Source organism: Roseateles sp. UC29_93 (assembly GCF_042695725.1).
In the GTDB taxonomy this organism is placed as follows: Bacteria; Pseudomonadota; Gammaproteobacteria; order Burkholderiales; family Burkholderiaceae_C; genus Roseateles; species Roseateles noduli_A.
Map to the genome: position 1 here is coordinate 6115678 of NZ_CP170545.1, position 115042 is coordinate 6230719.

General features: G+C 69.6%; 86 protein-coding genes, 4 tRNA genes and 7 pseudogenes (1 of these 97 cut by a window edge). 39 read left to right on the forward strand and 58 right to left on the reverse strand.

Going from position 1 to position 115042, the window contains the following annotated elements; translation table 11 throughout:
• Positions 1-683, reverse strand: partial view of a porin gene (locus ACFJIX_RS28335; RefSeq protein ID WP_377156103.1) — the 5' portion only. 421 nt of this gene lie to the left of the window's left edge; 683 of the gene's 1104 nt are visible here — the first part of the coding sequence; it begins with the start codon at positions 681-683; its stop codon lies off the left edge, out of view.
• A gap of 128 nt (positions 684-811) precedes the next feature.
• On the opposite strand from ACFJIX_RS28335, the pseudogene ACFJIX_RS28340 reads away from it, so the two are divergent.
• Together ACFJIX_RS28340 and ACFJIX_RS28345 are read left to right on the forward strand one after the other, a co-directional pair.
• Positions 812-1778: pseudogene (locus tag ACFJIX_RS28340) on the forward strand (LysR family transcriptional regulator).
• Positions 1779-1788: 10 nt separating this feature from the next.
• Complete coding sequence (locus ACFJIX_RS28345; RefSeq protein ID WP_377156105.1) at positions 1789-2730, forward strand: Bug family tripartite tricarboxylate transporter substrate binding protein; 942 nt, start codon at positions 1789-1791, stop codon at positions 2728-2730.
• A 181-nt stretch (positions 2731-2911) separates the two neighbouring features.
• On the opposite strand, the gene ACFJIX_RS28350 is transcribed toward ACFJIX_RS28345, so the two are convergent.
• Together ACFJIX_RS28350 and ACFJIX_RS28355 are read right to left on the reverse strand one after the other, a co-directional pair.
• A complete protein-coding gene (locus tag ACFJIX_RS28350) occupies positions 2912-4018 on the reverse strand; it encodes an NAD(P)/FAD-dependent oxidoreductase (protein WP_377156106.1) in 1107 nt (368 codons plus the stop codon).
• A 51-nt stretch (positions 4019-4069) separates the two neighbouring features.
• Positions 4070-4918, reverse strand: a complete 849-nt coding sequence (locus ACFJIX_RS28355; RefSeq protein WP_377156108.1) for a DUF4743 domain-containing protein — start codon at positions 4916-4918, stop codon at positions 4070-4072.
• 129 nt (positions 4919-5047) lie between these two features.
• On the opposite strand from ACFJIX_RS28355, the gene ACFJIX_RS28360 reads away from it, so the two are divergent.
• A complete protein-coding gene (locus ACFJIX_RS28360; protein ID WP_377156110.1) occupies positions 5048-5488 on the forward strand; it encodes a hypothetical protein in 441 nt (146 codons plus the stop codon).
• Between the two features lie 48 nt (positions 5489-5536).
• Here the strand turns inward: ACFJIX_RS28360 and ACFJIX_RS28365 are convergent.
• The 6 genes from ACFJIX_RS28365 to ACFJIX_RS28390 all read right to left on the reverse strand — a co-directional run bounded on the left by ACFJIX_RS28365 (position 5537) and on the right by ACFJIX_RS28390 (position 9772).
• A tRNA-Val gene (locus ACFJIX_RS28365) sits at positions 5537-5611 on the reverse strand.
• Between the two features lie 87 nt (positions 5612-5698).
• Positions 5699-5773, reverse strand: a tRNA-Val gene (locus tag ACFJIX_RS28370).
• A 134-nt stretch (positions 5774-5907) separates the two neighbouring features.
• Positions 5908-6627, reverse strand: coding sequence for a DNA polymerase III subunit epsilon (gene dnaQ / locus ACFJIX_RS28375; RefSeq protein WP_377156112.1), 720 nt, complete (start codon positions 6625-6627; stop codon positions 5908-5910).
• A 28-nt stretch (positions 6628-6655) separates the two neighbouring features.
• Positions 6656-7492 (reverse strand): prolipoprotein diacylglyceryl transferase, encoded by an 837-nt coding sequence (gene lgt, locus ACFJIX_RS28380; RefSeq protein ID WP_377156113.1) that lies wholly within the window; start codon positions 7490-7492, stop codon positions 6656-6658.
• A gap of 177 nt (positions 7493-7669) precedes the next feature.
• Entirely contained in the window at positions 7670-8725 is a 1056-nt protein-coding gene (locus ACFJIX_RS28385; RefSeq protein ID WP_377156115.1) for a tetratricopeptide repeat protein, read from the reverse strand.
• 147 nt (positions 8726-8872) lie between these two features.
• Positions 8873-9772 carry a LysR family transcriptional regulator gene (locus ACFJIX_RS28390; RefSeq protein WP_377156116.1) on the reverse strand — a complete coding sequence of 300 codons (900 nt, stop codon included), beginning with the start codon at positions 9770-9772 and terminating at the stop codon, positions 8873-8875.
• Between the two features lie 103 nt (positions 9773-9875).
• On the opposite strand from ACFJIX_RS28390, the gene ilvD reads away from it, so the two are divergent.
• Positions 9876-11594 carry a dihydroxy-acid dehydratase gene (ilvD, locus tag ACFJIX_RS28395; protein ID WP_377156118.1) on the forward strand — a complete coding sequence of 573 codons (1719 nt, stop codon included), beginning with the start codon at positions 9876-9878 and terminating at the stop codon, positions 11592-11594.
• A gap of 19 nt (positions 11595-11613) precedes the next feature.
• On the opposite strand, the gene ACFJIX_RS28400 is transcribed toward ilvD, so the two are convergent.
• The gene (locus ACFJIX_RS28400) at positions 11614-11862 is read right to left on the reverse strand and encodes a TIGR04438 family Trp-rich protein (protein WP_377156120.1); all 249 of its coding nucleotides are present in this window, start codon (positions 11860-11862) and stop codon (positions 11614-11616) included.
• Between the two features lie 162 nt (positions 11863-12024).
• On the opposite strand from ACFJIX_RS28400, the gene ACFJIX_RS28405 reads away from it, so the two are divergent.
• Positions 12025-12336, forward strand: coding sequence for a c-type cytochrome (locus tag ACFJIX_RS28405; RefSeq protein ID WP_377156122.1), 312 nt, complete (start codon positions 12025-12027; stop codon positions 12334-12336).
• 106 nt (positions 12337-12442) lie between these two features.
• Here the strand turns inward: ACFJIX_RS28405 and ACFJIX_RS28410 are convergent, their stop codons facing one another.
• Positions 12443-12970: a helix-turn-helix transcriptional regulator gene (locus ACFJIX_RS28410; RefSeq protein WP_377156124.1), complete on the reverse strand. Its 528-nt coding sequence runs from the start codon at positions 12968-12970 to the stop codon at positions 12443-12445.
• A gap of 336 nt (positions 12971-13306) precedes the next feature.
• A complete protein-coding gene (gene acs, locus ACFJIX_RS28415) occupies positions 13307-15292 on the reverse strand; it encodes an acetate--CoA ligase (protein WP_377156127.1) in 1986 nt (661 codons plus the stop codon).
• 174 nt (positions 15293-15466) lie between these two features.
• On the opposite strand from acs, the gene ACFJIX_RS28420 reads away from it, so the two are divergent.
• Positions 15467-16069, forward strand: coding sequence for a TIGR00645 family protein (locus tag ACFJIX_RS28420; RefSeq protein WP_377156129.1), 603 nt, complete (start codon positions 15467-15469; stop codon positions 16067-16069).
• A 93-nt stretch (positions 16070-16162) separates the two neighbouring features.
• Here ACFJIX_RS28420 and nhaA read toward each other — a convergent pair whose 3' ends face one another.
• Positions 16163-17329 carry a Na+/H+ antiporter NhaA gene (nhaA, locus tag ACFJIX_RS28425; protein WP_377156130.1) on the reverse strand — a complete coding sequence of 389 codons (1167 nt, stop codon included), beginning with the start codon at positions 17327-17329 and terminating at the stop codon, positions 16163-16165.
• 248 nt (positions 17330-17577) lie between these two features.
• Here nhaA and ACFJIX_RS28430 point away from each other — a divergent pair, with 248 nt between their 5' ends.
• Positions 17578-17826: a hypothetical protein gene (locus ACFJIX_RS28430; protein WP_377156132.1), complete on the forward strand. Its 249-nt coding sequence runs from the start codon at positions 17578-17580 to the stop codon at positions 17824-17826.
• Between the two features lie 50 nt (positions 17827-17876).
• Here ACFJIX_RS28430 and ACFJIX_RS28435 read toward each other — a convergent pair whose 3' ends face one another.
• Positions 17877-18437, reverse strand: a complete 561-nt coding sequence (locus tag ACFJIX_RS28435; RefSeq protein ID WP_377156133.1) for an outer membrane beta-barrel protein — start codon at positions 18435-18437, stop codon at positions 17877-17879.
• Between the two features lie 232 nt (positions 18438-18669).
• On the opposite strand from ACFJIX_RS28435, the gene ACFJIX_RS28440 reads away from it, so the two are divergent.
• Entirely contained in the window at positions 18670-20208 is a 1539-nt protein-coding gene (locus ACFJIX_RS28440; protein ID WP_377156135.1) for a fumarate hydratase, read from the forward strand.
• 1407 nt (positions 20209-21615) lie between these two features.
• Complete coding sequence (locus ACFJIX_RS28445; protein WP_377156136.1) at positions 21616-22374, forward strand: c-type cytochrome; 759 nt, start codon at positions 21616-21618, stop codon at positions 22372-22374.
• A 55-nt stretch (positions 22375-22429) separates the two neighbouring features.
• Here ACFJIX_RS28445 and ACFJIX_RS28450 read toward each other — a convergent pair whose 3' ends face one another.
• Positions 22430-23797 (reverse strand): mechanosensitive ion channel family protein, encoded by a 1368-nt coding sequence (locus tag ACFJIX_RS28450; RefSeq protein WP_377156138.1) that lies wholly within the window; start codon positions 23795-23797, stop codon positions 22430-22432.
• A gap of 169 nt (positions 23798-23966) precedes the next feature.
• Positions 23967-24920 carry a histone deacetylase family protein gene (locus ACFJIX_RS28455; RefSeq protein ID WP_377156139.1) on the reverse strand — a complete coding sequence of 318 codons (954 nt, stop codon included), beginning with the start codon at positions 24918-24920 and terminating at the stop codon, positions 23967-23969.
• A gap of 58 nt (positions 24921-24978) precedes the next feature.
• Between ACFJIX_RS28455 and ACFJIX_RS28460 the strand changes: the two genes are divergently transcribed.
• The 6 genes and pseudogenes from ACFJIX_RS28460 to mltB all read left to right on the forward strand — a co-directional run bounded on the left by ACFJIX_RS28460 (position 24979) and on the right by mltB (position 31539).
• Entirely contained in the window at positions 24979-25932 is a 954-nt protein-coding gene (locus ACFJIX_RS28460) for an AAA family ATPase (RefSeq protein WP_377156142.1), read from the forward strand.
• Positions 25933-26002: 70 nt separating this feature from the next.
• Positions 26003-27037, forward strand: a complete 1035-nt coding sequence (locus tag ACFJIX_RS28465; protein WP_377156143.1) for a DUF58 domain-containing protein — start codon at positions 26003-26005, stop codon at positions 27035-27037.
• Positions 27038-27182: 145 nt separating this feature from the next.
• Positions 27183-27980, forward strand: a complete 798-nt coding sequence (locus ACFJIX_RS28470) for a CPBP family intramembrane glutamic endopeptidase (protein ID WP_377156145.1) — start codon at positions 27183-27185, stop codon at positions 27978-27980.
• Between the two features lie 229 nt (positions 27981-28209).
• Positions 28210-29010: pseudogene (locus ACFJIX_RS28475) on the forward strand (DUF3488 domain-containing protein); the annotation flags it as partial.
• Between the two features lie 253 nt (positions 29011-29263).
• Complete coding sequence (locus ACFJIX_RS28480) at positions 29264-30139, forward strand: transglutaminase-like domain-containing protein (RefSeq protein ID WP_377156147.1); 876 nt, start codon at positions 29264-29266, stop codon at positions 30137-30139.
• A 236-nt stretch (positions 30140-30375) separates the two neighbouring features.
• Positions 30376-31539: a lytic murein transglycosylase B gene (gene mltB, locus ACFJIX_RS28485; protein WP_377162031.1), complete on the forward strand. Its 1164-nt coding sequence runs from the start codon at positions 30376-30378 to the stop codon at positions 31537-31539.
• 37 nt (positions 31540-31576) lie between these two features.
• Here mltB and ACFJIX_RS28490 read toward each other — a convergent pair whose 3' ends face one another.
• Positions 31577-31822, reverse strand: a complete 246-nt coding sequence (locus tag ACFJIX_RS28490) for a hypothetical protein (protein WP_377156149.1) — start codon at positions 31820-31822, stop codon at positions 31577-31579.
• 503 nt (positions 31823-32325) lie between these two features.
• On the opposite strand from ACFJIX_RS28490, the gene ACFJIX_RS28495 reads away from it, so the two are divergent.
• On the forward strand, positions 32326-34458 hold the full coding sequence (locus ACFJIX_RS28495) for a glycoside hydrolase family 13 protein (protein ID WP_377156151.1): 2133 nt from the start codon (positions 32326-32328) through the stop codon (positions 34456-34458).
• A gap of 6 nt (positions 34459-34464) precedes the next feature.
• On the opposite strand, the gene ACFJIX_RS28500 is transcribed toward ACFJIX_RS28495, so the two are convergent.
• The 3 genes from ACFJIX_RS28500 to glk all read right to left on the reverse strand — a co-directional run bounded on the left by ACFJIX_RS28500 (position 34465) and on the right by glk (position 39310).
• Positions 34465-34836 carry an XRE family transcriptional regulator gene (locus ACFJIX_RS28500; RefSeq protein WP_377156152.1) on the reverse strand — a complete coding sequence of 124 codons (372 nt, stop codon included), beginning with the start codon at positions 34834-34836 and terminating at the stop codon, positions 34465-34467.
• 399 nt (positions 34837-35235) lie between these two features.
• Entirely contained in the window at positions 35236-38040 is a 2805-nt protein-coding gene (locus tag ACFJIX_RS28505) for a TonB-dependent receptor (protein ID WP_377156154.1), read from the reverse strand.
• A 250-nt stretch (positions 38041-38290) separates the two neighbouring features.
• Positions 38291-39310, reverse strand: a complete 1020-nt coding sequence (glk, locus tag ACFJIX_RS28510) for a glucokinase (protein WP_377156156.1) — start codon at positions 39308-39310, stop codon at positions 38291-38293.
• 404 nt (positions 39311-39714) lie between these two features.
• Here glk and ACFJIX_RS28515 point away from each other — a divergent pair, with 404 nt between their 5' ends.
• From ACFJIX_RS28515 to ACFJIX_RS28540, 6 genes are all read left to right on the forward strand, one after another.
• Positions 39715-41613: a glucokinase gene (locus ACFJIX_RS28515; protein WP_377156157.1), complete on the forward strand. Its 1899-nt coding sequence runs from the start codon at positions 39715-39717 to the stop codon at positions 41611-41613.
• 112 nt (positions 41614-41725) lie between these two features.
• Entirely contained in the window at positions 41726-47524 is a 5799-nt protein-coding gene (locus ACFJIX_RS28520; RefSeq protein ID WP_377156158.1) for a hypothetical protein, read from the forward strand.
• 8 nt (positions 47525-47532) lie between these two features.
• On the forward strand, positions 47533-49560 hold the full coding sequence (locus ACFJIX_RS28525; protein WP_377156160.1) for a C80 family cysteine peptidase: 2028 nt from the start codon (positions 47533-47535) through the stop codon (positions 49558-49560).
• A gap of 11 nt (positions 49561-49571) precedes the next feature.
• The gene (locus ACFJIX_RS28530; RefSeq protein ID WP_377156161.1) at positions 49572-57026 is read left to right on the forward strand and encodes a C80 family cysteine peptidase; all 7455 of its coding nucleotides are present in this window, start codon (positions 49572-49574) and stop codon (positions 57024-57026) included.
• A 978-nt stretch (positions 57027-58004) separates the two neighbouring features.
• A complete protein-coding gene (locus tag ACFJIX_RS28535) occupies positions 58005-60218 on the forward strand; it encodes a type I secretion system permease/ATPase (RefSeq protein WP_377156162.1) in 2214 nt (737 codons plus the stop codon).
• Positions 60215-61723, forward strand: coding sequence for an HlyD family type I secretion periplasmic adaptor subunit (locus ACFJIX_RS28540; RefSeq protein WP_377156163.1), 1509 nt, complete (start codon positions 60215-60217; stop codon positions 61721-61723). Before ACFJIX_RS28535 ends, ACFJIX_RS28540 begins: the two co-directional genes overlap by 4 nt.
• A gap of 118 nt (positions 61724-61841) precedes the next feature.
• Here ACFJIX_RS28540 and ACFJIX_RS28545 read toward each other — a convergent pair whose 3' ends face one another.
• The 4 genes from ACFJIX_RS28545 to ACFJIX_RS28560 form a co-directional block, all read right to left on the reverse strand.
• Complete coding sequence (locus tag ACFJIX_RS28545) at positions 61842-62954, reverse strand: TIGR03364 family FAD-dependent oxidoreductase (RefSeq protein ID WP_377156164.1); 1113 nt, start codon at positions 62952-62954, stop codon at positions 61842-61844.
• Between the two features lie 257 nt (positions 62955-63211).
• Positions 63212-64936, reverse strand: a complete 1725-nt coding sequence (locus tag ACFJIX_RS28550; protein ID WP_377156166.1) for a putative 2-aminoethylphosphonate ABC transporter permease subunit — start codon at positions 64934-64936, stop codon at positions 63212-63214.
• Positions 64933-66015 (reverse strand): ABC transporter ATP-binding protein, encoded by a 1083-nt coding sequence (locus ACFJIX_RS28555; RefSeq protein ID WP_377156167.1) that lies wholly within the window; start codon positions 66013-66015, stop codon positions 64933-64935. Before ACFJIX_RS28555 ends, ACFJIX_RS28550 begins: the two co-directional genes overlap by 4 nt.
• A 12-nt stretch (positions 66016-66027) precedes the next feature.
• Positions 66028-67119, reverse strand: a complete 1092-nt coding sequence (locus ACFJIX_RS28560; protein WP_377156168.1) for a putative 2-aminoethylphosphonate ABC transporter substrate-binding protein — start codon at positions 67117-67119, stop codon at positions 66028-66030.
• 114 nt (positions 67120-67233) lie between these two features.
• Here ACFJIX_RS28560 and ACFJIX_RS28565 point away from each other — a divergent pair, with 114 nt between their 5' ends.
• A complete protein-coding gene (locus ACFJIX_RS28565) occupies positions 67234-68097 on the forward strand; it encodes a LysR substrate-binding domain-containing protein (RefSeq protein WP_377156170.1) in 864 nt (287 codons plus the stop codon).
• Positions 68098-68144: 47 nt separating this feature from the next.
• On the opposite strand, the gene ACFJIX_RS28570 is transcribed toward ACFJIX_RS28565, so the two are convergent.
• Positions 68145-69257 (reverse strand): alpha/beta hydrolase family protein, encoded by a 1113-nt coding sequence (locus tag ACFJIX_RS28570; protein ID WP_377156172.1) that lies wholly within the window; start codon positions 69255-69257, stop codon positions 68145-68147.
• 103 nt (positions 69258-69360) lie between these two features.
• Between ACFJIX_RS28570 and ACFJIX_RS28575 the strand changes: the two genes are divergently transcribed.
• The 4 genes from ACFJIX_RS28575 (at position 69361) to ACFJIX_RS28590 (ending at position 72325) form a co-directional block, all read left to right on the forward strand.
• The gene (locus ACFJIX_RS28575; RefSeq protein WP_377156174.1) at positions 69361-70281 is read left to right on the forward strand and encodes a hypothetical protein; all 921 of its coding nucleotides are present in this window, start codon (positions 69361-69363) and stop codon (positions 70279-70281) included.
• A 118-nt stretch (positions 70282-70399) separates the two neighbouring features.
• Complete coding sequence (locus ACFJIX_RS28580; RefSeq protein WP_377156175.1) at positions 70400-71026, forward strand: hypothetical protein; 627 nt, start codon at positions 70400-70402, stop codon at positions 71024-71026.
• A 59-nt stretch (positions 71027-71085) separates the two neighbouring features.
• Positions 71086-71559 carry a hypothetical protein gene (locus ACFJIX_RS28585; RefSeq protein ID WP_377156177.1) on the forward strand — a complete coding sequence of 158 codons (474 nt, stop codon included), beginning with the start codon at positions 71086-71088 and terminating at the stop codon, positions 71557-71559.
• A 160-nt stretch (positions 71560-71719) separates the two neighbouring features.
• Entirely contained in the window at positions 71720-72325 is a 606-nt protein-coding gene (locus ACFJIX_RS28590) for a DUF6278 family protein (RefSeq protein ID WP_377156178.1), read from the forward strand.
• 55 nt (positions 72326-72380) lie between these two features.
• Here ACFJIX_RS28590 and ACFJIX_RS28595 read toward each other — a convergent pair whose 3' ends face one another.
• The gene (locus tag ACFJIX_RS28595; protein ID WP_377156179.1) at positions 72381-73355 is read right to left on the reverse strand and encodes a tripartite tricarboxylate transporter substrate binding protein; all 975 of its coding nucleotides are present in this window, start codon (positions 73353-73355) and stop codon (positions 72381-72383) included.
• A 354-nt stretch (positions 73356-73709) separates the two neighbouring features.
• Between ACFJIX_RS28595 and ACFJIX_RS28600 the strand changes: the two genes are divergently transcribed.
• Positions 73710-74168 (forward strand): hypothetical protein, encoded by a 459-nt coding sequence (locus tag ACFJIX_RS28600; protein WP_377156180.1) that lies wholly within the window; start codon positions 73710-73712, stop codon positions 74166-74168.
• A gap of 22 nt (positions 74169-74190) precedes the next feature.
• On the opposite strand, the gene ACFJIX_RS28605 is transcribed toward ACFJIX_RS28600, so the two are convergent.
• The gene (locus ACFJIX_RS28605; RefSeq protein WP_377156182.1) at positions 74191-74964 is read right to left on the reverse strand and encodes a class II aldolase/adducin family protein; all 774 of its coding nucleotides are present in this window, start codon (positions 74962-74964) and stop codon (positions 74191-74193) included.
• Positions 74965-75049: 85 nt separating this feature from the next.
• On the reverse strand, positions 75050-75331 hold the full coding sequence (locus tag ACFJIX_RS28610) for a hypothetical protein (RefSeq protein ID WP_377156183.1): 282 nt from the start codon (positions 75329-75331) through the stop codon (positions 75050-75052).
• Positions 75332-75543: 212 nt separating this feature from the next.
• Here ACFJIX_RS28610 and ACFJIX_RS28615 point away from each other — a divergent pair, with 212 nt between their 5' ends.
• Together ACFJIX_RS28615 and ACFJIX_RS28620 are read left to right on the forward strand one after the other, a co-directional pair.
• Positions 75544-75741, forward strand: coding sequence for a hypothetical protein (locus ACFJIX_RS28615; RefSeq protein ID WP_377156185.1), 198 nt, complete (start codon positions 75544-75546; stop codon positions 75739-75741).
• A 64-nt stretch (positions 75742-75805) separates the two neighbouring features.
• Positions 75806-76345: a hypothetical protein gene (locus ACFJIX_RS28620; RefSeq protein WP_377156187.1), complete on the forward strand. Its 540-nt coding sequence runs from the start codon at positions 75806-75808 to the stop codon at positions 76343-76345.
• A gap of 134 nt (positions 76346-76479) precedes the next feature.
• Here the strand turns inward: ACFJIX_RS28620 and ACFJIX_RS28625 are convergent, their stop codons facing one another.
• The 16 genes and pseudogenes from ACFJIX_RS28625 to ACFJIX_RS28700 form a co-directional block, all read right to left on the reverse strand.
• Positions 76480-77352: a nucleotidyl transferase AbiEii/AbiGii toxin family protein gene (locus ACFJIX_RS28625; RefSeq protein WP_377156189.1), complete on the reverse strand. Its 873-nt coding sequence runs from the start codon at positions 77350-77352 to the stop codon at positions 76480-76482.
• The gene (locus tag ACFJIX_RS28630; protein WP_377156191.1) at positions 77349-78167 is read right to left on the reverse strand and encodes a type IV toxin-antitoxin system AbiEi family antitoxin; all 819 of its coding nucleotides are present in this window, start codon (positions 78165-78167) and stop codon (positions 77349-77351) included. The genes ACFJIX_RS28625 and ACFJIX_RS28630 overlap by 4 nt, the downstream gene beginning before the upstream one ends.
• Positions 78168-78270: 103 nt before the next feature.
• Positions 78271-79464, reverse strand: a complete 1194-nt coding sequence (locus ACFJIX_RS28635; protein WP_377156193.1) for an acyl-CoA dehydrogenase — start codon at positions 79462-79464, stop codon at positions 78271-78273.
• Between the two features lie 83 nt (positions 79465-79547).
• Complete coding sequence (locus ACFJIX_RS28640) at positions 79548-80018, reverse strand: RidA family protein (protein ID WP_377156194.1); 471 nt, start codon at positions 80016-80018, stop codon at positions 79548-79550.
• Positions 80019-80031: 13 nt separating this feature from the next.
• Complete coding sequence (locus tag ACFJIX_RS28645) at positions 80032-80475, reverse strand: acyl-CoA thioesterase (protein ID WP_377156195.1); 444 nt, start codon at positions 80473-80475, stop codon at positions 80032-80034.
• Between the two features lie 33 nt (positions 80476-80508).
• Positions 80509-81222, reverse strand: coding sequence for an ABC transporter ATP-binding protein (locus ACFJIX_RS28650; RefSeq protein WP_377156196.1), 714 nt, complete (start codon positions 81220-81222; stop codon positions 80509-80511).
• Positions 81219-82037, reverse strand: coding sequence for an ABC transporter ATP-binding protein (locus tag ACFJIX_RS28655; protein ID WP_377156198.1), 819 nt, complete (start codon positions 82035-82037; stop codon positions 81219-81221). Before ACFJIX_RS28655 ends, ACFJIX_RS28650 begins: the two co-directional genes overlap by 4 nt.
• Complete coding sequence (locus ACFJIX_RS28660) at positions 82030-83079, reverse strand: branched-chain amino acid ABC transporter permease (RefSeq protein WP_377156200.1); 1050 nt, start codon at positions 83077-83079, stop codon at positions 82030-82032. Before ACFJIX_RS28660 ends, ACFJIX_RS28655 begins: the two co-directional genes overlap by 8 nt.
• 4 nt (positions 83080-83083) lie before the next feature.
• Complete coding sequence (locus ACFJIX_RS28665; RefSeq protein WP_377156202.1) at positions 83084-84004, reverse strand: branched-chain amino acid ABC transporter permease; 921 nt, start codon at positions 84002-84004, stop codon at positions 83084-83086.
• A 37-nt stretch (positions 84005-84041) separates the two neighbouring features.
• On the reverse strand, positions 84042-85265 hold the full coding sequence (locus tag ACFJIX_RS28670; protein WP_377156204.1) for an ABC transporter substrate-binding protein: 1224 nt from the start codon (positions 85263-85265) through the stop codon (positions 84042-84044).
• 46 nt (positions 85266-85311) lie between these two features.
• A pseudogene (locus ACFJIX_RS28675) lies at positions 85312-86971 on the reverse strand (benzoate-CoA ligase family protein).
• A 10-nt stretch (positions 86972-86981) separates the two neighbouring features.
• Entirely contained in the window at positions 86982-88133 is a 1152-nt protein-coding gene (locus ACFJIX_RS28680; RefSeq protein WP_377156206.1) for an acyl-CoA dehydrogenase family protein, read from the reverse strand.
• A gap of 8 nt (positions 88134-88141) precedes the next feature.
• Entirely contained in the window at positions 88142-88981 is an 840-nt protein-coding gene (locus ACFJIX_RS28685) for an enoyl-CoA hydratase family protein (RefSeq protein WP_377156208.1), read from the reverse strand.
• Between the two features lie 73 nt (positions 88982-89054).
• Positions 89055-89630 (reverse strand): MarR family winged helix-turn-helix transcriptional regulator, encoded by a 576-nt coding sequence (locus ACFJIX_RS28690; RefSeq protein ID WP_377156210.1) that lies wholly within the window; start codon positions 89628-89630, stop codon positions 89055-89057.
• Positions 89630-90418, reverse strand: coding sequence for an SDR family NAD(P)-dependent oxidoreductase (locus tag ACFJIX_RS28695; RefSeq protein ID WP_377156212.1), 789 nt, complete (start codon positions 90416-90418; stop codon positions 89630-89632). The genes ACFJIX_RS28690 and ACFJIX_RS28695 overlap by 1 nt, the downstream gene beginning before the upstream one ends.
• A 16-nt stretch (positions 90419-90434) precedes the next feature.
• Positions 90435-92783 carry a bifunctional salicylyl-CoA 5-hydroxylase/oxidoreductase gene (locus tag ACFJIX_RS28700; protein ID WP_377156213.1) on the reverse strand — a complete coding sequence of 783 codons (2349 nt, stop codon included), beginning with the start codon at positions 92781-92783 and terminating at the stop codon, positions 90435-90437.
• Positions 92784-93015: 232 nt separating this feature from the next.
• On the opposite strand from ACFJIX_RS28700, the gene kynB reads away from it, so the two are divergent.
• The 6 genes and pseudogenes from kynB (at position 93016) to ACFJIX_RS28730 (ending at position 98388) form a co-directional block, all read left to right on the forward strand.
• Positions 93016-93663, forward strand: coding sequence for an arylformamidase (kynB, locus tag ACFJIX_RS28705; RefSeq protein ID WP_377156215.1), 648 nt, complete (start codon positions 93016-93018; stop codon positions 93661-93663).
• 29 nt (positions 93664-93692) lie between these two features.
• A pseudogene (kynU, locus tag ACFJIX_RS28710) lies at positions 93693-94999 on the forward strand (kynureninase).
• An 8-nt stretch (positions 95000-95007) separates the two neighbouring features.
• Entirely contained in the window at positions 95008-95916 is a 909-nt protein-coding gene (gene kynA / locus ACFJIX_RS28715; RefSeq protein ID WP_377156216.1) for a tryptophan 2,3-dioxygenase, read from the forward strand.
• A 242-nt stretch (positions 95917-96158) separates the two neighbouring features.
• Positions 96159-97684: pseudogene (locus ACFJIX_RS28720) on the forward strand (aminopeptidase P family N-terminal domain-containing protein); the annotation flags it as partial.
• A 102-nt stretch (positions 97685-97786) separates the two neighbouring features.
• On the forward strand, positions 97787-97975 hold the full coding sequence (locus ACFJIX_RS28725) for a M24 family metallopeptidase C-terminal domain-containing protein (RefSeq protein WP_377162033.1): 189 nt from the start codon (positions 97787-97789) through the stop codon (positions 97973-97975).
• 131 nt (positions 97976-98106) lie between these two features.
• Complete coding sequence (locus ACFJIX_RS28730; protein WP_377156218.1) at positions 98107-98388, forward strand: hypothetical protein; 282 nt, start codon at positions 98107-98109, stop codon at positions 98386-98388.
• Between the two features lie 43 nt (positions 98389-98431).
• Here the strand turns inward: ACFJIX_RS28730 and ACFJIX_RS28735 are convergent, their stop codons facing one another.
• From ACFJIX_RS28735 to ACFJIX_RS28755, 5 genes are all read right to left on the reverse strand, one after another.
• Positions 98432-98581: a LytTR family DNA-binding domain-containing protein gene (locus ACFJIX_RS28735; RefSeq protein WP_377156219.1), complete on the reverse strand. Its 150-nt coding sequence runs from the start codon at positions 98579-98581 to the stop codon at positions 98432-98434.
• On the reverse strand, positions 98514-99275 hold the full coding sequence (locus ACFJIX_RS28740) for a LytR/AlgR family response regulator transcription factor (RefSeq protein ID WP_377156221.1): 762 nt from the start codon (positions 99273-99275) through the stop codon (positions 98514-98516). The genes ACFJIX_RS28735 and ACFJIX_RS28740 overlap by 68 nt, the downstream gene beginning before the upstream one ends.
• A gap of 1 nt (position 99276) precedes the next feature.
• A complete protein-coding gene (locus ACFJIX_RS28745) occupies positions 99277-100368 on the reverse strand; it encodes a sensor histidine kinase (RefSeq protein WP_377156222.1) in 1092 nt (363 codons plus the stop codon).
• Positions 100369-100595: 227 nt separating this feature from the next.
• Positions 100596-100850, reverse strand: coding sequence for a hypothetical protein (locus tag ACFJIX_RS28750; protein WP_377156224.1), 255 nt, complete (start codon positions 100848-100850; stop codon positions 100596-100598).
• A gap of 155 nt (positions 100851-101005) precedes the next feature.
• A complete protein-coding gene (locus ACFJIX_RS28755; RefSeq protein WP_377156226.1) occupies positions 101006-101581 on the reverse strand; it encodes a hypothetical protein in 576 nt (191 codons plus the stop codon).
• Between the two features lie 247 nt (positions 101582-101828).
• Between ACFJIX_RS28755 and ACFJIX_RS28760 the strand changes: the two genes are divergently transcribed.
• Positions 101829-104093 (forward strand): RelA/SpoT family protein, encoded by a 2265-nt coding sequence (locus ACFJIX_RS28760; protein WP_377156228.1) that lies wholly within the window; start codon positions 101829-101831, stop codon positions 104091-104093.
• Here ACFJIX_RS28760 and greB read toward each other — a convergent pair whose 3' ends face one another.
• Positions 104094-104663: a transcription elongation factor GreB gene (greB, locus tag ACFJIX_RS28765; RefSeq protein ID WP_377156230.1), complete on the reverse strand. Its 570-nt coding sequence runs from the start codon at positions 104661-104663 to the stop codon at positions 104094-104096.
• Between the two features lie 117 nt (positions 104664-104780).
• Here greB and ACFJIX_RS28770 point away from each other — a divergent pair.
• A pseudogene (locus ACFJIX_RS28770) lies at positions 104781-105889 on the forward strand (CaiB/BaiF CoA transferase family protein).
• 115 nt (positions 105890-106004) lie between these two features.
• On the opposite strand, the gene ACFJIX_RS28775 reads toward ACFJIX_RS28770, so the two are convergent.
• The 6 genes from ACFJIX_RS28775 to hemC all read right to left on the reverse strand — a co-directional run bounded on the left by ACFJIX_RS28775 (position 106005) and on the right by hemC (position 110580).
• A tRNA-Arg gene (locus tag ACFJIX_RS28775) sits at positions 106005-106081 on the reverse strand.
• A gap of 111 nt (positions 106082-106192) precedes the next feature.
• Positions 106193-106269: transfer RNA gene (locus ACFJIX_RS28780), tRNA-Arg, on the reverse strand.
• 94 nt (positions 106270-106363) lie between these two features.
• Positions 106364-107611 carry a heme biosynthesis HemY N-terminal domain-containing protein gene (locus ACFJIX_RS28785; RefSeq protein ID WP_377156231.1) on the reverse strand — a complete coding sequence of 416 codons (1248 nt, stop codon included), beginning with the start codon at positions 107609-107611 and terminating at the stop codon, positions 106364-106366.
• Positions 107612-107621: 10 nt separating this feature from the next.
• Positions 107622-108800, reverse strand: coding sequence for a uroporphyrinogen-III C-methyltransferase (locus ACFJIX_RS28790; protein ID WP_377156232.1), 1179 nt, complete (start codon positions 108798-108800; stop codon positions 107622-107624).
• Positions 108797-109651 (reverse strand): uroporphyrinogen-III synthase, encoded by an 855-nt coding sequence (locus ACFJIX_RS28795; RefSeq protein WP_377156233.1) that lies wholly within the window; start codon positions 109649-109651, stop codon positions 108797-108799. Before ACFJIX_RS28795 ends, ACFJIX_RS28790 begins: the two co-directional genes overlap by 4 nt.
• Positions 109651-110580 carry a hydroxymethylbilane synthase gene (hemC, locus tag ACFJIX_RS28800; protein WP_377156235.1) on the reverse strand — a complete coding sequence of 310 codons (930 nt, stop codon included), beginning with the start codon at positions 110578-110580 and terminating at the stop codon, positions 109651-109653. The genes ACFJIX_RS28795 and hemC overlap by 1 nt, the downstream gene beginning before the upstream one ends.
• Before the next feature lie 454 nt (positions 110581-111034).
• Between hemC and ppc the strand changes: the two are divergent.
• Positions 111035-113780 (forward strand): annotated as a pseudogene (gene ppc / locus ACFJIX_RS28805) (phosphoenolpyruvate carboxylase).
• Positions 113781-113799: 19 nt separating this feature from the next.
• Here ppc and ACFJIX_RS28810 read toward each other — a convergent pair.
• Positions 113800-114627, reverse strand: a complete 828-nt coding sequence (locus ACFJIX_RS28810) for a LytR/AlgR family response regulator transcription factor (RefSeq protein WP_377156237.1) — start codon at positions 114625-114627, stop codon at positions 113800-113802.
• A gap of 58 nt (positions 114628-114685) precedes the next feature.
• A complete protein-coding gene (locus ACFJIX_RS28815; protein ID WP_377162130.1) occupies positions 114686-115006 on the reverse strand; it encodes a sensor histidine kinase in 321 nt (106 codons plus the stop codon).
• Between the last annotated feature and the right edge of the window lie 36 nt (positions 115007-115042).

Here is a 115042-nt window from a genome sequence, read left to right on the forward strand (position 1 = left end):
TTGCGCCAGCCGATGCGCACGCCGGTCAACTGGCCGTCCTTGTGCGTCGGACCCGCGCCCTGCTCGCCCAGCGCCAGCATCGCGTGGCCGTAGAAGCCGTTGAGTCCCGACGGCGTGAAGTAGCCGATCGAGTTGGACGCCCGCACGTTGGTGCGCGCCGTCGTGCCGTTGGCGGGCGCCGGGTAGTACATGATCCCGGAGCTGCCCACGCCGTTCGTCCCGAACGGATGCATGGACGTGGTCAGGTTGCCGAAGGACGGCACGTAGTCGCGGCCCAGGCGCAGCTCGCCCCAGTCGGCCGAGGAGATCTGGACGGTCGCGCGGCGACCCCAGGTCAGGCCGCCGCTGACCGAGTCCTTGTTGTTGGTGCTGGTCGCGCCGCTGGTGCCGTCGTCGACGGCCACCGCCGACTCCAGCCAGAAGCCGACCTTCAGCCCGCCGCCCAGGTCTTCCGTGCCGCGCACGCCGAAGCGGCTGGACGTGTTGCCGTCGCTGTTCACGAAGTAGCGGGTGTCGCTGCCACTGGCCTTCAGCGCCTGCACGCCGATGTCGAGCAGGCCGAACACCTGCACGCTGCTGCCGCTCTGCGCCTGCGCGCCGCTGGCCGCTCCCACCGCGGTGGCAGCCAGGACCAGGGTCCTGACTGCGTTCCACGCGTTCCTCGACTGTCGTTTCGTCTTCATCAACGTTGTCTCCGTTTGGTTGTAGTAGGTATCCGGGCCGGACCTTAGTGACCGGCCTCCATAGCGTCAAATACACTGATCCGCAGAGTCCGAGACGTTTTGAATATGGGACGTACGTAGCTTTGCGCATGGCAGGGCGACGGCGAGCCCGAGGACCAGGAGACAACGCAGACATGGACCTTCGACATCTGCGCTACTTCGTGACGGTCGCGGAGACCGGCCACATGACGCGCGCGGCGGCGCTGCTCGGGATGCAGCAGCCGCCGCTGAGCCAGCAGATCAAGACGCTGGAACAGGAGCTGGGCATCGCCCTGCTGCACCGCCATCCGAAGGGCGTGAGCCTGACCGACGGCGGTCGCCAGTTCCTGGACGAAGCGCGACGGTTGCTGCGCGATTACAACGACATGCGCGACCGCATGGACCGGCTGGCCGGCGGGCAGCACGGGCTGCTGGCGATCGGGTTCACCAGTTCGGCGGCGGCACATGCGTACACGCCGGCGGTGCTGCGCGCCTGCCGCGGCGAGCATCCGGGCATCGCGCTGACGATGACCGAGAACCACGCCGCCGGATTGATCGAATCGATCGTGAAGTCGCGGCTGCATTGCGCCTTCCTGCGCGTGCCGGTCGCGCAGCCCGAAGGCGTCAGCTTCGAGACGCTGTTGACCGAGCCCGCGCTGCTGGCGCTGCCGCTGGACCACCGGCTCGCGACGGAGCCGCGCGCGGGGTCCACGCCGGTGCCGCTGGCGGAGCTCGAGGACGAGGACCTGATCCTCGTCCGCCGCCCGGGGGGCGCCGGGCCTCTACGCCAACCTGCTGGCGCTGTGCGAGCGCGACGGCGTCAAGCCGCGCAGCTTCGTGGAGGTCGACCGGATGATGATGAACCTCAACCTGGTGGCGGCCGGCGCCGGCATCACGGTCGTGCCGGCGTCGATGCGCGGCGTGCACGCGCACTCGATCGTGTTCCGGCCGCTGGAGAAGCATGCGCGGCTGGAAGCGCCGTTGACGATCGCGTATCGCTCGCATGACCAGGAGGGTCCGACGGCGACCTTCCTCGCGCTGGCCCGCCGCATTGCGATGGAGCACCGCGATGCGTAGGCGCGCGTTGTTGAACGCCGCCGCGTGCGCCGCGGTCGCGGTGCCAGGTCTTGCGCAGGTCGCGGGCGAGCCCTGGCCGACGCGCCCGATCCACCTGATCGTCGCCTACCCGCCCGGCGGCGTCAGCGACGAAACCGCGCGCGCGCTCGCGCAGCACATGAGCGCGCGGCTGAAGGTGCCGGTGATCGTCGAGAACCGCGCCGGCGCGGGCGGGCTGACCGCGCTGGAGTCGCTCGCGCGCGCGGCGCCCGACGGCCACACGCTGGCCTACTGCGCGATCTCGCCGCTGGTGTTCGCGCCGGCCGGCGCCGGCCCCCTCCGCGACGGCGCCCGAGGTGGCCCCCGTCGTCAGCATCATGGACACGCCGGTGCTGGTGCTCGCGCATCCGTCGTTCAAGCCGAAAGACTTCGCCGCGATGCTCGCCGCCCGCGCGCGCGGCGCCGGGCCGCCTGCGCTGGGCGACGTCGGGCCACGCGACGGTCGGGCACATGGTGCTGGCGCAGGTGCGCGCCCGCGGCGCGCGTCGACATCATCCACGTGCCCTACAAGGGCGGCGGCCAGCAGTTGACCGATGCGATCGGCGGGCAGTTCGAGCTGCTGTCCTCCAACGTCGCGTCGCAGCAGCTGCAGTTCGTGCGGCAGGGCAAGCTGAAGGCGCTGGCGATCGGCTCGCCGGTCCGGCTACCAGTGCTGCCCGACGTGCCGACGCTGGCCGAGCTCGGCTTTCCGGACGCGAACCTCGTCTCGACGTTCGGGCTCTTCGCGCCGCGCGGTGTGCCGGAGGAGCGGCTGCGATTGATCAACAGCGTCGTCAACGAGGCGCTGCGGCTGCCGGAGATCCGCTCGAAGATCCTCGACGTCAGCAACCTGCCGACGGGCGGCTCGGCGGCGGACTTCGCCGCGCGCATCGCGAAGGAGCGGGAACGCGCGCTGCGCGTGCCGGCAGATTGAAGCGGGGGGCATTCCACCTGCCAAGTCTCTGCGCTTGGCCGCCAGTGCATGAGGCTGTCGGATCTCCGATCCTCCAGCGCTCGCGGGCGTCGCCCAGTCCACCGGACTGGGCTTTGTCCCGCTCTCCCCGGACGGCAAGCGTCCAAACCTCACGCACTGCCGTCCCTGAACGACCGCGCACTCATTCGAGTCCGCTGCGTGCAACGACCTCTTCGGCGATCGCCAATGCACTCGTGAGTCCGGGCGACTCGATCCCCATCAGGTTCACCAGTCCCGGCACGCCGTGCTGCGCGGGGCCGTCGATGCGGAAGTCGGGCGCAGGCTCGTGCGGCCCATGGATCTTCGGCCGCACGCCGCTGTAGGCGGGCTGCAGCGCGCCATCCGGCAGCGCGGGCCAGTAGCGGCGCACGTCGTCGTAGAACACGTCGGCGCGGGCGGGATCGACGGCGTAGTCGATGTCTTCGGGGCTCGCGACGTCCAGCCATTGCGAATCGGGGCCGAAGCGCGCCTGGCCGCCGAGGTCCAGGGTCAGGTGCACGCCCAGCCACGCGTCCTGCGGCATCGGGTACACGAGCCGCGAGAACGGCGCCCGCCCCTGCAGCGCGAAGTAGCAGCCCTTGCTGAAGCGCGCCACGGGTGGCGGCGGCAGGCCCTCGATCGCGGCGGCAAGCAAGGGGGCGCGCAGCCCCGTCGCGTTGACCACGATGCGGGTGCCGAGCGTCATGTCGTCGGTATGGACCACGTGCGCGCCACCGTCGCGACGCACCGCGGTCACCGCCGCGCCGAAGGCGACCGCGCCGCCATGCCGCTCCAGATCGCCTTGCAGCGAAAGCATCAGCCCGTGGCTGTCGACGATGCCGGTCGAGGGCGACAGCAAGGCGGCCTCGCACTGCAATTGGGGTTCGAGCGCGAGGGCCTCCTCGCGCGTGAGCCAGCGCAGGTCGTCGACCCCGTTCGCGGCGGCGTTCGCCTGCAACGCGCGCAGGCCGGGCAGTTGTTCGGCCGACGTGGCGACGACAAGCTTGCCGCAACGCTGGTGCGGCACGCCGTGCGATTCGCAATGCGCGTAGAGCAGCTGCTTGCCGCGCACGCACAGCCGCGCCCTCAGCGAGCCGGTGGGGTAGTAGAGCCCGGCGTGGATGACTTCGCTGTTGCGCGAACTCACGCCGGTGCCGATGCCGAGTTCGCGCTCGAGCACCAGCGTTTCCAGTCCGCGCATCGCCAGCGCCCGTCCGACCGTGAGGCCGACGACACCGGCCCCGATCACCACTGCATCGACTTGATCCATCCCGGCGATTGTGCCGAGCCGCTTCTGCCTTGGTCCGTCCTCGGACGGCGATCAGGCGCGCAGATCGACCAGCGCGTGCGAATGCTGGAAACCGAAGGCGCTGACCGCGGCGGCGTCGTGGCTGAACTCGCCCGCGGCGAGTCGTTGGGCGAGCGTCTCCAGGTCCAGCGTCAGGAACTCGCTGACCTCGCCATCGCCGTTGCGCGGCGAGAAGCCGGCGGGCAACTGCAGGCTGAAGACATGCAGCACCTCGTCGTGCAGACCTTCGGGTTCCATGCGCGTGCTGCGCAAGGCGCCGCGCGCTTGCACGGAAGCGCTGACGACCATCGGCACGCCGGCCTCTTCCAGCAGCTCACGACGCGCGCAATCGACGAGGTCTTCATCGGCGGTCAGGCCACCGGCGGCGAGGTTGTCGAGCTTGCCCGGATCGGTCGCCTTCGTCAGCGCGCGTCGGCCGCACACGAGCCGCGCGCCCGGCAGGAAGCCATTGATGTGGACGGCGCGGCTCATCAGGCCGAAGAAGCGGAAGGCGGCGCGCTCCAGACGGAACAGCACCTCGCCGCGTTCGGAGCAGGGATCCTCGACGGGCCGCTCGCAGGCGTAGCGTTCGCCGCGCCAGCCGGCAATGGCGCCGCGCGCCTTCAGCGCGAGCGCCACGGCGGCGATGCGCTCGGAGCGGGCGTCGACATCGAGCGCCTCGGCCTCCCAGCACAACGCGCCCTCGCGGCGCTTCAACTCAGGCCAGACCTCGCCTAGCAAGACCTGGCGCATCGGATGCACACGGCCGATCGTGGCATCACCGAGCCGCAGCGCAATGAGCCCCTCCGGCAGCGGCTGACGCGCCAGTTGCAGACAGCGCGGAAGAACGGCGACGAGCGATGGCGGCAGCAGCGCAGACATGCGTCGATTCTCTCCGCGCCTCCCCCGGAAATGACTGAAATGTGCGAGAGACGAGACCCCGTGATCGCAGGATGATCGCTGCCCACCCCACCCAAGAACACGCAGTACACAACGCGAAGGAGCCGCTCGATGAAGCTCGCATTGCACAAGGCATTCCGTCAGGTCGGCGCCTCGCAGCAGGACGCCGACACCGCCGCTGAATCGATCGACAGCGCCTTGGAGAAACGCATGAACGACAAACAAGCCCATCTGGCCAAGAACTCCGACATGTATACGGTCAGGACGGAAATGGCGGAGATGAAGTCCCAGATCGCCGGCGTTCGCAGCGAGGTCGGCATGGTGCGCGCTGAACTGCGGCAGGAGATTGCCCTCGTGCGTGGTGAGATCGCCACCGTCCGCGCAGAGTTGAAGCAGGACATCGCCAGCGTCCGCGGCGACATCGCCAACGTTCGAGGCGAGATGTCGCACATGCGAAGCGACTTGGTCCGCTGGATCATCGGAAGCCAGGTCGCAACGATCGGCGCGACGACGTCCATCGTGTTCGGGATGCTGAAGTACCTTCATCCCTGATGAACAGCCAAGAAAAAACCCCGCCAACTGGCGTTGACGGGGTTGATCTGGTGGGCGGTGCAGGGTTCGAACCTGCGACCCCTGCCGTGTGAAGGCAGTGCTCTACCGCTGAGCTAACCGCCCGGTATCTGGACCGGGACTTTTCCGACTCTTCGCCGACTTTTTGCCGACGTCCAACAAGAGGCCAAAGCGACTTCGATGAAGAGACTTTGGTGGGCGGTGCAGGGTTCGAACCTGCGACCCCTGCCGTGTGAAGGCAGTGCTCTACCGCTGAGCTAACCGCCCGGTCTTGTCGTCCTCAACCGCTGCCAAGCTGCTTGCTCAACTGCTGTTTTGGATGTCCGGGAAAGTCGAAGATTATGCCATGAGAATTTGACGCGATTCAAGAACTCTTTGGCGCTCGTCTCTCAAGCCGACGTTCAAACCGTCGCCGGCACCTGCCAGATGCGCTTGCCGCCGCTGGCCTTGTCGAGATCCGCCAGCGCCTTGTCGTGCAGCGCCAGTTCCTCGGCCGTCGCCGCGATGACCGGCAGGTCGAAGGCGCTGAAGTCGATGGCCACGACTTCCAGCTGACCGCCCTCGCCCGACGACGACGACGCGTTGTCGTCGATGACCAGCGAGTCCTGACCCCGCGTCAGCCGGATGAAGACCTCCGCCAGCAGCTCCGCGTCCTTCACCGCGCCGTGCAGGCCGCGGTTGCTGTTGTCGACCTCGAGCCGGCGGCACAGCGCGTCCAGCGAGTTCGCCTTGCCCGGGAACATGTCCCGCGCCATCAGCAGCGTGTCGCGCACGCTTTCCACGCATTCATGCAGCGGCGCGCGCCCGCAGCGCTTGAGCTCGGCATTGATGAAGCCGACGTCGAAGGCCGCGTTGTGCGCGATCAGTTCCGCGTCGCGGATGAACTCGAGGAACTCGTCGACGATCTGCGCGAACTTGGGCTTGTCCGACAGGAACTCGCTGCTCAGCCCGTGGACGCGGAACGCCTCCTCCGGCATGTCGCGCTCGGGGTTCAGGTAGAAGTGCAGATGGCGGCCCGTCAACTGACGGTTGACCATCTCCACGCAGCCGATGTCGACGACGCGGTCGCCCGATTCGGGATTCAGGCCGGTGGTTTCGGTATCGAAGAAGATCTGACGCATGTCTGGTCTCGAAGTGGGATCGCCCCGCTCAGCGGGCGGCGGGCGCGGCCTGCAGCCGGGCGGCGCGCCGGTAGGCCCACAGCATCATGAGGACGCCGATGACGATCATCGGCGCGCTCAGCCACTGGCCCTGGCTCAGGTGCAGCGGCTGCTTGTCGAGCGTGAGGAAGCTGTCGGGCTCGCGGAAATACTCGGCGACGAAACGCGCCACGCCGTAGCCGACCAGGAACAACCCCGATACCGCCGCCATCGGGCGCGGCTTGCGCGCGAACAGCCACAGCACGATGAACAGCAGCACGCCCTCGCCCAGGAACTGGTACAGCTGCGACGGATGGCGCGGCGTCAGCACCGCATCATGGGCCTGCGGAAACACCATCGCCCACGGCAGGCTGGGGTCCGCCTGACGGCCCCACAACTCGCCGTTGATGAAATTGCCGAGACGGCCCGCGGCCAGGCCGGTGGGCACGCAAGGCGCGACGATGTCGCCAACCTCGAGGAAGTTGAAACCCCGCCGCCACGCGAAGAAAGCCAGCGCCACGATCACGCCCAGCAACCCGCCGTGGAAGGACATGCCGCCCTGCCACACCGCGAGGATCTCGCCCGGATGGCTCAGGTAGTAGCCCGGCTTGTAGAAGAACACGTACCCCAGCCGCCCGCCCAGCACCACACCCAGCACACCGTAGAACAGCAGGTCGTCGATGTCGCGGCGGGTCCAGCCGCGCGCCGCGTTCCAGGGCTTGCGGACCATCCGGTTGCCCAGCCACAGGAACAGGCCGAAGGCCGTCAGGTACATCAGCCCGTACCAATGGATCGGCCACCCGAAAATCGAGATGGCCACAGGGTCGAACTGGGGATGGACCAACATGGAGAAAGCTTTACCGCGTCGCGAAGGGGCGAATCATAAATGGCACCCGTGGGGTACTTAGCGGAGGAGCGACCGCGAGGCAGGCCGGTGCCCCTTTCCGCTCAATCTCCTCCTCGCCGCTCGGAATTCGCTCCAAGGGGCACCGGCCCGCCTCGCTCCGAGCCACCGAGGTGATCGTCAGGGAGCGCCGAGCGCGGCGAGCTGCTTGCGGCAGTCCTCGATGTCGCCGTTGCTGCCGCGGCGGTTGTCGATGCAACGTTGCAGCGCCACGCGCGCGCCGGCCTTGTCGCCCTTGCCCGCCAACGCGCTGCCCAGGCGCCGGTCCAGGCCCAGTTGCTCGGCGCCCAACATGCCGCGGGCCCGTTCGAAGGCGGCCACCGCCTTGTCGTACTGGCCCAGCGCGTCGTATGCGCGGCCCAGGCCGTAGGCGCCCATCGCCTGGGTGGGCTGGCTCTTGAGCAGTTCCTCGAACCACGGCACCGCCCGCTCCTTCTGCTCGCTGAAGAACAGGTTGCGACCGTAGTCGCTCCACAGCACGCGTTGCTCCAGCAGCAGCTCGGGCCGCTGCGTGCGCACGGCGCGCAAGGCCTTCTCCATCGCCGGCCAGTCCTTCTTCGACGCCGCCACCCGCGCACGCATCAGGCTCAACTGGGCCGGGTCCTTCACGTCCTGCTCGAGGGCCCGCGCCTTCGACTCCCCGCCCCCGACGAAGCTCGGCAGGGCCAGGTAGTACTGCTGCAGCGCACTGCGCGGCTCGGGCGCGTCGGGCAGCAGCGTCATCGCGCGCTGCGCCAGCTCGCTGACCCGGCCCAACGACCCCAGCGCCTTGAGCTTGCTGCCACCGCGCGCCTGCATCACCAGCGCCAGCGCCAGTGCGTAATGGCAGGCGCCTTCGTTCGGCGTGCGCTGCACGCATTGCTCCAGCCGCTGCGTGTTCTGCTTCAACACCGCGCCGTCGACCAGATCGAGCTGCGCCAGCGCCAGCGCGGCCACCGCCTGCGGATCGTCCGGATCCGCTTTCAGGCGCTGTGCGGCGAGCTTCTCCAGATCGTCCGCGCGCCCGGCGTCGAGCAGCGCCTGCAGCTCCGTCTCCTTCAGCACCGCGGCCTGGGCCGTCGTCGCGAAGGCCACGCTCATGAGCATCGAGAAACCGGTCACGACGCAGATCGCGCCGATCAGGCGTCGCCAGGTGCCGCGGCGGGCGGTGTCGTCGTTCTTGCGGGGAGCTTTCACGGGAGAAGGTCCTTTCATCGGCAGATGGTCGCAGAAGTCCGCCGGGCCTGCATGCCCCCTGCATGCCGAACACGGAACTTCACCTTCGTCTTCACCATCGGCAACAAACAGGCCGGACCTGCCCCTTCGAGCCCGGTCCGCGCAGGGTCATGCCTTGACTTTCACCTGACCGCGGACGTGGTCGACGAAGCGATGCACCACCGGCGACGCATCGCGGCGCCAGATCAGGCTGGTGTCGCAGGCCGGTACGCGCGCGGACGGCCACGGCCGGTAGCGCACGCCGGGCCGCTGCAGCGCGCAGACCGACTGCGGCACCCAGGCCACGCCCATGCCCGCCGACACCAGGTTGACGATGGTCTGCATCTGGATGGCCTCCTGCGCGATGTGAGGCGTCGCGCCGTGCGCGCGGTAGAAACCGAGCAGCGCGTCGAACAGCGACGGCGCGATCTCGCGCGGGAACACGACCAGCGGCTCGCGCAGCACGTCCTCGAGCGACGGACCACGGCGTCGCGCCAGCGCCCAGTCCTCGGGATGCGCGAGCACCAGCGGCTCGGTCGACACGGTCAGGCAGTCGAAGCCGGCCGGTTCGGCGCCGGGCGCATGGATCGCGAAACCGGCGTCGAGCTCGCCCGTCTCGAAACCGCGCAGCTGGACATCGAGCGTGGCCTCGCGCAATGCGAGCTGCACGTCCGGCAGCGCTTCGCGGAACAGCCGCAGCCAACGCGGCATGTCGCCGTAGCCGACGGTCGACACGAAACCCAGGCTCAGCCTGCCGGCTTCGCCGGTGGCCGCAGCGCGGACGCGGGCGGGCACCTGGTCGGCCTGCTCCACCAGCCTCGCGGAGGCCTCGACCAGCGCCAACCCGGCCGCCGTCAGCGCGACGGTGCGGCGACCGCGCTCCAGCAGCTGGACGCCCAGTTGTGCCTCCAGCTTCTGCACGGCCAGGCTCAACGGCGGCTGCGTCATGTGCAGCCGCTCGGCGGCGCGGCCGAAGTGCAGTTCCTCGGCCAGCACCAGGAACTGACGCAAGGGGCGGAGTTCGATCATCGATACACGGCATGAATCAAAACACCGACAACTATATATTGGACCCGCAAGAAGGCGCGACGCATACTGGCGCGCTCCAAGCCTCGCTCGCCAGGATGACGCCATGACCGACCCCAAGAACAACGCCCCCGCGCCTCACGACGACGCGCCCAACCGCCGCTCGAAGCACATCACCGAGGGCGTCGCGCGCGCGCCGAACCGGTCGATGTACTACGGCATGGGCTACCAGGAAGGCGACTTCGGCAAGCCGATGATCGGCGTGGCCAACGGCCACTCGACGATCACCCCGTGCAACTCCGGCCTGCAGAAGCTGGCCGATGCCGCGGTCATCGGCCTGAAGGCCGCCGGCGCGAACGCGCAGCTCTTCGGCACGCCGACGATCTCCGACGGCATGGCCATGGGCACCGAGGGCATGAAGTACTCGCTGGTCTCGCGCGAGGTCATCTCCGACTGCGTCGAGACCTGCGTCGGCGGCCAGTGGCTGGACGGCGTGATGGTCATCGGCGGCTGCGACAAGAACATGCCCGGCGGCATGATGGGCATGCTGCGCGCCAACGTGCCGGCGATCTACATCTACGGCGGCACCATCAAGCCGGGCCACTACAAGGGCCAGGACCTCAACATCGTCAGCGTCTTCGAGGCGGTCGGCCAGTTCAGCGCCGGCAAGATGAGCGAGGAAGACTTCTGCCAGATCGAGAAACGCGCCATCCCCGGCAGCGGCTCCTGCGGCGGCATGTACACCGCCAACACGATGAGCTCGGCCTTCGAGGCACTGGGCATGTCGCTGCCCTACTCCTCCAGCATGTCCAACGTGGAGGACGAGGTCGTCGAGAACACCAGACGCGCCGCCGACTACCTGGTCGCCGCCGTCAAGGCCGACCTGAAGCCGCGCGACATCGTGACCAAGCAGGCGATCGAGAACGCCGTCGCCGTGATCATGGCCACCGGCGGCTCGACCAACGCGGTGCTGCACTTCCTGGCGATCGCGCATGCGGCCGAGGTGGACTGGACCATCGACGATTTCGAGCGCATGCGCACGAAGATCCCGGTGCTGTGCGACCTCAAGCCCAGCGGCCGTTTCCTGGCCGTGGACCTGCACAAGGCCGGCGGCATCCCGGCGGTGATGAAGCAGCTGCTGAAGGCCGGTCTGCTGCACGGCGACTGCATCACGATCACCGGCAAGACCGTGGCGGAGAACCTGGCCGACGTGCCGGACCTGTCGCCCGACCAGGAGGTCATCCGCGCCGTCGACGATCCGATCTACGCGCAAGGCCACCTGGCCATCCTGAAGGGCAACCTGTCGCCCGAGGGCTGCGTCGCCAAGATCACCGGCCTCAAGAACCCGGTCATCACCGGCCCGGCGCGCGTCTTCGACGACGAGCAGTCGGCGCTCGCGGCCATCATGGCCAACCAGATCAAGGCGGGCGATGTGATGGTGCTGCGTTACCTCGGACCCAAGGGCGGTCCGGGCATGCCGGAGATGCTGGCGCCGACCGGCGCGCTGATCGGCCAGGGCCTGGGCGAGAGCGTCGGCCTGATCACCGACGGCCGCTTCTCGGGCGGCACCTGGGGCATGGTCGTCGGGCACGTCGCGCCGGAAGCCTACGCAGGCGGCACGATCGCGCTGGTGAACGAAGGCGATTCCATCACCATCGATGCGCTGCAACTGCTGCTGCAGCTCAACGTCGACGACGCCGAACTCGCCCGCCGCAAGGCGGCATGGAAGCAGCCCGCGCCGCGCTACACGCGGGGCGTGCTGGCGAAATTCGCGAAGAACGCATCGAGCGCCAGCTCCGGCGCGGTGCTCGACAAGTTCGAGTGAGGGGTAGGCGCGGGAAGCTTCAACGCTTCTTGCGCGTCTTGTCGCCCTGGCCGATGGCGTCGAGCTGGCGTTGGCGGCGCGATTCCTTCTTCTCGTCCATCTTGTCCATTTCCTTCTTCTTGGTGTAGCCCGTCTTGTCGGCGATCTCCCACCACACGACGGCCACCGGGAAGGGCGACAGCACCCACCACCAGCTCAGCGTCTCAAACGGGCCGACGGCGGCCAGTTTGAGAAGGATCAACAAGACACCGATCACCATCAACCACATCGTCGTTCTCCTCGTGCGCACGCCCGGTCGGCGCGTCCCTCAACACTACAATCGCGCGAGCCCGGAATCTCCCAGCCACTCGTCGACTTGCGTCGCGACTCGTCATGTCGCGGCGGCGATTGTGGCGCCATTCGGAGGCCCGGCGACACCTGAAAGGATGCCATGAGAAACGCCCTGTTCATCTCCGCGGCCCTCGCCGCCACGTTGACCGCACCCAGCGCCTTCGCCAGTCCCGAACTGGCGCAGAAGAAGAACTGCATGGCCTGCCATGCGGTCGACAAGAAGCTGGTCGGCCCCGCCTACAAGGACGTCGCGGCCAAGTACGCCGCGGACAAGGACGCGGTGAAGAAGCTGGCCGAGAAGATCATCAAGGGCGGCTCCGGCGTCTGGGGTCCGGTGCCGATGCCGGCCAACACGCAGGTCAGCCCGGCGGAGGCGGAGCAGCTCGCCAAGTGGATCCTGTCGACGAAGTGACCGCTTGAAGTGATCGTCGACCGGGCGTCCCGCGACGCCCCCACCCTGCAGGCCCTTCGGGGCCTTTGCTTTTTCAGGATGGTCGGGCGGGCCCGTGGTGGCCTCGTCAGGCCACGAGCTTGAGCAGCTCGTCGCGCCGCCGCTCGTCGAGGTGGCGGCTCTCGCGGGCGAGATTGACGGCCTTGGCCACCGTCGCGAGCTCGAGGATGGCCTCGTCGATCTTGTAGCCGCCCCGCCCCTGCATCCAGCGCAGCACGTCCCACAGATGCCAGACCGAGGACGAGTTGCCCTCATGGATCGGCGACGGAAAACTCATCGGGTGCGTGAGCATCAGCTTGCGCATGTTCTGGCGGGACACCCCCACCAGCGCCGCCACGTCGGTCAGGCCGACCATGTCCGGCCCCGCCTCGATCAGCCGCGCGCCGGGGATGGCCTTGCGGACCTCGCGCAGCGCGCCCAGCAAGGCCTGGTCGGCGCGCTCGGCGCCTCTGGCGAAGCTCAGCATCATCCTGCCGCGCAGGCCCACGGCGACCCGCACGTCCTTGCAGCCGACGGATGCGAGCCGTTGTTTCAACGGCTCTTCCTCGCAGTCCGACGGCGGCATCTGGTACTTGAGCGTGAACGAATATTCCACAAACGACTCCTTCTGTGAGGGCGGCGTCTGGCGCGCCGTGTCGCCCGAGCGCCGCCATGATCGCGGGCACCGCTCCTGACGGAACGGAGCCGGCATTCTTGGCCCGGGCGCGTCCGGGCTCCACAACCCGTCGGAGTGTGGATCGCGCGTCCGCTGCCACGTGAAGGTCAGCCGCTCACCAAGGTCGAGGCATCGAGGCGGTTTTCCGCTTGCGCCAGCGCAAGAAAAAGCCCCGCGAAAGCGGGGCTGCGACGGTCTTCAGAGGAGAAACGCCTGAGGAACCGATGACAACGGGGATGCCACGCGCATCCCGCGCGCGGCATCGGACCGGTGTCCTCAATAGGCCTGTCCGAGCTGTTCCAGGATGGCCGGGTTCTCCAAGGTGGAGGTGTCCTGCGTGACGCTCTCCCCCTTCGCGACCGAGCGCAGCAGGCGCCGCATGATCTTGCCGCTGCGCGTCTTGGGCAGGTTGTCGCCGAAGCGGATGTCCTTGGGCTTGGCGATCGGACCGATCTCCTTGGCCACCCAGTCGCGCAGCTGCTTGGCGATGGCCTTGGCCTCGTCGCCGCTCGGACGCGCGCGCTTGAGGACGACGAAGGCGCAGATCGCCTCGCCGGTCGTGTCGTCCGGACGGCCGACGACCGCCGCCTCGGCCACCAGCTCGGTGCAGCTGACCAGCGCGGACTCGATCTCCATCGTGCCCATGCGGTGGCCCGACACGTTCAGCACGTCGTCGATGCGGCCGGTGATCGTGAAGTAGCCGTTGTCGGCGTCGCGGATGGCGCCGTCGCCCGCCAGGTAGTAGCCCTTGAGCTCCGGCGGGTAGTAGCTCTTCTTGAAGCGCTCCGGATCGCCGTAGATCGTGCGGATCATCGACGGCCACGGCTTCTTGACGACCAGGATGCCGCCCTGCCCGTTGGGCACGTCGTTGCCGGTCTCGTCGACGATGGCCGCGGTGATGCCGGGGAACGGCAGCGTGCAGGAGCCCGGCACCAGCGGCGTGGCGCCCGGCAGCGGCGTGATCATGTGGCCGCCGGTCTCCGTCTGCCAGAAGGTGTCGACGATGGGGCAGCGGCCGCCGCCCACATGCTCGTGATACCACTCCCACGCGGCCGGGTTGATCGGCTCGCCGACCGAGCCCAGGATGCGCAGGGAGCTGAGGTCATAGCGCTTCGGGTGCACGGCCTCGTTCGCCTCGGCCGCCTTGATCAGCGAGCGGATCGCCGTCGGCGCGGTGTAGAAGATCGTGACCTTGTGCTTCTCGATCATCTGCCAGAAGCGGCCGGCGTCCGGGAAGGTCGGGATGCCCTCGAAGACGACCTCGGTGCCGCCCAGCGCCAGCGGGCCGTAGGTGATGTAGGTGTGGCCGGTCACCCAGCCGATGTCGGCGGTACACCAGAAGACGTCCGAGTCCTTCAGGTCGAAGGTCCACTTCGTGGTCAGCGCGGCATGCAGCAGGTAGCCGCCGGTGCTGTGCTGAACGCCCTTGGGCTTGCCGGTCGAGCCCGAGGTGTAGAGCAGGAACAGCGGGTGTTCGGCCTCGACCCATTCCGGCTCGCAGCTCGAGGACTGGCCGGACACCGCGTCGTGCAGCCACTCGTCGCGGCCGCCGACCCAGGCGATGTTGCCGCCGGTGCGCTTGTAGACGATCACGTGCTTGATCGTCGGGCAGCTGTTGTCGGCGAGCGCCTCGTCGACGATGGCCTTGAGCGGCAGCGACTTGCCGCCGCGCGCCTGCTCGTCGGCGGTCAGCACCATCACGGCGCCGGCGTCCTGGACGCGATCGCGCAGCGATTGCGCCGAGAAGCCACCGAACACCACCGAGTGCGTCGCGCCGATGCGCGCGCAGGCCTGCATCGCGACCACGCCCTCGACCGACATCGGCATGTAGATGACGACGCGGTCGCCCTTCTTCACGCCGCGCGCCTTCAGCGCGTTGGCCAGTTGCGCCGTCCTGGCCAGCAGCTCGGCATAGGTGACGCGGGTCGTGGTGCCGTCGTCGGCCTCGAAGATGATCGCGACCCGGTCGCCGCGGCCCGCTTCCACGTGACGGTCCAGGCAGTTGTAGGAGACGTTGAGCTTGCCGTCCTCGAACCACTTGAAGAACGGCGCGTCCGATTCGTTCAGCACGGTCGTGAAGGGCTGCTTCCAGGTCAGCAGCTCGCGCGCCAGGCGCGCCCAGTAGCCTTCGTAGTCGTCCTCCGCTTCCTTGCACAGCGCCTCATAGGCGGCCAGGCCGGACACGTGGGCGCCCTGGACGGCGGATGCGGGGGGGTCGTAGACGATCTTGTCGCTGCTCTTGTCGCTGATCGTATTGGTCATGGGCCTATGTCTCCGTACAGGCAGGGATCTTCGAACTCAGGTTCACACTCGGGCGAACTCTCCGCTTTCACACTGACGATGTGCTTACTCTCGTAGAAGAGCACGCGGCATGCTCTCACTAAAATCAACTGGTTTGGCGGTTCCCGCCAGTTACGACTTGAAGGACTTACCCCGATGACCGACAGCCCGAAGCGCCGCCGCAATCCGATGGCCACCATCATGTTCGGCAGCCGCTGGCTTCAACTGCCGCTGTACCTCGGCTTGATCGTGGCACAGGCCGTGTACGTCTTCCAGTTCTGGACCGAGCTGGTACATCTGGTCGAGGCCGCTTTCGGCAACCAGGAGGCGCTGAAGCTGCTGGTCGACAGCGTGGGCTACAAGGCCGGTGTGGCCGGTGTGGGCGTGGCCAAGCTCAACGAGACCATCATCATGCTGGCCGTGCTGGCGCTGATCGACGTGGTCATGATCTCCAATCTGCTGATCATGGTGATCGTGGGCGGATACGAGACCTTCGTGTCGCGGCTGCACCTCGAAGGCCACCCCGACCAGCCGGAGTGGCTGGACCACGTCAACGCGTCGGTGCTGAAGGTCAAGCTGGCGACGGCCATCATCGGCATCTCGTCGATCCATCTGCTCAAGACCTTCATCAACGTGCAGAACCTCCAGGAGCAGACGCTGATCTGGCAGACCGTCATCCACCTGGCCTTCCTGCTGTCGGCGCTGGCGATCGCGATGACCGACAAGCTGCTGTCGCACGGCCCGACCGAGAAGCACTGAGCAGGGGGCTCCAGCATCCGAGCCGATGCACGCGGCGGCGCATGAACGACGAAGGGGCCCTCGGGCCTCTTCTTCATTGACGGATCGACATTCTCAGCCACGCTTGCGCATCAGGATCAGCGTCCCCGCGATACCCGACAGGATGGACCCGCCGAGCACGCCCAGCTTGACGCGGGTTTCCCAGTCCGGACCGTGCCCCTCGAACGCCAGGCCGCCGATGAACAGGCTCATCGTGAAGCCGATGCCGCACAGCACGCAGACGCCGAAGAGCTGGACCCAGTCGGCGCCGCCCGGCTTCTGCGCCAGGCCCAGCCGGATCATCAGCCACGAGCTGCCGAACACGCCGATCGCCTTGCCCAGCAGCAGGCCCAGCGCGATGCCCAGCGACACCGGATGGAGCAGGTCGCCGGCGTGCAGTCCGAGCAGCGACACGCCCGCATTGGCGAAGGCGAACATGGGCAGGATCAGGAACGCGACCCAGGGGTGGAGCGCGTGTTCGAGGTCCTCGGCCGGCGAATGGCCGTGGCCGTCGTCATCGGACGGGATGAAGAGCGCGGTGGCCACGCCCGCCAGCGTGGCGTGGACGCCCGACTTCAACACGCAGGTCCACAGGACGAGGCCCACGACGATGTAGACGTCGGCGCGCCTGACCTTGGCGCGGTTGAGCGCGAAGAGGACGGCGAGGCAGACCGCGGCACCGGCAAGCGCCGTCAGCGAGAGCTGGCTCGTGTAGAAGAGCGCGATGACGACGATGGCGCCGAGGTCGTCGATGATCGCGACCGCCGTCAGGAAGACCTTCAGCGAGGACGGCACGCGGCTGCCCAGCAGCATCACGATGCCGATGGCGAAGGCGATGTCGGTCGCCGCGGGGATGGCCCAGCCGTGCAGCGCCACCGGGTCGCCGAGGTTGAGGCCCGCGTAGATCAGCGCCGGCGCGGCCATGCCGCCGAACGCGGCGACGATGGGCAGCACGGCCTGCGACCGATCCGACAGCTCCCCGCCGACGAATTCGCGCTTGATCTCCAGGCCGACCAGGAAGAAGAAGACGGCCATCCACAGGTCGTTGACCCAGACCAGCAGCGGCTTGGCCAGCACCAGCCAGTCGCCGCCGATGCGGACCTCGCCCTCGATGCGGGTGAAGGCGGCGTAGAGCTCCCGCCAGGGGGAGTTGGACAGGATCAGCGCGACGACTGCGGCGATGGCGAGCACGATGCCGCCGGCCGATTCGCTGGCGAAGAAGCGTTTGAGTCCCGGTGTCAAGAAGCATTCCTCCAGAAGACGTCCCGCAGGATCGGCGGGGCTGGGCAGTAAAACAGAGCGGACGCGCCGCGTCGATGGCTCATCGGGGCAGAAGACGCCGTGAGGACCCGATCATCGCCGGTGCGCGCCCCGCCCGGGCGCTGACGGACTCCGCGTTCGTCCCGAGGCGGAAGGCACGCGGGCGCCGATAGCATCGGCGGCCGGGGCGAATCGCCTCGACAACCATGAAGGTCAGGGAGAAGGACGCGATGAGATTCTGGATCTGTGCGGCACTGCCGCTGGTGGCGACCTTGGCCGCGTGCGCCGCGCCGGACACGGACAAGGCCTCGGCGGTCAAGGCGGAGTCCTGCGAGCGCGAAGCCCGCACCGGGTCGATGCTCGGACGCAAGCAATGCGGCCCCGCGCTAAGCGAGGCCGAGCGTGCGCGCATGGCTTCGGAGCTGCAGACGCAGATCAAGCCGACGGCCAGCAATCCGGGCAGCGGCGGCGGTCACTGAGCCGACGGCGCTGCCGTCGAGTCCGGCCGAACGGGCCGGACGCCGCGGGATCAGAAGCTGAAGCGCGTCCCGAAGTACCAGGCGCTGAGGGTGCGCTTGTCGTCGACGTAGAGATCGAAGTGCCTGGCGCGGCTCAGGTCCGCGCCGAGCTCCACACCCCAGTACGGCTTGACGGCGACGGTCAGTCCAAGGCCGGCATAGGGCTGGGCGGAGGTGCGCGAGAACCTGCCGTACGCGGGGTTCATCAGTTCCGCCTTCTGCCACGACACGCCGCCGCGCGCCACCACGCCCAGCGTGCGCCACACCGGTTGGCGATACGACAGTCCGGCGGTGAGCGCACGACTCTTGAGCACACCCCACATCCAGTTGTCGGCTGCGACGCGGACGGTGCCGTAGTCCACGCGCCCGATCTCGAGGCCGAGACCGTTGTCGAAGTGGTAGCCCACCAGCAGCCGGTTGAACTCGCCGTGGCGGTCGCAGGGCTCGCTGCTCTGGCACAGCGACTTCGAGAACTGGCTGGCGCCGACGTCGAACTGGGCGCTGATCTCGGCCTGCGCCGCGGGCATGGCAACGGCGGAAGCGGCCAGCACGGCCGCGATGGATGTCTTCAAGGGAACTCCCTCTGATCCCGCTCGGGCGGGATCGGTTGTTGTGGTGATCATTGCCGTCTCTTGCGGCGGGCGACATCGTAGCCGGCGAGCGGCGCGGGCGGCCGATCGGCGCCGTGGCGTTCGCACAAGCGTGCGCACCGCGTCCCGCCGACGCCTCTGGCGACGGGGATTTCATCGGGTAACGGGATAAAAAGGATAATCGCCGTCTCCCGTGACCAGCCTGTCCACGACCATGACCACCATCCGCTACGCCGACCTCGTCGAAAGCGTCGCCGCCGCGCTGCAGTACATCAGCTACTACCACCCGGCCGACTACATCCAGCATCTGGCGCGCGCCTACGAGCGCGAGCAGAGCGTGGCCGCGAAGGACGCGATCGCGCAGATCCTGACCAACTCGAAGATGTGCGCCGAAGGCCGCCGTCCGATCTGCCAGGACACCGGCATCGTCAACGTGTTCCTGAAGATCGGCATGGACGTGCGCTGGGGCGACTTCCCCGGCTCCATCCAGGACGCCGTCAACGAAGGCGTGCGCCGCGCCTACAACCACCCGGACAACAAGCTGCGCGCCTCGGTGCTCAGCGATCCGATCTTCGAGCGCAAGAACACCAAGGACAACACGCCCGCGGTGATCTTCATGGACGTCGTGCCCGGCAACACCGTCGACGTGATCGTCGCGGCCAAGGGCGGCGGCTCGGAGAACAAGAGCAAGGTCTACATGCTCAACCCGAGCGAGAACATCGTCGACTGGGTGCTGAAGACCGTGCCGACGATGGGCGCGGGCTGGTGCCCGCCGGGCATGCTGGGCATCGGCGTCGGCGGCACGGCCGAGAAGGCCGCGCTGCTGGCCAAGGAAGCCCTGATGGACGACATCGACATGTACGAGCTGCTCGAGCGCGGTCCGAAGGACAAGCTCGAGGAGCTGCGCATCGAGCTGTACGAGAAGGTCAACGCGCTGGGCATCGGCGCGCAGGGCCTGGGCGGCCTGACCACGGTGCTGGACGTCAAGATCAAGACCTACCCGACGCACGCGGCCTCCAAGCCGATCGCGATGATCCCGAACTGCGCCGCCACGCGCCACGCGCACTTCGTGCTCGACGGCTCGGGCCCGAGCTACCTGACGCCGCCGAGCCTGGATCTGTGGCCCGACGTGAAGTGGGCGCCGGACTACAACAAGAGCAAGCGCGTCGACCTGAACACGCTGACCAAGGACGAGGTCGCCAGCTGGAAGCCGGGCGACACGCTGCTGCTCAACGGCAAGATGCTGACCGGCCGCGACGCCGCGCACAAGCGCATCCAGGACATGCTGGCCAAGGGCGAATCGCTGCCCGTGGACTTCACCAACCGCGTCATCTACTACGTCGGCCCGGTCGATCCGGTGCGCGATGAAGTCGTGGGACCGGCCGGTCCCACGACGGCGACCCGCATGGACAAGTTCACCGACATGATGCTGGAGAAGACCGGCCTGATCGCGATGATCGGCAAGGCCGAGCGCGGCCCGGTCGCGATCGAGTCGATCAAGAACCACAAGTCGGCCTACCTGATGGCGGTCGGCGGCTCCGCGTACCTCGTGTCCAAGGCGATCAAGCACGCCAAGGTCGTCGGCTTCGAGGACCTGGGCATGGAAGCGATCTACGAGTTCGACGTGGTCGACATGCCGGTGACGGTGGCGGTCGACGCCGGCGGCACCAGCGCCCACATCACCGGACCGGCCGAGTGGCAGCAGCGCATCGCCGCGGGCAAGCCGATCAAGATCCCGGTGGCGGCGGGCTGAGCGCCCCCTTCGCGATCATCAAAGACAAGGCCACCCGAGGGTGGCCTTTGTCATTTCCGTCGCGCGCGACGCCCGTTGCGCGTGCCTTCGCCCGAACAGCTCGCCGGTCAGTCCACCTCGATCCTGTCTGACGTTGTCGACTGCTTCGATTCTTCGCCCGTCGTGACGCCCCCTGTCGATCCGTGCTCGGCAACGGCCTTGCCTTCCTCGCAATCTCGGAGATACCACTGCCAGAAATCCGCGCCGATTCTTTGGGTCCTGCCGATCAGGGCCTCCCTTTCGGTCTGGGTTGGCGCGAACGTCGATCCTGACTTTCGATGATGAAACGCCGTGGCGCCCCAGGGTCCCCGCGTTTCCCGGCGTGGATGCGGACTTCGAGGCGTTCTGAAACACGCGGATGTTGTAAACCTTGGCCCATGCGTCCATGGGGATCGGCGAATCGACCGCTGGCGCATGCAGCGAGACATGCGTCGCGGAGGAGGTCGTGGTAGGCGCCTCGTAGTAGACGCCCGAGGGCTGTTGGCGGTACTGGAACTCGACGCCGTCCAAGGTGATCTTTCCTACAGGCCATTTGGGATAGCGCTGCACCACGGCACTGACCCCAGGCGTTGAAAGCGATTTGAGTTGCGCAGTCCCGGGACCCGCAAAGATCCGCTCAATCGCATGGCGTTGGGCTGCCACGCGGGGGCTCGAGTCCACCCACGACTGCACCGAGCCATCGACGCCTTCGGAGGCCGCCGGCCGGGTCGCAGAACTTCGCCCCGAAGCGACTGAGGCGGACTCGACGGAGCCGTCTCGATGGCGATCATGCAGAACCCGCGCCATATAGCTGCCTCCCCGATATTGCCGACCTTTCACACCAGGCCCATCCGTCGAATCGATTCTCCAGACAATGGGATCAACGGGAATCGGACACGTGCTGAATCTCTACTTCAGAAATGCGGAGTGCGTCTCCGCGAGAAGCCGGCCCCCCCATCGGGTGATCCGTTTCACCCCTGCATAGCCCTCCCCTAGTTCAAGGGTTAACCCACACTCACCTCCCCGTTCATCGCCGCCGATCGCGCTTGATCGCGCGCCACGCGCATTTCATCGCAGCCGCGATGGTGCGGCTCAGTGCCCCTCCCAGAATCCGCCGCCGTGCCCTTGAGCGCCCCGCCGAAGCCGCGGAACGCCGTGGGCATCGGGTCTGTGCGCCGACCGATGGCGGCGCGCAGGCGCGACCCCACGCGCATCGGATGAGAGTTTCGGGAGTGAGAGTGATGAATCGATGGATACAGCGGGGCCTGTTCGGTCTCGCCACCTTGGCCTTCCTGGCCGGCGCGTGCGCACTGGCCGCCGTGCACATGGCCGACACGAAGATGAACCGCCGCATCGAGGTCGCGTCGCGCGACGTGCCCATCCCGGCGGATGCGGCCAGCCTGGGCGCGCGGCCGCTACCTGTACGCGACGCGCGGCTGCGTCGACTGCCACGGCGCCAATGGCGCCGGGCGCCGCTTCATCGACGACGACGGCATGCGCGTCGCCGGTCCCAACCTGACGACCGGCCCCGGCGGCGTCACGATGGGCTACACGCCGGCCGACTGGGAGCGCACGCTGCGGCACGGCGTGAAGCCCGACGGCACGCCGCTGCTGATCATGCCGAGCCAGGACTACAACCGCCTCACCGATGAGGACGTCGGCGCGCTGGTGGCCTACATCCGCTCGATGCCGCAAGCGCGCGGCGGTCCGGCGGAGATGCAGCTGCCGCTGCCGGTGCGCGTGCTCTACGGCCTCGGGCAGATACCGGACGCGGCCTCGCGCATCGACCACACGCTGGCGCCGGAAGCGCCGGTCCCCGCGGGGCGCACGGTGGCCCACGGTCGTTACCTCGCGGCGATGTGCATCGGCTGCCACGGCGAGCAGTTGCAAGGCGGCCGCATTCCCGGCGCGCCGCCCTCGTGGCCGGAAGCGGCGAACCTGGCCGACGCCTCCGGGCCGATGGCGTCACGCTATGGCGACGCGGCGACCTTCGCGCGCATGATGCGCAGCGGCCAGCGCCCGGACGGCTCGACGATCGCGGTGATGCCCTTCGAATCGCTGCGCGAGCTCACCGACGACGACCTCGCCGCGCTGCACAGCTACCTGACGCGGCACGGGACGCAGGTGGCGTCAAGCGGCGGGCGCTGACCGCGGCGCGTACGGGACGGGACGGGACGGGTCGGGTCGGGACGGGCACAACGACTCAGGCGCCTCGCCCGGCCCCCTCCGGCACCGTCGGTGTTTCGGCAATCGTCCGCACCACCCGCTGCGGGAACGGAATATCGATCTCCAACCGATTCAGCAGCCGCAGGATCGCCAGGTTGACGTCCGAGCGCACGCCGCCCTGCCCGTTGTGCGGATCCGAGATCCAGAAGCCGATGGTCAGCTCCAGCCCGTCGGCGGCGAAGTTGCTCAGCGACACCGACGGCGACGGCTCGGACAGCACGCGCGGGACGCGCTTCACTTCCTCGATCAGTTGCGGGAACAGCGCGTCCACGTCGGTGCCGTAGGCCACCTGCACCACCGTCGACACGTTCACCTGCGGATCGGCGAGCGAGAGGTTCTCCACCCGCGTCGTGATCAGCGACTCGTTGGGCACGATCGCCTCGCGGCCGTTGAGCGCGCGGATCACCGTGTAGCGCGTCTTGATGTCGCTGATGCGGCCTTCGAAGTTGTCGACCTTCACCATGTCGCCGATCCGCAGCGAACGCTCGGCCAGGATCATGAAGCCGGAGACGTAGTTCGCCGCGATCTTCTGCAGCCCGAAGCCCAGGCCCACGCCGACCGCGCCGCCCAGCCAGGACAGCGCGCTCAGGTTCAGGCCCACCATGTTCAGCGCCACCATCGCGCCGACCACGAGCAGCGCCGTGCGCGTCAGGTTGACCGCGATCTTGCGCATCGAGAGGTCGAGCACCGACTTGCCGCGCAGCAGGCGCGACTCGATGGCCGACGACAACCACAGCACCACGAGCATGATCGCGCCCACCTGCAGCACGCCGATCAGGAGGTCGTACACCGTCGTCGATTCGCCCCTGGCGTTCTTCGGCAGGAAGCCCAGCTTGTAGTCGTCGAGTTCGTCGATGAGGATCGGCAGCAGGCCGACGATCCACAGGATCGATCCCAGCCACGCCACCCACGACACGCTGCGCTCCAGCAGCTTGATGCCGATGGAATCGGGCATCGTGGCCCGCAGCACGCGCGCGACAAGGCGGATGACCACCAGCGACAGCAGCACCGGGATCACCACGCGGAACAGCGCGACCGGCTCGCCGATGAACGGCATCAGCCGGCGCGCGCCCAGCGCCAGCAGCAGCGCGATGACCGGGAACAGGACGCCGTCGAAGACGCGGTGACCGAGCAGCACCGAATGGTGGCCGGGTGCCGACGTGACGTGTTTGCTGATGCGGTAGACGATCAGCCAGGACAGCGCCAGGCAGGCGAGCACCAGGCCGACCTCGATCAGCGCGCGCGGCCGCGCCAGCATGGTGAGCAGCGACTCCAGCTCGCGCAGGCTCAGCGTGTGGTTCAGGGAAGAGGTGGTACCCAAGGTGGCGTTCAAGGAGGAGATCAAGTCGGCATCCGGCGCGGGCCGGGTCGTTCAGTCGAGGGGAATGCTGGGTGGTCGCCCGTGCGTGACGAGTGCGGCGAGCGCGGCTCGTGCGGCTCGTGCGGCTCGTGCGGCGAGCGCGTGCGGCAAGCGCGCGCGGCGGGGGCTTGCGGAAGAAGACCGAGGCACCGGCTCAGATCCCGGCCAAGGTCCGCAGGTGCACGCCGACGCTGCGCGCCAGCGCGCCCAGGTCGTAGCCGCCCTCCAGGCAGGACACGATGCGGCCCTTCGCGTGGCGCCGGGCCACGTCCATGATGCGCAGCGTGATCCATTCGTAGTCGGCCTCGACCAGGCCGAGCTGCGCCAGATCGTCGTCGCGGTGCGCGTCGAAGCCGGCCGAGACGAAGATCATCTGCGGCTTGAAGCGCTCCAGCGCCGGCATCCAGAGCGACTCGATCATCTCGCGCACCTCGGCGCCGCGCGTGTAGGGCGGCACCGGCACGTTGAGCATGTTCGCGCCCTTGGGCTCGGTGCCGGAGTACGGATACAGCGGGTCCTGGAAGATGCTGACCATCAGCACGCGATCGTCGCCGGCGAGGATGTCCTCGGTGCCGTTGCCGTGGTGGACGTCGAAGTCGATGACCGCGACACGGTCCAGGCCGCGCACGTCCAGCGCATGCCGGGCCGCGACGGCCACGTTGTTGAAGAAGCAGAAGCCCATCGCCTGGTCGCGCGTCGCGTGGTGGCCGGGCGGACGCACCGCGCAGAAGGCGTTCTCGGCCCGGCCGTCCACGACCAGATCGGTCGCGTGCACCGCCGCGCCCGCCGCACGCAGCGCCGCGGCCCAGGTGTGCGCGTTGGCGGTGGTGTCGGGATCGAGCGCCTTCATCGGATGGGGCACGCCCTGCTTCGCCTGCCACTCGAGCGCCTCGAGTTCCGCCTTCAACTCCGCGACGTAGCGGGCCGAATGCGCGCGCTCCAGCGATTGCAGCTCGGCGCGCGGCGCCTCATGACGGTCGAGCGCGACGTCGACGCCGTGCGCGATCAGCCAGTCCTCGATCGCGCCCAGGCGCTGCGGGCATTCCGGGTGACCGGCGCCCATGTCGTGACGATGGCAATCGGGGTGGCTGATGAAGGCGGTGGACATGGTCGGGGCATGTTCGGAGCTTCGTCGGAGCGAAGGGATTCTGAGATATCGTGCGCCGATGAGTTCCGCCGCTCCGACCCTCGCCTCCCAGCCGCTGACCGACCTGCGCCGGCAGATTAGCACGATCATCAAGGGCAAACAGGCGCAGACGGAGGACTGTCTGGCCTGCCTGCTGGCCGGCGGCCACCTGCTCATCGAGGACCTGCCCGGCGTCGGCAAGACGACGCTGGCGCATGTGCTGTCGATCTCGCTGGGGCTGCGCTTCTCGCGGGTGCAGTTCACGACCGACCTGATGCCGTCGGACCTGCTCGGGGTCAACATCTACCAGCCGGGCGCGCAGGCGGCCGGCGGCAATCCCTTCCAGTTCCACCCCGGACCGGTGTTCAGCCAGGTCCTGCTGGCCGACGAGATCAACCGCGCCGGCCCGAAGACGCAGAGCGCCCTGCTCGAGGCGATGGAGGAGTACCAGGTCAGCGTCGACGGCACGACGCATCCGCTGCCGCTGCCCTTCTTCGTGATCGCGACGCAGAACCCCAGCGAGCAGCTCGGCACGCATCCGCTGCCGGAGTCGCAGCTGGACCGTTTCCTGATGTGCATCAGCCTGGGGTATCCGGACCGGCAGGCCGAGCGGGAGCTGCTGATGGGCGGCGACAGCCGCGAGCTGCTGCGCGCGCTCAAGCCGGTGATGACGCCGGACCAGCTGCGCGAGCTGCAGCGCGCGGTCCTGGCCATCCATGTCTCGCCGGCGCTGCTGGACTACCTGCAGGCGCTGCTGGAGGCGACGCGTTCCGGCGAATGGTTCCAGGAAGGCCTGAGCCCGCGCGCCGGTCTGGCGCTGCTGCGCGCGGCGCGGGCGAAGGCGCTGCTGAGCGGGCGCGACTATGTCTCGCCGGACGACGTGCAGGCGATCCTGCCGCAGACCATCGCGCACCGGCTGCGGCCGCGCGGCGGCAGCGCGCGGGGCGCGCGCGAACAGGTGCGCGCGATGATGGCCGCGGTGCCGCTGCCCTGATCGCGACGCCGCGATCCCGACCGCCGCCGCCGACCGTCTACCGCAGCCCACACCGTCGCCCAATACCGCCATGCGCGTTCCATCCTGGAAGCTCCCCTCGCTGAAGCTGCCGACGGTGCGCTGGCCGTGGCAGCGGCGCTGGGAGAAGTGGTGGCAGGGCCGCCACCCGGCCAGCGACACGACCGCGCTGACGCAGCGCAACCTGTACATCATTCCCAGCCGCCCGGGCGCCGCGTTCGTCGCGACGCTGCTGGTGCTGCTGCTGGCCTCGATCAACGACCAGTTGAGCCTGGGCTACCTGCTGACCTTCGTGCTGGCGGGCGCGGGCATGGCGTCGATGAACGCGACGCACGCCAACCTGCGCGGCCTGAAGCTGGACCTGAAGACACCGCCCGCGACCTCCGCCGGCCAGCCGCTCGCGCTGGACATTCGGCTGCACAACACCGGCGCGGCGCGTTTCGGCGTCGGCCTGAGACTGCCCGACGCCAAGGCGGCGGACACGGCCTACGCCGATGTTCCGGCGCAGGGCCATGCGCAGCTCCACCTCCAACTGAGCTTCGCGACGCGAGGCCGGCATGCGCTGCCGCGCTTGCGCATCGAATCGCAATTCCCCTTCGGGCTGTTCGTGACCTGGAGCTACTGGCGCCCGGCGGCGCAGGCCTGGGTCTATCCGGCGCCGGAGCTCGACGCGCCGCCGGCCGCGGCCGTCGAGGAAGGTCTGCCGCAAGGCCAGGGCCAGCCGGGCCTGGGCGACGATCCGGGGCTGCGGCCTTACCGGCACGGCGACTCGCCGCGACAGATCCTGTGGAAGAAATCGGCGCTCGCGCTGGCGCAACCGCAGCCGGCGTCGGGCAGCGGCGGCGGCGCGTCGCTGCTGGTGCGCGAGCGCCTGGGCAGCCGCGCCAGCGAGCAATGGCTGGACCTCGCCGCCACACGCGGCCTGCCGTTCGAACAACGCGTGTCGCGTTTGACGGCCTGGGTGCAGCGGGCAGAGGAAGAGGGCCTGCCCTACGGCCTCAGGCTGCGTGACATCGCGATCGAGCCGGACCTCGGACCGGATCACTTCCGCGTGTGCATGGAAGCGTTGGCGCTGATCCAGGAGTAGTTCGAGCTTGCGGCGTCGGGCCATGCTGGCAGCGTCGCGACCACAGGAATCAGTGGGTGGCTTGGCTCAATCCTGTGGGACTTGCCGCAGAGTTGACCCTCATCTGCCATAGCCAGCAAGACCCGACCCCGCAAGACTGTGCGTCATGACTCTCCGTCAACGCACAGCCTCCATGGCGCGGGTATTGCTCGGCCTCTACCTGATCGGCCATGTCACCTACAGGTTGAGCCTGTGGATCTGCCTGAACATCCTCCAGGTCCCGTCGATCCACGCGCCGCTGGGCGCGTCGGTGCTGACGTCCCTGCTGGACCTGTCCATCGTCTACCTCCTCTTCGGCCGCGTACTCCTCGGGAGACTGACCAGCGGCCGAACCTGCCGGTGTGCCGTTCCGCTCGGCGTGCTGATGGCCATCGGCCTCGTCGCATCGATGATCGTGGGAGCGACGTTCGGTGCGGTCAGATGGATCCCCCACGACACGCGCGACGTCCAGTGGTTCTACCTGATCGGCCTCTCATTCCATGCCGCGGTGTCCGAAGAACTGCTCTGTCGATTCCTCGTCCTGGACCGGCTCGGACCGGTCATCGGCAGAGCGCCTGCCTTCGTCTTGCAGATCCTGCTGTTCGTCTACCTCCACCTGTTCGGTCCGCCGCTCGATCTGCGCGCCGCGCTTCACCTGGCCCTGGGCGCCGTCATGATCGGATCCTTCTATCTATGGAGTCGATCACTGCTCGGCGCGATGGCCTTGCACCTGGCCTACGACGTGCTGGTCTCGCTGGCCTTCGGCGGGTCCCTGGACGGGCTGGCCATCTACCCCCTGGTCGCCGGAGACAACTTCTCCCTGCTTCACAGCTATCAGGCCAGCGCCGCCTTCATGTCCTGCCTGTCGGTCTGGATGCTGTGGAACGCGCGACGGCCACGGCGGCTTCCGACCTACATCCTCTGACCCCAATGTCACCCTGACCTGTGCTACGTTGCGTCCTTCCGAGCAACTCCCCTGAACCGCCGCCGCGAGACCCGCGATGCGGACGCCGACGCGATGAGCGCCTCCTTCCCCTCCGACCGCCGCCGCAGGCGGCTCGATCAAGCACCGCAGCCCCCTGCCGCGCGAAGCGCGCGACACGCTGTTCCTGCTCGCGATCATCGCGGCCACGCTCGTCCCGCACGCCGGCCATCTGCCGTGGTGGTGCAGCCTGCTCACCGCCCTGATGCTCGGCTGGCGCGCGCGACTGGCCTGGCGCAGCGAGGCGCTCCCCGGACGCTGGAGCCTGCTGGCCGTGCTCGCGCTCGTCGTCGGCCTGACCTTCGCCACGCACAAGACCATCCTTGGCCGCGAAGCGGGCATCACGATGCTCGCGATGCTGATGGCGCTGAAGACGCTCGAGCTCCGCGCCAGACGCGACGCCTTCGTCGTCTTCTTCCTCGGCTTCTTCCTGGTGCTGACGCAGTTCCTGTACTCGCAGTCGCCGCTGATCGCGATCTGGATGATCGCCTGCGTCTGGGCGCTGCTGTCGGCGCTGGTGCTGGCGCAGATGCCGCAGGGCGTCCCCAGCCTGAAACTCGCCGCGCGCATCGCCGCCCGCAACACGCTGATCGGGCTGCCGGTGATGGTGGCGCTGTTCCTGCTCTTCCCGCGTTTCCCGCCGCTGTGGGGACTGCCCAAGGACTCGGGGGCGCGCACGGGGCTGTCGGACTCGATGAGCTTCGGCGCCTTCGCGGACGTTGCCGTCGACGACACCATCGCCATGCGCCTGCGCTTCGACGGCGCGCCGCCGCCCCAGCCGCAGCTGTACTTCCGCGCGCAGGTGTTGACGCGCTTCGACGGCAAGACCTGGACGACGCCGCGCGTGACCTGGTCGCCCGGCGACGATGCGCCCGCGCTCCAAGGGCCCGTGTTCCGCTACGAGGTCACGATGGATCCGTTGCGCGTGACCGCGATCCCGCTGCTCGAATTCAGTCCCGGTGCCAGTGGGGCACGGCTGCCGCTCGGACGCCTGACCGCGACCCGCGCGCCGCAGGGCCAGTGGCAGGTGCCGCTGCCGGTCGCCGAGGTACTGCGCTTCCGGCACGAGGCGTGGCCGCGCGCCGCGCCGAGCACCCGCCTCGGCCGGGCCGACCGCAATGAATCGCTGAGCCTGCCCCCCGGGCGTCAATCCGCGCGCCCGGGCCTACGGCGCGTCGCTGAACCAGCGCTTCGCCACGCTGGACGAGGACGCGCTCGCCCAGGCGGTGAACCGGGAGCTGCTGACGCAGATCCGCCGCGACGGCTTCGGCTACACGCTGGCGCCGGGCGTCTACGGCGAGACGACGCCCGACGCGATCGACGAATTCTGGTTCGATCGCAAGCTCGGCTTCTGCGAACACTTCGCGTCCGCCTACGTCGTGCTGATGCGCGCGGCGGGCGTGCCGGCCCGCGTGGTCACCGGATTCCAGGGCGCCGACCCCAACCTGCAGGACGGCGACCTGATCGTGCGCATGAGCCAGGCGCATGCCTGGGCCGAGTTCTGGTCGCCCTCGGGCGGCTGGCAGCGCGCCGACCCGACCGCGGCGGTCGCGCCGGAGCGCGTCCAGGGCCGGCCGCTGCGGCCGGAACCGGGCCTGTTCACGGGCGCGCTCGACCAGTTGCGCCCCGGCCTGCTGACGGACCTGCGCGCCGTCTGGGAGCGGCTCAACAACCGCTGGCAGCAGTCGGTGCTGAACTTCTCGACCGGCGACCAGATGAGCCTGCTCAAGCGGCTCGGCTTCGACAACCCCGACTGGACCACGCTGGGACAGGTCGCCGGCGCGCTGTTGACGGCGACGGCCGTGATCGGCGCCGGCGTGGCCGCGTGGCAGCGGCGGCCGCACGACCCGTGGTCGCGCCAGCGCCTGCGGGTGCGGCGCGAGCTCGATCGGCTCGGCCTGCCGACCCGCGACGACGAGACGCCGCGCCGCTGGGCGGCCTCGCTCGTCGAACGCCATGGTGCGCAAGCCGAGGCCGTGGCGGCGTCGCTGTTGCAATTGGAAGCGCAGCGCTATCGCCAGGACCTGGCCGCGGCCACGTCACAATGGCAACGCCTGTTCGCGGCGCAATGCGCCGAGCTCCGGCAAGGCCTGACCCGCTGATCCGCTGATCCGATTTCCTTCCGCTTTTCCTTCCGCTGCCGTTTCTCCTCCCGATCCGCCGCTCCGCGTCCCTGCATCACCGCCGCGCCCCGCGCGCTCCCGTTCGCAAGACCGCCCGCATGACCGCCCTCCGCCGTACCCGCAGTTCCTCTCCCCGTCGCGTGTTCCTGAGCACGCTCCTGCAGACCGCGATGACCGCCTCGCCGCTGATGGCCGCGCTGGCGACGACGCCGGCGATGGCGCAGTCGCCGGCACCGGCCGGATCGCAGGCGGCCCCGCATGCCGCGTCGAAGGCCGCATCGAAGGCCGCCCCGAAGAAGGCGGCGAAGAAACCCGCGCGCAAGCCGGCCGTGCTGCCGGAGTACGGCGATCGCGCCGATGTGATGGCCTTCGCCGATGCGCAGGCCGAGTCGCTCGGCTACCGGCGCGAGGAACTGCGCGCGGTGCTGGCGCTGGCGCGTCCGCAGCCGACGGTGCAGCGGCTGATCCTCCCGGGACCGCCCGGACAGGCGAAGGACTGGGGCGCCTACCGGCAACGCTTCGTCGAGCCGCAACGGCTGCAGGCGGGTCTCGCGTTCTGGGCGACGCACGAGGCGGCGCTGGCGCGCGCCGAGGCCGCCTACGGCGTGCCGGCGGAAGTCATCGCGTCGATCATCGGCGTGGAAACCTTCTACGGCCGCATCATGGGCGGCTTCCGCGTGCTGGACGCGCTGGCGACGCTGAGCTTCGACTACCCCTCGCCGCTGCCGCCGGGTGCGCGCGACCGCAGTCCGTTCTTCCGGGAGGAACTGCGCCAGTTCCTGATCCTGACGCGCGAGAACGGCCTGGACCCGATGTCGATGAAGGGCTCGTACGCGGGCGCGATCGGCTGGGGCCAGTTCATGCCGGGCAGTTGGCGCCGCTACGCGATCGACTTCGACGGCGACGGCCACGTGGACCTGGTCAACAGCCCCGTCGACGCGATCGGCTCCGTGGCCAACTTCCTGAAGGAGCACGGCTGGCAGCGCGGCATGCCGACGCACTACGAGGTGCAGGTGCCCAACGACACGGCGGCGCGGGCCCAGCTGCTGATCAGCGACGTGCTGCCGCAGCTGGACGCGCGGCAGTTCGAATCGGTCGGCGCGCAGCTGTCGCCGCAGGGCCGCGCGCACACCGGACCGCTGGCGCTGATCGAACTCCAGATGGGCGGCGCCGCGCCGGTGTACGTGGCGGGCACGCAGAACTTCTACACGGTGACCCGCTACAACCAGAGCAGTTACTACGCGATGGCGGTCATCGAGTTCGCCAACACGCTGGCGAGTTGGAGGAAGGCGACGGGGGCGACGGGGCCTACAGGCACAACCGGCACGACCGGCACAACGGGCGCGACGCCGGCGTCGGGCGCGGCGAGCGGGAACTGAGGCCGGCGCCGCCGCGCCGGCCAGAGCGCGCGCTCGATCAGGTCTGAGCGGCGAGCATCGGCGCGAGCCGTGATGTCGATGCCCAGGCGTCGGGCGCGCCGCCACCGAAACCCTCCTGCGGCGCGGCGCTGGCCATCCCCTGCGTCATCTCCGCGACCGAGCGCTTGAAGCGATGCCGCGAGGACACCGAAGCGCCGGTGTTCGGATCGAAGTAGTGGGAGTCGATGTACCCGCGGCGCTCCGCGCCCCGGTCGATGGCAGGCGAGCGCCAGTCGTTGTACATGGCCGGCCAATGCCATGACCGCACCTCCGACCAGCGCCCACTGGACTTGCTCCCGACGTCGCGTGCGGTGGCGGGAGCAACGCTTTCGCTGCTGTTGTTGAGCTTCAGCGCGGCCGACTGGAACCAGTTGATGATCTTCCGGATCCGGGCTGGCGCGATGCTTGCGCGGACCCGTTGACACCCGGTAGTCCGAAGGTCACCTCCCACGGATTGCGGATCGGCGCGGCGCTGCTCCGCCCGACCAGATGCGGCTTGATCCCGCTCTTTGGTCCGTAGGCAGCGATAGGCTCAGTCATCGCGCGCTGCGCGTCATTGATCGGTTTCATGGCGATTGCACTCCTTCAAAGAGAACTTCGAGACGACCCAGCGATGAGGGCACGTCAGTCGGCTGGCCGGAGGCGCAAGTTCATGCGATCCGATCGACAACAAGTCGGGCGCATGACCACCCGGGATGCGGAGGAACACCAGCATCCATCTGCATCGCTTCGCGGTAGCGTTGACCCATGAAAGCCCTGCCTCGTCTTTCCCGCCGCGTGTCGTGCATCGCGCTGCTGATGCCGCTGCTTGCGTCCGGCCAGGCGCCCGCGCCGCAGGCCGCGGAGGCGCCGGCCTCTCCCGCCTCTTCGGCCTCGATGCCCGCCCTGCCGCCCATCGCGGCCAGCCTGCGTTACGACTCACGCCTCGTCGAATTCAAGAAGCCTTTCGGCGCCTTACCCGCCAAGACCTGGATCGACTTCCAGCTGACCGCCCTGCCCGGCGTCGACAAGCTCGAGCTTGTGATCGAGCGCCGACGCGTCGAGGGCAATGAGGACCTGATCGCCTACGCCGAAGAAGCCCGCGTGCCGCTGCACAAGGCCGGCGTCGCCGCCGGTCGCGATCGATGGCAGGCGCGCCATCGCTTCGGATCGCCAGGGGTCTACGGCTACTACTTCATCGCCACCATCGGCGGCGCGCGCTACGTCGTGCAGAACAATGCTGACGCCATCTACTGGACCAAGGAGAAGGGCTCGATGGGCCCCGCGGCCATCGCCCCGCTGCCCGAGGGCCCCGATGCCAAGGGGCCGTTCTCGATCCGCCGCTACCGGCAGACGATCCATGCCTCCGACTTCGCCGTGCCGGACTTCGCCCGCGATCTCGTCTACTACTACGTCTTCCCCGAGCGCTTCCGCAACGGCGACAAGCGCAACGACCCGCAGCTCGGCCAGGCGAAGTACCAGGACCACGGCATCGAGCGTCACCCGCGCTGGCTGGACCGGCCGTACAAGCCCGGCAGCGGCGACGGCTCCGATGCGGTCTACAACAACGACTTCTTCGGCGGCGACCTCGCCGGGATCATCGAGAAGCTCGACGATCTGCGCGACCTCGGCGCCAACGCGCTCTACCTGACACCCGTGTTCCAGGCCGCCAGCAATCACAAGTACGACACCGGCGACTACAAGCGCATCGATCCGGCCTTCGGCAGCAACGCCGACTTCGAACGCCTGACCAGCGAGGCGGGCAAGCGCGGCCTGCGCGTGATCCCCGACACCTCGCTGAACCACGTCGGCGCGGACTCGCCCTACTTCAACCGCTTCGGCAACTTCCCCGCCGGCGGCGCCTTCGACAACGGCAAGCCCAATCCCGCCTCGCCGTATGCGAGCTGGTTCAAGTTCGATCTTTCCAGGAGCCAGCCCGACGAGCAGTACGCCGCCTGGATCGGCATCAAGGATCTGCCCGAACTCGACAAGTCCAGCCGCGCATTCCGCGACTACGCCTTCGGCCGGGACGGCGTGATGCAGTTCTGGCTCGATCGCGGTGCGGCGGGCTGGCGCATGGACGTGGCACCGTGGGTGCCGGACGACTTCTGGCGCGCCTGGCGTGTCGCAGTGAAGCGCCACCAGCCCGGCGCGCTGACGATCGCGGAGACGTGGTTCGACGCGAGCAAGTTCTTCCTCGGCGACACCTTCGACGCGACGATGAACTACATCTTCCGCAACGCGGTGCTGGACTACGCGGCCGGCGCGCCGGCGGACCGCGTCTACCAGAACCTCGAGCTGCTGCGCGAGTCCTACCCGGCGCCTTCGCTGTTCGCGTCGATGACGCTGCTGTCATCGCACGACCAGCCGCGCGCGCTGCATCACTTCGGCGTGCGCGACGACAGCCCGCCGGAGAAGATCGCCGACGGCAAACGCCGCCTGCTGCTGGCGGTCTTCTTCCAGATGACGTATCCGGGTGCGCCGACGATCTACTACGGCGACGAGGTCGGCCTGGGCGGCGGCGAGGACCCGTACAACCGTGCGCCGTATCCGTGGGCCGACGAGGGCGGCCAGCCGGACCTCGCGCTGCGCGACCAGTTCAAGCGCCTCGTGGCGCTGCGACACGCGCAGCCGGTGCTGCGGCACGGCACCCTGTCGGCGCCGCTGTGGCTTGACGAACACGTCATCGTGCTGCTGCGCCAGGACGGCCAGCGCAACGCGATCGTTGCGATGAACAACGCCTCGGAGCCGATGCGCGTCGAACTCACGCTGCCCGCCGCGCTGCGCGGCATCCCGTTCATCGATGCAATGACGCCCGGCGCGCCGATGAAGGCGGCGACGAACGGCAAGCTGTTGATCGAGATCGGGCCGATGTCGGGGCGGGTGCTGGTGGGGGATTGATGCGATTCAGGGCGGCGCCTTGATTGGCATGCGAGCAAGGCGCTCGTCAATGGTCGTCCGCTTTCGTACCGATCGCTTCATGGCCACGCGGACGGCGGCTTCAAGAGCGCCCCGGTCGCACTCCGGTGCGGCAAGTCCTGGCAACGCAGAGTCTCTACCGATCAACCAAAGCGCAGTGGCGTAGACGGCCATCGACACCGTCGGATCGCCGCGCTCCATCCTCGCGAGCGTCGGCTCCGACACGCAGATCCGTTGCGCCCAACTCTTCATCGGTTCTTCTCTTCGCTTGCGCGCGATCGCTAGGTTCTCTCCGAGCTCACGCAAGTGCGCGAGCACCGCCGGAGGCATCTGCTCTTTGACTGGTGTGTTCTTTGACATCACATACGTGTGAGTGAAAGCGCCATTTCACCAACGTATATGTTGGTTGGAGGAAAGTGGTGTGAACACCGTGCCACAGCTTGCGTTCTCTGAATGACTAGTCGATGCCCCTCATAAGTTTGGCGACGGAAGTCCTGAGGGGAAATGGCCTCGGGACGTCTTCGAGGACTACCGTCAACGCTTCACTTCTGCACGCGATGTAGCGGAGCGCTTGACGAAGGACGTGGCTCGACTTGTAGCGACGAAAACCGCCGACCGCTGATTGCTGGTCGATCGTGTACACGGCGTGCCAAACGCCGGAGATGCGCGGACACGATCGACAAACAAATAGCCCCCGCCCGGCTCACGCCGGACGGGGCTGCATCGTTCGCTGAACCGGACCCGATCGGGCACGGCGGCTCAGTCGTTCATCAGAACTTGTAAGTCGCGCCGATCAGGTAGGTCCGGCCCCCACTTGATGTACTCCAGCGGCCGGTCCTTGGTTGCTGCGTAGGTGCGGTAGGCCTCGTCGGTCAGGTTGTTGACCTGCGCCAGCAGGCCCAGTCCCTTGAGCGGACCCTCGGTGAAGTTGTAGCCGATCTGCGCGTCGACGATGCTCTCGCCGACCACGTAGCGCAGCGTGCGCGCACCGTTGAAGTTGCCGATCTCGCCGATGAAGTCCGAACGCTTGCGCTGGCTGATGCGGGCCTCGAAGCCGTTGGCCTCGTAGTACGCGGTCAGGTTGTACACGCGCTTGGACAGCCCCGGCAGCGTGATGAAGCCCGATCCCACGCTGCTCGCGCTCTCGGGATCCTTGATCTCGATGTTGCTGCTGTTGAAGCTGGCGCTCGCGACGATGCCGAAGCCGTTCAACGACTTGCTGAACAGGTTGAACGGCAGCGAGGCCGTCAGCTCCATGCCGCGCAGCTTGCCGCCCTGGCCGTTGTACGGCGCGGTGTAGGTGCCGGTCAGTTGCGCGTCGGGCTGGCCCGGCTGCGGCGTGTAGCCGGCGACGAAGCGCGAGAAGTCGTAGCGGTCGTTGCCCTGGGTGTAGATGTAGCTGCGCAGGTCCTTGTAGTAGCCCGCCACCGACACGTAGGCCTTGGAGCCGAAGTACTTCTCCCAGGACAGGTCGACCGCGTTGGCACGCCACGGATCCAGCTCCGGGTTGCCGCCGCTCGCGCCCGGCTTGCCGGTCGTCGCGTCGACGCCGAAGTCCAGCGCGGAGCGCAGCTGGTCCACCTTCGCGCGGGCCATCTGCTTGGCGACGGCGAAACGCAGCGTCTGGTCATCCGTCAGCGACCACGCCAGGTTCAGCGCCGGCAGGTAGTCGGTGTACTTCTTGCCGCCGTTGAGCGGCTTGACCTGCTGGCCCGCCGGGGCCGTGCCGTCGAAGTAGTTCGACTGCGACGACTGGTCCGTGTGCACGACCTGCAGGCCGATGTTGCCGCGCATCGGGATGCCGAAAGCCGTCGAGTCGATGTTGCCCTTGAAGAACACCGTCGCCACCTTCTCCTTCACGTCCCAGGCCTTGGAGATCAGGTAGCTCTCCGTGTCCGTCGGGTTGAAGGTCATGTAGCGGCCGACCGCGCCCGGCACGTTCCACGCCGGGATCATGCCCAGACCCGCGAAGCTCAGGTCCACCGGGCTGTACTGGAATTCCGGTCCGATGGGCGTATCGCCCTGCGCGCCGACGTTGATCGCGCCTTCGGGCTGGCGCTTCTTCTTCGACCGGTCGGCGTAGTTCAGGCCGACGTCGAAGTCCGAGAACCAGCCGTTCACCGCCGCCGGCGCCGGCAGGTTGCCCACCAGCTTGAAGCCGGTCAGCTCGTCCTTGACGCTCGGCGTCTTGCCGTAGCCCGAGCCGTAGATCGTGTTCTGCAGGTACAGCAGCTTCGGATCGGCGTAGCTCCGGCCCGGGATGATCTGCGAGAAGTCGCCCGAGCTGAAGGCCAGCTTGACGTCATCCACCGGCCAGCCGCCCGCGCGGCTGAGCTGGGTGTTGTTCTCGAGGTTGATCTCGTTGCGGGTCGCACGCGAATAGTTGACGTCGGCCGTCAGCGACAGGCCGCTCTCGAACTTCAGCTTGTTGTTCCAGCCGGTGGCGACGATCTTGTCATCGCGCTTGTTGTACATGCCGCGGACCAGCGGGTAGGCATTCAGCAGCGTCCCGCCGGTCTGCGTGCCGTTGGCGTTGACCGTCGGGTTGGACCAGTTGAGCGCCGGCGGCGGATTGAGGGTATCAGCGCCGTTCCAGGTCATGCTCATCTCGAACTGGTTGGCCGTGTCCACCGCCTTGGCCTTGGTCCAGAAGCCGTCGACGACGCTGGTCCAGTTCTTGGTCGGGCGGAACTCGACCGTGCCCATCAGCGCGTCGCGTTCGGTCTTGCCGGTGCGGCGCAGTGCCTTGATGCCGCCGGAGTTGTAGGTGCCCGCGGCCAGGCCGGTGCGCGCCGAGGTGTCCCAGGGCTCGTACAGGCCGACCTGCTCTTCCTGCGTCGGCGTCTCCTGGTGCGCGTAGCCCAGCGACACGCCGATGGTGCGGTCGGCGAATTGGTCGATGTAGCTGGCGCTCAGGCGATTGCCGGTGGCGCTGGCGTTGGCGGCCGAGCCCAGCGAGTTGCGCTGGCCGCGCGCGTTCAGCGTGATGACGCGGTTGCTGAAGTTGAGCGGACGGACCGTCTGCATGTCGATCGTGCCCGACAGGCCCTGGCCGACCAGGCCGGCGTCCGGCGTCTTGTAGACGACCACGCCGCTGAGCAGCTCGGACGGGTACTGGTCGAACTCGACGCTGCGGTTGTCGCCGGTGGAGACCAGTTCGCGGCCGTTGAGCAGCGAGGTCGCGAAGTCCGGCGACAGGCCGCGGACCGAGATCACCTGCGCGCGGCCGGCCACGCGCTGGGCCGACAGGCCGGGCAGGCGCGCGATCGACTCGGCGATCGACACGTCGGGCAGCTTGCCGATGTCTTCGGCCGACACGGCCTCGACGATGGAGTCGGCGTTCTTCTTCACCGAGATCGCGGCCTCGATGCCGCGGCGGATGCCGGTGACGGTCACGGTTTCCAGCTGGCGGTCCGCGGCGGCCTTCTCGGCGGCCTGCCGGTCAGCTTCAGTCTGGGCTTGTTGTGCGTGCGCGGCGCCGGCCATCAGGGCCAGCGTCATCAGGCAACCGGCAGCGACGGGCTGCACCCGGAACAACTCGCGCGAGGCGTGCGATGTCTTCATTTGTTTGTCTCCTGTTTGAACGACGGTACCCAACGTTCTGAAAGAATTCTGTACTAAAACTAGATCACGATCCAAGCTCTCGCAAACCCTGGACAACAGGAATCGCAGCTTCCATGGTGGAAAAACGACGAAGTTACTTCGGGTTTCCACGGATAAACATGCAAATTAGGGACGTGAAATGAAAAACGGCGGCCACTCGGGCCGCCGTTGAGAAGTCGTTATGTAGCTGGACTACAACCGACTGTGGCGCTCAGCGCACCGACTGCTCCAACGCGAACGCGGCGCCGGCCAAGGCGGTCAGCGTGTCGGTGATCAGCACGCAGGGCACCGAGGCCAGGTAGGGCGCGAAACGGCCCTTGTCCTCGAAACGCGCCCGGAAGGACGACTGGAAGAAGCGCTCCCCCAGGCGCGGCACGATGCCGCCGCCGATGTAGACGCCGCCGCGCGCGCCCAGCGCCAGGGTGACGCTGCCGGCGAAGCTGCCGAGGAAGGCGCAGAACTGGTCCATCGTCTTCGCGCAGATCGCGTCGCCGGACAGGGAGCCCTCGACGATCTGCTCCGCCGTCAGCCGCTGCGCCGACGGCTGGCCGGCCACGGCCGCCACCGCCACATGCAGCGTCGGCAGGCCGATGCCGGACAGGAAGCGCTCGGCGGAGACATGCGGGAACTCCTTGCGCGCGGCCGCGAGCAGCTCGCTCTCGTAGTCGTTGGTCGGCGCCAGCGTCATGTGACCGCCCTCGCCCGCCAGCGCAACCCAGCCGCCCGAGGTCTCGATCACGCCGCCCACGCCCAGGCCGGTGCCCGGCCCGATCACCGCCAGCGTGCCGCGCGGCGTCGCCAGCGACGGGCCCGGCACGGCCGCGACCTGGTCCGCGCGCAAGCCCGGCAGCGACAGCGCCAGCGCTTCGAAGTCGTTCAGCAGGCGCAGTTCATCGAGTCCCAGGTCGGCCTGCAACTGGCTGCGCGAGAAGGTCCAGTGACTGTTGGTCAGCTCGATGCGGTCGCTGTTGATCGCGGTGGCCAGCGCCAGCGAGGCCCGCCTCGGCCGCGCCGACACGCCCAGCCCGGCGAGTTCCTTCAGATAAGCCTCGGCCGCGGCCCGCAGCGAGTCATAGTGGGCGACCGGCAGCTTGCGCACGTGCTGGACGCGCTGCCCGGCGCCGTCGACCCAGGCGAAGCGGGCATTGCTGCCGCCGATGTCCGCCACCAGCCACGGATATCCCGCGGCGTCCCCTGTCTGGCTCGAAGCCACACCCTGATCTGCTTGCACTGTTCTTGTCCTGCTGCTGGTTCGGCGGAGTCGCCGGTTCGGCTCGTTGGCGGCGCGTGGCGTGTGTCCGTCGCCGCGCCGGAGGCCGCCCCAATGGCGGCATCCGCGCAAGGTAGCAAAACTACACACATCGCACAAGAGCGAAGTCACCGGGTCGTCGCTCGCCCGCCGCACGATATCAGAGGACGGTTCGACTCCCGTTCGCAAGTGATTGTCAGGGATGGAGTTTTTATTCCCCCGATCCGGCCGCGACGTGTTTATATTGCTGTAGTCACACTACAGCACCGACCGATCCAAGCCGGCAAACCGCAGGCCTGCGGGCGCCTCGCCGCCGCTAGGGCGAACCCTTCCGATCCATCCAGGGCGGCGCGCCATAATCGCCTCCCGGTCACCGCCCCTCCTTCATGCGTGAATTCGACAGTCCCCGGTTGATCGCCGACATCGGCGGCACCTTCGCCCGCTTCGCCCTGGAGACCACCCCGGGGGAGTTCGAGCACATCGCGCTGCTGCGCTGCGCCGAGCACGCCGACTTCCACGCCGCGGTGCGCGCCTACATGGACCGGCTGCCGCGCCAGCTGAAGGTGGCCCACGCGGCGATCGCGATCGCCAACCCGGTCGAGGGCGACCTGGTGCGCATGACCAACTACCACTGGCAGTTCTCGATCGAGGAAGCCCGTCAGCGCCTGGGCCTGGACACGCTGGTGGTCGTCAACGACTTCACCGCCCTGGCGATGGCCCTGCCCCGGCTGCACGGCAGCGAGATCCGGCAGATCGGCGGCGGCGAGCCGCGCGCCCACAGCGTCATCGGCCTGCTGGGCTCGGGCTCCGGCCTGGGCGTCTCGGGCCTGATCCCCGCCGGCGACGGCTGGATCTCGCTCGGCTCCGAAGGCGGCCATACCAACTTCGCGCCGCGCGACGAGCGCGAGATCGCGCTGCTGCGCTTCGCCTGGAACGAGTACGAGCACGTCTCCTTCGAGCGCCTGCTGTCGGGGCCAGGTCTTGAGCTGATCCATCGCGCGATGGCGGACTACCTGAAACGTCCGTCGGAGCCGCTGAGCGCGCCCGACATCACCGCGCGGGCGCTCGAGGCCGCCGACCCGGTCTGCGAGGCGACGCTGGACCTCTTCTGCACGCTGCTGGGCACCGCCGCGGCCAACCTGGCGGTGACGCTGGGCGCGCTGGGCGGCATCTACATCGGCGGCGGCATCGTGCCGCGGCTGGGCGAGTACTTCGACCGCTCGCGTTTCCGCGAGCGCTTCGAGGACAAGGGCCGCTTCACCGACTACGTCGCCGCGATCCCGACCTTCGTGATCACGGCCGAACACGCGACCTTCAAGGGCGCCTCGGCGATCCTGGAAGCGCAGCTGCGCAGCCTGCAGACCAGCGGCGGCGCCTCGGCGATCGTCAGCCAGATCCGGCGCGCGCGCGACGGTCTCTCGCCGGCCGAGCAACGCGTCGCGGACCATGTGCTGGCGCATTCGCGCAAGGTGCTGAACGACCCGATCGCGGAGATCGCCCGCGCGGCCAGCGTCAGCCAGCCGACGGTGATCCGCTTCTGCCGCTCGCTGGGCTGCGAGGGCCTGTCCGACTTCAAGCTGCGCCTGGCCTCGGGCCTGACCGGCACGGTGCCGGTCAGCCACACGCAGGTCACGCAGGACGACTCGATGGTGGAGCTGGGCGAGAAGGTGCTGGGCAACACCGCCTCGGCGATCCTGCAGGTGCGCAGCCAGCTCAACCGCGACATGATCGACCGCAGCATCGAGCTGCTGCTCAAGGCCTCGCGCATCGAGTTCTTCGCCATCGGCCATTACGGCGTCGTGGCGCAGGACGCGCAGTTCAAGTTCCTGCGGCTGGGTGTCGCCTGCAATGCGTATGTCGAGCCGCGGCTGCAGCTGCTGGCCGCGCAGACGCTCAAGGCCGGCGACGTCGCCGTGCTGATCAGCAGCAGCGGCAAACTGCCCGAGCTGATCGCGGTGGCGGATGCCGCGCGCGAACGCGGCGCGCATGTGCTGGCGATCACGGCGAGCCAATCGCCGCTGGCGAAGAAGGCCGACGCGGCGCTGATCGTCGACCACGTGGAGGATGTCGCCACGCACCTGCCGATGATCAGCCGCATCCTGCACCTGCTGGTGATCGACATGCTGGCGGTGGGCGTCGCGATGCGACGCGACAACGCCGGCGCGGCCGGACTGGCGCTCGGCGCGGCGCATCCGGAGCTCGACGAGACCGACGCGGACGGCCGCCCCAGCGCGCGCGCCGTGCCGCGCCCGGGATCAGCCTGGCCTCGCCGCTGGCGAAGCTGACGGCGCACAGCCGCTGAGCCTGCGCGGACGCCGCCGGCCGGGCGGCGGGGGTTGTCATGCCGCCTCGCAGGCGGTGCTCACTGAAGCGTCTCACTCTTTCGCGTGAGACGCCATGATTCCCTTCTTCCCTGCCTCCCACGATCACGCCGGCCCGTCAGCCGATGCGGACGGCCTGGCCGCCAGCAAGCAACGCGCGGCCGCCATGGCCCGGACGCTGCAGGGCGAGCTCCAGGACCCGCCGCTGCGGGACACGACGGCGGAGCAGATGCGTCGCCTCGGTGCCCCGCTCGGCACGATCGCCCGGCGGATCCTCGTCAGCGACAGGCCGGATCTGCTGGCCAAGGCGGCGGGACATGTCGCGGTCGGCATGCTGGACGGGTCGTTCGCGCAGCTCGCGCGGGCCTACGACGACCTGCTGGACGCCTTCACGCGCCCGGGTCTCTCGCTGTCCCAGATCGAAGCGCAAGCGCTGCGGGGGATCGAGCGCCTGAAGGACAAGCTGGTCGAAGGCCTGGACGAGCTTCCCCCCCACGAGCGCGAAGCGTCGAATGCCCTGGCGGCGGCGTTCCTCCGGCGACTGCGTGAACCGGCGGCGCCGTCCGTCGACGTGACGCCGCGACGGGCGAGGTCCGCGCCGCAGGACGATCCCGGGCGCGGGGCGGTGATCGCCGTCATGCTGGATCAGCTCACCGATGCATGGCCCGACGACGAGGCCCTGCTGCCGTCGCTGAGGACCGGGCTGCGCCAGGCCTTCGACCGCCTGCCGCTGTCCGGCATCGACTCGCCCCTGGGCTCCACCGACCTGCGAGCGTTGGCGGGGCGCTTGTTCGACGCGATCCTGGACGAGGGTCCGCTGGGGCTGGGTCAGGTCTACACCGCGCTGCTCGAGGCCGAACGCCAGGACCAGGGAGACGCCGGCGCCGGCGCGCGCGCGACGAAGGTCTTCCAGACCCTGGTCGAGGAGGCGGGCGGGCTCCTGGTCGGCCATGTCGATCCGACGGCCCGGACAGGGACGGTCCGGGGTCGCGAGCTCGCGACCTTCTTCGGCGAACTGCTCGAGGCGAATGGTCCCGACCGACCGTTCACGGTCAGGCTCGACGACCTCCTCCGGGCGCGCCACCGCGGCGTGGCGCAGCCTTCGCGGTTCCGCGCGGGTCTGCGGCTGGCCGCGCTGGACCGTCTGCGCCTGCTGGAAGCCACCGGCGTGATCGGCCCGCTGCGTTTCGTGGCGGCGCCGATCCTGCCCGGGACGCAGGCCGCGGGAATCGACTGGACCCGTGGCCCCGGCGGCTATGAGACCAGCCCCGCCGGCGCCGCGCGCGTGCTGGCGGGTCGCTTCTTCGATCCCGTCCGCGAGCGGATCACCCGGCTGAGCGATTCCGAACTCATCGCGATCCTGCGCGAGCCGTGGAAGAAGTTCGTCGCCTTCACCGACAGCATCGCCCCGCCGCCCGGCACACCCTCGCGGCAGGGACTGTCCCGACTGAGGGCCCTCGCGAAGGCGATCCTCGCCGACATCGACGGCCTGGACCGGCTCCCGCTGCTGCAGCGGGCCGTCGTCATGGGGCCGCAGGCCTGGGAGCGCCGGCAGGCCGAGGCGACGGAGCAGATCAACGCGCTGCGCGCCGAGCCCGCCGTGACGCCGGAGGTCCTCGCCCGCGCCGAGCGGCTGGAAGCGTTGATGACCGACTTCCCCGATCTCTGGCTGGGAGAGTGGGTGAGGCAGTCGGCGCTCGGCTGGCACGCGTTGGGCGGCCTGACGGACACGCAGCCCCTGCCCCTGTTGGCCGCGCTGGCGCCGCAGGTGGGCCAGCGGCTGGATCGGACCACGGGCACCCTCGAACTCGACCTGGGCGCGACCGGCACGCGGGTCTGGCAGGTGCAGGCCTTGCGCGATCCCGCCGACACCGCGGCCCGGGTGGCGCAGGACATGGCGCTGCGCCGGATGGATGCATCGATCATCCGTCGCCATTGGCGCGGCGAAGCGGGATCGCTGCAGGACCTTCCCGCCGCGCTGCGCCTCGTCGACGACGCCCTGGAGGTCGACGGCGTCGTCATCGAGCGGTTCGCGCCCGTCGTCGACGCCACCATCCTGGCCGACGCGCTGCCGCCTGCCGATCCGACGCGTCCGCAAGAGGACGTATCGACGACAACGACCGAGTCGGAGTCGGAGTCGGAGTCGGAGTCGGAGTCGGGCTCAGGTTCGGGCTCAGGTTCGGGCTCCGACGCGGACTCCGCCTCCGAGGCCACCGGGATCGATCCGGCAGCGGACGGCCACACGACGCCGAGCGACGCCGATCGCGGGCGGGCCGGCGGGTCCGGCGTGCCGCGGCCGTTGTCGCGCTGGTCGCCGGATCCCACCGGCGCGCTGACGATCGAGCAGCGCGCCACCACGATCGCGGCGGCATTCCAGGCGGCCACCGCCGACTGGCACCTGGCACTTCCCAAGGCCGCCTCACTGCGCGATCCCCTGCTGAAGGCGCTGCGCGCCGCGGCGGCGGCCCAGCCCAAGGCCCTGCCGGCGGCCGTTCTCGACGCCGCGGCCGCGCACCTGATGGACGCCCTGCTCCTGGGCTCGCCGCTGCGCTGCCGCGATGCCTACCTGACGCTGCTCGACGCCGTCGATCCGTCGCGACGCCGCGCGCCCGCCCAGCTGGCGGAGGCCTCTTCCCGTTTCGCCGCGCTCAAGCGCCTGGCCTGGGACCAGGTCGCGCAGGCGAGCCCGGCGTATCAGGCGTCGACCTCCCAGGCGCTGGCCGACCGCTACCTCTCGGCGATCGACGCCGGACCGGGCAAGCCGCTCAAGCTGGGCTTCGACGAGATGAACTTCTCCTCGATGGACAACCGGTCGCGCTCGAAGGACGTCGCCGCCGGCGTCGCCTTCGAGCTCTACGACGTGCTGCGCCAGCTGGAACACGCGGGGCTGATCGGACAGGTGACCTGGACCTCCGGCAAGCGGCACGCCGAAGGGCATTGGCAGCCTGAGCCGCAGAGCACCCGCTTCCTGTCGACCGACGACATGCGCGGCCTGCGCAGCCGATGGCGTTTCGAGCCCACGGCCGGCCTGCTGGAACTGCTCGAGCGCCGGCCGCTCGAGCCCGTGCCGGTCGACGCCTCCCGACCGCTGCGCACCCTGGCCGCGCTGGCCCCCGACCTGCGGCAGACGCTGGACCGGGACGCGGGCACGGTGCGACTGGCCTGGACCTCCCGGGACACGCGCGGCTACGCGCTGCTGGCCTTCGCCGGCAAGGATCCGCTCACCGCCGCCGAGGGGGATGCGCAGCTGCGCCAGCTCGACCTGCTGGTCTCGGCCCACGTCGCACGCGCCGATGCCGCCGACCTGAACGCGCTGCCGGCCCGCCTGACCTTGTCGGACAGGCAGCTCGCCGACAGTACCCACGTCATCGCCCGCGGCACGCCGTCGGGGTGGACCTTCGAGCACGCGCCCGAATCGTCGGGGGCGAGCGGCGCCGCCAGACCGATGCCGGTGGACGGCGCCGGCCGCGTCGAGGTGATCGCCTCGCTGCTGCACGGGGCCACCGCCGCCTGGTCCGCGCCGGACGGCTGGACCGAGGACGGGAAGATCGGCCTCATCGACGCCTTCGGCCTGAGCGCCTTCGATGCCCCCGCCGGCAAGGACAGCCGCACGCTCTCGATGCGCCCCGTGGCCGAGACCCTGCTCGCCGGGATCCTCGACGCCTCCGTCCCCACGCTGCGCCGGGCCCATGACCTGATCATCGGTGCGGCGAGGCCCGGTCGGGATCCCGCGACCGTGCACCGGCAGGCGGCCCGGGTCTTCCGCGAGCTGGTCGACCGCGCGCCCCCCTTCCTGTCCGCCCCAACCCGACAACGGGCAAACGGCGATGCGCAGCCTCCCCGGGCGCACCCTGGCCGGCCTGTTCGCCGACCTGTTGACGTCCGCCGCCGGCGATGCGCCGCTCACGCTGGACTTCGAGGCGCTGAGGACCGCGCTGGAGCGCCCCTACCGCAACGATCCCGCGGCCACGCGGTACGCGGGCCTGGTGCTGTCCTTGCGCGACCAGCTCCGGCTGATGTCGGCCACGGGCGTCATCGGTCCGATCCGCTACGTCGCCGATCGGGTGCCTCACGACGACGACACGCCGGGCTGGACCTTCGAGGACGGTCGCTGGACGACGCGGCGCGACATGCTCGCCAAGTGGCCGACGGCCGTCGCCGATCCGGTCACCGCGGAGGTCGAGATCCTGCCCCGCGACGACCTGCGCGAGACCTGGCAGGACTTCGTCGCCGAGCTGGACAGCTGGTCGTACGAGGATGCCGACGACGCCGCGGCGGCCCTCCGGCTCACGGACTGGGCCGACGACCTCGGCGACGAGCTCCATGCCTTGTCCGCCAAGCCGGCGGCCGACCGGTCGGCCGCGATGGGCGCCGCCGCCTGGACCCGTCGCCTGGCCCAGGCGCGCGCGCTGCGCGACGAGATCCACGCGATGGACGTGGGCACGGAGATCTCCGGTTTCGCGAACCAGTTGGTGGAGGTCACGAAGGCCGCCGAGCGCCTCGCGGCGACGCCCACCCGGCAGGCCGCCTTCGGCCGCGGCACGCTGCCCGCGATCGACGAGGCCGCGCCGCTGCCGCTGCTGCGACGGATCGCGCCCGGCGTGTCGCAGCGGCTGGACCGCGCCGCCGGCGTCGTCCACCTGCGGGAGGGCGCGACGACCGTCACCTGGCGCCTGCCCGCGGCGCCCACGATGTCCGTGACGTCCGTGACGTCCGCGAGGCCGGAGATCGACGTGGCCAGGACCTGGCAGCAGGACGAGGCCCTGCGCGAACTGGACGTCTTCGTCGCGGTCCGGCACTTTTCCCCCGCCGGCCCGCTGTCCCTGGACGGTCTGCCGCCGTCCCTGAGCTACGACGGCAGCGACCTGCGTTCCGGCACCGGCGACCTGCTCGCCCGACGCCAGGCCATCGATCCGGTGCGTCCGCCGCCGACGCGCACCGCCTTGCCCTCGCCCAACGACACCGGCGCGGAGGGCGACATCAGCATCGTGGAATCGACGCCGAGCCCGGACGTCATCAGGGTCGCGCGCCGCCGTCCTGCCCCCCGCGAGCGCCCCACCGTCGACAGCCCGTCCGGCGGCAGTCGCGACACGGCCATCGATGTCGACGCGGAGCCGGACGGACCGCGCGCGCCGACCGGCGACCAAGCCCTGCACCGATGGGGCCTCTCCGCGATGGATGTGCTGATCGAGGCCTGGCTCAACAAGCAGTGGCAGGTGGCCGCCAAGGTGCCGGGATGGAGCGCCATCAGCGGGGACGCCCCCTCCCCCCGCTCCACAAGGTCGCGGCGGCGGCCAAGGACCTGGGCCTGGAAGGCGCGCCGAGGCTCTTCTCGGAGTGGGATGCGTTCACGGCCACCTCCAGCAGCCTGCTTGTCCTGGACGAGAGCCTGCGTCGGCTCGCCGTCGCGCGGCGACGCTCGCGGCCCTGGACGAGGGACGACACCGTCGCGCTGCTGGACGCCGTCTACGACACGCGCCGCTCGCCGTCCGCCCCGGGATCCAGCGCCGGCATGCGGGCCAGGATGCTGTTCGACGTCATCGACGCGGCGCGCCACCGCACGGCCCTGCGGATCGACGTCGACCGTCTGAGGCGCTGGCATGACGAGGGCGGCCACCTCGGGCAGCAGATCGCCGCGCAGGTCGCCGACCTGGGCCCCGTCTTCAGGGAACTCTCGCGCCGCGGCGTCATCGGCGACGTGCTCTGCGTGTCGTCCGAGGCCGGCTCCCGGCAGCGCGGCCGCTGGCGCCAGGAGGGCGACCGCCAGGAGGGCGACCGCCAGGTCTCCGACAGCCCCTTGCATGAAGTCCTCGGCTTCGGCGAGGAGCTGCCCACGTCTACAGCCGGGACGACGCGCTGCCCGGCGCCCACCTGACGTCGAAGATGGATTGGACGTCCCGCCAGGTCGGCTTTCCCCGCGCGCGGCTCCGGCCCTCGGGACTGCTGAGAATCCAGATCACCCGCACCGGGAAAGTCAGCGGATTCGACTTCGATCCGCGGGACCGTGGCGACCTCGGCGCCTCGGCGATGGATCTCGACGTGGCGATCGCGCGCCTGATCGGCAACGGGCCGGCGACCCGGCGCCTGCCCCGCGCCTTGTCGTGGGACGGAGAGGATCTCCTGCCGGCGAGATCGGCGCACCGGCGCGGGAACGCGCCCCCGCTGCTGAGGCGCCAGCACACCGGGGCCCTGGTGGCGGACGAGACCGCGATCCGGGGCTATCAGGCGTTCGCGGACGACACCGGCGCCCCGGCCGAGCTGCTCGCCCGCCCCGTCGCCCGATGGCGCGACGAACTGACGCCGGGCAAGCAGCTGTCCACCGCCTGGACCCTGCTGAAGCACGAGGTGATGTCGGCGGAGCCGGCGGCCAAGCAGGCCCGCCGCGATCTGAAGATCGTCGTGCTGCAGATGGACGATTCGCCGCAGGCCTTCGAGGCCAGCCTGCGGCATGCCGCGCAGTCCATCGAGCGCTGGCGCGGCGTGCTCTGGCTGCAGGTGGACCGCGAGGGCGGATCCCGGATCGTGACGGGCGAAGGCTTGACCCGGCCGACGACACCGGGCGACGAGATCCAGCTGGTCGTCGTGGGTCAGGGGTCCACCGACGACGCTCAGTCGCGACGCCTGAGCGGCTACAACGGCAGGCAGTTGTCGGAGCGCATCGACCAGGCCCTGCGCCGACACCTCGACGGCCCGGCGGCCCCGGCCCGCAAGGTCACGCTGCTGGCCTGCGACCTGGAGTCGCCCTATGCGCGCCGTCGTTTCGTCGAGGACTTCGTCGACCACTTCCAGCCCGGCGCCACCTACGAGGTCACCACCTTCCGGGGCCGGGTGCTGTTCTCCGCCGAGGACCCCGCCGACCCCGCGCTCACCCGGCGATGGACGCTGGGCTTCGGCGACAGCCAGGCGCTGAACCGCGCCAAGGATGGCGTCTTCGTCACCCGGGTCCTGTCCGATCCTGTCGGGCGGGCGGGCGACACGGTCGCCAAGTACGCGGGCAACACCCGGCCGGACCGGCTGTCGGAAGCGGAGACCATCGCCGCGCTCGAGTCGGCGCTGGACGTCGATCCGCAAGCCGCCGCGGAGCGGGCCGCCAACCGGCTGACGCCGCGCCAGCGGGCCCTCGAGGCCCGACGGGTGCGGCTGGTGCTGGAGGTCCTGGGGCAACTCCGGCCGGAAGAACTCCTGCGCTTCCAACGCGACCGCGGAGAGCGCGCCTTCGCCATGTCCGACGCGGTCCTGGCCCAGTTGTCGATGGTCTTCGGCAGCACTGACGAGGTGGCCGCGGCGCAGTTGCGCCGGGTGGCCGACCACATCACGCAAGGCCTGCTCAGCGACCCCGCCCGATTGCTGGACGCCTACGAACTCCTCGGTCATCTGAGCCCGCGCGACAGGGCCTCGGTCGCGTCGCGCGGCTGGCAGGCCCGCGCGCAGACCTCGCCGCACATCGCGCGGACCTTGACCGAGATTGCCGGCGGCACGTCCAGCATCACCACCGCGTCCGCCCTGTTCATCCACGCGCTCATCGCGGCACGGGACGGCCTGATCGGGGGCAACCGGACCGGCACCGAGTCCACCAACAGGATCTACGGCCGCACCATCCTCTTCATCGCCGCCGTCGGGGCCGCGGCCTCGGACAGCGCCCTCTACATCGACCTCTCGCCCCCCCGCCGGGCGCCGACGGATCGCCGGCGCGGGACATCGATCTCCTGCGCGCCCGCGCGGCGCTTCGTCATCTGCGGGACCTCGGCGCGCTGCAGGAGGTCGTCGCCCTGTCCATCGATGCCCCGCACGCGACGCCGCGCCCGATCGCGCAGGGATGGGGAGAGCCGGACCTCGTCCATCTCCGTTCCCACGGCAATCTGGCCTCGCTCGCCGTCGCCGTCCAGGCCGCGCCGCTCACGGACGCGCTGATCGAGCAGGCCATGCCGCAGGTGACGAGGATCCTGCGGGACGGACAGATCACCTGGTCGGGCACCAGCGCCGCCACGCTCGCCCTCGCGGCAGGCAGGCTGGCGGAGCCGTTCTCGGAGGCCTTCGAGCGCCTGCAGACCTGGCAGCGGGAGGCCGAGGGCGCCGCCGCGGACCGGACCGAGCAACTCATCCTCAAGACCATGACCGAGGACCTCGAAGCGAGGCTTCGACGGCAGCACGGCGCCAATGCGCGCGCGTTGACATTGGAGACGCTGCTCCGCGAGGTCCTCGATGCTCCCGGCGCCGAGCACCTGAGCGGCCAGGCGCTCACCGTGGCGGATGTGGCGACCTGGGTCGAGCAACTCGGATCCGACCGGAGCACGCGGATCAACCAGGCCCTGGAGACCTACCGGGACGCCGTGCGCGTGCACGGCGAGCGGGTCGAACAGCTCCGGGAGGCGCTGGCCGGTCACCTGCCGGGCACGTCCGCCGACGCGATGGACCTGCTGCCCGATGACCAGCCGTTCGCGGCACTGGTGGACCAGGCGTCGAACATGCGCCAATCGCTGGACCGCGCTGCGGGCCTGATCCGGCTCGAGTACCCGAACACCCCGATCGACACGACGCTGCAGCTCGACCCGCTGAGCGCCTATCGATCGGACGGCCTGAGCGAGCACGCCGCCAGCGTCCGGCAGGACGTCGACATCCGGACCGCGGAAGCCCTGATCGTCCGGCTCCTGCAGACGTCTGCGCTGGCGCCGCTGGACCATCTGGAAGCGCTGGGGAACCTGCCGCGCCGCATAAGCCTGCGCAACGGCGAATTCAGCGTCAACGAGCAGGTGGTCGCCCGGCGACGCAGCGGCGCGCTGGCCGTCGACGACGCCTCGGGCCCGGCGGCCTGGATCCCCGATCCCGACGGCATCGCCTCGGCGCTGCGTCCGCTTCGATCCTCGGACGGCTGGACGGCGTCGTCGTTCGACAGGAACGATTTCGGCCTCGATCCGCTGCCCGATCCCGAGGTCCATGGCGTGCCCTCGAAGCTGAAGCTGATCGTCCAGGTGGGGGCCGACCGCGACAGCACCGTCGCAGCCTGGCTGTTGGCCCGCAAATACGCCGGGATCGCGGCCTGGGTGCAGATGGAGGAGAGCCGCGACCTGTTCCAGCGGCCCCACTTCTACAAGGGGGTCGGGCAGGCGCTGCTGGCAGCGGCCACGTCGGCCACGGAGATCGACATCCTCGTGGTCGGTCACTCCGGGATGCAGCTGGGCGGGCACCAGACCTTGAGCGGCTGGGACCCCTACACGCTGGCCAAGAGCCTGCGCACGGGCGTGTTCGACCACGACGAGGACCCCGCCCTCCTGCCCCGGCTGCGACGCGTCAGCCTGGTCGCCTGCGACATGCACGCCCCGTCGATGGAGACCTCCTTCGCCGCCGAGTTCCTGAAGCATCTGGTCCGCCATCCCGGCTGGACGGACCGCGCCGAAGTGACGGCGCGAACGGGCCACGTCCATGTGGCGGAGGTCGAGGTCGACGAGGGCCCGATGCGGATCATGAAGCTGACCGGGCGCCTGGACGCGCAGGAACGGCTGACCCTGCGGCATCAGATGCCGGGCGATACGAAGCTGCTCCGCATGGACCCGTCCGACGGCGGATTCACGGTCACCGACGTGCATCCCGACACGGACGACTACGACGTCCGGCAGTGGCAGCGGCCGGCCGACGAGCTCCACCTGATGTTCGACTCGGTCCTGCGCGACACGGTGCCGACGCCGCTGATCCGGCTCTTCACCGGCGCGGACGGCCAGGTCGACGAGGCCCGCATGCGCCGCGTGGCGGCCGACCCCGCCGAGGTCCGCGTGCTTGCGGACGACCTCGCGTCGGCCCTCGCGTCGCTGCCTGAATCGGCGCGTGACGCCGTCCAGGCGCACGAGCTGCTGTCGCACTCGCTCGCCGGACGTGTCGTCGCGCTCGACGGCCGGGTCGACGACCGGGATGTGCCGGCGACGGCCGTCCTGCGCGACGAGCGCCTGATGGACGAGCTCGCGCGCCAGACGCTGGACGAGGACACGCTCGGCCTGGACGCGATCTCGCGCACGACGACCGAAGGGGCCCTGCGCGCGCTGCGCGACAGCGGCCTCGTGGCGGTCGATGCGCACGGCCATGCGCGACTGGTCGAGCAGCGCCTGCAGGCGCTCGTGGCCGGTGACGACGATGCCAGACTGATGCGCGCGGGCGCCTCGCTGCTGCATCTGTCCGATGCGGAGTTCGAGGCCTTGCGCGTGGGCGCGGGCCCGGAGGGGGAGCGTCTGCTGGGCAAGGCCCGGGAGGTGCGCGCCGGCTTCGCGGGCCAGTTGGGCAGCGAGTTGGGTAGCGAGTCGGGCAGCCAGGCGGAGGCCGTCGCGGGGCACGGCGTGGGCCTGATGAACACCGTCATCGCCACCACGCAGCTCGTGCAGGGCTGGCGCCACATGGACGCGGCGATGAAGGGCCTGCTCGTCACCCAGACGGGCAGCATCGTGATCACGCCGATCACGGTGAAGGTGGGCCAGTGGTTGCGCGAGGCCGCCCTCTCCGCCTCGCTCTCCTCGACCTTGTCGGCCGGGAGCAAGGCCGCCTGGACCCTCGAGTCCGCGCTCTCCACCATCGGCACGGCGCTGGAAGGCGGGGCCGCCGACCTCGGCCTGTCCGCGCTCGGCCTGGTCGTGATCGGCCTGCAGTGGGACGAGTTCCGCAAGAGCGGCCAGGGCACGGACAGCTTCGCCTTCAGGAACCTGGTCGCGAACACGACCATCATGACCTTCTTCACCGCCACCTCGCTGGTGTCGGCCGGCATCCAGGTCGGCGCGGCCTTCGCCGGCGGCGCGGAGGCGATCGCCGGCACCGCGCTCGGCATGGCCGCCGGCGTGGCGGGGGCCGCGGCCCTGCCGCTGGCCTTGCTGATGATCGCGGTCAACGGCGCGGTCGGCAGCTTCATGTGGCTGGAGGAATACGGCGACTACATCCGCCCGTCGACCGATCTGGGCGACCTGATCGGCGCGGGCATCGCCAAGTTCTTCGGCATCGAGACCGACGTCATGAAACGGGCGGAGGTCGAGAAGAGCGCCGTCGGCGCCGCATCGGCGCGCGAGCGGACGCTGGACCAGGACCGGCGGGCCTACATGGCCTTCCGCGGCGAGCAGCTCGCCAAGTCCGGCTACGGCTCGATCCGGTATCCCCATCTGGATCACGCCGTCGGCCATGCGACCTTCAGGGTGCCGAAGCAGGACCCCGACTACACCTTCGTCCTGCAGGACCGGGAGATCCCCTTCAAGGACCGGGTCCTGGCCGGGTATCTCGCCGGGCAGACCGACCGCTGGGATTCGCCGACGCCGGAAGGCGCCGGGGCCCGGTCCGGCACGGCCTGGCTCGATCTTCGCCACCACGTCGGCTACGGCCGGTCGGCGACCGCCGACCACGGGCCGCAGATGTTCGAGCTGCAAGGCGCCTGGGGCCAATTCAACGGCGGCGCCGACCGCGATGTCTTCCTGCTGGACGGGCACAGCCACGCGGACGTGCACGGCAACGGCGGGCACGACGAGGTCGACCTGGACGCCAGGGACCGTCTCGTGAGGATCCGCCATAACGACCGGCTCGGCGGCCTCCGGCTCGCCACCGACGACCCGGACCAGCCCGCGGACCACTTCATGGACGACGTGCTGCTGGGCATCGAAAGCGTGACCATCCGCGATGCCCTCCGTGCGGAGGTGAGCGGCGGCCCCGGCGACGAGCGCTTCGACGTGACCGCCCTCCAGACCGCCATCACCGGCGGCGGCGGCCGCAACACCTACGTGCTGCGCGAGGGCAACCGCATCGCCAGTGCATCGGACGATGCCGCCCTCTGGTCCGGCGGCGTGAACGCGTTCATCGACGTCGGCGGCAATCGGCCCGGCAGCCTGCTGCTCAAGGTCGACGTACCGCACGAGGATCTGAGCTTCCGGCGCTACCACGGGCACCGCCTCGTCATCCGCAACGGCACGGGCGATGGCGCGGGTTCGCTGACGCTGGAGGGCTTCTTCCCCCGCGTGGCCGCCGGCGCGACGGCCTCGGCCCCCGGGACCGCCGCGGCCCCGGCCTCGCTCTTCATCGTCGATGCCCTCGGCACCCATCTGACGCTGGTCGACCCGCGCCGCCTCGACGAGCGCGAGTCCGCCTCCGCCACGCTCGACAAGCACCTGTTCTTCGACGCGTCGACGCCCGACGCCCGACGGGCGCTGACCGGCGACCACGGTCACACGCGCCATCACCTCGCCTCGGGCAGCGGCGACTTCCTGCTGCGTCCCCGCACGTCCATGCCGATGGACGTCACGCTGGACGTGCCGCTCGACCGGCTGAGCTATCGCCGCGAGGGCGACGACCTGGTGCTCATCGAAACCCCGTCCGCGCAGGCCCCGGCGGACGTCACGCCCCTGCGACTGACGCTGCCCGGCTACGCCCGGCGCGACTGGGCCGCGTCGCACGGCCAGCTGGCCTTGTGGGCGCGTGGCACCGCGGACCCGGAGAACCGCGCCGTGGTCAAGCTGAGCCATCCGTCTCCCCAGGATCCGGACGAAGGCGTCCTGCGGGCTGCGGCGCCGGACGTCGCCCCGGGTGCGGCGTCGACCACGGCCGCCTCGGCGCCTGTGCCGTCCACGCCCACACCGACGTCCACATCGACGTCCACGCCGCCACGGGTGGCAGGGACCGAGGCCCTGACCGGCAGCGACGGCGTCGACACCTACGAGGTGGCGACGCAGCGGCACGTCGTGATCGACAACACCGCGATGACGACGACGCGGGACATCCTCCAGCTCGACGCGATGCCCCGGCGGCTGTGGCGTTCCGGCGCGGACCTCGTGATCGAGACCGAGGGCGGCAGCATCACCGTGCGCCGCCATGCGGTGGAGCCGCTGGCCCGGCACCTCTCGATGGCGATCGACGGCAGGCGCTACGCGCTGCCGGTCATCCACGACAGCGGCGTCATGGTCTACGGTCCCGACGCCGACGACGGCGACATCCTCGCCACGCTGCCCGGCACGCACCTCGTGCTGGGCGCTCCGGACGCCGCGTGGGCGACGGCCCCGGCCGCCCGGTCGGTGGTCGTGGCGTCGCCCTCGGCGGTGCACCGCATCGGTCGCAGCATCGATCTCCGGTCCACCGAGACGCGCAGCCGGGTGATCCTCAAGGATTTCCCGAGCTGGGCGAGAGAGGGAAGCGGCCTGCAACTCCGCCTCCCGGACGGGTCGGCGCCGCAGCTCGCGCCTGCACTGCTCGACGCGGCGTGGCGCGATGCGGTCGAGCGCCAGCAGCGGGCCGGACTGCCCGACGACCTCTTCCTGGCCCGGGCATTCGCGGACGACGGCCTCTGGGACGCGGCGCTGATGACGGCGGTCGCCGCGCTGAGGCGGGACCTCGTCACCGACAGCACGCCCTCGGAGCGCGTCCATCCGGTCGAGGCCGTCCAGGCTCTCCTGCGCATGAGCGGACTCCCGGTCGACATCGCCGACGCCGTCCGCGCGACGACGATCGGTCAGGTCCGACGGATCCGGTCGCTGCTCGCGGCGCTCGGCGATGGCAAGACCTGGCCCTCGGCGGCGCTGCTGGACGACTACGCGACGAGCACTTCCGTGCTGGCGCTGTCGGCGTCTCGCCACGGTGCGATGCTGCGCCGTCTCGTGGCCGCTCAACGGCCCTGGGCCTACCAGGAGGTGGTGCTGGGCGGCGACCTGTCGCCGCAGGCGCTGGACGCGTTCGAGACCTGGGCCACGACCCGGCCGGCCGGCATGCCGGACGACGACGCGCTGCTGGACGACCTGAAGGAATTCAACCGCTTGCTCCTCGGCAGGCCCGATGCCGACGAGGTGATCTCGGCCGACACGCGGGAGCTGCTGCGGATCGCGCTGCGGGTGAAGGGCCGTCCCGACGAGGTGGCGGACCAGATGGCCCGCGCGATGATCGCCGTGACGATGGACGAAGCCTGGATCGACGGCATGCTCCAGGCAGGCGTCGTCGACCACGCGGTGCTGCGGGCGTTGTGGGACGCGAAGATCCCGGTGCGGGACGTGCTGCTCGCCAACGCCAACCGTCTGGCCTACGAGGGCACGGGCAATCGCTCCGGCCTGATCGAGGTCCGCACGGCGGACGCCTTCAGGACACCCGAGACCACCGTGTCGCGCTACGTCGTGAACCGCTACCTGAAGCTCGACGACAACGGCAACGACTTCATCGTCCATGAGCGGCCCCGGCGCGGGTCACCTACGACCTGCTGCCCGGCACGGTGCTCGACGCGGCGGGGCAATCGCCCGCCGCGCTCTCCCCGCGGAGCGGGCGCGCTTCGAGCAGTCCGTGAGGAGGGACTTCGACCGGGATTGGGACAAGGCCGAAGACCGGACGCCCCGGTCGCCCTGGGACTCCGCGCTCACCTTCAGCCACCTGACGCCCAAGCCTGCCTCCCGGCGCGAGGAGCACTGGCCGGCGACCCGTTTCGCCGCCTTTGCCAAACGCTCGTCGCTGTACGCGATGCTGGAGAAGGGCCTGGTCACCGTGACGCAGGAGACGCTGCCGGGCCGCGACAGCGACGGACGCAGCAGCCCCGCCAACCTGGTGGACGGCGTCGCCCGGGCGGGCGAAGCGACGGCCTGGCGGCCGCCCGCGGACCTCCAGCGGGTGTCGTCGTCCGCGGACGGGAGCGAGGCGCTTCGCGCCCTCGAATTCGACTTCAAGGACCCCGTCGCCTTGTCCGGATGGCGTCTTGCCCTCCAGCACGAGGGTCAGGTCGCCGGCGGCGGCCCCGTCATGGAACGCTGGACGCTGCAGGCGCAGAACCGGCAAGGCGACTGGGTGCATGTCGACGACGGCATTCCGTACCGTCGCTACCGGATCGTGGGCATCCAGGAGGACCTCCCGGCCGGCACCTGGTTCACCGAGGTGAGCTTCACGACGGCCGAGGTCGGCGCCAGCCCGCTGGTCGCGCGACTCCAGTCGGGCGGCTACGACCGGCGGGACGCGCAGGCCCTGCTGGCGCTGGGCCTGCAGACCGACAAGGCGGTGGACCGGGCGATCGAGCTGCGCCGGCTCGGCGGCCCGTTGCGGCCGGACGTGGTCGCGCGGCAGGTGCTGGACAAACGGGTCCATGTCTCCGTGCTCATCCAGCGGGCCACGGCCTTGATCGGCCACCTGGCCTACGGCGACTGGAGCAACGGCCGGATCCGCGAGCGCGAGCTCGCCCCCTTCCGGTCCGATGTGAAGCGGTCGCTGACGGAGAGCCTGCTCGCGGGCGTCGCCGCGCCGCCGTCGACGCCGGTCGACGAGGGTCTGGGACGCCTGTCCGATCTGGTCCTCCGAGCGGCGACCTGCGATCGCGATGCGCTCCTCGAGGCGATCCCTCTGGCCAGCGGCCTGGCCCACCAGGCGCGCACCGGCGACGCGGACGACACGCAAGCCGGTCATGAGATCGAAGCCATCGCGCTGTCGTCCTTGAGCCGGGCCCTCCGCGTCGTGCTGGGATTCTGGGAATCCCGGCGGGAGCACCTGAGCCTGCAGATTCAGACGGCCAAGACCATCGCGCCGTCGATGGTCGCGGACATGCTCTTCCGCCCTCGCCTCGGGCGCGCCGTACGAGTTCCGGCTGCCGTCCCTCGATCTCGCCGAGACACCGTTCACGCGCGTCCATTCGGGCTCCGGCATCCGCCTGCCCCTCGAGCTGCAGACGAACAACCTCGTGATCGTCACGCGGCAACGCAGTGCCGCCAACATCCAGGCCGCCCGCGACGCCGGTCTGCTGGCGGTGGCCGTGACATCGGAAGAAAAACCCGCGTTCGGCGCGCTGGACTGGCGGCAGCGCGGCGACTCGACGGGCTGGACCACCGACGCGCCCCTGCCGGCGGTGTTCAACGAGCCCGGCCTGTACATGCTTTCGCACGGCATCGCAGCGAAGCGGATCGATGGGATGTTCGCCGCGGGCATTCGAACGCCCACGCAGCTCGACCGGGCCATCGAGTTCCAGCACGCGCTCCACGACCAGGATCTCGGCATCGCCTGGGCGCTGAGCGATCCGCGTCCGCCGCTCGATGCCGACACCGTCGCCTGGATGCGTCGCATGCGCCAGGAGGGTCTGGGGCCGACGGACGTCCTGCGGATCCTGGCCAACGGCGTGCCGGAGAGGGACCAAGGGGGCGACGGGACGAGCACGACACGCCCGTCAGGCCCTCAGGGGACGAGCCCCTCCCGGCGCTTCGACTCGCCGCCGGGCTGGTCCAGGCGATGGCCGCGTCGGACGAGCACCCGCTCGGCGTGGCAGGTGCGGTCGCGATGTCCGCGTTGCGACCGGACGCGCTGTCGCAGTTGTCGCCGTCGCCCGCCTGATCGATCGACGACACGGAGTCCCGGTCGTCTGCACTCACGCGTCTTTCCCGAGACCGTGAGTCCCGATGGCCGATACGACCCTTCCCCTCCACCTGCCGCCTCCCGGCCCGACGCCGCCGCGGGTCTCCCCGCTGGCGGCGTTGTGCCTGGTGGCCGCCTTCCATGAGATCGCCGCCGAACCCGACGCACTGGCGCACCAGCTCGGCCTCGGTCCGAACGATCCGGTCGAGCCGGACGACCTGCTGCGCGCCGCGCGGCTGCTCGGCCTGAAGGCGCGCCGCCTGCACGGCGACGCGGCCCGGCTCGCGCGCGTGCCGCTGCCCACGGTGATCTGGCTGCGCGACGAGGGCAGCGATCCCGACGAGCCCGACGCCCCGGTGCGTCCGGTCGTGCTGGGCCGCTTCGGCACCAGCGAGGCCCTGATCGCCGATCCCGCCGTGGAGGGCGGCCGCCCCGCCAAACTCACGCGCGACGCATTGCTGGCGCGCTGGAACGGCGAGCTGATGCTCGTCGCCAGCCGCGCCAGCCTCGTCGGCGAGATGGCCCACTTCGACTTCTCGTGGTTCATCCCGGCCCTGGTCAAGCACCGGCGCCTGCTCGGCGAGGTGCTGCTGATCTCGTTCGTGCTGCAGGGCTTCGCGCTCGCGCACCCGCTGTTCTTCCAGGTCGTGATGGACAAGGTGCTGGTGCATCGCGGGCTGTCCACGCTGCACGTCATCGTCGTGGGCCTGGTCGTGGTGATGCTGTTCGAGAGCCTGCTCTCCGGCCTGCGCCACTACATCCTGAGCCACACGACCAGCCGCATCGACGTGGAGCTCGGCGCGCGGCTGTTCCGTCACCTGGCCGCGCTGCCGCTGGCCTACTTCCAGGCGCGGCGCGTGGGCGACTCGGTGGCCCGCGTGCGCGAGCTGGAGCACATCCGCGCCTTCCTCACCGGCCAGGCGCTCACCGTGGTGCTGGACCTGTTCTTCTCGATCGTCTTCATCGCGGTGATGTTCCTCTACAGCGTGCCGCTGACGCTGATCGTGCTGGCGAGCCTGCCCGGCTACGTGCTGCTGAGCGTGCTGATCGTGCCGGTGCTGCGACGGCGGCTGGACGAGAAGTTCGCGCGCGGCGCCGAGAACCAGGCCATGCTGGTCGAGTCCGTCACCGCGATCCAGACGGTGAAGGCCGGCGCGCTCGAACCCGCCTTCGCGCGCCGCTGGGACAAGCAGCTGGCGGCCTACGTGTCGGCCAGCTTCCGCACGCAGAACCTCGCGGCCTGGGGCCATGAGGGCGTCGGTCTGGTCGGCAAGCTGACGCAGGCCGCGACGCTCTGGTGGGGCGCGCAGGAGGTGATGGACGGCGCGCTGACGGTGGGCCAGTTCGTCGCCTTCAACATGTTCGCGCAGCACGTCGCGCAGCCGGTGATGCGCATGGCCAACCTGTGGACGGACTTCCAGCAGACCGGCCTGTCGATGGCGCGGCTGGGCGACATCCTGAACACGCGCACCGAGGCGCCGCCCGCCAGCGCCGCGCAACTGCCCGCGCTGCGCGGCGCGGTGGCGCTGCGCGACGTGACCTTCCGCTACCGGCCCGAGGCCGCCCCGGCGCTGCGCGGCGTGGACCTGACGATCCGCGCCGGCGAGGTGGTCGGCATCGTCGGCCGCTCCGGCAGCGGCAAGAGCACGCTGACGACGCTGGTGCAACGCCTGCACCTGCCGCAGGAGGGCCGCGTGCTGATCGACGAGGTCGACAGCGGGCTGATCGACGCGGCGCAGCTGCGGCGCCAGATCGGCGTGGTGCTGCAGGACAACGTGCTCTTCAACCGCACGCTGCGGGAGAACATCGCCATCGCCGATCCGGCGGCGCCGATCGAGGCGGTGGTCCGCGCGGCGCGCCTGGCCGGCGCGCACGACTTCATCAGCGAACTGCCGGAAGGCTACGACACGATCGTCGGCGAACAGGGCGGCTCCCTCTCCGGCGGCCAGCGCCAGCGCGTGGCGATCGCGCGGGCGCTGTTCACCGACCCGCGCATCCTGATCCTCGACGAGGCCACCAGCGCCCTCGACTACGAAAGCGAAGCCGTGCTGCACCGGAACATGGCGCAGATCTGCCGCGACCGCACCGTGCTGATCATTGCGCACCGGCTCAGCGCGGTGCGCCACGCCGACCGCATCATCGTGATGGAACGCGGTCGCGTCGTCGAAGAGGGACCGCACGACGCGTTGCTGGCCTTGCGGGACGGCCTGTACCGGCGCTTGTGGTCGATGCAGGACGGACCGGGAGCACGCGCATGAACGGCCGTTGGAACGCACGATGGAACGCGCGGGCCGGGGTCCGGATCAGGCGACTGAAGCGATTGCAGGAGCTCGGCGCCGCGCTGAGCCACCGCTTCGGCGCGCCGGTGGAGATGCTGCGTCGCCATCGCGAGGTGTTGGCCGCCGCGTGGGCGGCGCGCCGCGACCTCGTCGGACCGGCGCGCCACGCCGAGGAGGCCGCCTTCCTGCCCGCGGCGCTGGCGGTGCGCGACACGCCGCTGCATCCGGCGCCGCGGCGCACGGCCTTCGTGCTGATCGGGCTGGCGGCGGTCGCGCTGATGTGGTCCCTGGTGGGCCGCGTGGACATCGTCGCCGTGGCCGAGGGCAAGCTTGTCGTCAGCGAGCGCAGCAAGGTCGTGCAGCCGCTGGAGCGCTCCGTGGTCCATCGCGTGCGGGTGCGCGACGGCGAGCATGTCACGGCGGGCCAGACGCTGGTCGAGCTCGATCCGACGGCGCCCGCCGCGGACCGCGAGAGCCTGGACGAGCAGCGCCTGGCGGCCCTGGCCGAAGGCTGGCGCGCGGAGCGGCTGCTGGCGTCGCTCCAGGCGCCCCCGCAGGCGCCACCGTCGCCGCCGGACGACTGGCCCGTTGCGCGACAGCGCGAGACGCTGGCGATGCTGCGCGCCGAGTGGGGCGATCTGCAGGCCCGCCTGGAGCGGCTGGACGCCGAGGCCGACCGCCGCCGCGCCGAACGCGACACCGCCCTGGCCGCGGCGACGCGGCTGGCATCGGCGCTGCCGCTGGCCGCGCGGCGCGAAGACGACCTGCGCGCGCTCGCGGGCGAGGGGTTCGCTTCCACGCATGCCTGGGAGGATCGGCGGCGCGAGCGGCTCGACCTCAGCGGCGAGCTCGACACCCAGCGCGCGCGCTCCCGCGAGACCGACGCCGCGTTGACCGAGACCCGGGCGACCCGCGCCGCGCTGATCGCCGAGGTCCGCCAGCGCTGGCACACGACGCGGGAGCAGGCCGCCGCGCGGCTGGCGCAGATCGAGGCGGAGCGCCGCAAGGCGGGCCGACGCGAGGAGCTGACGCGGCTCGTCGCGCCGGTGGACGGCACGGTGCAGCAATTGGCGATCCACACACCGGGCGGCATCGTGACCGAGGCGCAGGCGCTGATGGTGATCGTGCCCGACGACGCGCCGGTGACGGCGGAGGTCATGCTCCAGAACAAGGACATCGGCTTCGTGCGCGTCGGCGACGCGGCGGCGATCAAGCTGGAGGCCTTCCCGTTCACGCGTCACGGCACGCTGCCGGCGACGGTCACGCGGGTGAGCCCCGACGCGATCGACCATGAGCAACTGGGACCGCGCTTCGCCGTGACGCTGACGCTGGACGCGCGCGACATCGAGGTCGACGGCGCGCGCGTGCCGCTGCGACCCGGCATGGCGCTCAGCGCCGAGGTCCGCACCGGGAGCCGACGCGTCATCGGATTCCTGCTGAGTCCGCTCGAACGCGTCAGGAGCGAGAGCCTGAAGGAACGCTGAGGCGCCGTGCGGAACTCCCCCTTCCCGCTCGGGGGAGAGGCGCCCTGCGGAACTCCCTCTCCCGCTTGCGGGAGAGGGCCGGGGGTGAGGGCCAGCGGCGGTGGAAGTACTGAAACCCTTACCAGGCGGCGAGGACCTCTTCCGCCAATCCGAACGCGGTGCTGGCGCCCGTGCCGCTGGTGACCATCACGAGCCGCGTTCGCTCGTCCGGCGCCTCGACGAGGCACGGTGCGGCCGCGCTGACCGGATAGACACCGGTCCAGCGCTCGACCACCTCCACCGAAGGCAGCGCCAGCTGGCGATGCAGTTCGTCGAGGATCAGCCGGTCCACCGCCTCGCTCGCGAACGGCGGCAGCACCGGACCGTAGTGATGCGAGTCGCCGACCACCAGCGTGCCGTCGGCGCTCTGCACCACGATCAGGTGGATGCCGTGCGCCAACGCGTCGTGCCGCTGCGCCGACAGACGCCGCAGCAGCGGCTGCGCCTCGGGCAGCGCGGCGTAGCCTTCATAGCGCACCAGGCTCAGGTCGGCCATCAACGCGGCATTCAGGCGGAAGCCCGACGGCGGCCGCACACGCAGCATCTGCAGCTGGCACAGCGACAAGGCATGCGGCGTCCAGCGATCGGCGAAGAGCCCGTGCAGCTCCGCGCCTGAACACACGGCGACGCGCTCGGCGCGGTAGCTCGCGCGCGACGTGCGCACGTGCGGGGCCTCGACCTCGAGCACCGATTCGCCGAAGCGGAACTCCACGCCATGCCGCTCCGCCAGCCAGGCGGCGATGCGCGGGATCGCGTCGCGCGATTCGACGCGCAACTCGTGCGGGCTGACCAGCGCGCCGATCAGGCCGTCCTCGCGCAGGCCGGGTTGGCGCGCCGCCGCGTCCGCGGCGCCGAGCCACGCGCAGCCCTCGCCCATCTCGGTGGCGAGGAAGGCCTCGAGCAAGGCTTCCGATTCGGCGCAGCGCGCGGCCAGCAGCAGGCCGGCGTGCTCGATGCGCAGGCCGGCCTGCGGCGCGAGCTCGGCCCAGAGATCGCGCGATCGCCGCGCCCGGCGCCAGTGCGCACCGCGCTGCTGACCGGTCACGGTCACGAAGCCGAAGTTGCGGATCGACGCGCCGATGCAGGCCGCGTCGCGTTCGACGACGACGACGCGCCAGCCGCGCTTTGCGCCGGCCCAGGCATGGGCCAGGCCGACGATGCCGGCGCCGACCACGAGAAGGTCACAGTTCATGAGAATGCCTATCGAAGGAAAGAAGCTCGCCGCTCATTGCTCCCGCTTCCTCTCCAGCAGTGCGGGAGAGGACGCAGGAGGGCTTCAGCACTTCCACGGCCGCTGGCCCTCACCCCCTGCCCTCTCCCGCAAGCGGGAGAGGGAGAAAGAGGCGCCAGCGCCGCGAGCAGAGCCGGTCGAACTCCCTCTCCCGCTTGCGGGAGAGGGTGGGGGTGAGGGCCAGCGGCGGTGGCAGTACGGAAGCTCTCTGGCCAGGGCTATCGGGCTCGCCACCGTTGGGTCCGTTGCACAAGGACGTGGCCGACCAGGCCGATGACACCTCGCCCGATCGCCGCGGTCACGAACAACAACGTCGCCATCGCGGCGGCCGGCGCGGTGTCGCCGGCGTCGTCCATCGCGAGCACCGCGATCGCGGCCAGCGTGGTGTCGGGCGAGTACAGGAACACCACCGCCGACACCGTCGTCAGCGCGCTGACGAAGAAGTAGCCCGCCACCTGCACCAGCGTCGGGATCGCGATGGGCAGGTGCACGCGGCGCAGGTGCGTCCAGAACGGCAGGCCGAGCGACTCGGCGACGCGTTCGTACTCGGGATGGAGCTGCCGCAGCGCGCCGAGCTGCGTCAGGTGCGCGACCGAGTAGTAATGCGCCACCGTGCACAGCACCAGCAGGCCGAGCCCGCCGTACCAGCCGCGCAGCGGATTCCACGGCGCGTTGAAGAACAGGATGTAGCCCAGCCCCAGGGCAAGACCTGGCACCGCCATCGGCAGCGTCGCCAGCGCGTTGAGCGCGCCGCGCGCGGCCGCGAAGCCGCGCGGCTTGTCCACGAGCCAGGCCAGCACGAAGCTCAGGCCCGCGCCGGCGAGCGCGGTCCACGCGGCCAGACGCAGCGAGTTCCCATAGCTGGCCCAGCCGCCGCCGTCGCTCATGTCGAACTGGTAATGCGTCAACGTCGGCGCCAGCTGGTACGGCCAGTACTGCGCGAACGACGCGTACACCGCGATGCCGAAGACGCCGACCAGCGCCGCCGCGACCAGCGCGCAGTACAGCAGCGCGGCGAGGTCCCGCCCCGCGCGCGGCGACGGCACGTGCGGGACGGCGCGCAGGCTCAGCACCGCGCGCTGGCGGGCGCGCAGGCGCTGCTCCAGCGCGAAGGCGCCCAGCGCCGGCAACAGCAGCAGCATCGCGACGACGGCGCCGCGGTCCAGGCGCTGCTGACCGACGACCTCCTTGTAGATGTCGGTGGCCAGCATCGCGGTCTGCCCGCCGACGACCTTGGGCACGCCGAAGTCGGTCAGCACCAGCACGAACACCACGACCAGCGAGATCAGCAGCCCATAGCGGCTGGCCGGCAGCGTCACCGTGCGGAACACGCGCCAGCCGCTGGCGCCCAGGCAGCGCGCGGCTTCGATCGTCCGCGCATCGCTGCTGGACAGGGTGGTGACGAGGATCAGCATCGCGTGCGGGAAGGTCCACAGCACCGAGCCCAGCACGATGCCGGCCGGGCCGTAGATGCTGTCGATCCCGAGCGCCTGCATCGGGCCCTTCAGCAGGCCCTGGTTGCCGAAGGCGTAGACCAGGCCGATGGCCGCCAGCAGCGACGGCGCGAGCAGTGGCAGCAGCGCGAGCGCGCGCCACAGGCCCTTGGCCGGCAGCGCCGTGTGCGTCAGCGCCCAGGCGTAGCCGTAGGCGAGCGCGACGCAGACGACGGCCGAGACCGCCGACAGCGCGACGCTGTTCCACAGCGCGCTCCATCGGCCGGTCGAGAAATACGCGATGAAATGCGACGCGCCGACGAATCGCCCCTGCCCGTCGAGCACGCTCTGCGCGAGCAGTGCCACGAGCGGCAGCAGGATGATCACGGTCAACGCGACGAGTCCGGCGGCCAGCAGTGCGCGCAGCACCCACGATTCGAGGCGGCGCCCCCGCCGGCGCGGCAGCGGCACCTGAGGTGCCCGCGATGCCTGATCGAAGACCAGGCTCACGCGGCTCTCCGCATCGACAACGGCGCGTCGAAAAGCTGGAGCGCCGCGGCGGGCAATCGCAGGCCGCGGACTTCCCCTTCACTGAGACCGGCGGCTTCGCCGCTGGGGATTTCGAGCATCAACGCCCCGCCGACTCTCGCACCGGTGCCAGCGCCGAGCGCTTCGCAACGCAGCAGCACCTGCGTGACCGCGCCATGGAACTGCAGCGTCTCGATGCGGGCGCGGAGCATCGCGCCCTCCCCGTCGATCAGCCGGATCGCTTCCGGGCGGATGCCCACGCGCACGACGCTGCCGGTCTTGTAGAGGCGGCTGTCGCAATCGAGCAGCGTCGTGCCGACGCGCACGCGTCCCTCGGCAACGACCTGCCCGTCCATCCAGTTCATCCGGCCGACGAATCCCGCCACCAGCGCGCTGGCCGGCTGGTCGTAGAGCTGCCGCGGCGCGCCCTGCTGCGCGATCTGTCCCTTGGCCAGCAGGACCACGCGGTCGGACATCGCCAGCGCCTCGTCCTGGTCGTGCGTGACCATCAGCGTCGTGATGCCCAGCCGCTGCTGCAGCGCGCGGATCTCGGTGCGCAGCTCCTGCCGGACCTGCGCGTCCAGCGCCGACAGCGGCTCGTCGAGCAGCAGCAGCTTCGGTCCCGGCGCCAGCGCGCGGGCCAGCGCGACGCGCTGCTGCTGACCGCCGGACAGCTGCGCGGGGAACTTGCCGGCCTGCTCCAGCAGGCCCACCAGCGCGAGCATCTCGTCGGCGCGGGCGGCGGCCTCGCGCCGGGGCAGCTCGTTCAGGCCGTAGCGGACGTTCTCGCGCGCCGTCATGTTGGGGAACAGCGCATAGGACTGGAACACCACGCCGAAGCGGCGCTGCGACGCCGGCCAGGCGGTGATGTCCTGGCCGTGCATCAGCACCTGGCCGGCCTCGGGCGTCTCGATGCCGCAGACGATGCGCAGCAGCGTCGTCTTGCCGCAGCCCGACGGGCCGAGCAGCGACACGAACTCGCCCGGGCCCAGGTCGAGGTCGATGCCTTGCAGCACCGTCTGCGGGCCGAAGCGCTTGGTGATCTGGCGCAGATGCAGCATGGGAGCCCCGGATTACTTCTTCTCGGCCTTGGCCTCGTAGCGGCGCGACCACTCGGCGAGGATGCGATCGCGGTTCGCGGCGGCCCAGTTGAAGTCGTTCTTCGCCAGCAGCTTGTCGAGATCGGAGGGCACGTACTCCAGCTGTTCCTGCACCGAGGGCAGCGCCAGCACGGCGAAGTTCTTCGCGTAGAGCTCGTTGGCCTTGCGCGTCACGGACCAGTCGGCCAGCGCGCGGGCGGCCTCCGGCTTCTTCGTCGTCTTCATGACGGCGGTGGCCTCGACGTCCCAGCCCAGGCCCTCCTTCGGGAAGACGATGTCGATGGGCGCGCCTTCCTTCTTGGTCTTGTTGGCGCGGTACTCGAAGGACAGGCCGACCGGGAACTCGCCGGCGCCGGCCTGCCGGCAGGGCTTGGAGCCGCTGTGCGTGTAGACGCCCATGTTCTGGTGCAGCGCGTCCATGAAGGCCCAGCCCTTGGCCTCGCCCATCATCTGCAGCCAGGCGGAGACCATCAGGTAGCCGGTGCCGCTGGAGGCCGGATGCGGCATCGTCAGCAGGCCCTTGTAGACGGGCTGGGTCAGGTCGGCCCAGGAGGCGGGCTTGGGCAGGTTGTGCTTCGCGGCCTCGGCGGTGTTGAAGCAGACGGCCGACGACCACAGGTCCATGCCGACCCAGGTCGGCTGCGGACGCGGGTCGCGCATCGTGGCGCGGACCTGCTCCAGGCCCTTGGGCGCGTAGGCCGCGAGCATGCCCTCCTTGTCCAGCAGCATCAGCGAGGTCGCGGCCAGTCCCCACACGACGTCGGCCTGCGGGTTGGCCTTCTCGGCCAGCAGCCGGGCGGTGACGATGCCGGTGGACTCGCGGACGAACTTCAGCTCGATGGCGGGATGGTCCTGCTCGAAGGCAGTCTTGTAGGCCTTGATCTGGTCGGCCTCGAGCGCGCTGTAGACCAGCAGCTCGGTCTTGCCCTGAGGGCCCTGGGTGCCCTGGGCATGGACCTCGGGGCTGGTGAACGCGGCGATCGCGGCCAGGGCCAGCGCCGCGGCGGCGTGGAGGACGGTCGACAGCGGGGTCGACCTGGAGGTCGGCAGGGAAGTGATCGGCATGAGCGCTCCATCGGGGGAATCGATGGGGGACACTGTAGGAATGGCATATGTCATTGACGCGTCAAACGCCCCAAGTTCGTGGAAACCGGTATTGGCCGATTTGGGAGCCCTCCGGTGCTCGTGAACCAGCTGAAGGCCTTCTTCGCCGTGGCGCGGCTGGGGTCCATCACCGGCGCGGCCAAGCAGCTGGGGCTGTCGCAGCCGACGGTGACGACGCAGATTCGCGCGCTGGAGGAGCAGTACGGGGTGGAGCTGTTCCACCGCGGCGGCGGGCGTTTGAGCTTGAGCGACGCGGGCCGGCGGCTGATGCCGCAGGTGGACGCGCTGCTGCAGCAGGAGCTGGACATCGAGTTCGCGTTGCGCGATTCCGCCGAACTGCGGGGCGGCGCGCTGCGGCTGGGCGCGACCGCGCCGTACTACACGCTGACGCTGGCGCAGCGGTTCCGGACGCGGCACCCGCGGGTGGAGCTCAGCATCGCGGCCGGCAATTCACGGCAGATGGTGGACGCGCTGCTGGCCTACGAAGTGGACCTGGCGACCTCCAGCCACCTGGTGGACGACGCGCGGCTGCACCGCGTCGAGCTGGGTGCCGACCCGCTGGTGCTGCTGCTGCCGCGCGGCCATGCGCTGGCGCGGCGCACGGCGGTGTCGCTGACGGCGCTGGCGGAGGAGACGCTGCTGGTGCGGGAGCGCGGCTCGATGACGCGGACCTTGAGCGAGCAGGCGCTGGACGCAGCCGGCGTGCGCCCGAAGGCGCAGATGGAGATCGCCAGCCGGGAGGCATTGCGCGAGGCGGTGGTGCGCGGGCTGGGGCTCAGCATCTTCGCGGCGCACGAGACCGGGCGACACCCGGACCTGATCGCCCTGCCCTTCGAGCAGGACGTGCCGCTGGTGCGGGAGTACCTCTACTGCCTGCGGGAGCGGCAGGGGGCGACCCTGGTGGCGGCGATGCTGGCCTGCGCGCCGGCGGAAGACTGAAGTCGGATCGAGTCTTCCACCGCTCGCGATGACGCGGGCGCGGCGGCTTACTGCCCGCCTGGCTGGGTGCCTTGCCCGTCCTTCAGGTGCTTGGCGAGGAAGACCTCCACGCGCTTGGCGAAGTCGACACTGTTGTCCAGGTTCCCGAAGCCGTGGGCTTCGCCGCGGTACGTGATCCATTCGGGCGGACGGCCCGCCTTCACGAGCGCGTCGCGCATGCGCTCGCCATGCTCGATGGGGACGCGGACGTCGCGTTCGCCGTAGGCCAGCAGCAGCGGCGCACGGATGCGGTCGGCCAGCAGCACCGGGGAATTGGCCTTGAGCATGTCGGCATCCTTGACCGCATCGCCGACCATCGTGGGCGCCATGTAGCTGCGGTAGGAGCTGCCGAGGTCGTCATCCACCCAGCTGTCGCCCTTGACCAGCAGCATCAGGTCGGTCACGCCGAGCCAGGCCACGCCGCAGCGATACAGCGCGCCGTCCTTGGCCAGCCCCATCAACGTGGCATAGCCGCCGTAACTGGCGCCCGCGATGCAGGCGCGGTCCGAGGCGAGCTTCTGCTGGCGCGCCCAGACCAGCGAGTCGGCGATGTCGTCCTGCATGGCCTGACCCCATTGGCGGAAGCCGTCGCGATAGTGCTTGTCGCCGTAGCCCTCGCTGCCGCGGAACTCGGGCTCGATGACGAGATACCCGCGCGAAGCGAGGAATTGCGCCCAGCCGTCCCATTCCCGAGACGCGGCCGCGCACGAAGGGGCCGCCGTGAACCAGCACCACGGCCGGCGCCGGCTTGCCTGGCGCGACGCCCCGCGGCAGCGTGAGCCACACCGGCAGGTCGGCGCCGTCACGGGCCTTGATGCGGTGCAGCTCCTGGCCGGCCATCGCCCGCGGGTCGACGTCGGGGCGCTGGCGGCCGACCGCCTGCCAGCGGTCGGCCTCGGCGGCGGCGGCCCGGTAGATCCAGTACTCGCCAGGCTCCCGGTCCGAGAAGTTGCGCACCACGGCGACCATGTCCGCCTTGCCACATCGCGCGCACTGGACGACGTTGACGCCTTCGGTGAAGCGCGCGTCGACCAGTTTCTGGAAGTCACGCATCGCGGGGTCGAACCACGCCGTCGCCTGCGCATCGGTCTGGTAGCGCAGGCCGACCGTGCGCCCCGCATCCCGGATCACCGCGCTCTGTGCGTCGAACCCCGGGGCACTGAGCAGGGCGCGGGGTTCCGGCTTGCCGGTCTGGAAATCGAAACGGGTGAGCACCTCATAGCGTTGCGCGCCTTCGAGCCGTTTCACGAAGAGGCGGCCGGTGTCGTCCACCGCGACGGGGACGAAGGGCAGACCCAGCAGGTCGCCGCGCGTGAGTTCGGCCCAGGTCTTCTCGCCCGGTCCGCGCCAGTGGACGACCTGCACGTTCTCCTGTTCGGTGATCACGAGGCGGGCCTCGCCATGACTGTCGAAGAGGAAGCGCACGGCGCCGCGAGGTTCGTCGAAGGTCGCGGGCAGTGCGCGGCCGGTGTCGACGTTCAGCCAGAACGGGGTGTAGGCGCTGCGGTTGTTGGAGCGGTTGAGGCCGAACTTGCCGACGAGCACCCGATTGCCCGGTTCGCCCTCATGGGGGAAGGGCACGGTGAGGAGCCGATGATTCCAGGTCAGCGCGCCGCCGAAGGCCTTGCGCTCGCCTTCGGTCTCGTGCTCGCGCTGGACCAGTTGCCGGATGCCGGAGCCATCCGCCGCGACCGAGAACAGCCCGCTGGCCTGGTAGTGGGTCCCGGAGGCGACGCGCCGATCGGTCGCGGAGAAGACCAGCTTGTCGTCGTTGACCCAGTAGAAGTCGCCGACGTCGTCGTTGGCGAACTGCACCACGCGGCGGGCCTCGATCTTGGCGCCCAGTTCGAACACGTAGAGACCCACCCGCAGTCCGGGGCCGCCCGGCGCGGCAACGGCCAGGCGCTTGCCGTTCGGCGAGAGCTTGGCCTCATTGAGCTCGGCGTTCTTGAAGAACACCTCCGGCGGCACGGAGGCCGGCACGGGCGCCGGCTGCGCATGGGCGACGCCATGCAGGCCGGCCAGCGCGAAGGCGAGCGACAGCGCGCAGCGGCGCGCGACGGAGATCGGTGTCATCGGGAACTCCCTGTTGCGCCGCGCCGCGCAGGCGACCGGCGATGGTCTTTTCTTGGCGGGGGATGCTAGCCGCGTCGCGAGGGACGATGTCTGGGGATGTCCCGGAGCGGCCCCACCCTTCGGAGGGACTACCTCCCCGGGCATTCGCCCGGAAAGTGCCACCGCGCGCATCGCAGAGAATCCCCCGATGCGCATCCCGTCCCGCCGAATGCCGAAGGCCAGCCCCGAGTCGCCCAACCGCTGGCAACGGGTTGCCGCTCCCGTGGTGCTTGGGGGCGGGCTCGTGGCCCTCGCCGAGTGGTACTTGTGGAGGCTGGTTCGAGATCCCGTCGGCGTGCTCACAGTGACCGCCGTGATCGCGGGCGTGGCGGCCGCCTGGTACTTCGGGCGGGGCCTCCCGCAGCTGAGGCGGACGGACGCAGCCCTGCGCGCCCTGGCGGCCGCCCGCGCGGGCCAGTCGATCTGCGAGTTCTCGCGCGACTTCGATCTCCGCCAGGTCGACCCGTGGATCGTGCGAGCAATCCATGAAGCGTTGCAGAGCGAGATCCACGTCGCCTACCGCTTGAGCGGATTCCCCGTCCGGGCCGACGATCGGATGGTCGCCGACCTGCACATCGATCCCGAGGAGCTCGACTTGAGCGTCGTGGAGACCGTCGCCGACCGCGCGTGCCGATCGCTGGACAACTGGGCCGCCAACCCGTTCCACAAGGACACCGACACCGTGCGCGGACTCGTGCTGTTCCTCAACGCCCAGCCGCTGGTCCGGCCGAAGGCGGCGGCTGCAGCGGCTGCAGCGGCTGCAGCCGCCGCGTAGATACTCGGCGCCTGCGGCCGACAGCGCCGCGCGCCAGCGACCCGAAGCGAATTCCACCGATGTCCATTGAACTGCGCCACCCGATGAGCTCGCTCGTGATCGGCACGATCAGCGCGGCGTTCTTCTTCTGGCTCGCCGCCGTGTCCTTCATGACCGGCACGCACCCCGTGGCCACGTTCGGCACCGCGCTCTGCTTCGGCGTGCTCGGGCTGATGGCGCTGCCCATGGTCGCGGACTACTTCTTCGCCCGCCACCAGGTGTCCGAGGACAGCATCGATTTCGGGCGCCGATTCGGCGGCCGGGGCGTGATGCGATGGTCCGACGTGCGGCGCATCCGCTTCTCGCCGACGATGAAGTGGTTCGTGCTGGAGGACGTGTCGCGACGCAAGGCCCGCATCGCCACGTCGTTGATCGGGCTGCCGGACTTCGCGCGGATCGCGCTGGCCCAGGCCGCCCCGGACGCCCTGGATCCGAAGACGCGTCGCCTGCTCAGCGAGGCCAGCCTCGGTCGCCGGCCGAGGGTCTGGCTCTGAGCCGCAGCGACGCCGTGCGCGGCAACTTCCGGCGCGTGACAAATGGACGCTCGCCGGCGCCGTGACGGGGGAGTCCGGCGGGCATCGCCCTCGCCTCGACACAGAATCCGACCGCGCCGCCACAGAGCGGCGTTTTCATTTGTCGAATCCGCCGCCGATCATGACCCTGTTCCGCTTCCTGCCGCTGCTCGTGGCCGCCCTGCTCGCCACGCAGGCGCAAGCACAGACCTCGTCCCCCGCGTCGCCCCGATCGCCCGCCTCCGCGGCCTGGATCGACGACTCGCCGCCCTCGCCCCGTCCCGGCTGGTCGCCGGAAGTCGCCGCGAAGCTCGCCGGGATGGCCGTGACCATCTTCCAGCAACAGCAGATCAAGCTGGACTATTCGCCGGAGAGCCTCCGGCAGGTCGACGCGCTGATCCTGAAGTGGCGCGCCGAAGGCAACACCGCCGAATCGATGCAGAAGACGCTGCTCATCCTGGGCTGCTATGTCGGCGAGGTGATGGTCCGCAACCTGCCCGGCGCGCGCTGGGACCACCCCACCGAGAAGGAGCGTGCGCTCGTCCTCGGCGACCTGCCCATGGGCATGCGCACGCTGCCCAGTGGCTTCAGCAACCCGATGGGCAAGGTCTTCAAGCGCATGGCCAACGGCGAGGAAGACAGCGTCTTCTTCTTCTACGAGGTCTTCGGCCGCCGCGCCGCGGAACTCCAGACCACGCCGATCTCGTCGGCAAAGCCGGCCGCGACCGCCGCGTCGAAGGCGCGCTGACGTACGAGCGCGGCGACGGCGCGGCGCCCAAACCGAGGCGACCCGTCCGCGGTGATCAATCCGCGGTGATCCCCCGCTCCTTCACCAGCTTCGCCCATTGCGGCAGTTCCTTTTCCAGCCGCGCGCGCGCCTGCGCCGGCGTCGACGGCGTGGCCTCGAAACCTTCCTTCGCCATCCGGTCCTTGACCGCCTGGGCGGTGAGCACCGCGTGCAGCGACGCGTTCAGCTTGTCGATCACGGGCCGGGGCGTGCCCGCCGGCGCGAAGACCATGAACCAGGTCTCGAAGGAATAACCCGGGACACCGGCCTCCGCGATCGTCGGCACGTCCGGCATCAGCGGCGAGCGCTTCGGTCCGGTCACACCCAGCGCTCGCAGCTTGCCCGACTGCACGTGGCCCTGCGCCGCCGACAGCACCGGGAAGGACATCTCGACCTGCCCGCCGATCGTGTCGCTCAACGCGGGACCGCCGCCGCGATACGGGATGTGGACGATGCTTACGCCCGCGACCGCCTTGAACAGCTCCGCCGACATGTGGAAGGTGCTGCCCGTGCCGGCCGACGCGTAGGAGAGCTTGCCGGGCCGGCTCTTCGCCAGCGCGATCAGCTCCTTGACCGACTTCGCCGGCACCTGTTCGTTGACGACGAGCACGTGCTGCGAGCTCGCGACCATGCCGATCGGCGCCAGGTCCTTGAGCGTGTCGTAGGGCATCTTCGGCGTCAGCGCCGGATTGATCGCGAGCGAGACCGTCTGCAGGCCGATGGTGTAGCCGTCGCCGGCGGACTTCGCGACCTCGGCCACGCCGACGTTGCCGCCCGCGCCGGCCTTGTTCTCGACCACCAGCGGTTTGCCGAGCGCCTTGCCCCATTCGTCCGAGATCAGGCGCGCGACGATGTCCGCGCTGCCGCCGGGCGCGTACGGCACGATCAGCCGCACGGGGCGGTCCGGGTAGGTCTGCGCGAAGGCGGTCGCCGGCAGCATCATCGCGGCCAGCGCCGCCGAACCCGCCGCGATCAGGGATCTGCGAATCATCTTGTCTCCTGTGAAGCCCCGGTCGTGCGCCGGGGTCGGCCCATGCTAGGCGGGGGGAAGACCGTCCGGCATGTCGACCCGGATCATTCTTTCGTTCCTGGGGGTTATGAACCCGCCGCCTGCCGCGCGGCTGGCGATCACCGCTGGCCGAAGCTCTTCCGATAGGCGCTCGGGCTGACACCGGCGATGCGCGCCCTGCCCGGCCTGGATCCCCATGCGCCGATCTTCGCGATCGTCGGCATCAGCGCGATCGCGCTGCTGGCGGCGATCAAGCCGTGAGGACGATCCTGCTGGCGGAAGGACAATGCGCTTCGTCGGGGCGAATGCGCCTCTCCTGTCTGGGAAGAAGCACACATGGCGCAACGGGAGCGCTGGGAAGTCATTGAACGATGGATCTTCGTCACGCTGGGCATCGGCATGGCGTGCGCTGCGTTGTGGTTGCTGATCGCTCACCGCGGCCAGCCCGGACGGATCGCCGGCGGGATGCTGCTCATCCCCTGCACATTCTGGGTGTTCTGGCAGCTGTTCCACGAGGACAAGCTCGGCACTGACGCGCGCGTCGGCGGCTCAGAGCGAGTCCTGTATCAGGGCTGGCTGTGGGGGCGGCGCCTGGTGCTCGGCGCGGTGGCGCTCATTTGCGCGCTCGGCGCGATCGCCGTCGCGATCCTGGGCGGACCGCTCGGTGCCGCGGCAGCGCTGGCGGTGTTCGCCGCGATCGCCGGATGGGTCGCCGCCTTCGGCGGTGGGCGGGTCCAATCGTTCGACGATGACATCGCCGTCCATCGGGAGCGCGCCAGGCGCTACGACAGATAGGCGCGTCTCAGACGCTGCTGCTTCACACGTCGAAGCCGGGACACTGCCTTCTCGCCTGCCGCAGTAGCGTCGGCCACACGAACGCCCCGCCCAGGCCGCCGGTCTGCACGCGCATCGACTCGGCGGTCCCGCGGATGATCGCGTCGTGGACGGGCGTTAGCTCGACGCCGCCGGCCTGCGCCGCGATCTGGATCTGGCAAGCGCTCTCGAAGGTGTACATCGACAGGAAGGCATCGCCGATCGTCTTGCCGACGGTCAGCAGCCCGTGGTTGCGCAGGCAGTAGAAGATCTTGTCGCCGAGGTCGTTCTGCAGCCGCGGCTGCTCGTCAGGGCGGATCGCGACGCCCTCGTAGTCGTGGTACGCGAGCGAGGCCAGCACGAAGGTCGATTGCTGCGAGATCGGCAGCACCCCGCCCTTCTGCGCCGACACCGCCACGCCGGCGCGCGTGTGCGTGTGCAGCACGCAGCCGATGTCGTGCCGCGCCGCGTGGATCGCGGAATGGATGATGAAGCCGGCCTGGTTCACCGGGAACGGCGTCTCCTGCAGCTTGTTGCCCGACGCGTCGACCTTGATCAGGCTGGAGGCGGTGATCTCGTCGAACATCAGCCCGTAGGGATTGATCAGGAACTCATGCGCGTCACCGGGCAGGCGCGCGCTGATGTGCGTGAAGATCAGGTCGCTCCAGCCGTAGCGCGCGACGAGCCGGTAGCACGCGGCGAGGTCCACGCGCAGTTGCCATTCGGCGTCGCTGACCTGGCCCTTGAGCGAGGGAATGCGGGCGGTGATGTCGTCCATGAGCGTCTCCTGATCGCGCCGGACCATCGAACGGGGCCGGTCAGCGGGGGATCGTGCTACCGGAGCTTCGGTATCGCTGTCGCATTCACGACAGAGCGGCGGTCGCCTCGTCGTGCTTGCTCAGGCAATTCATGAAGCGGTTCTCTTGACCCTCCAGCCACCGCCCGAGGGCATTGTTTGCGGCCTTCTGGATGTCATCGCGGCTGGGCATCAGCGCGTGCACTTCAGGCGATGGCTCACGGTCGCGCCCGCGAGCCATCAACCGCTGACTCGCGCGCCTGATGGTGTGCACGGTGATGGACTTGCGAGCGGCCGATGACTTCATGTTCATGATGCGATTTTCCGGGCACGAGATCGATTCCGGCATCATCGGATCAGATGGCGTCACACTCAATGACATCAATGAGCTAGCTAATCTGAGTTCTATTCAGGCGACAACCTTCTTCGCAGAATGGACCGCGATGTTGCCCTGAAGCGGGCACCCAAGACGCCTCAGATCGGCGTCATGGCGCGCGTTCACCTGCAATGTCGCAGGTAGCCACAGGCCGAGTGCTTTGGGCCAATCGAGAGAAAGAATCAATGACTGATGTCGATGGTTTGGTCGAGTTGACCGATGACGAGATTGATCAGGTTGCTGGCGGCTTCTGGAAGAGCCTCGTGGCCTCCGCAGCCTGGGACGCCATCAAGGGGTTCGGCTCCTGGGTAGGCGAGAAGGCTCCCGGTGGCGCAGACGACGGGACCTGGGAGCAGATTGGCCGCTCGCAGATGACCGCATAAGGTGACGACGCGCCAGCGCGGTCGTCGATCGCTCGCTGGCGCGTCCCGCACCTCTCGACAACTCATGAGCCTGAATCCAATGAGTGCCGAACAGAATGCGCGACCGCTCCGCCCACTCGATTCGCGGCGCTTTACTCTGGACGTCACGGGACCGCTATTCATCTATTGCTTGAAGGTCTTGGTCCTCTCGCTGCTGGCGGCGACAGGACTGCAGGGACTCGCGACCATCGTCGCGCAAGCGACCGGCTTGCCAGCGCCGCCCATGCCGAACATGGCGATCCAGTTCATCGACTGGGTCGGCGCGGTGCTTCTGTCACCACTCATGGAGTCGCTACTCCTCTGGGCCGTCGGATCAGTGGCCCGTAGCATCACGCGGGCGGTATGGGCGCCCAGCATGGTGATCGGCCTGATCGCAGGCGCTGCCCACGGTGCGCTTCACTCCATGTGGTTCTTCGGCCCCGCCGCATCGTTCGCTGTCTTCGCATGGGCGTGGCTGCGATGGAGAGACGCCGGGCGCTCGCATCACTTCCTGATCCTTCTTGTCCCACACATGCTTCAGAACATCGTCGCGATGTCTCTGCAGGCCCTCGTCGAGCGCTTCTGACCGGGATCGTCACGATTCGCCCGGAGACCTCGATGGGAAGGAACCTCCAACGATTTTCACCCGCCCAATCCATATGCAGAACGATGCAAAACTGCGGTGTTCTGCATATGACTTGGGCAAAGTGGTCCGAGCAGCTACACGCCTTCGAGCAGGCGCGGAAACTTGCGGACGCGAAACTCGTCCAGCACGTCGGAGGTCCGCTTCCATGCATCGCCAGGGAGATGGGCGATCACCTTGCGCCAGACGTTCTCAAACGCAGCGATCGCATCCGCCTCCTCGAATCGCATGCCCGCCGGCAGCAGTGGCCCGATGTCGTCGGTCAGACTGGCGATCAGCTTCTTGAGCATGCGCTCTTCGGCATGGGCTCGAGTGATCGTTGTTCCTTCCAGGCCGAGGTAATGGTCGAAGGCCATGATGACCATGCGCGCGTCGAGATCGAGAGACTCCAGACCGTGATGCAGATCGAAGAGGTCGCGATTCTTCCGGCGCTGGAGCAGCGCGCGCAACTTCGTCCCGAAGAGCTCCTCCGGCGCGAAGGTGGTGATGTCGCATGCGCCGCTGTACCAGCCATTTCGCACGTCGAAAGACATCTCGCGCAGCCCCATCAGGTTCGCGTGCTCCCGGGTGTTCATCTCGACCTTGAGCAGCAGTCGCTCGTCCGGCGCCCCTTCCGGATTGAACCTGTAGTTCAAGTGCAGCGAATGCGCGGCCACTTTCCGGGCCGGTACGCCGAGCCAGGCCAGAGCCTCCCGGATGGCATCGATGGTCTTGCCGATCGGCTCGGGCCTCGTCTGCACGAGGTCGATGTCCTCCGAGTAGCGCAGCGGCTCGGGGAACAGCAGCTTGTTGATGGCAGTGCCACCACGAAAGGCGATCCGGCCCTTCAGGGCCGGCGAGTTGAACAGGTCACACAGCGCGCGGCAGATGATCAGGTCTTGTTCGACCTGTCGTGAGTTGGTCCAAGGCGCATGTGCTTTCCAATCGTTGATGTATGCCTGCGGAATCAAAGGTCTATCTCCACCTCCCCGTTCAAGAGGAGCTTCCATTTGGCGTTCTTCTCGAAGTCCTCCGCCAGCGAGGCGATCACCGGCTTGGCCGCCGGATCCAACAGCACCGTCGTTTTCGCTGCGGCGGCAAAGGCCTCAAGGGCTCTCGCCTGCTTGTCGTGTTGGAAGTACTCAAGAAGAAAACCGAGTCGTCGTACACACGGCGTCTCGTAATGAACTGCCAACTGAGACAAGCGCCGGGGGACGGCCCTGTCGCCGAAGGTCATGACCATTTGTGCGACGCCGTTGATGCCGCCCGCGCTGTCTGAATAGCGGGCCGCGTCAAGGAGCGTCAATTCGACGCCCGCCGCTTTCGCAAAGCCAGAGGGCGATTTGATTCTTGTCAGAAATTCGTCCTGATTGACGGCTTTGAATTGGCTCGCTGCCTGCGTCAGGAACTGGATGCGCTGCCGACCGATCTCAAAGCCGCGCAGCTGCTTCGGAACGATCACCTGAAAAACCATCGCCGCTTGATGCGATGAGCCGTGCAGCGCAGCGGCTCGCAACAGCGAGACTCGATAGTCCAGGCCGAGATGCTTCATCAAGGCATCGATCCACCGATCGACATCGGAGGCACCGACGACCACGTCCTCGGGCCGCAGGATGACGTAGAAATTCTTGTAAGGACTGACGATGCGATGACGCGCCCCAAGGCGTGTCAGGGCCGACTCCAGCCCCGAGGTCGTCAGCGTCAGCTCCGCAGCAATTTCGCGGCGCGTGAAGGTCTCTCGCCCAGACGCGAGGTGCTCATCCAAGAAATTTTCAATTGAGGTCACGCCCAAACCATATGCAGAACCACGCAAAATTGCAAGGTTCTGCATATGATTTGGGCAAGAAAAAGGCGCCGCAGCGCCCTTTTCCCCTCGAGGAAGCGCCACCTCAGAACGCCGCAATCCCCGTCTGCGCGCGCCCCAGGATCAGCGCATGGATGTCGTGCGTGCCCTCGTAGGTGTTGACCACCTCCAGGTTGACCAGGTGTCTGGCGATCCCGAACTCGTCGCTGATGCCGTTGCCGCCCAGCATGTCCCGCGCCGTGCGCGCGATGTCCAGCGACTTGCCGCAGCTGTTGCGCTTCATGATGGACGTGATCTCCACCGCCGCCGTGCCCTCGTCCTTCATGCGGCCCAGCCGCAGGCAGCCCTGCAGGCCCAGCGTGATCTCGGTCTGCATGTCGGCCAGCTTCTTCTGCACCAGCTGGTTGGCCGCCAGCGGCTTGCCGAATTGCTGGCGGTCCATCGTGTACTGCCGCGCCGTGTGCCAGCAGAATTCCGCCGCGCCCAGCGCGCCCCACGCGATGCCGTAACGCGCGCTGTTCAGGCAGGTGAACGGGCCCTTCAGTCCGCGCACGTCGGGGAAGGCGTTCTCCTCCGGGCAGAAGACCTCGTCCATCACGATCTCGCCGGTGATCGACGCCCTCAGGCCCACCTTGCCGTGGATCGCCGGCGCGCTCAGGCCCTTCCAGCCCTTCTCCAGCACGAAGCCGCGGATCTGGCCGCCGTCGTCCTTGGCCCAGACGACGAACACGTCGGCGATCGGACTGTTGGTGATCCACATCTTGCTGCCGCTCAGCGAATAGCCGCCGTCGACCTTGCGCGCGCGCGTCACCATCGAGCCTGGGTCCGAGCCGTGATTCGGCTCCGTCAGGCCGAAGCAGCCGATCCATTCGCCGCTGGCCAGCTTGGGCAGGTACTTGCGCTTGGTCGCCTCGTTGCCGAATTCATTGATCGGCACCATCACCAGCGAGCTCTGCACGCTCATCATCGAGCGGTAGCCGCTGTCCACGCGCTCCACCTCGCGCGCGATCAGGCCGTAGCAGACGTAGTTCAGGCCGGCACCGCCGTATTCCTCGGGGATCGTCGGGCCGAGCAGGCCCAGCTCGCCCATCTCGCGGAAGATCGCCGCGTCGGTCTTCTCGTGCCGGAAGGCCTCCAGCACGCGCGGCGCCAGCCGGTCCTGGCAGTAGGCCGCCGCGGCGTCGCGCACGGCGCGTTCGTCGTCGGTCAGCTGCTGTTCCAGCAGCAGCGGATCGTCCCAGTGGAATGCGGCCTTCGCGGCCTTGGATGCGTGGCTCATGTGTCTCTTCCGTTCTTGAATGCGTGGAGGCCGGCGGTGCGCGCTGGCCGGAGGCCGTCGTTCGCGGCGGGTCGATGTCGATCCTAGTCCCGCGCCGGCACCACCGCTGTCACCTCGATTTCAACCTTCGCACGGTCCTCGATCAGACCCGCGACCTGGACGGCGGTCATCGCGATGCCGTACTCGCTGCCCAGCACCTCGCGGTAGGCCTGCCCGACCTCGCGGCCCCGGGCGACGTACTCGCGCTTGTCGAGCAAATACCAGGTCATCCGCACGATGTGCCGCGGCTCCGCGCCGGCTTCGGCCAGCACCGCCTTGATGTTGACCAGCGCCTGGCGGCACTGGTCGATGAAGTCGTCGCTCTCGAACTGGCAGTGGCCGTTCCAGCCGATCTGCCCGGCCACGCTGACCACCGTGCCGGTCGCGGCCACGCCGTTCGCGTAACCGCGCGGCGGCGCCCAGCCCGCGGGCTGCAGCACGCGCTTGGCGGCGCCTGTGTTTTCGTTGTCGTTGTCGTTGTTGTTGTTGTTGTTGTTGTCGTTGTTGTTGCTCATCGTCGTGACTCCTCTACTGCTCTGACGATTGATGGGATTGCTGCTGCTGGACCGCCCGCACCAGCGCGGCGCGGACGTCCTCGGGGAAAGGTTGCGACTGGTGCGTCTCGAGCGAGGTGCACACCAGCACCTGCCCGAAGCTGACGCGCGGACCGTCCGCGCCGTCGAAGCTCACTCGCAGCGACAGCGAGCTGCGCCCGACGCGCTCGATCCACAACCGCTGCGTCAGCCGCTCGCCCTGGCGGCTGATGCGCTCGAAATTGGTCTGCAGCTGCACCGTCGGCAGGCCGACGCGGCGCGGGCCGAGCAGCTCCGCGTAAGGCACGACCAGCCCCTCGTTGAACCAGTCTTCGACGAAGGCGTTCAGCATCTCGAAGTAGCGCGGGAAGAACACGATCCCCGCCGGGTCGCAATGCCCGAAGCGGATCAGCACCTCGCGCTCGAAAGCAGCCGTCATGTCGCCCTCCTCGTCATGTCGTTCGGTCTCGGCTCACACACCCAGGTGCCGGTGCCACAGCCCCTGATCGGTCGCCAGCGCCGCGGAGTCGCCACGCCACACGACCTGACCCCGTTCCAGGATGCTGTGCCGGTCCGCCAGCCTGATCAGCCGCTTGACGTACTTGTCGACCACCAGGATCGTCTGCCCGGCCTGCCGGAGCGTGTCCAGGCAGCGCCAGATGTCCTCGCGGATCAATGGGGCGAGGCCTTCGGTGGCCTCGTCCAGCACCAGCAGCCGCGGATTGGTCACCAGCGCGCGGCCGATGGCGAGCATCTGCTGCTCGCCGCCCGACAGCTGCTGGCCCATGTTGCTCTCGCGCTCCTTCAGCCGCGGGAAGAGCGCGAAGACGCGCTCGACGGTCCAGGGCTCCGTCGCGCGGCAACGGTTGGCCTCGAAGGCCCGCAGGTGCTCCAGCACGCTGAGGTTGGGGAAGATCTGCCGGCCTTCAGGCACGATCGCCAGCCCCAGGCGCGCGATGCGGTCGGCGCGCCAGCCGGTGACGTCCTCGCCCGCGAAGCGGATGCGGCCGCCGTTCGGCGCCAGCCAGCCGGTCAGGCAGCGCAGCGTCGTGCTCTTGCCCATGCCGTTGCGGCCCAGCAGCGTCGCGACCTCGCCCGCCGCGATGCGCAGGTCCAGGCCGAAGAGGACCTGGCTGTCGCCGTAGCCGGCACGCAGCCCTTCGATCTCGAGCAGCGCGTCGCTCATGGCGCCACCTCCGCGTCCGCTTCGTCGCCGAGGTAGGCCAGCTTCACCGCCGCATCGTTGCGGATCTCGTCCGGCGAGCCGGTCGCGATCACGCGCCCGCTCACCAGCACAGAGACCCGATCGGCGAGCTTGAACACCGCGTCCATGTCGTGCTCGACCAGCAGCAGGGTCAGGCGTTGCGCCTTCAGCGCGGACAGCAGCTCGACCATCCGCGCCGATTCGTCCGGGCCCATGCCGGCCATCGGCTGATCGAGCAGCAACAACCGCGGCCGCGCGGCCAGTGCCAGCGCGAGTTCCAGCTGACGCTGCTCGCCATGCGCCAGGCTGCCCGCGACGCGGTCGGCCATCGCCGCGAGACCGACCAGCGTCAGCATCGCCTCGGCGTCGGCATAGGCGGCCTCGTCCGCGCGCGCCGCGCGCCACCACGGTGGTGCCGACGGCCGCCGCGCGAGCACCGCCAGCACGACGTTGTCCAGCACGGTGAAGCGGCGGTAGATGCTGGTGATCTGGAACGAACGCACCAGGCCCTCGCGCACGCGGCGCGGCATCGGCAGCGCGGTCACGTCCTCGCCGTCGAAGAAGATGCCGCCGCCGTCGGGCGCCAGCGCGCCGGAGATCTGGTGGATCAGCGTGGTCTTGCCAGCGCCGTTCGGGCCGATCAGCGCGTGGGTCTCGCCGGCGCGGACGTCGAAGCTGGCCTCGTCCGTCGCCGTCAGCGCGCCGAAACGCTTCACCAGCCGATGGACCTGGAGCAGCGAGAGCTCCGGCAGCGGCGATGAAGACGATGACAAGGGCGCCGTCGTGGTGTCACGCATGCGCGGCTCCCTTGGACTTCGACGGCGCCGTCGAGGACGTCGCCTGCTTCACACCGAAGCGGTCGAAGATCCCCGCCAGTCCACGCGGCGCGAAGAGCACCACGACGAGCAGGATCGCGCCGAGCGCAAACTGCCAGTGAATGGTCACGCCGGACAGCAGTTCCTCGAGCAGCAGGAACACCGCCGCGCCGATCGGTCCGCCCCACAGCGCGCCGGCGCCGCCGAGGATCACCATCACCATCAGTTGCCCCGACTGCGACCAGTGCATCAGGTGCGGCGAGACCAGTCCGTTGAGATTCGCGAGCAGCGCGCCGGCGAGCCCCGCGATCGCACCCGCGACGACGAAGGCCGTCCACTGCACCGCGAAGACGCGACCGCCGGTCGCGGTGACGCGGGTCTCGTTCTCGCGCGCGGCCTGCAGCAACCAGCCCAGCGGCGAATTGACCAGCCGCCGCAGTCCCGCGAAGACCAGCGCGAACAGCCCCAGCGCGACCCAGTAGAAGGACGCGTCGTCGGCGAGGTTCACCGGCAGGCCGTTCAGCGCGGACCGCGCCGGCACCGGCAGGCCGTCGTCGCCGCCGTAGGCCTTCAGCGAGACGGCCAGGTAATGGAACATCTGCGCGAAGGCCAGCGTGATCATGATGAAGTAGACGCCCCGCGTGCGCAGGCTGATGGCGCCGATGAGCGCCGCCGCCGCACCGGACAGGCCCATCGCCGCCGGCCAGGCGATCCAGGCCGAGGTCACGCCCGCGTCCGCCAGCACGCCCACCGTGTAGGCGCCGATCCCGACGAAGGCCGCATGGCCGAAGCTCACCAGGCCGCCGAAGCCGAGGATCAGGTTCAGGCTCGCCGCCGCGATCGCGAAGATCAACACGCGGGTCGCGACCACCGTGTAGAACTCCAGGCCCAGCGCCTGCAGCAGCGGCGGAAGCGCCGCGAGCGCGACGAACAGCGCCCAGATCCAGGCACCGCCGGCGCGGTGGTGCAGCAGCGTGCGCCGGGGACGCAACGGGTCGGTGGGGCGGGTGATCGGATCGGTCATCGGATCAGCCTCTCGCGGGGAACAGGCCGCGCGGTTTCCAGAACAGCACCGCCGCCATCAGCACGTAGATGAGGATGGCCGCGAGCGACGGGCCCAGCGTGGACGCCACCTCCGGCGACGCGACCTGCCGCAGCACCGCCGGCAGCAGCGTGCGCGAGCCGGTGTCCACCAGCCCCACCAGCAGCGCGCCGACCAGCGCGCCGCGGATCGAGCCGATGCCGCCGATGACGATCACGACGAAGGCCAGGATGAGGATGCTTTCGCCCATGCCGACCTGCACCGCCAGCAGCGGCCCCAGCAGCGATCCGGCCAGCGCGCACAGCGCCGCGCCGATGCCGAAGACCGCCGTGAACAGCCGGTCCGCGGGCACGCCCATCGCCGTGGTCATCGCGCGGTTGGACGCGCCGGCGCGCACCCACATGCCCCAGCGCGTGCGTGTCACCAGCAGGTAGAGCCCGACGGCGACCGCCAGCCCCACGCCGATGATCAGCAGCCGGTAGGCCGGGTACATCAGGCCGGGCAGCAACTCGACGGGGCCGGACAACGCCGCCGGCGTGTTGAGCAGCAGCGGCTGCTCGCCCCAGATCATGCGCACGCCCTCGTTGAGCATCAGGATCAGCGCGAAGGTCGCCAGCACCTGGCTGAGGTGATCGCGCTGGTAGAGCCGGCGCAGCAGCGTCACTTCCAACAGCATGCCGAACAGCGCCGTGCCCGCGACCGCGGCCAGGACCGCCACCCCGAAGGGCGCGCCCGCCGCGATCGCCGCGGCGGCCAGGTAGGCGCCGACCATGTACAGCGAGCCATGCGCCAGGTTGATCAGGTCCATGATGCCGAAGACCAGCGTCAGGCCGGCCGCCAGCAGGAACAGCATCAGCCCGAACTGCAGGCCGTTGAGGGCCTGCTCGGCGATCAGGATCGCGTCCATCTCGATGGGCTCCCGCTCGTCACTTCAGTCACCTCAGTCACTTCATCTTGCACTGCGGCGCGTACGCGTCCGCGTGCTGCTCGAAGATCTTGCCCAGCGTCCGGTTGGTCACGCGGCCCTGCGGGTCCTTGGTGATCACGCGCAGGTAGTAGTCCTGCACCGGATACTGGTTGTGGTTGAAGCGGAAGGGGCCGCGGACCGACTCGAACTTCGCCGCCTTCAGCGCCTTCAGCAGCGCGGGCTTGTCCTCGATCTTCCCCTTCACGTCGCGCACCGCCGCGCCGATCAGCTGCGCCGCGTCGTAACCCTGGCTCGCGTACAGCGAGGGCAGCCGGCCGTAGGCCTTGACGAAGTCCGCGACGAAGCGCTTGTTGGCCGGGTTGTCCAGGTCATGCGCCCAGTGCGAGCTGTTGAACATGCCCAGCATCGGCTCGCCGACGGCCTTGATCACGTCCTCGTCCGCGGAGAAGCCCGGCCCGAACAGCGTGATGTCCTTGGACAACCCCGCGCCGACGAACTGCTTGATGAAGTTGATGCCCATGCCGCCGGGCAGGAAGATGTACATCGCGTCGGGCTTGGCCGCGCGCGCCTGCGCCAGCTCCGCCGAGTAGTCGAGCTGGCCGAGCTTGGTGTAGATCTCGTCGGCGACCGCGCCCTTGTAGTAGCGCCGGAAGCCCGCCACCGCGTCCTTGCCCGCCGGGTAGTTGGGCGCGAGCACGACGACCTTCTTGAAGCTCTTGTCCATCACCGTCTTGCCGATGGCCTCGTGCAGGTTGTCGTTCTGCCAGGCGACGTTGAAGAAGTAGGGGTTGCACTGCTCGCCCGCGTACTGCGACGGGCCGGCGTTGGCGCTGACGTAGGGCACCTGCGCGGCGAAGACGCTCGGGCCGACCGCCAGCATCACGTTGGAGAACACGATGCCGGTCATGATGTCGACCTTGTCGCGCTTGAGCAGCCGCTCGGCGGACTGCTTGGCGACCTCGGGGTTCTGCTGGTCGTCGGCGGTGACGGTCTCCACCGTCAGGCCGCCCAGCTTGCCGCCGTTGTGCTGCACCGCGAGCGCGAAGCCGTCGCGGATGTCGACGCCCAGGCCGGCGCCCGCGCCGGACAAGGTGCTCAGCATGCCGACCTTGAGCTTGTCAGCCGCTTGCGCGGCGGGGACGGTCACGGCCAGCGCGGTGAACGCGACGAGCGCCGCGGACGCGGTGCGGGCGACGGTCGGGGCGGGCAGGAACGCGGGGGACTTCGACGGCTTCTTCATCGGCTTCTCCGGGGAGGAAAGGGGACGGTCGGTCGGAAGACTGCGGTTACTGCTCACGCAGGCGGAAGCGCTGCAGCTTGCCCGTTTCGGTGCGGGGCAGACTGGCGCGGAACTCTATCGCACGGGGGTACTTGTACGGGGCGATCGTGGCCTTGACGAAGTCCTGCAGGGCCTTGATCAGCGCCGGCTTCGTCGGTCCCGCCGAGCGAGCCCGGCTTGAGCACCACGAAAGCCTTCACGACCTGGCCGCGCTCGTCGTCGGGCACGCCGACCACCGCGCACTCGGCGACCGCCGGATGCGCGAGCAGCGCGGACTCGACCTCGGGGCCGGCGATGTTGTAGCCGCCGGAGATGATCATGTCGTCGGTGCGCGCCTGGTAGACGAAGTAGCCGTCGGCATCGATGAGGTAGGCGTCGCCGGTGAGGTTCCAGCCGCGCTGCACGTACTTGAGCTGCCGGTCGTCCGCCAGGTAGCGGCAGCCGGTCGGGCCCTGGACCGCGAGCTTGCCGACGCTGCCCTGCGGCACATCGTTGCCCTCGTCGTCGACGACGCGGGCGCGATAGCCCGGCACCGGCTTGCCGGTCGCGCCGGGGCGTGCCGTCTCCTCGGTGTGCGAAACGAAGATGTGCAGCATCTCGGTCGCGCCGATGCCGTCGATCATCTCGATGTCCGTCGTGTCCTTCCACAACTGACGCGTCGCGGCGGGCAGCGCCTCGCCGGCGCTGACGCACTTGCGCAGCGAGGACAGGTCGTGCGCCCGGACCGCGCCGGTGCCTGCCGCGGCGATCGCCGCGGCCATCGCGCGATAGGACGTCGGCGCGGTGAAGCACACCGTCGCACGGTACCGGGCGATGGCCGGCAGCAGGGCATCGGGCGAGGCCTTCTCCAGCAGCACCGCCGTCGCGCCGACGCTCAGCGGGAACAGCAGGAGGCCGCCGAGGCCGAAGGTGAAGGCCAGCGGCGGGCTGCCGATGAAGACGTCGTCGGCCTGGGCGCGCAGGCAGTGCACCGGCCAGCACCGGCAGATCGCGAGCACGTCGCGGTGGAAGTGCATCGTGCCCTTGGGCTGTCCCGTCGTGCCGGAGGTGAACGCGATCAGCGCGCAGTCGTCGGAGGCGGTGTCGACGTTCTCGAAGCTGGCCGACTGGCGCTCGGCCAGCGCTTCCATCCCGTCCGGCGCATTGCTGCGGAACAGGCACACCCTCACCAGCACGGGACACTGCGCGCGCGCGGTCTCCAGTTCGTCGGCCAGCGCCGCGTCGCACAACGCATGCGAGACACGGGCCTTGTCGATGACCTGGCCCAGTTCCTTGGCCCGCAGCAGCGGCATCGTCGCCACCGCGATCGCGCCGGCCTTCATCACCGCGAACCAGCACGCCGCCATCTGCGGCGTGTTGGCGCCGCGCAGCAGCACGCGGTTGCCGGGCACCACGCCCAGCTCGTTCACCAGCACGTTGGCGATGCGGTTGGCATGCGCCTGCAGCTCGGCGTAGGTCCAGCGGATCTCGCCGCCGCGACCGTCGCCGCCGATCACGCACGTCCGACCGCCCTGCCCTTCGGCCACCCAGCGGTCCAGCAGATCCCACGAGCAATTCATCCGCTCCGGAAACTGCAGCTCCGGCAAATCGAAGACCAGCGCCGGCCACTGGTCCTGCGGCGGCAGGTGGTCGCGAGCAAAGGTGTCCTGGTGGGCGGTGCGGTGCATGAGCGCGTCCTTATCCGTTCTTCAACAGGTCTCGTCCGATGATCAGTTGCTGGACCTCGCTGGCCCCTTCGTAGATGCGCAGCGCGCGGATCTCGCGGTACAGGGACTCGACGATCTCGCCGCGCCGCACGCCGCGGCCGCCGTGCAGCTGCACCGCCGCGTCGATGACGCGCTGCGCGCCTTCGGTGGCCATCAGCTTGGCCATCGCCGCCTCGCGCGTGATCGTGCGGCCCTGGTCGCGCTCCCATGCGGCGCGGTAGACCAGCAGCGCGCTGCTGTCGACGGTGCAGGCCATGTCGGCCAGCTTGGCCTGCGTCAGCGGCAGGTCGGCCAGCGTGGCGCCGAACATGGCGCGCTCCTTGGCCTGGTTCAGCCCTTCCTCGAGCGCCCGCCGCGCGAAGCCCAGCGAGGCCGCGGCGACCGAGGTGCGGAACACGTCCAGCGTGCGCATCGCCACCTTGAAGCCCTCGCCCGGCGCGCCGACCATCGCGGTCTTCGGCACGCGGCAGCCGGCGAAACGCAGGCGCGCCAGCGGATGCGGCGCGATCACGTCGATGCGCTCGGCGATCTCGAAGCCCGGCGTGCCGGCGTCGACGATGAACGCGCTGATGCCGCGTGATCCGGGCGCTTCGCCCGTGCGTGCGAACACGACGTAGAAGTCCGCGATCCCGCCGTTGGAGATCCAGGTCTTCTCGCCGTCGATGACGTAGTGCTCGCCGTCCTCGCGCGCCGCGCATTGCATCGCGGCGACGTCCGACCCGGCCTCCGGCTCGGAGAGCGCGAACGCCGCCAGCGCCTCGCCACGCGCGACGCGCGGCAGATAGGCCTCGCGCTGCGCCGGTGTGCCCATCAACGAGATCGCGCCCGATCCCAGGCCCTGCATCGCAAAGGCGAAATCCGCCAGTCCGTCGTGCCGCGCCAGCGTCTCGCGCAGCAGGCAGATGGCGCGCGTGTCGATGGCCTCGCCCTCGCCCGCCACCGCGTGCCGCAGCCAGCCGCCGGCGCCGAGCGCCTTCACCAGCGATTTGCAGCTCGTGTCGACGTCGTCGTGATCGACCGCGCCATGCGCCAGGTTGCGCGCGCACCAACCGTCCAGCTCGCTGGCGAGCGCGCGGTGCCTGTCCTCGAAGAACGGCCAGTCCAGATGCTTCTGATGATTCATGGCCGTCCTCAATCGCCCTTGAACTCGGGCCGCTGCTTCGCGACGAACGCGTGGTACGCGCGGTGGAAGTCCTGCGTCATCATGCAGATCGCCTGCGCCTGGGCCTCGGCCTCGATGGCCTCGTCGACGCCCATCGTCCACTCCTGGTGCAGCATCCGCTTGGTCATCGCATGCGCGAAGTTCGGACCGGCGGCGATCTCCGCGGCCCAGGCCACGGCCTGAGCCTCCAGCGCGTCCGGCTCGGCGATGCGGTTGAGGAACCCCCACTGGTGCGCCTCTTCGCCGCCCAGGCTGCGGCCCGTGTAGAGCAGGTCCGACGCGCGCCCCTGACCGACGATGCGCGGCAGCAGCGCGCAGGCGCCCATGTCGCAGCCGGCCAGACCGACGCGGGTGAACAGGAAGGCGGTCTTGCTGCGCGCCGTGCCGACGCGCAGGTCCGAGGCCATCGCCATGATCGCGCCCGCGCCGGCGCAGACGCCGTCGATCGCGGCGACCACCGGCTGCGGGCAGGCGCGCATCGCCTTGACCAGGTCGCCGGTCATGCGCGTGAACGCCAGCAGGTCCGGCATCGCCATCTTCGTCAGCGGGCCGATGATCTCGTGCACGTCGCCGCCGGAGCAGAAGTTGCCGCCCGCGCCCTGCACGACGATCGCGTTCACCTCGTCCACGTAGGCCAGCGTGCGGAACAGGTCGCGCAGCTCGGCATAGGACTCGAAGGTCAGCGGGTTCTTGCGCTCGGGGCGGTTCAGCGTGATGACGCCGACGGCGCCTTCCTGGCGCCATGCGAAGTGTTGGGGCTCGAAGCCCTTCAGGCTGCGCGTGTTGCCGCTGATGAGATGGCTGTCCATCGATGGGTACTCCTGTTTTTCCCGGGTTCGCCGCGGCGATCAGTCGCTGGTGGCGGTCATTGCCCGGTGAGGTTCATTTGCGGGCGGCGTCGAGCTGCGCGAGGTGGCCCTTCAGCCCCGCGAGCAGCTCGTACACCTGCGTCTTCTGTTCGGGCGGCCAGCCGGCCAGCAGCTCGACGATCCAGCCCTCGTGCGTCGCGGCCATGCGCTTGAACTGGCGTCGCCCGGCCGGCGTCAGCCGCACCGTGACGCTGCGCCGGTCCGACGGATGCGGCTCGCGCACGACGTGGCCCTCGGCCTCGAGCTGGTCGGTGATGCCGGTGACGTTGCCGCCGGTGACCATCAGGCGCTGCGACAACTCGCGCATCGTCAGGCCGTCGGGACTGCGCTCGAGCTGCGCGAGCAGGTCGAAACGCGGCAGCGTCGTGCCGAAGTCATTGCGCAGGCGCTGACGGATCTGGTCCTCGATGCGCGTCGTGCAGGCCAGCAGACGCAGCCAGAGCCGCAGCGCCTGGTGATCGCCGTCGTGCATGCGCGACTCCAGGTCGGGGCCGAACTCCGCGCCCGGATCGTCGTCGACGTCCGGACCCGCCCCTTTCGTCGCGGCGCGCGTCGCACCGTGGGTGGCATCTCGTGCAGCATCGCGCATCACATCACCTCCCCGCCGGCGACCGCGATCGCCTGTCCCGTGATCGAGCCGCTGTCGCGGCGCGCCAGCCACGCCACCGACGCGGCGACCTCCGCCGGATCGATCAGCCGCCCTTGTGGATTGGCCGAGGCCAACTCGGCGCGCGCTTCATCCGGCGTGCGGCCGGTCTTGGCGACGATGGTGTCGATTGCGCCGGCGACGATGTCAGTCTCGGTGTAGCCCGGGCAGACCGCGTTGACGGTCACGCCCTTGCGCGCCGTCTCCAGCGCCAGCGCGCGCGTGAGGCCGAGCACGCCGTGCTTGGCCGCGCAGTAGGCCGCGACGTAGGCGTAACCCTTCAGCGCCGCGGTGCTCGCGACGTTGACGATGCGGCCGAAGCGGCGCTCGGTCATCGCGGGAAGCACCTCGCGGCTGCACAGGAAGCTGCCGGTGAGGTTCACGTTGAGCAGGCGCTGCCAGGTGTCGAGCGAGGTCTTCGCGAGCGGCGCCGTCTCGACCTGGCCGGCGTTGTTGACCAGGAGGTCGATCGGCCCGGCCGCGGCCACCGCCGCCGCGAAGGCCTGGCGCACGCTGGCCTCGTCGCCGACGTCGCAGACCTGCAGTTCGACGGACGGGCCGCCGTCGATGTTCAGCCTGTCGCGCTGTTCCTTCAGCTTGTCGATGCGCCGGCCCATCAGCGTGACGCGCGCGCCGTCGGCGATCAGCGCCTGCGCGATCGCCGCGCCGATGCCGGAGCCGCCGCCGGTGACGACGGCGTGCAGGCCTTCGAGCGGGTACTTGTTGCTCATGTCGGTGGTTCCCGTCTCAGACGCCGAGCGCCCGGTTGGCCTGTTCCTGCGCGGCGGCCCCGCCGCCCGTGGCACGCTGGCGCTCGAACTCGCGCTCCATCTGGCTCTTGCCGGAAAGGTACTGCGCCGGCCAGTCGAGGCCCGGGCCCGACAGGTAGCCGATCCTCGCCGCCTCGGTCAGCGTCCATGCCGGATCGGCCAGGTGCGGACGCGCGATCGCGCAGAGGTCCGCGCGGCCGGCCGCGATGATGCTGTTGACGTGGTCCGCCTCCGAGATCGCTCCCACCGCGATCGTCGCGATGCCGACGCGGTTGCGCACGCTCTCGCTGAACGGCGTCTGCCACATGCGGCCGTAGACGGGCTTCTCCTGTTTGCTCACCTGGCCCGAGGAGACATCGATCAGATCGGCCCCCGCGGCCTTGAAGGCCTCGGCCATGGCGACCGCGGCCTCGGTCGTCGTGCCGCCGGGCACCCAGTCGTTCGCGGAGATCCGCACCGACATCGGCCGATCCTGCGGCCACACGGCGCGCATCGCGGCGAAGACTTCGAGCGGATAGCGCAGGCGGTTCTCCAGCGAGCCGCCGAACGCATCGCCGCGCTGATTCGTCAACGGCGACAGGAAACTCGACAGCAGGTAGCCGTGCGCGCAGTGCAGTTCCAGCCAGTCGAAGCCGGCCTCGGCGGCCCGGCGCGTCGCGGCGACGAAGTCCGCCTTGACGCGGTCCATGTCCGCGCGGGTCATCTCGCGCGACCACTGGCTGACGCCGTCCAGATACTGCTGCGGCGAGGCCGAGATCAACGGCCAGTTGCCCTCGTCCAGCGGTTGATCGATGCCGTCCCAGGCCACGCGCGTCGAGCCCTTCGCGCCGGCGTGGCCGAGCTGCATCGCGATCTTCGCGGTCGAGCTGCGATGCACGTGGTCGACGATGCGCCGCCAGCCGTCGCGCTGCGCGTCGTTCCACAGGCCCGGGCATCCCGGCGTGATGCGCGCGTCCGGCGAGACGCAGGTCATCTCGACGAACACCAGCCCCGCGCCGCCCATCGCGCGGGCGCCGAGGTGGGCCAGGTGGTAGTCGCCGGGCTGGCCGTCCTCGCAGGAATACTGCGCCATCGGCGACACGACGACGCGGTTCTTCAAGCTCACGCCGCGCAGCGTGAACGGCGTGAACATCGGGGGCGCCGCGCGGTCCAGGCCCGCGCGCCGCGAGAGCCACGTCTCGTACTCGCCGACGTAGCGCGCATCGCGCAGCCGCAGGTTCTCGTGCGAGATCCGCTGCGAGCGCGTCAGCAGCGAGTACGCGAACTGCTCCGGCGCCAGCCGCGCGTGGCGCTCGACGTTCTCGAACCACTCCGTCGAGTTGCGCGCGGCGTTCTGGATGCGCAGCACGTCGATCGACCGCGTGGCTTCGTATTCCTCCAGCGCCGCGGTCAGGCTGTCGACGCCGCCGCCGTGACGCTCGATGTCGCGCGCCAGCGCGATGGCGTCTTCCAGCGCGAGCTTGGTGCCGGAGCCGATCGAGAAATGCGCCGTGTGCGCCGCGTCGCCCATCAGCACCACCGGCGCGCGACCGTTGTGATGCACCCAGCGCCTGCAGACGACGCGAGGGAAACGGATCCACTGCGCCGAGCCGCGCAGATGCGCCGCGTTCGAGATCAGCGGATGGCCGTCGAGCACTTTGGCGAAGAGCTTTTCGCAGAAGGCGATGCCCTCTTCCTTGCTCATGCCCTCGAGGCCAGCGGCCTGCCAGACCGACTCCGGCGTCTCGACGATGAAGGTCGAGTGCGTGTCGTCGTAGCGGTAGGCATGCGCCTGGAACCAGCCCCACTCGGTCTTCTGGAAGTCGAAGGTGAAGGCGTCGAAGAGCTTCGTGGTGCCCAGCCAGACGAAGCGGCAGTTCCGCAGGTCGATGTCGGGTTGGTAGGTCGCGGCGTACTTCTGGCGCAGGCGGCTGTTGAGCCCGTCGGCGGCGATGATCAGGTCGGCGTCGATGTCGGCGTCGTCGGCGACATCCGTCTCATAGCGCAGGACCACGCCCAGTTCCTCGCAGCGCTCGCGCAGGATGTCCAGCAGCTTGCGCCGGCCGATGCCGCAGAAGCCGTGGCCGCCGGACACCATCGTGCGTCCGTCGATGTGGACGGCGATGTCGTCCCAGTGGTTGAAGGACTGCAGGATCTGCTCGGCCGTCTTCGGGTCGGCCTCGCGCAGCGCGGCCAGCGTCTGGTCCGAGAACACCACGCCCCAGCCGAAGGTGTCGCCGGCGCGGTTGCGCTCCAGCACCGTCACGTCGTGCGCCGGGTTCTGCCGCTTCATCAGCAGCGCGAAGTACAGGCCGGCGGGACCGCCGCCGATGCAGGTGATACGCATGGTGGGAAGCCCGGCGAGCGTCGGGCGAGGACTGCTTGACGGGATCACTTTAGGCATTGATAGTTGAAGTGTCAACGATCAAGGGACGCTAGATAACCCTGAGTCGATCGACGTCGTCGGACCGGGCGGCTTGCGCAAACGCTCCGGCCTTGTTGGAATTAACCGACACCACGGCACAGGACGCCGCGCTAAGGTGCGCGCCGTCGTGCCGCAAGCCCGGCAGGAGCAGCAGATGAAGTCAACCAGTCCTTCCCCTCGGCGATCGCTGTGGGACATCTCGCCGGTGGTGGCGCCCGACGCGCCGATCTTTCCCGGCGACGAGCCTTACGCGTTGAAGTGGACCGCCCGCCTGTCGCCGGACTGTCCGGTGAACCTGAGCGCGATCACGATGTCGCCGCACGTGGGCGCGCATGCCGATGCGCCCTTGCATTACGCCGACGGCGTCGCGAGCGCGGCGGAGGTCGCGCTTGATCCCTACCTCGGGCCCTGCCGCGTGATCCATGCGATCGGCTGCGGACCGCTGATCCGCATCGAGCATCTGGAACACGCCGTGCAGGACATGCCGGCGCGCGTGCTGGTGCGCTGCAACGAGCGCGCGGACACGGTCTGGAATCCCGACTTCAGCGCCTATGCGCCGGAGACCGTCGAGTGGCTCGCCGCACGCGGCGTGAAACTGATCGGACTCGACACGCCGAGCGTCGATCCCGCGACCAGCAAGACGCTGGACAGTCATCAGCGGCTGCTGCGTCTGGATCTGCGCGTGCTGGAGAACCTCGTGCTCGACGAGGTGCCCGAGGGCGACTATGAGCTGATCGCGCTGCCGCTGAAGCTGGCCGGCGCGTGCGCGTCGCCGGTGCGCGCGGTGCTGCGGTCGCTGTGACCCCTCTTCCCAATTCATCTGGATCATTGATGACGACAAGACAAGACTGCCTGGCCCTGGACGCCGCCGATCCGCTGGGGCCGTTGAAGGACCAGTTCTCGCTGCCCGCAGGCACGCTCTACCTGGACGGCAATTCGCTCGGCGCGATGCCCAAGGCGACCGCCGCGCGCGTGCAGCAGGTCATCGCCGAGGAATGGGGCCGCGACTTGATCAAGAGCTGGAACACCGCCGGCTGGATCGACCTGCCCTCGCGCATCGGCGACAAGATCGGTCGCCTGATCGGCGCAAAGCCTGGCGAGACCATCGTCGCGGATTCGACCTCGCTCAACCTCTACAAGGTGCTGAGCGCGGCGCTGCGTATCGTCAAGGCGGACGACGCCGGCGAGCGCCGCACGGTCGTGTCTCGGAACGCAGCAACTTCCCGACCGACCTCTACATCGCGGAAAGCCTGGCCGAGCAGTTCGGCATGACGCTCCACCTGGTCGACCACGTCGATGAGATTCCTTCGCTGCTGAACGAACGGCTCGCGGTGCTGATGCTCACCGAGGTCAACTACCGCACCGGCCGCAAGCACGACATGAAGGCGGTGACCGCCGCGGCCCACGCGGCCGGCGCGCTGACGGTGTGGGACCTCGCGCACTCGGCGGGCGCGGTCCCGGTCGACCTGAACGGCGCGGATGCGGACTTCGCCATCGGCTGCGGCTACAAGTACCTCAACGGCGGTCCTGGCGCTCCCGCCTTCGTCTGGGCGCATCCACGCCACGCGGACCGCTTCTGGCAGCCCCTGTCGGGCTGGCTGGGTCACGCATCGCCGTTCCAATTCACGTCGAAATACGCGCCCGCGCCAGGCATCAAGCGCTACATCTGCGGCACGCCCGCGATCCTCTCGACGGCGGCGCTGGAGTGCGGCGTGGACACGCTGCTCGCGGCAGAGCCCTTCGGCGGGATGACGGCGTTGCGCGAGAAGTCGATCGCGCTGACCGAGCTGTTCGCGCGTCTGGCCGAGCAACGCTGCGGCGAGCAAGGCATCTACGTCGTCTCGCCGCGTGACGCCGCGCTGCGCGGCAGCCAGGTCTGCCTGGCGCTGAAAGCACCGCTGCACGAGACCACCGGCTATGCGGTGGTGCAGGCGCTGATCGAGCGCGGCGTGATCGGCGATTTCCGCGCGGGCGACCCGACGCGCCTCCACGAGGTGCCGCACATCCTGCGCTTCGGCTTCACGCCGCTGTACATCGGCTTCGCCGACGCGTGGGACGCGGTCGAGCACCTGCACCAGGTGCTGGCCACCGAGGAATGGCGCGAGGCGCGCTTCAACAAGAAGGCGGCAGTGACATGAGTTGCCCGATGGGACATGGCTCCGGCGCGGCCTCGGACGGCGTCGACAAGGGCGCACCGGGCGCCGGGAAAGAAGCCGGGCAAGTCGGCGAAGCGATCGTCCGCGAGGAAGGCGCGCAGCTCGATTTCTCCAAGGACATGAGCTACGGCGACTACCTGCGCCTGGATCAGGTGCTGAGCGCGCAGCACCCGCTCTCGCCCGACCACAACGAGATGCTCTTCATCATCCAGCACCAGACCTCGGAGCTGTGGATGAAGCTGATGCTGCACGAGCTGCATGGCGCGGTGACGCATGTGGCGTCGGACCAGTTGCCCGAAGCCTTCAAGATGCTGGCGCGGGTGTCGCGGATCATGGAGCAGCTCGTCCACGCCTGGGACGTGCTCAGCACCATGACGCCGCCGGAATACTCGGCCATCCGGCCCTACCTCTCCAACAGCAGCGGCTTCCAGAGCGCGCAGTACCGGCGCATCGAGTTCATGCTCGGCAACAAGAACGCCGCAATGCTCAAGCCGCACGCGCATCGCGCCGATCTGCTGGCCGATGTGCAGGCGGCTTACGAAGCGCCCTCGCTGTATGACGAAGTCCTGCGGCTGCTGAAGCGCCGCGGCATCGACGTGCCGGCCGCTGCGCTCGATCGCGACTGGACGCAGCCGCGCTCCGCCGACGACGGTGTCAAGGCCGCGTGGCTCGAGGTCTACCGCGATCCGAAGGCGCATTGGGACCTGTACCAGATGGGCGAGGAACTCGTCGACCTCGAAGACGCCTTCCGGCTTTGGCGGTTCCGCCATGTCACGACCGTGGAACGCGTCATCGGCTTCAAGCGAGGCACCGGCGGGACGGGCGGCGTCAGCTACCTGCGCAAGATGCTCGACGTCGTGCTGTTTCCCGAGCTGTGGGCGTTGCGGACGGAGCTCTGAATTCAGGGACCGAGCGCTCGCGGGGCGACCAAGCCCCCTGACGCCATCTCCCTCCTTTGGCGGCCGCCACGGCCGCCAAATTCCCTCCCTAAGTTCCGTCAAGGGGGCCTGGTCGCCCCGCTCCGGTACACCTCGCACGCTCGTTGGAGGGGGCGGGACGGTCGCTTCTACAATTCGGGGACTTCGAAGTGGGGATCTATCCGGTCACCCACGGTCCGCTCGCCAACCCGCCGAGGCCCGCCATGGATACCCGCCTTTCCCAGATCAAGCTGCGCATCTCCAGATTGCGCGACGCACTGCGCAACGCCGGCGCCCACGCCATCCTCGTCCCCTCGGCCGATCCGCATCTCTCCGAATACCTGCCGCGTCGCTGGCAAGCCCGCGAAGTCTTCTCCGGGTTCACCGGGTCGATGGGCACGCTGGTCGTCACGCTGGATGACGCCCAACTCTTTGCCGACAGCCGCTACTGGACCTCGGCCGAACGCGAACTCGCCAACAGCGGCATCAACCTCTTCAAGATCCCCACCGGCGCCTCCAGCCAGCACATCACCTGGATCGCGGACAAGCTCCAGAGCGGCCAGACGCTGGTCGTCGACGGCCAGGTGCTCGGCCTTGCGGTGGCGCAGCAGCTGCGCGCCGCGCTCGGCGCCAAGGGCGTGCTGATCAATACCGCCATCGACCTGATCGACCAGGCCTGGGACGACCGCCCCGGACTGCCCGACGCCCCCATCTACGAACACGCCTCGCCGCAGGCCACCGTCAGCCGCGCCGACAAGCTTCAGCAGGTCCGCGAAGGCATGGCCAGGCACGGCGCCTCCCACCACCTGATCTCCAGCGTCGACGACATCGCCTGGCTGTTCAACCTGCGCGGCTCGGACGTCACCTACAACCCGGTGTTCCTGGCGCATGCGCTGCTCGACAAGAATGGCGCGACGCTGTTCGTGCAACCCGGCAAGATCGACGCAGCCCTCGAGCAGCGTCTCTCGGCCGACGGCGTGCGCCTTGCGCCTTATGCCGACGCCCGCGCTTCGCTGGGCGCCCTGCCCGCGGATGCCAAGGTGCTGATCGATCCGCGCCGCGTCACGCTCGGCCTGCGCGAGGCGCTGCCCGCGTCGGCGACCGTCGTCGAGGCCATCAACCCCAGCACCCTGCTGAAGAGCCGCAAGAACGCGGCCGAAGCGCAGTTCATCCGTCAGGCGATGGAGCAGGACGGCGCCGCGATGTGCGCGTTCTACGCCTGGTTCGAAGCAGCGATGGCGCGCGGCGAGGCGATCTCCGAACTCACCATCGACGAACGTCTGACCGCCGAGCGCGCCAAACGCCCCGGCTTCGTCGGCCTGTCGTTCTCGACGATCGCCGGCTTCAACGCCAATGGCGCGATGCCGCATTACCGCGCGGTGCCGGAGTCCTTCTCCCAGATCGACGGCAACGGCCTGCTGCTGATCGACTCGGGCGGCCAGTACCTCGGCGGCACGACCGACATCACCCGCGTCTGGCCGATCGGCGCCATCACCGACGACCACAAGCGCGACTACACGCTGGTACTCAAGGGCACGATCGCGCTGTCGCGCACCGCGTTCCCCGCGGCACGCTGAGCCCGATGCTCGACGCCATCGCCCGCGCCCCGCTGTGGGCCTACGGCCTGGACTACGGCCACGGGACCGGCCACGGCGTCGGCTACTTCATGAACGTCCATGAAGGCCCGCAGAGCATCTCGAAGGCCGTGCCCGATGCGAACATGGCCATGGAGCCCGGCATGATCACGTCGATCGAACCCGGCCTCTATCGCCCCGGCCAATGGGGGGTGCGAATCGAGAACCTGGTGCTGAACGTGGCCTTCGACACCCCCGAAAAGGGGCAGTTCGGCGAGATGCTGGCGTTCGAGACGCTGACGCTGTGCCCGATCGACACGCGTTGCATCGCGCTGGCCTTGCTGTCGGAAGACGAACTGGCATGGCTGAATGCGTATCACGCCGAAGTGCGCCGCCGCCTGGCACCACTGGTCGACGGCGAGGCGCTGGCGTGGCTGAACACCCGCACCGAGGCGCTGCAACGTTGATCGCCAGACCGTCCATGCGACGGATGGCGGAAAAGCGCGGTTGATCCGCGCTTTTTTACGTCCGGCCTCGCTGGAAGCGCTCCGGGCCGCCACCTAGACTTGTTCCAGGTTGTCGACGAGGAGCAGAGACCATGGACACCCGACTCTCTCAAGCGTGGAACGGCTGGCGCGCCTTGGCGCGACACAGGCCGCCGACCAACGACGAGCACGAACTGCACCGTTTCTCCGACGGCGCCATGCACACGGCCTTGATGGTCGCGATCATCGCGGTGGCCGTGATGGCCGCCGTTCAGATGGTCAACGTCGCCGCCCCGATGTGGCAGCTGGAACCCGTCGTCGTGCAGGGCAAGGCGCAGCAGGTGCCGCTGCCCGCCGCGCCGCAGCCACTGGAACAGGCGCAACCCGGGCGCTGAGCCCCGCGGGACCGGCCACGCCGGTCCCCGCTGCCGGCCCGTCTCACATCTGCCGGAACAGGTGCAGGTAACTGCGGCTGACCGGCAGCACTTCGGGGCGGGCCTTCAGGTGGAGGTCCGCCGTTTCATTGGGACCACGCGTGACGTGACTGATCGCGTGCAGGTTCACGACGACCGAGCGATGGACCTGCACGAAGCGCTGTGCGTCGAGCCGCTCGATCAGCTCGCGGATCGGCGTGCGGGATGAGGGCCTCCCCCTCCGCGGTGACGACCAGCGTGTACTTCTCATCCGATCGCAGGAACAGGATGTCGTCGACCGGGATCAGCTTCAGCGTCGAGCCCACCGAGGCTCGGATCCATTGCAGCGGTCCGGTGTCGGTCGCCAGGCCGCCGGCCGTCGGCACAGGCGCGCCCGGCGGACGGGCCATGCGCCGGGCGAGCTCGTCGATGACGGCTTCGAGCGCCGCCTGACTCCCCTCCGCGCGCGATCGCCGGGGCGATTCGGCCAGACGCTCCTTGAGCCGCCCGACCGTGTCGGCAAGGCGAACCTCGTCGACCGGTTTGACCAGGTAGTCGATCGCGCCGCGCTCGAAGGCCTGCAGCGCATATTCCTCGAAGGCGGTCACGAACACCACCTGCGCCTGGCGCGCGATCTGCCGCGCCGCTTCCATCCCGTTCAGGCCCGGCATGTGGACGTCGAGGAAGGCGATGTCGGGCCGATGGACTTCGAACATCTCGACCGCCTCGCGTCCGTTGCGCGCCTGCGCGACGACGCGCAACTCCGGCCACAGCAAGCCGAGACTGCGCTGCAGGCTGTCGCGGAGCAGCGGTTCGTCATCGGCGATCAGGGCCGTCGGCGCGTGGGCGGAGTGGGTGGAGGAGCTCATGTCATTGCGGCGTGAAGCGCAGTTCGGCGCACAGGCCGTGCGGCAGATTCTCGGTGAGCGCCAGCGTGGCGCCGAGGCCGTAGAACAGCGTCAGCCGCTCGCGCAGGTTGCGCAGTCCGGTGCCGCTGCCCATGCTCTGCGTCATGCCGACACCGGAATCGCTGACCCACAGCCGGACCTGCCCGTCGTGCAGCGCGCCGCCGACCTCGATGCGGCCACCCTCCTCGCTCGGATCGATGCCGTGGCGCACGGCGTTCTCGACCAGCGTCAGCAGCGCCATGGGCGGAAAGCGCAGGCCGCCGAGCGCCGGCGGCAGCTCGACGACGTAGTCCAACCGGTCCGGCATCCGCAGATGCATCAGCTCAAGGTAGGCACGGACCAGCGCCACCTCGTCCGACAGCGTCGTGGCATCGCCTTGCAGCCTCGGCATCGCCGCACGCAGGTAGGCGATCAGGCTCCGCAGCACCGGTGCGGCTTGCGGCGAACCGGTCTCCACCAGCGCACGGACATTGGCCAGCGTGTTGAACAGGAAATGCGGCTCCACCTGCGCTTGCAGCAGCCGCAGGCGGGCGTCCAGCGCCTGGCGCTCCAGCTCGCTCCGTTCGAGCTCGAAGCTGAGCGCCTGGTTGCGGGCTTCGGCGTCCCGCTGGCGGTAGAGCGCGCCCATCGCCAGCAGCGGCCCGACCACCAGGCCCGAACCCGCAATCCAGAGGAAGCCGAGCATCCGGGATTCGGACTCGACGAAGCTGGAAAAGTCGCCGCCGACGGCGACCATGTAGACCGCCAACGTGGCCAGCGGCACCGCCGCCGCCACGACGACGACCTGGAACAGCCAGCGCGCCCACCAGCGCGGCAGACGGCGCGGCCACTGCCCCGCCGCGGAGAACGCCAGCAGCGCCAGCATGCCCACGAACATCGTCCGCCCCAGCAGGACCGGGAACGGCGTGATGAAGATCGGTTGCAGCGCCAGCGCGAAGACGGTGGCCAGCGCCAGGGCCAGCAGGACGCGCTGGGGCGTCAGGTAGGAGACGAAACCATGCCAGGCCGGGTGCGGAGGCTCGACGGGGCTGACAGGGAGGACCGGGGTCGACATGCCCGCACGATAGCGGGCCCGCCGCGACGATCCAAGCGCGGGCCGGCTCTCACGCGACGAAGCACGGGATGGGCCGCTTGAGCCACGAAGACCGGGCCGGCAATCGCCCCCCACTCGCGGCAGCGTGGTCAAGAAATCTTCGAACAGCCTGTCGTCGGACAGGGGGGCGTCGGAGAAGTCGTCGGAGCAGTCGTCGGACAGGCCGTCCTCGAACGGGCCGGCCGCGTTCATGCGTACATCCCGATCCGGCACATCACCGCTTCCTTGCCGGCATTGATGGCGAAGCGCAGCGCCTCCGCCGGCGTCGCCCAGCCGTAGCCGCCGGCCAGGTTCTCGTCACGGAAGGCCTCGCGCTTGTTCACCGCCTCGCTGTGCCCCGTCCGCACCACGACGACCGCCGCCACATAGCCGAACTGGCGCGGACGTTCGATCGCGCCGGCATAGATGCGGTAGTCCCCGGTCTCGATTTCGGCGAAGTGCATGGCTGACTCCTTCAACGACAGGCAGCTCGTCGGGAGCCGCGATGGAGTCGACTGTGCGCGCTGCAACGCGCGATGCATACCCAACTGAGGAGGGCCCTCGGAAGGGGGAGTCCGTCCCGGATCCCCCCAATCGGGCGATGGGCCCGGGCTTCAGTTCAGAACTGGTTGTTCGCGATCGAGGTGTACTCGCGCAGCTCGGCTTCGACGACGCGCTTGGGCGGCACGTCCGCCGGGCGCTGGCCCAGCGTGGGATGGAGGACGTCGTAGGCCCGACGCTCCGACGGCGAAATCACGCCGTTCTGGTCGGAATCGGCTTCGGCATACACCAGGTTGGGCACCAGGCTGATCGGCTCGGGGAACTTCTCGTCCTCGGACACCACGGCGGCCCGGGCATTCGACGGCTGGAAGGAGGTGCTCTGCGCCGTCACGGTCGTGGGGGCGGCCGGCGCCGGTGCCGGTGCCGGCGCTGGAACTGAGGCCGTTTGGGTCGACGCCACTTGAGCGGGCGCCGTTTGAGCGGACGGCGTTTGAGCGGACGGCGTCTGAGCCGGCGACGCCGTGCCGGAGGCCGCCAGGCTGGTCGCCTGCGGGGACAGGCTCACCACGGCGGACGCCTCGGCCTGCGAAGCGGTCGAGGGGTCGTAGACATCGGCTTCGCGCACGCGGGCCGACTGCCCGGTGCTCGCACCGGGTCCGTTCACATTCGTCGAGTTGTTCAGGGCAGCAATCATGGCGAGCCTCCCGCGAGGTGTCCGCACATTTCGGCCAGCGGATGCCGGGACCGGGACACGTCCCGGGCCAACGCCCTTTCAGGGCATGATCGGTTTATCGGCGGGCGATCTCCGGACTTTAGGCCTCAGTCCGCGCCTTTCGCACTTTCTTGATAGGGATAAACCCCTAATCCCGTGCGGGAAGGAGCTTCGAGCCCGCAAGCCCACTCACCGGAAACCCCTGTCGCCTTCGGTTAAATTGCAACGCATGGGTCTCCGCTCCTTCGCAACCGCTCACATTCCAGGTCTGACCGGACTGGCAGGCCCCAAGGCCACGCCGGACACGGCCGCCGAGGCGTCCTCGTTCGACGCGCTCGTGGATCGCCTGCACTACCTCCCCAAGGCCGACGTCAAGCGCATCCGGGAGGCCTACAAGTTCGCGGACGAGGCCCATCTGGGCCAGTTCCGGGCCAGCGGCGAGCCCTACATCACCCATCCGATCGCCGTCGCCGGCCTGTGCGCCGACTGGCGCCTGGACGCGCAGGCCATCATGGCCGCGCTGATGCACGACGCGATGGAGGATTGCGGCGTCACCAAGACCGAGCTGATCGAACGCTTCGAGGCGCCGACCGCGGAACTGGTCGACGGCCTGACCAAGCTGGACAAGCTGCAGTTCTCGACCCGCGAGGAATCGCAGGCGGAGAGCTTCCGCAAGATGCTGCTGGCGATGGCGCGGGACGTCCGCGTCATCCTGATCAAGCTGGCCGACCGCCTGCACAACATGCGCACGATGCAGCACATGGCGTTCGACAAGCGACGACGCATCGCCCGCGAGACGCTCGACATCTACGCCCCCATCGCCCACCGGCTCGGCCTCAACGAGATCTACCGGGAACTGCAGGAACTGTCGTTCCAGTACATCCACCCGTGGCGCCACGGCGCGCTGGCCAAGGCCGTCACGAAGGCGCGCGGTCACCGGCGCGACCTGGTGTCGCGCATCGAGCGCGATGTGCAGAAGGCCTTCGCCGAGGCCAACCTGCGCGTCGAGATCCAGGGCCGCGAGAAGACGCTGTTCAGCATCTACAAGAAGATGAGAGAGAAGCACCTGAGCTTCGCGCAGGTCAGCGACATCTTCGGCTTCCGCGTCATCGTGCAGGACCTGCCGCAGTGCTACTGGTCGCTGGGCGTGCTGCACCAGCTCTACAAGCCGCAGCCGGGCCGCTTCAAGGACTACGTCGCCATTCCCAAGCCCAACGGCTACCAGTCGCTGCACACGACGCTGGTCAGCCCGCTCGGCACACCGGTGGAGTTCCAGATGCGCACCGAGGCGATGCACATGGTCGCCGAGAAGGGCGTGGCCGCGCACTGGCTGTACAAGAGCAAGGGCGACGCCAAGGGCGCGCAGCAGCTGGGATCGCGCTGGCTGCAGTCGCTGCTGGACATCCAGGACGAAACCCGCGACGCGACCGAATTCCTGGAGCACGTCAAGATCGACCTGTTCCCGGACGCGGTCTACGTGTTCACGCCGAAGTCCAAGATCATGGCGCTGCCCAAGGGCGCGACGCCGGTGGACTTCGCCTACGCGATCCACTCGGACGTAGGCGACCATTGCGTCGCCGCCAAGGTCAACGGCGAGCCCGTGCCGCTGCGCACCGAGCTGCGCAGCGGGGACGTGATCGAGGTGGTCACCGCCGCCGGCGCGCGGCCGAATCCGGCCTGGCTGAGTTTCGTGCGCACCGGCCGGGCACGCTCCAAGATCCGGCACTTCCTGAAGAACCTGGAGCAGGAGGAATCCCGCGAGCTCGGCCACAAGATGCTGGCCCAGGCGCTGCGCGCCGAAGGCCTGGCGCTGCCCAGCCTGCAGCCCGAGGACGAGACCGCCGCCGCGCTGTGGCAGGACCTGGCCCGCTGGGCGGGCAACCGGCATGTCGACGAGCTCCTCGTCGAGATCGGCCTGGGGCGCAAGATCGCGACGATCGTCGCGAAGAAGCTGGCGCGCACGCTGTCCGACCAGGGCCAGCGGCCCGACGCGGTGCTGCTGACGATGGGCCGTTTCGCCACCGATGACGCACCGGCGCAGGGTCAGGTCTTGATCGACGGCAGCGAGGGCGCATCGGTGCGGCTGGCCACCTGCTGCCGGCCGATTCCTGGCGACGACATCAAGGGCTATCTCGGCCGCGGCGAGGGGCTGGTGGTGCACACGGCCGAGTGCTCGGTCGGAAGACGCCTGTTCCAGCGCGACAGCGAGCACTGGATCGCCGTCGGCTGGGGCGAGGAACTGAGCCGCAGCTTCGAGGCGGAGGTCGGCGTGCTGATGCGCAACGGCAAGGGCGTGCTGGCGCAGATCGCGACCGCCGTCAGCAGCGCCGAGGCCGACATCACCCACATCGCGATGAGCGACGACTCCCAGCAGCGCGAGACGGCGGAGATGACGCTGCTGCTGGCGGTGCGCGACCGGCTGCACCTGGCCGACGCGCTGCGCACGCTCAAGCGCTCGAGCGCCGTGATGCGCGCGTGGCGCGTGAAGCCCTGATCAGGCGCCGGGCTTGGCGGGCGTCGGGTAGCGGACCTCGACAACCTCGATCGGCTCCACGCCGACCGGCGTCACCAGCTGCAGTTCATCGCCCTCGCGCGCCTTCAGCAGCGTGCGCGCGATCGGCGACACCCAGCTCACCTCGCCCGCCAGGCTGTCCGACTCGTCGATGCCCTTGATGGTGATGGTCCGCTCCTCGCCTTTCGAATTGGCGTAGGTCACGGTCGCGCCGAAGAACACCTGGTCGCTGCCGTGATGGGCGCTGGGGTCGACGACCTCGGCGATGTCCAGCCGCTTCGTCAGGAAGCGCAGACGGCGGTCGATCTCGCGCAGCCGCTTCTTGCCGTAGAGGTAGTCGCCGTTCTCCGAGCGGTCGCCGTTCTTCGCGGCCCAGGAGACGATCTCGACGATCTTGGGACGCTCGACGTCCAGCAGCTGCATGAACTCGGCGCGCAGCCGGGCGTAACCCTCCGGCGTCATGTAGTTGCGCGAGCCCTGGGGCAATGCGGGCAGCGACGGGCCGTCGTCATCGTCGTCGCTCTCGGATTCCTTCGTGAATGCCTTGCTCATGAGGCTATTGTGTCGCGCACCGGGCCTGCCCTGATCGTGTCGTCGTCCAGCGGTCCGGAGAATCAGGCCCCAACACGCTATGGTGTGACGACTCCACATCCCCAGGGAAGGCGCGGCATGAACGACACCACGGACCCGGGCGCGAGCGGGCCCTTGAGCGGATTGCGAATCGTCGAGTTCGCCGGCATCGGCCCCGCGCCCTTCGCAGGGCTCGTGCTGGCCGATTTCGGCGCCGATGTGACCGTCGTCGAGCGCCCGGGCGGCGAAACCCGGCTCGGTGGCGGCGCGGCGCTGCATCGCGGCAAGACCGTCGTGCAGGCGGATCTGAAGTCACCCGCCGGGCTGGCACGGGTGCGCGAGATCGTCGCCGGCGCCGACGCGCTGATCGAAGGCTTCCGGCCGGGCGTGATGGAAAGGCTCGGGTTGGGCCCGGACACGCTGTTGGCGGCCTACCCCAGGCTGGTTTACGCCCGGCTCACCGGTTGGGGCCAGACAGGGCCGATGGCGCAGCGTGCCGGCCACGACATCAACTATGTCGCGCTGAGCGGCCTGATGCCCTTCGCGGCGCGTCCCGGCCAGGCTCCCGCGCTACCGGCCACCCTGCTCGGCGACATCGGTGGCGGCGCGTTGACGATGCTCTTCGGACTGATGTGCGCGTTGTGGGAGTCGCGCCTTTCAGGCCGGGGCAGGTCGTGGACGCGGCGATCGTCGACGGCGTCGGCTACATGGGGACCCTCATCCAGGCGCTGCGCGCCGGCGGCCGGTGGGACGACGATCCGTCGCGCAACCTCTTCCTGCATCGCTCGCATTTCTACGATTGTTTCGAATGCGCGGACGGTCGCTGGCTGTCGCTGGGGGCGATCGAAGCGCCCTTCCAGCAGAAACTCATGGCGCGGCTTGGCCTCCCGGCGACATCCCAGGACGATCCCGCGCATTGGCCGGCTTTGCGCGAGGCGGTCGCCGCGCGGATCCTGCAGGAGCCGCTCGCGCACTGGGTGGCTGCGTTCGAAGGAAGCGACGCCTGCGTCGCACCGGTACTGACCGCCGCTGAAGCGCCCTTGCATGCCCATCAGCAGGCCCGCCGCAACTTCTTCATGCAGGACGGACTGGCGTGGCCGATGCCGGCACCGAAACTCTCCCGCACGCCAGCCCGGCCAGGTCCTCCGGTCCCCGAGAACGATCTCCCGCAGGAGTTATTCGGTGCGGACGATATTCGCCCAAGATAATCCCCCGCGGTCATTCAATCTGTCTCGCGAATGGATTCACGGGGAATCAGCGGAAATCCGAAAATGCGTCGGACAAAGAAAAACGCCAGCGTCTTTCAACGCTGGCGTTTCGATTTGGTGCGGCTGGCAGGATTCGAACCCACGACCCCTTGGTTCGTAGCCAAGTACTCTATCCAACTGAGCTACAGCCGCTCGACTTTTACTGATCAGGAACCGCCGTCGTGGAAGCGATCCCAGGTTTTTGTTGTTACTTTTTCTTTTGCTTGCCGAATCTCCGGTGACCCGGACATTCAACAGTTTTTCTGGTGCGGCTGGCAGGATTCGAACCCACGACCCCTTGGTTCGTAGCCAAGTACTCTATCCAACTGAGCTACAGCCGCTGAAAGACTGCGACTATAGCATGCGTTTTTGCGGGTCTGCAAGTATCTCGGCGAAAAATCATTCCATCGACCGGGCTGCGTCCCACGCGAACCCTCAGCCCAAGCGCGCGGCGGCTTCGTAACAGCGGGCGCGGCGTTCCGCGTCGTCGTCCTGGTCCGCCATCTCGGCCAGTCGCAGCCAACTGCGGCGACGCGCGTTGACCGTCAATTCGCGGTCCTCGGCGGCCTGCTCCAACATCAGGCGCGCCTTGCCCCACAACTGCCGTTCCGCCAGCGCGTGGCCCAGCGCGAACGCCATCATGCCGTCGCGGGGGAAGCGCTGCACGGCGCCCTCCAGCCGCTGCAGCCACTCCGGCCCCAGTCCCGGCATGCACAGCACCAGCGCCTCGGCCAACGCCTGGCGTTCGTCCGAGCCCTGCTCGGCGATCGATTCCCAGAAGGGCCGCAGCCAGCCCCGACCGTCCTCCGGCGCCCCGAGACCGGCCGCGCAGTTCGCGGCGCGCGAGGCCACGAACACATCGCGCCGATCCGACGCGTCCAGTTGCTGCCAGATGCCGCGCAGTTGATCGATGTCGCGCGCGGTGTCCAGCGCCTCGCAGGCGAGCGAGCGCAGCAGTCCCTGCGCCGCCGCCTTCGAGAAGCCCTGGTGCTTGGCCAGCAGGCGCGCGGTACGCAGCGCCTCGAGCGGCTCGTGCGCGAGTCGGCTGCCCTGCAGCTTCAACCGCAGCGCCTGCGTGCGGCGCGCGACACCCGGCGTGAGTTCCCCGAGCAGCCCCAGCGCGCGCGGCGCGTCGCGATCGTCGAGCGCCCATTCGGCGGCCAGCAATCTCGCGCCCTCTTCCTGCACGCGGGCACCGGCCGTCGCCGCCGCCACCTGCAGGGCCTGACGGAGGTGCTCGTCGCGGTTGCGTCTGTCCTGCAGCCGGTGCGCGCTCTGTGCCGCCACCAGGTGCGCCAGGGCCATGAAGGCGCCATCCTGCGCCAGGTCGGGCGTCTGCGCCTGGATGGCGAGCGCGCGTTGCGCCGCCTTCTGCGCGCGGCTGTAGCGGGCGCCAAAATACTCCGCCCAGGCCTCGCGCAAGGCGATCTGGGCGCTGCGTTCGCGCTGGGCCATCCGCCACAGGCGTGCACGCTTGGGCAGCGTCAGCAGCGCGTCCAATGTCTGCATCAGCGTCATCAGCGCGAAGCAGCCCGCCACCAGCAGCAGCAGGAACAGGTTGAGCGACAGGTCCATGCGCCAGCCGCGCACGTAGAAGCTGGCCAGCGCGTCGTTGTTGCCCAGCATCAGCGCCGCGACCACGGCCGCGACGAACAGCAGCAGAAGCCAGATCACCATGCGCATGGTGATCTCCTCAACGCGCGACCGCGCTCAGCGCGGCCAGCGTGTCGTCGGGGCGCGGCACGCTCACCTGACGGGACTGGCCCTGCACCTGGCGCAGCAACTCCGTCGTCTGGGTCAGCTTGCGGGAACGCGCGTCGAAATAGCGGTCCAGCATCGCCTGCGCCTCGCGCAGGTCGACCTGCGCGGTGTCGAACTGCCGGCTGAGCAAGGCCAGTCGCGCGTTCAGCAGCCGCAGCTTGAGGTTCTCACGCAGGAAGAAGGACTGCTCGGGCGCGATCAGCGCCGCCTCGGGGTGCTCGATGCGCGTCACGCGCAGCAGACCGCGGGCCTCGCGCCAGACATCGCCGGACAGCGTCGTCCAGCGCTCGCCGGCCTGGTCCCAGAGGCGGGTCCACCAGCCAGGTTCACCGTCCCCGTCGGCCTGCGAAGCGACCGACGATGTCCCGGAGGCTGGCTTGCGCGGCGCGGCGGTCTTCACGGCGACGGGCGACGGGGTCGGGTGTTGCGCGGCCGGAGCACCCGACACGGCGGTCGCGCCGGAGGGATCCTGTCCCGGCTGGGCGACCGCCAGCAGCGGGAGGTCGTCGACCTGGCGCACGACCTCGTCCAGCTTGATCGTCAGCGTCGACACGTCGACGACGCTGACCGCCTTGATGCGTTCCATGTCGCGCGTCACGGCGCGGCGGACGCCTTCCAGGCGCGGTTGCTTGTAGCGGCCCAGCCGCTCGTCGGCCTGTCGCAGCGCGGCCACCAGCGGTTCGGCGCTGCCGGTGATGGTGCTCTGCTGCATCGCGACCCGCAGCGAGGCCTCAATGTCACCGACGACGTTCTCGTCGCGTGAGCGGTTCATCGACTGCATCAGCGTCTCGAGCTGCTCGCGCTGCACGGCGACCTCGGACAGGCGCGCGTCCAGCAGCGCGACCTTGGCCGCGGTGTCGCGGCTGAGGTCCTGCGCCTGACGCGCCTGGTCGCGGGCGATGTTGGCTTCGCTCTGGCTGCTGTCCTGGCGCCGGACCAGCTCCTGCTCGACCTGCTTGAGTCGCTGCTGGCTCTGCCAGGCCAGACCGAGGGCCAGCAGGGCCACCAGACCGACGCCGGCCACGACGGCCTGGGTCAAGGTGGCGCCGGATTGCCGGGCGGGCTTGTGGGTCGACGAAACGTCGGCTGCGGGGGTGGTGGTCTCGCTCACGTCGGCGATTCTAGGGTGGACCCTGACAGCATCCGGAACCCGGCCGCGACGGCCTCCGCTTCCGGTCGCACCAAAACCACATGCCCCACCCCGAGGGCTTGTGCGCGGGCCGCGATGCGTTCGTGGGTCGCCAGCGCCCGGACGTGTCCCCAACCGGGGAGAGACGGGTCGCCACGCCCCCCCTCGACGGTCTCCACCCGCGTCCCCTTTTCGAGGGCCTCCAGGTGGCCGATCGCCTCCGAACTGCTGAAGAGCCAGACATGGCGCTCCGGCGCGGCCATCGCCGCGCGCAGCAGCGCGGCGGTTTCCTCCGACAGTCGGGGGCAGGTCCGGCGGTAGACGCTGACCGCCTCCACCTCCGCGCCGGCGTCGCGCAGCCGGTCACCCAGCCATTCCCGCCCGCCATCGCCGCGCACCAGCAGCGCACGGCGGCCGGACCAGTCCGAGCCCGCGACGCGGACCAGTTCCGGCCAGAGGTGTTCCGAGTCGAGGCTGTCGGATGCCGCCGGCGGTTGGACAAGGCGCGCCTGCGGCACGCCGCGCTCGACCAGTGCCCGCGCGCTGCCGGGGCCGACGGTCGCCGCCCAGGTCCGTTCTGGCCAGGCGGCCCCGGCGGGACGATGGTCGAAGAAGTGCTCCACCGCGTTGGGACTGACGAACATCGCCAGCGCCATGGCCGGCAGGATCGACCAGGCGGCCGCGATGGGCGCCGGATCATCAGCCGGTTCGATCTCGATCAGGGGCAGCGCGTCGGTCGGCACCCCCAAGGCGGCCATGCGTCTCGCCCAGTCGTCGGCCTGGGCCCGCGGACGGGTCAGGATCAAACGGACCGGGGCGACGGCGCCCGGCATCAGACGTCCTTCAGGTACGCGGCAGCCCCGAGCTCGCGCAGCGCGGAGGCGGCGGCGATGCCCAAGGCCTCGGCGGCCTCCAGGTCCGCCACCGCCGCCTGCGCGCCGGACCGCAGCAGCGCCCGCTCCGGCTCGACCGGATGTCCCAGGGCGACGGAGAGCGTCAACTGGCCATCGGCCGTCCAGACCGCGTGCGCGGCCAGCGGCATCGAGCAACTGCCGCCGAGTTCGCGCGAGACCGCGCGCTCCGCCGCGGCGGCCAGCCACGTCGGCCGGTGCGCCAGCGCCTCCAGATGCGCGCTCAACGGCGCTTGACCCGCACGGATCTCGATGCCCAGCGCGCCCTGCCCCGCGCACGGGATCATCTCGTCGATGTCGAAGTACTGGCGGATGCGGCCGTCCAGGTTCAGGCGCTTCAGGCCGGCGGCGGCGAGCACGATCGCGTCGTACTGGCCCTCGTCGAGCTTGCGCAGCCGCGTGTCGAGGTTGCCGCGCAGCGGCTCGATGCGCAGGTCCGGGCGCAGGTTCTTCAGCTGGGTCACCCGGCGCAGGCTGGACGTGCCCACGCACGCGCCTTGCGGCAGCGCCGCCAGGTTCGCGTACGTCGACGACACGAGCGCGTCGCGCGGGTCCTCGCGTTCCAGCACCGCCGCGAGCACGAAGCCCGGCGGCAGCTCCATCGGCACATCCTTCAACGAGTGCACCGCCAGCTGCGCGCGGCCGTCCTCGAGCGCGGTCTCCAGCTCCTTCACGAACAGGCCCTTGCCGCCGACCTTGGACAAGGTCCGGTCCAGGATCTGGTCACCGCGCGTCGTCATCCCGAGCAGCGTCACGTCCAGGCCGCGTGCACGCAGCAGCGCCTGCACATGTTCCGCCTGCCAGAGCGCCAACCGGCTCTCGCGCGTGGCGATCACGAATTCTTGGTTCATGGGCCGGCATGCTAGCCGAGCGGATGCGCCTGTCGTCCCTCCATGGAGGGAAGCTCGTTTGCCGCGAAGCGTCGCTTGCGCGATCCCGGAGCAAATCGCGGCGCGCGCGCCACGCCAGGCCACGCCAACGGGCGAGCCGCGCACGAAGAAACTGCTAAAGTCAACCGAAGGTAACTTCGTTACATCACCCCTCCCCCGGTCCCTGACGAACCTCTGACGCCGCCATGCCCGCCAGTACCACCCCGCCTCCTCGAAGTCCCGCGCCAAGGCCCGCGCCAAGCCGGCGGCAACACCTGCCCCCAAGACGACGCCGAAATCGACGCCCAAATCGACACTGAAGTCGGCGCCGAAGTCGACGAGCCAGGCGGTCGCCAAGCCTGCCGCCAGGCCCACCCTCAAGGGGACGACGGGCACCCGTTCGATCAGGACGATCAAGGACAAGAACCAGCCGCTGATGGACGACATCCGCCTGCTGGGCCGCATCCTGGGCGAGGTGATCCGCGAGCAGGAAGGCCGCGAGGCCTACGAACTGGTGGAGCGCGTGCGTCAGCTGTCGGTGGCCTTCCGCCTGAAGCGGGACACCCAGGCCGGCAAGCAGATGGACAAGCTGCTCAAGGGCCTGTCGGGCGAGCAGACGGTGAGCGTGATCCGCGCGTTCAGCTATTTCTCGCACCTGGCCAACATCGCCGAGGACCGCCACCACGTGCGCCGCCGCGAGGTGCACGAGCGCGAGGGCTCGCTGCAGCCGGGATCGCTGGGCTATGCGCTGGAGCGGCTGTTCGACGCCGGCGTGCGGCCGGCGGAGGTCGCGAAGACGCTGGCGCACGGCTTCGTGTCGCCGGTGCTGACGGCCCACCCGACCGAGGTGCAGCGCAAGAGCATCCTGGACGCCGAACGCGCCGTCGCCGAACTGGTCGGCGCGCGCGACCGCCTGCACACCGAGCGCGAACTGGCCGCAAACGAACTCCTGATCCGCGCCCGCGTCACGCAGCTGTGGCAGACGCGGATGCTGCGCTACTCGAAGCTGACCGTCGCCGACGAGATCGAGAACGCGCTGAGCTACTACCACGCGACCTTCCTGCGCGAGATCCCCAAGCTCTACACCGAGCTGGAGGAGGCGCTGCCCGGCGAGGACGTGCCGCCCTTCCTGCGCATGGGCCAGTGGATCGGCGGCGACCGCGACGGCAATCCCAACGTCACCGCGGACACGATGCGCCTCGCGCTGCGCCGCCAGAGCGAGCTGGCGCTGCGCCACTACCTGACCGAGATGCACGAGCTGGGCGCGGAGCTGTCGATCTCGCTGCGCCTGGCGGGCGTCACGCCGGCGATGCAGGCCCTGGCCGAGCGCAGCCCCGACCAGAACGAGCATCGGATGGACGAGCCCTACCGGCGCGCGCTGACCGGCATGTACGCGCGGCTGGCGGCGACGCTCGAGTCGCTGACCGGCACCGAGGCGCTGCGCCACGCGGTCGCGCCGCAGGACCCGTACCTGTCGCCCGAGGAACTGCTCGCGGACCTGCGGATCATCAAGGAATCGCTCGAGCACCACCATGCGCACGCGCTGATCGCGCCGCGGCTCAAGCCGCTGATCCGCGCGGTGCAGGTCTTCGGCTTCCACCTGGCGACGCTGGACCTGCGCCAGAGCAGCGACCAGCACGAGCTCACCATCGTCGAGCTGCTGAAGACGGCGCGCGTCTGCGAGGACTACTCGGCACTCGGCGAGCAGGAGCGCCGCGCGCTGCTGATCGACCTGCTGAACCAGACGCGCCCGCTGCGGGTGCTGGGCGTCGACTACAGCGAGCGCACGCTGGGCGAGCTGGCGATCTTCGAGACCGCGCGCGAGTCGCTGAAGCGCTTCGGCCGCGAGGCGCTGCGCCACTACATCATTTCGCACACCGAGGACGTCAGCGACCTGCTGGAGGTCCAGCTGCTGCTCAAGGAAGTCGGCCTGCTGCGCGGCACGCTCGACGGCGACGCGGTCAGCGACCTGATCGTGGTGCCGCTGTTCGAGACCATCGCCGACCTGCGCAACGCGCCCGGCATCATGCGCGGCTTCTACGAGCTGCCCGGCATGGCCGCGCTGGTGCGGCGCTCCGGCGGCGAGCAGGACATCATGCTGGGCTACTCCGACTCCAACAAGGACGGCGGCGTGTTCACCAGCAGCTGGGAGCTGTACCGCGCCGAGATCGCGCTGGTGAAGCTCTTCGACGAACTGCGCCAGCAGGGACCGCTGACGCTGCGGCTGTTCCATGGTCGCGGCGGCACGGTGGGCCGCGGCGGCGGTCCGAGCTACCAGGCCATCCTCGCGCAGCCGCCCGGGACGGTGAACGGGCAGATCCGGCTCACCGAGCAGGGCGAGGTCATCAACTCCAAGTACGCCAACCCGGAGATCGGCCGGCGCAACCTGGAGACGCTGGTCGCCGCGACGCTCGAGGCCACGCTGCTGCATCCCACCAAGCAGGCGCCGCAGGCCTTCATGACCGCGGCGCAGGCGCTGTCGGACGCGAGCTTCGCGGCCTACCGCGGGCTGGTCTACGACACGCCGGGCTTCGCCGACTTCTTCTTCGCCACGACACCGATCCGCGAGATCGCCGAGCTCAACATCGGCTCGCGTCCCGCCTCGCGCAAGGCGACGCGCGCGATCGAGGACCTGCGGGCGATCCCGTGGGGCTTCAGCTCGGGGACAGTCGCGCATCACGCTGCCGGGCTGGTGCGGCTTCGGCTCGGGCATCCAGGACTTCCTCGGCAAGGACAAGGCGGGCCGCGACGAGAAGCTGGCCCTGCTCAAGCGCATGCACAAGCAATGGCCGTTCTTCAAGACGCTGCTGTCCAACCTGGACATGGTGCTCGCGAAGGCGGACCTGGACATCGCGCGCCGCTACCTGGAGCTCGTCGAGGACAAGCGCCTGGCCAAGCGCATCTTCGGCGCGATCGAGACCGAGTTCGCGCGCACCGAGGAAGCCATCGCGCTGATCACCGGCGAGAGCGGCCGCCTCGCGGCCAATCCGGCGCTGGCCCGTTCGATCGAACACCGGTTCCCCTACATCGATCCGCTGAACCACCTGCAGGTCGAGCTGATGCGGCGCTACCGCGCGATCCCGGCGGAGAAACGCGCGGAGGATCCGCGGCTGGAACGCGTCCAGCGCGGGATCCACCTGTCCATCAACGGCATCGCGGCGGGCTTGCGCAACACCGGCTGAGGTCGCGCGGGCCGGTGCGTCAGCGCTGGCCTGCCAGGGCCTCCCGCACGGCGGCGACCTGCCGTCTCGAGACGGCGAGCCATTCATTCACATGGGCGATCCGCACCGCCCATCCGAGTTCGCCGCCGTTGTCGCCATCGCCGTCGGCGGGACCGTCGGTCGGCACGTGGCGCTCAAGCTCGCGCACCGCCGACCGCGCGACCAGCGCGTTGCGATGCACGCGCAGGAAGCGGTCGCCCAGGCGCTGCTCCAGATCGCTGAGCGAGCCGTCCATGACATGGCTCTGCGTCGCGGTGCGCAGCGTGAGGTACTTGAGCTCGGCCTTGAAATAGAGCACTTCCGCCAGCGGCACGCGCAGCAGCCGTCCGCGCTCGGTGATGTTGATGACGGGCGCCTCCGTGCCCGGCGACGATTCCTGGCCGTTGACGTCGCGCTCCTCGCGCGCCTTGGCCGCGGCCCGTTCGTCGATGCGCTGCACGGCTCTCGACAGGCTGGCCTGCAGCCGCTCGCGCCGCACCGGCTTGGTCAGGTAGTCCAGGGCCTCCAGCTCGAAGGCCAGCAGCGCGTGCTGCGCATGCGCGGTGACGAACACGATGGCCGGCGAGAAGGGCCGTCCGCGCAGCGCCTGCGCCAGTCCCAGCCCGTCCAGGCCCGGCATCTGCACGTCCAGCAGGATCAGGTCGCAGGCATGGTCCTTGAGCCATGCCAGCGCCTGGTCGCCGCTGCCGGCCTCGGCGACGACCTCGGCGCGCGGTTCCTCGTTGGCCTCGACGAGGCCGCGCAATCGGAGCCGCGCCAGCGGCTCGTCGTCGACGATCAAGACCCTCAGCGGCGGATGCGTCAGCATGTCCTTCCCTCCCGTCCCATTGCTTTCATAACCCCCGTGATCGTCGCGATGTGCCGCCTCAGCGCGGCATCACGATGCGCACCACGAATCGTCCCTCGCCGGGACCCGCCTCCAGGCGCGCCGCCACGTCGTGCATCAGCCTCAAGCGCTGCCGCACATTGCGCAGCGCCAGTCCGTGCCCCTTGCCGCGCGACGGCAGCCCGACCGTGTTGACGACGCGGATCTCGATCTCGCTGCCGCGCGCGCGCGTCACGATGTCGACATCGCCGCCGCCGTCGTTGGGCTCGACGCCATGGCGCACGGCGTTCTCCACCAGCGGCTGCAGCAGCAGCGGCGGCACGCGCGCTTCTGCGGCATGCGGATCCAGCTGCCAATGCACCGCGCAGCCGGTCGCCGAAGCGCAACTGCTCGATCG

What these genes read in the sequence shown, in the direction of transcription:
- ACFJIX_RS28350 (WP_377156106.1), bottom strand. Translation starts at nt 4,018, where the DNA reads ATGGATCAAGTCGATGCAGTGGTGATCGGGGCCGGTGTCGTCGGCCTC.
- ACFJIX_RS28355 (WP_377156108.1), bottom strand. Translation starts at nt 4,918, where the DNA reads ATGTCTGCGCTGCTGCCGCCATCGCTCGTCGCCGTTCTTCCGCGCTGT.
- ACFJIX_RS28360 (WP_377156110.1), top strand. Translation starts at nt 5,048, where the DNA reads ATGAAGCTCGCATTGCACAAGGCATTCCGTCAGGTCGGCGCCTCGCAG.
- dnaQ (WP_377156112.1), bottom strand. Translation starts at nt 6,627, where the DNA reads ATGCGTCAGATCTTCTTCGATACCGAAACCACCGGCCTGAATCCCGAA.
- lgt (WP_377156113.1), bottom strand. Translation starts at nt 7,492, where the DNA reads ATGTTGGTCCATCCCCAGTTCGACCCTGTGGCCATCTCGATTTTCGGG.
- ACFJIX_RS28390 (WP_377156116.1), bottom strand. Translation starts at nt 9,772, where the DNA reads ATGATCGAACTCCGCCCCTTGCGTCAGTTCCTGGTGCTGGCCGAGGAA.
- ilvD (WP_377156118.1), top strand. Translation starts at nt 9,876, where the DNA reads ATGACCGACCCCAAGAACAACGCCCCCGCGCCTCACGACGACGCGCCC.
- ACFJIX_RS28400 (WP_377156120.1), bottom strand. Translation starts at nt 11,862, where the DNA reads ATGTGGTTGATGGTGATCGGTGTCTTGTTGATCCTTCTCAAACTGGCC.
- ACFJIX_RS28405 (WP_377156122.1), top strand. Translation starts at nt 12,025, where the DNA reads ATGAGAAACGCCCTGTTCATCTCCGCGGCCCTCGCCGCCACGTTGACC.
- acs (WP_377156127.1), bottom strand. Translation starts at nt 15,292, where the DNA reads ATGACCAATACGATCAGCGACAAGAGCAGCGACAAGATCGTCTACGAC.
- ACFJIX_RS28420 (WP_377156129.1), top strand. Translation starts at nt 15,467, where the DNA reads ATGACCGACAGCCCGAAGCGCCGCCGCAATCCGATGGCCACCATCATG.
- ACFJIX_RS28430 (WP_377156132.1), top strand. Translation starts at nt 17,578, where the DNA reads ATGAGATTCTGGATCTGTGCGGCACTGCCGCTGGTGGCGACCTTGGCC.
- ACFJIX_RS28440 (WP_377156135.1), top strand. Translation starts at nt 18,670, where the DNA reads ATGACCACCATCCGCTACGCCGACCTCGTCGAAAGCGTCGCCGCCGCG.
- ACFJIX_RS28445 (WP_377156136.1), top strand. Translation starts at nt 21,616, where the DNA reads ATGCGGCCAGCCTGGGCGCGCGGCCGCTACCTGTACGCGACGCGCGGC.
- ACFJIX_RS28455 (WP_377156139.1), bottom strand. Translation starts at nt 24,920, where the DNA reads ATGTCCACCGCCTTCATCAGCCACCCCGATTGCCATCGTCACGACATG.
- ACFJIX_RS28460 (WP_377156142.1), top strand. Translation starts at nt 24,979, where the DNA reads ATGAGTTCCGCCGCTCCGACCCTCGCCTCCCAGCCGCTGACCGACCTG.
- ACFJIX_RS28465 (WP_377156143.1), top strand. Translation starts at nt 26,003, where the DNA reads ATGCGCGTTCCATCCTGGAAGCTCCCCTCGCTGAAGCTGCCGACGGTG.
- ACFJIX_RS28470 (WP_377156145.1), top strand. Translation starts at nt 27,183, where the DNA reads ATGACTCTCCGTCAACGCACAGCCTCCATGGCGCGGGTATTGCTCGGC.
- mltB (WP_377162031.1), top strand. Translation starts at nt 30,376, where the DNA reads ATGGCGCAGTCGCCGGCACCGGCCGGATCGCAGGCGGCCCCGCATGCC.
- ACFJIX_RS28490 (WP_377156149.1), bottom strand. Translation starts at nt 31,822, where the DNA reads ATGTACAACGACTGGCGCTCGCCTGCCATCGACCGGGGCGCGGAGCGC.
- ACFJIX_RS28495 (WP_377156151.1), top strand. Translation starts at nt 32,326, where the DNA reads ATGAAAGCCCTGCCTCGTCTTTCCCGCCGCGTGTCGTGCATCGCGCTG.
- ACFJIX_RS28500 (WP_377156152.1), bottom strand. Translation starts at nt 34,836, where the DNA reads ATGTCAAAGAACACACCAGTCAAAGAGCAGATGCCTCCGGCGGTGCTC.
- ACFJIX_RS28505 (WP_377156154.1), bottom strand. Translation starts at nt 38,040, where the DNA reads ATGAAGACATCGCACGCCTCGCGCGAGTTGTTCCGGGTGCAGCCCGTC.
- ACFJIX_RS28515 (WP_377156157.1), top strand. Translation starts at nt 39,715, where the DNA reads ATGCGTGAATTCGACAGTCCCCGGTTGATCGCCGACATCGGCGGCACC.
- ACFJIX_RS28520 (WP_377156158.1), top strand. Translation starts at nt 41,726, where the DNA reads ATGATTCCCTTCTTCCCTGCCTCCCACGATCACGCCGGCCCGTCAGCC.
- ACFJIX_RS28525 (WP_377156160.1), top strand. Translation starts at nt 47,533, where the DNA reads ATGGATTGGACGTCCCGCCAGGTCGGCTTTCCCCGCGCGCGGCTCCGG.
- ACFJIX_RS28530 (WP_377156161.1), top strand. Translation starts at nt 49,572, where the DNA reads ATGCCGCAGGTGACGAGGATCCTGCGGGACGGACAGATCACCTGGTCG.
- ACFJIX_RS28535 (WP_377156162.1), top strand. Translation starts at nt 58,005, where the DNA reads ATGGCCGATACGACCCTTCCCCTCCACCTGCCGCCTCCCGGCCCGACG.
- ACFJIX_RS28540 (WP_377156163.1), top strand. Translation starts at nt 60,215, where the DNA reads ATGAACGGCCGTTGGAACGCACGATGGAACGCGCGGGCCGGGGTCCGG.
- ACFJIX_RS28545 (WP_377156164.1), bottom strand. Translation starts at nt 62,954, where the DNA reads ATGAACTGTGACCTTCTCGTGGTCGGCGCCGGCATCGTCGGCCTGGCC.
- ACFJIX_RS28555 (WP_377156167.1), bottom strand. Translation starts at nt 66,015, where the DNA reads ATGCTGCATCTGCGCCAGATCACCAAGCGCTTCGGCCCGCAGACGGTG.
- ACFJIX_RS28560 (WP_377156168.1), bottom strand. Translation starts at nt 67,119, where the DNA reads ATGCCGATCACTTCCCTGCCGACCTCCAGGTCGACCCCGCTGTCGACC.
- ACFJIX_RS28570 (WP_377156172.1), bottom strand. Translation starts at nt 69,257, where the DNA reads ATGCGGGGCGCACGGTCGGCCTGCGCTACCAGACCGATGCGCAGGCGA.
- ACFJIX_RS28580 (WP_377156175.1), top strand. Translation starts at nt 70,400, where the DNA reads ATGCGCATCCCGTCCCGCCGAATGCCGAAGGCCAGCCCCGAGTCGCCC.
- ACFJIX_RS28585 (WP_377156177.1), top strand. Translation starts at nt 71,086, where the DNA reads ATGTCCATTGAACTGCGCCACCCGATGAGCTCGCTCGTGATCGGCACG.
- ACFJIX_RS28590 (WP_377156178.1), top strand. Translation starts at nt 71,720, where the DNA reads ATGACCCTGTTCCGCTTCCTGCCGCTGCTCGTGGCCGCCCTGCTCGCC.
- ACFJIX_RS28595 (WP_377156179.1), bottom strand. Translation starts at nt 73,355, where the DNA reads ATGATTCGCAGATCCCTGATCGCGGCGGGTTCGGCGGCGCTGGCCGCG.
- ACFJIX_RS28600 (WP_377156180.1), top strand. Translation starts at nt 73,710, where the DNA reads ATGGCGCAACGGGAGCGCTGGGAAGTCATTGAACGATGGATCTTCGTC.
- ACFJIX_RS28605 (WP_377156182.1), bottom strand. Translation starts at nt 74,964, where the DNA reads ATGGACGACATCACCGCCCGCATTCCCTCGCTCAAGGGCCAGGTCAGC.
- ACFJIX_RS28610 (WP_377156183.1), bottom strand. Translation starts at nt 75,331, where the DNA reads ATGCCGGAATCGATCTCGTGCCCGGAAAATCGCATCATGAACATGAAG.
- ACFJIX_RS28615 (WP_377156185.1), top strand. Translation starts at nt 75,544, where the DNA reads ATGACTGATGTCGATGGTTTGGTCGAGTTGACCGATGACGAGATTGAT.
- ACFJIX_RS28620 (WP_377156187.1), top strand. Translation starts at nt 75,806, where the DNA reads ATGAGCCTGAATCCAATGAGTGCCGAACAGAATGCGCGACCGCTCCGC.
- ACFJIX_RS28635 (WP_377156193.1), bottom strand. Translation starts at nt 79,464, where the DNA reads ATGAGCCACGCATCCAAGGCCGCGAAGGCCGCATTCCACTGGGACGAT.
- ACFJIX_RS28640 (WP_377156194.1), bottom strand. Translation starts at nt 80,018, where the DNA reads ATGAGCAACAACAACGACAACAACAACAACAACAACAACGACAACGAC.
- ACFJIX_RS28645 (WP_377156195.1), bottom strand. Translation starts at nt 80,475, where the DNA reads ATGACGGCTGCTTTCGAGCGCGAGGTGCTGATCCGCTTCGGGCATTGC.
- ACFJIX_RS28650 (WP_377156196.1), bottom strand. Translation starts at nt 81,222, where the DNA reads ATGAGCGACGCGCTGCTCGAGATCGAAGGGCTGCGTGCCGGCTACGGC.
- ACFJIX_RS28655 (WP_377156198.1), bottom strand. Translation starts at nt 82,037, where the DNA reads ATGCGTGACACCACGACGGCGCCCTTGTCATCGTCTTCATCGCCGCTG.
- ACFJIX_RS28660 (WP_377156200.1), bottom strand. Translation starts at nt 83,079, where the DNA reads ATGACCGATCCGATCACCCGCCCCACCGACCCGTTGCGTCCCCGGCGC.
- ACFJIX_RS28665 (WP_377156202.1), bottom strand. Translation starts at nt 84,004, where the DNA reads ATGGACGCGATCCTGATCGCCGAGCAGGCCCTCAACGGCCTGCAGTTC.
- ACFJIX_RS28670 (WP_377156204.1), bottom strand. Translation starts at nt 85,265, where the DNA reads ATGAAGAAGCCGTCGAAGTCCCCCGCGTTCCTGCCCGCCCCGACCGTC.
- ACFJIX_RS28680 (WP_377156206.1), bottom strand. Translation starts at nt 88,133, where the DNA reads ATGAATCATCAGAAGCATCTGGACTGGCCGTTCTTCGAGGACAGGCAC.
- ACFJIX_RS28685 (WP_377156208.1), bottom strand. Translation starts at nt 88,981, where the DNA reads ATGGACAGCCATCTCATCAGCGGCAACACGCGCAGCCTGAAGGGCTTC.
- ACFJIX_RS28690 (WP_377156210.1), bottom strand. Translation starts at nt 89,630, where the DNA reads ATGCGCGATGCTGCACGAGATGCCACCCACGGTGCGACGCGCGCCGCG.
- ACFJIX_RS28695 (WP_377156212.1), bottom strand. Translation starts at nt 90,418, where the DNA reads ATGAGCAACAAGTACCCGCTCGAAGGCCTGCACGCCGTCGTCACCGGC.
- ACFJIX_RS28700 (WP_377156213.1), bottom strand. Translation starts at nt 92,783, where the DNA reads ATGCGTATCACCTGCATCGGCGGCGGTCCCGCCGGCCTGTACTTCGCG.
- kynB (WP_377156215.1), top strand. Translation starts at nt 93,016, where the DNA reads ATGAAGTCAACCAGTCCTTCCCCTCGGCGATCGCTGTGGGACATCTCG.
- kynA (WP_377156216.1), top strand. Translation starts at nt 95,008, where the DNA reads ATGGGACATGGCTCCGGCGCGGCCTCGGACGGCGTCGACAAGGGCGCA.
- ACFJIX_RS28725 (WP_377162033.1), top strand. Translation starts at nt 97,787, where the DNA reads ATGCTGGCGTTCGAGACGCTGACGCTGTGCCCGATCGACACGCGTTGC.
- ACFJIX_RS28730 (WP_377156218.1), top strand. Translation starts at nt 98,107, where the DNA reads ATGGACACCCGACTCTCTCAAGCGTGGAACGGCTGGCGCGCCTTGGCG.
- ACFJIX_RS28740 (WP_377156221.1), bottom strand. Translation starts at nt 99,275, where the DNA reads ATGAGCTCCTCCACCCACTCCGCCCACGCGCCGACGGCCCTGATCGCC.
- ACFJIX_RS28745 (WP_377156222.1), bottom strand. Translation starts at nt 100,368, where the DNA reads ATGTCGACCCCGGTCCTCCCTGTCAGCCCCGTCGAGCCTCCGCACCCG.
- ACFJIX_RS28750 (WP_377156224.1), bottom strand. Translation starts at nt 100,850, where the DNA reads ATGCACTTCGCCGAAATCGAGACCGGGGACTACCGCATCTATGCCGGC.
- ACFJIX_RS28755 (WP_377156226.1), bottom strand. Translation starts at nt 101,581, where the DNA reads ATGATTGCTGCCCTGAACAACTCGACGAATGTGAACGGACCCGGTGCG.
- ACFJIX_RS28760 (WP_377156228.1), top strand. Translation starts at nt 101,829, where the DNA reads ATGGGTCTCCGCTCCTTCGCAACCGCTCACATTCCAGGTCTGACCGGA.
- greB (WP_377156230.1), bottom strand. Translation starts at nt 104,663, where the DNA reads ATGAGCAAGGCATTCACGAAGGAATCCGAGAGCGACGACGATGACGAC.
- ACFJIX_RS28785 (WP_377156231.1), bottom strand. Translation starts at nt 107,611, where the DNA reads ATGCGCATGGTGATCTGGCTTCTGCTGCTGTTCGTCGCGGCCGTGGTC.
- ACFJIX_RS28795 (WP_377156233.1), bottom strand. Translation starts at nt 109,651, where the DNA reads ATGCCGGGCGCCGTCGCCCCGGTCCGTTTGATCCTGACCCGTCCGCGG.
- hemC (WP_377156235.1), bottom strand. Translation starts at nt 110,580, where the DNA reads ATGAACCAAGAATTCGTGATCGCCACGCGCGAGAGCCGGTTGGCGCTC.
- ACFJIX_RS28810 (WP_377156237.1), bottom strand. Translation starts at nt 114,627, where the DNA reads ATGCTGACGCATCCGCCGCTGAGGGTCTTGATCGTCGACGACGAGCCG.